Genomic DNA, 88,004 nt, shown 5'->3' on the forward strand with positions numbered 1-88,004 from the left:
ATCGTATAGCGGCCTAGTACGCTGCCCTCTCACGGCGGTAACGCGGGTTCGAATCCCGCTGGGGTCACCACAGGTGACATGCTCCGAGTCCGACAACAGCCGCGGCCCCATCGTATAGCGGCCTAGTACGCTGCCCTCTCACGGCGGTAACGCGGGTTCGAATCCCGCTGGGGTCACCAGCACGCAAACCCCCGTCCAGCTCCGGCTCGGCGGGGGTTTCGTCGTCTCGGCTAGCCTGGATCGTCCCCGTCACCCGGGGAACGATCGCCTCGCGACGGGAGCACGATGCACGCCGAACGCCCACCGCACCTGCGCTGGAGGCTCGTCGCCCTGGTCGCCCTCGGCGGCGCGATCGGCACGGCCGTCCGCGCACTCCTCGCCACGTTGTTCCCCGCGCACGACGGGATCAGCTGGACCATCCTCGGGATCAACGTCGTCGGGGCGTTCTGCCTCGGCTTCCTGCTCGACGCGCTCGCCCGACGGGGCTCGGACGTCGGTCGTCGTCGCGCGGTGCGGCTGTTCGTCGGCACCGGTGTGCTCGGCGGCTTCACGACCTACAGCACGCTCGCGGACGACACCGCGCAGCTGCTCGACCTCGGCCGCTGGACGGCGGGCAGCGGGTACGCCCTGCTCTCGGTCGTGCTCGGACTCGTCGCGGTCGTCCTCGGTCTGGGGGTCGCCGCGGCCACCCGGCCCCGCACCCGCCCCGAACCGCTGCAGGACGCCCGATGAGCCCGGTCGAACTGGTCCTGGTCGCGGTCGGCGGGGGAGCCGGCGCCGCCCTGCGCTTCGTGCTCGACGGCGTCGTCAAGGGCCGCCTCGCCGGTTCCCGGTTCGCCGGGTTCCCGGTCGGGACCCTGCTCATCAACGTGTCCGGATCGCTCGTGCTCGGGGTCCTGACGGGCCTCGGGCAGGCCGGCACCATTCCCGCCTCGACGGTCGCTGTGCTCGGGACGGGCATGATGGGTGGGTACACGACGTTCTCGACGGCGAGCGTCGAGACCGTACAGCTCCTCCGATCCGGCAAGACCCGGCTCGCCGTCCTGAACGGCCTCGGGATGCTCGTCGTCTCGGTCGGCGCAGCTGCGCTCGGCCTCTGGATCGGAAGGAACTCATGACCTCGGAACGCCCCGGCGAACTCGTCCTCGTCCGTCACGGAGAGACGGAGTGGTCGAAGAGCGGGCAGCACACCGGCCGCACCGACATCCCGCTCACCGACAACGGCGTCGAACAGGCGAAGCGCGCGGGCCGGTACCTCGGGGACCGGTCGTTCGCGCTGGCGCTGTCGAGCCCGCTGCAGCGCGCGCGTGACACCGCGCACCTGATTGGCGTCGAGCCGGAGCTCGACGAGGACCTGTACGAGTGGGACTACGGCGCGTACGAGGGCCTCACCACCCCGCAGATCAAGGTGCTGCGCCACGGACCGTGGGATCTCTGGACCGACGGGGTCCCCGCCGGCGACACCCCCGGTGAGAACGCCGCCGAGGTCCGCGTCCGCGTCGAACGCATCCTGAACCGTGCCCGCCCGGTGCTCGCCGAGGGCCACGACGCGGTGTTCATCGCCCACGGCCACGTGCTGCGGGCACTCGGTGCCGCGTGGATCCGGCTCGCGCCGCAGGACGGCGCCGTGCTGAAGCTCGGCACCGCCTCGGTCAGCATCCTCGGCTACGAGCACGGCCGCCCCGTCATCGACGCCTGGAACATCCAGCCGCGCGACTGACGCGCGGGTGGGGCCGGCGGGTCGCGAAAGGTCCGGCGGGTCCGACCGCTCGTGAAAGCGACAGACCCGCGGTACGCGGGGCCGTCTCGTCCGCGAGGGCGACAGGTCCCCGCGGATGTTCCGCGAGGATCTGTCGCTTCCGCCGGACGCGGTGGTCGCGACCACGGACGGACGGGAGGCCCGTGGCGGCGCCGCCACGGGCCTCCCGTCCGCCGTCCGCGCCCGTTCCTTCCCCTGTCACGCGCGATGGCAAGCGGAATCGGGCGTTCCTGGTCGAAAGGAACGACCAGGTACGCCCGATTCGACCAGGTACGCCCGGTTCGACCAGGTACGCCCGGAACGACCAGGTACGCCCGGTTCGACCGGGCGCGTCAGACGGTCCGGATCGCGCTCGTCGCACCCAGGGCACGGCCGCGCCGACGCTCGATCGCACGCCCGACGAGCAGCAGCCCCACGCTGACCACGGCACCGAGCACGGTCTGCGCGATGCGGTCGAGCGCCAGCAGCTGGGGTGCCTCGGGCAGGCTCAACCACGACACCGCCAGGGCGAGCGGGGTGAGGAACAGCAGGCACACGGCGTAGTTCCGGGCGACGAAGATCTCGGCGAAGAACTGCCCGACGACGGCCAGCACGACGATCCACCACGCCGACGGCTCGAGCAGCAGGATGCCGACCGCGATGACCGTGCCGCCGATCGTGCCGACCACACGCTGCCCGGCGCGGACCACGGTGTGCCGCTGGCGGATCGCCGGCAGGGTCGAGACCACCGCGATGACTGCCCAGTAGGGGTGCCCGAGCCCGGGGATCGACTCCGCGACGGCACCGGCGACGAGTGACCCGACGACGTTGAGCGCGACGGTCTCCCACAGCGCCGGGGTCCCGAGGACCGCGAGCGAGCGGTGCTTGCGGTCGGCCAGCGGGCGGAACCGGTGCGGGGCGTGCGGGTGGAACACCCGGCGGAGCACCGCTCCGGACATCGCGACGAGCCAGGCCCAGACCACCGAGCAGACGATGATCGTCGTGACGAGCGGGACGTCCGCCGGGCGCATCGGCACGAGTGCGGACACGACGAACGCGAACACCGGGAAGATCGGCTGCGCGGGGATCGCCCGGAGCGCGGAGAGGGTGCAGACCGCGACCACCAGGACGACGACGAGACCCACGGCCTGCAGCCAGAGCGGCGACCCGAGGAGCCCGACCCCGATGCCGGCGAACATGCAGAGCGCCTGCAGCACACCCGCGACGCCGGTGGTGACGGCACGCTGCCGGTAGGGCTCGGTCGCACCGAAGATGGCGGTGAACCCGGCGAACATGGCGAAGGCGGCGTACCCCGGCATGCCGAGGGCGATGAGCAGCGCGAGCGGTGCGCCACCGGCGATCGCGGCGCGTGCCGCGCCCTCGAGGTTGATGGTCCGGGTCGAGTGCGCAGGTGTCGTCATGTCGTCACCATCTTCCCACCGCGACGGGTGTCGGGGAGTCGCCACGGGCCTCCAGGCTGCGCCGCCACGGGGTGACGGACCCGCGACGGGCGGGGTGCCGCGCGTTGGTATACCAATGGTAGAGTCGCCTGATCGGGCCGCGGTCGCGGCGCAACGACGAGGACGAGGAGGGCTGAGCTCATGGGAAAGACGCTCGCCGAGAAGGTGTGGGACGACCACGTCGTGGTCAAGGGTGAGGACGGCAACCCCGACCTCCTCTACATCGACCTCCACCTCGTGCACGAGGTGACGAGTCCGCAGGCGTTCGACGGCCTGCGGCAGGCCGGGCGACCGGTGCGTCGCCTCGACCTGACGATCGCGACCGAGGACCACAACACGCCGACGCTCGCCATCGACCGCCCCATCGCGGACCCGACGAGCCGCATCCAGATCGAGACCCTCCGTCGCAACTGCGAGGAGTTCGGCGTCCGGCTGCACTCCCTGGGCGACAAGGAGCAGGGCATCGTCCACGTGGTCGGCCCGCAGCTCGGCCTGACCATGCCCGGCATCACCGTGGTCTGCGGCGACTCGCACACCAGCACCCACGGGGCCTTCGGCGCGATGGCGTTCGGCATCGGCACGTCCGAGGTCGAGCACGTCCTCGCCACGCAGACCCTGCCGCTCAAGCCGTTCAAGACGATGGCGATCACGGTCGAGGGCACGCTGCGCCCGGGGGTGACGGCGAAGGACATCATCCTGGCCGTCATCGCGAAGATCGGCACCGGCGGCGGACAGGGCTACGTGCTCGAGTACCGCGGCTCCGCGATCCGCGCGCTCTCGATGGAGGGCCGCATGACGATCTGCAACATGTCGATCGAGGCCGGTGCCCGCGCCGGCATGGTCGCCCCCGACCAGACCACCTACGACTACGTGCAGGGCCGCGACCACGCGCCCACCGGCCAGGACTGGGACGACGCCGTCGCGTACTGGGACACCCTGGCGACCGACGACGACGCCGTGTTCGACGCCGAGGTGTTCATCGACGCGGACGAGCTCGAGCCCTTCGTCACCTGGGGCACGAACCCGGGCCAGGGCGTCTCGCTGTCCGAGAGCGTGCCGGACCCGGCCGCCTACAGCGACCCCAACGACCAGGCCGCCGCACGCCGCGCCCTGGAGTACATGGACATCGCAGCCGGCACCCCGATGAAGGACATCGCCGTCGACGCGGTGTTCATGGGGTCCTGCACCAACTCGCGCATCGAGGACCTTCGGGCCTTCGCATCGATCATCAACGGCCGCAAGAAGGCCGACGGCGTCCGGGTCATGGTGGTGCCGGGGTCCGCTCGGGTCCGGCTCGAGGCCGAGGCCGAGGGGCTCGACAAGGTGTTCACCGAGTTCGGTGCCGAGTGGCGGTTCGCCGGCTGCTCGATGTGCCTGGGGATGAACCCGGACCAGCTGGCACCGGGGGAGCGCTGCGCGAGCACCTCGAACCGCAACTTCGAGGGTCGCCAGGGCAAGGGCGGCCGCACCCACCTGGTGTCGCCGCTCGTCGCCGCGGCCACCGCGGTGCGCGGCACGCTGTCCAGCCCGTGGGACCTGGAGACCGACGACGAGATCGCGGCGGCGACGGCCGCCACCGCCACCGAGGGGACCTTCTGATGGACAAGATCACCACCGTCTCCGGCATCGCCGCACCGCTCAAGCGGTCGAACGTCGACACCGACCAGATCATCCCGGCCGTCTACCTGAAGCGCGTCACGAAGACCGGCTTCGAGGACGCCCTGTTCGCCGGGTGGCGGCAGGACCCCGACTTCGTGCTGAACCAGGAGCGCTACCAGGGTGCCCGTGTGCTCGTCGCAGGCCCCGACTTCGGCACCGGTTCGTCCCGCGAGCACGCCGTGTGGGCGCTCCGTGACTTCGGCTTCACCGTGGTCGTCTCGCCCCGTTTCGCGGACATCTTCAAGGGCAACGCCGGCAAGCAGGGCCTGGTCACGGCGATCGTGACCGAACCGGAGGTCGAGCGCCTGTGGGCCGCCATCGAGGCGAACCCGGGCATCGAGGCGACGGTCGACCTCGTGACGCAGCGCGTGTCGCTGGGGGATGTGGACGTCCCCTTCGAGATCGACGCTTACACTCGTTGGCGGTTGATGGAAGGGCTCGACGACATCGGGCTCACCCTCCGTGACGAGACCTCGATCACGGAGTTCGAATCCCGCCGCTCCAGTTGGCGGCCGAAGACATTGCCGGTGAAGTAGTGAACTCTCTCGTACAGGACGCAGCGGCCGCAGGGGCGCGCGTGGGCCTCAAGTCGGACGAGATCGTCATCCGCGGGGGCAAGCCGCTCGTGGGGCGCATCGAGGTCCGTGGGGCGAAGAACCTCGCGACCAAGGCCATGGTGGCGTCGCTGCTCGGTGACACCCCGTCGATCCTCCGTGACGTGCCGGACATCTCCGACGTCAAGGTGGTCCGCGGGCTGCTCGAGGTGCACGGCGTGCGCATCACCGATCCTGCACGAGGCGAACTCATCCTCGACCCGTCGCGGGTCGAGTCGGCGCACTTCGCCGAGATCGACGCGCACGCCGGTTCGAGCCGCATCCCGATCCTGTTCTGCGGTCCGCTGCTGCACAAGCTCGGCGAGGCGTTCATCCCCGACCTCGGCGGCTGCCGCATCGGCGACCGTCCGATCGACTTCCACCTCGACGCCCTGCGTGCCATGGGTGCGGTCGTCGACAAGCAGGTCAACGGCATCCACCTGACGGCCCCGGACGGCCTGAAGGGCGCCTCGATCGAGCTGCCGTACCCGAGCGTCGGCGCCACCGAGCAGGTCCTGCTCTCGGCGACCCTCGCGAAGGGCGTCACCGAGCTGCGGAACGCCGCGATCGAGCCCGAGATCATGGACCTCATCGCGATCCTGCAGAAGATGGGCGCCATCGTCTCCGTCGAGCCGAACCGCGTCATCTTCATCGAGGGCGTCGAGTCGCTCCGCGGCTACACGCACCGCGCGATCAACGACCGCAACGAGGCCGCGAGCTGGGCGTCCGCCGCGCTCGCCACGAACGGCGACATCTTCGTCGAGGGCGCGAACCAGCAGGAGCTCATGACGTTCCTCAACGTCTTCCGCAAGGTCGGCGGCGGGTTCGACATCCAGGAGGACGGCATCCGGTTCTACCGCGAGCTGGACACCCTGAAGCCCGTCGTCATCGAGACCGACGTGCACCCCGGCTTCATGACGGACTGGCAGCAGCCGCTCGTCGTCGCGCTGACCCAGGCCGAGGGCCAGAGCATCGTGCACGAGACCGTCTACGAGAACCGCTTCGGCTTCACCGACGCGCTGAACGAGATGGGTGCCGACATCGTCGTGCACAAGGAGGGGCTGCCCGGGCACGACCGCCGTGTCGCCCGCCGCCCGTTCGAGCAGGCCGCCGTCATCACCGGTCCGACGAAGCTGCACGCCGCCAACGTGCGCGTCCCCGACCTGCGCGGCGGGTTCAGCCACCTCATCGCGGCGCTGACCGCCGACGGCGAGTCGCACATCACCAACGTCGGCATCATCAGCCGCGGCTACGAGCACTTCATCCCGAAGCTGCGCAAGCTCGGCGCCGACTTCGACTTCGCTGGGTAGGCACAGTGCCGGCAGAAGCAAGCGGCGACGGTCTGGAGGCCCGTGGCGGCTCCGACGCGCAGGTCGCGACCGGCCTCCCGGTGCGTGGGCGCCGGTGGCGCCGCGGCGAGCTGAACACCGCGTTCCGGATCGTCGCCTCGATCGTCATCCCGACGTTCCGGTTCTCGGCGCGGTACCACTGGCACGGCCCCAACCGGCTGCCGGCCGAGGGTGCCTTCGTGCTCGCACCGAACCACTTCACGAACATCGACCCCCTGGTCGTGGGCACCGCCGTGTACATCTCGAAGCGGGCGCCGCGGTTCCTGGCGAAGGCGTCCCTGTTCACGGTCCCCGTGGTCGGCAAGCTCATGTCCGGCATGGGACAGATCCCGGTCGAACGCTCCGGCCGGACGCGCCTGAGCGACCCGCTCGGGGGTGGCCGGTCCCTGGTCGAGCAGGGCGGTGCGATCATCGTCTACCCCGAGGGGACGCTCACCCGCGACCCCGACCTGTGGCCGATGCGCGGCAAGACGGGCGCGGTGCGAATCGCACTCGAGAACGACGTGCCGCTCATCCCGATGGCCCACTGGGGCACGCAGAACATCATGGCGCGGTACGGCAAGAAGCTCCGGCTGTTCCCGCCGTCCCGCGTCGACGTGATCATCGGTGACCCGGTCGACCTGTCGGCGTACCGCGGTCGGCAGATCGACCAGCAGATGCTCGGCGAGGCCACCGAACTCGTCATGCGCGAGATCACCGCGCTGCTCGAGGTGCTCCGCGGCGAACGGGCACCCGCGACCCGCTGGGACCCGGCGGCGAACAACCAGAAGGAGACCGGCCGGTTTGAGTGACCTCCGACCCCACGACGACCGACCCGACCCCGCCGCCGCGGCTCCGGGGGCCTTCGACACCGCCGCGATCCGGGTGGTCATGCAGTCGACCGACAAGCCCCGGGTGGCCGTGATCGGTGCCGGCAGCTGGGGCACCACGTTCGCGAAGGTGCTGGCCGAGGGCGGAGCGTCCACGGTGGTGTGGGCCCGACGCCCCGAGGTCGCCCGCGAGATCACCGAGACCAAGCGCAACTCGGACTACCTGCCCGGCATCAACCTGCCTCGCACCCTGACCGCGTCGACGTCCCTCGAGCGCGTGCTCGACGGCGCCTCGCAGGTGTACGTCTCGGTGCCCTCGCAGACCCTGCGCTCGAACCTCGCCGCGATCCGCGAGCTGCTGCCCGCCGACGTGCCGGTCGTCAGCCTGATGAAGGGCGTCGAGAAGAGCACGGGCCTGCGCATGAGCGAGGTCCTGCTGCAGGGGCTCGGCATCGACCAGGACCGCATCGCGGTGGCCAGTGGGCCGAACCTGGCGCTCGAGATCGCCCGTCGGCAGCCGACCGCCGCCGTGGTGTCGTCGTCGTCGCTGGCGACCGCCACCGACGTCGCCGCCGTCGCGACGAACCCGTACTTCCGGTCGTTCATCAACACGGACGTCATCGGCACCGAGTTCGGCGGCGTGCTGAAGAACCTCATCGCCGTCGCGATCGGCATCGTCGACGGGGTCGGCTACGGCGAGAACACCAAGGCCTCGATCATCACGCGCGGCCTCGCCGAGATGACCGACTTCGCGGTGTCGCTCGGCGCGCAGTCGTCCACGCTGTCCGGGCTCGCGGGCCTCGGCGACCTCATCGCCACGTGCCAGTCGCCGCTGTCGCGGAACAACACCGCCGGACGGCTGCTCGGTCAGGGCTACCGGTTCGACGAGGTCGTCCGCCAGATGAACCAGACGGCGGAGGGGCTGGCCTCGGTCGCCCCAATCCTCGAGCTGGCCGCGGCGAACGGGGTCGACATGCCCATCGTCAGCCAGGTCGGCGAGGTCCTCGCCGGTAGGCTCGATCCGCGCAACATCGCGCCGCACCTCACCGAGACCGACGAGCCGCAGGGCGAGTGACCGGTCCCGCACCGAGTCACGAAGGGACTCCCGTGCCCACGATCCCCGAGGGAACCCCCATGCCCAGGACCACCGTCGCCGTGCTCTTCGGCGGTCGCTCGAGCGAACACGAGATCAGCTGCGTGACCGCCGGCGGCATCATGGACGTCGTCGACCGGGCCGAGTACGACCTCGTGCCGATCGGGATCACCCGGGAGGGTGCCTTCACGCTGCAGTCGGACGACCCGGCGCAGTGGACCATCCGTGACGGCGCGCTGCCGACGGTGCCCGACAACGGCACGCGGATCGCGTTCCCGACCTCGCCGGCCACCAACGAACTCGTCGTGTCCCACCCCGACGGCACGGTCACGGCGATCCCGGTCGACGTGGTGTTCCCGATCCTGCACGGCCCCTTCGGCGAGGACGGCACGATCCAGGGCCTGCTCGAGATCGCCGGGCTGCCGTACGTCGGCGACGGCGTGCTCGCGAGCGCCCTGGCGATGGACAAGCACGTCGCCAAGGCCGTGCTCGAGCACGCCGGGCTCCGGGTCGCACCGTGGACCACGGTGCTGCGCCGGCAGTGGGCGGCCGATCCGATGGACGTTGCCGAGACGATCGCCGCCCACGGCTGGCCGCTGTTCGTCAAGCCTGCCCGCGCCGGGTCGAGCATGGGCGTCTCGCGCGTCGACGAGCCCGCGCAGCTGGGTGCCGCGATGGACCTGGCGTTCGAGCACGACTCCAAGGTGATCGTCGAGCCCCGCGTGGTCGGCCGCGAGGTCGAGGTCGCCGTGCTCGAGGGTCGTGACGGCGTGCCGCGCACGAGCCTGCCGGGCGAGATCGTCGTGGCCGAGGACGGCTTCTACGACTTCGCCTCGAAGTACCTGGGCGGCGACGAGTCGCTGCTCTGCCCGGCGCCGCTGACCGACGACCAGACAGACGAGATCCGCTCCATCGGTGCCCGCGCGTTCGAGGCAATCGGTGGCTCGGGGCTCGCTCGTGTCGACTGCTTCCTGACCGACGACGGCTTCGTCGTGAACGAGGTCAACACGATGCCGGGCTTCACACCGCTGTCGATGTACCCGCGTTGCTGGGCGGCGTCGGGGGTGTCCTACGGCGAGCTGATCACCGAGCTCATCGAGCTGGGTCGCGCCGCCGTTCGCTGACCAGCCTGCGCTGTCAGGTCGGCGCGCAAGCGTCAGCCGTGCGCTGACCGGGTCGGCGCGCGAGCGTCAGCCCTGCACGTCAGCAGGGTCGAGGCACTCGTGTCCGTCCTTCGGCAGTGACGACACGGCGTCGGACAGCTCCTGCACGACCGAGGACGTGGTCTTCGTCGAGTCGACCACGACCTGCGCCGCCGGTGACCGACCGAACGTCGTGTAGACGACCTGGTCGCCCCGGTCGTCGCGGATCCAGTCGACGCCGCCCTGCGAGAAGCACGGCAGGTCGGACACGGTGGGGACGGCGACACCGCAGTGGTAGATCGCCACCTCGGGGTCGCCCCAGGCAGCGGTCGCCTGCGCGTTCGTGTTCCGCAGGTCGAACTTCGAGTCCACGGTCGCGGGCAGCCGGACCTGCACGGCCGCACACGCCGCGGCGTTCGCCGACGGGGCCGGGGACATCGACACGGCGTTCGTGCACCCGGTCAACCCGGCAGCGAGGGTGATCACGGCCCCCAGGATCGCGAGGGTGCGAGGGGTGCGGCGCGCGGTGTCCATCGCCGTCCAGGCTACCGTTCTCGTGTGGATGCGACGGACGACGCCTGGGCCGGACCGACGGTGGGGGAGCTCGGCGAACTCGTCGTCCTCGACCGGATCACGAGCCGTCTGCCCGCGGGGACGCCGCTCCTCGGTCCCGGTGACGACTGCGCCGTCGTCGCCGCTCCCGACGGGCGGTTCGTCGTGACGACGGACATGATGGTGCACGGCCCGGACTTCCGGTGGGCGTGGTCGTCGCCGACAGACATCGGCTGGAAAGCGGCCGCCACGAACCTCTCCGACGTCGCCGCGATGGGTGCCGTGCCGAGCGGCCTGGTGATCGCCCTCGCCGCACCGCAGGACACCCCCGTGGCCGTCCTCGAGGGCATCGCCGAGGGCTTCCGACTCGCCGTCGACGCACTCGCGTCGGGGTGCGGGGTCGTCGGGGGAGACCTCTCCACCTCGGCGACGTTCACCGTGGCCGTCACCGCCTTCGGTGACCTGCTGGGCCGCGCCCCCGTGCTGCGGTCGGGCGCGGGCGTCGGTGACGTGCTCGCGGTGTCCGGCGAGCTGGGACGTGCCGCGCGCGGGCTGTCCCGGCTGTTCCACGACGGCGTCGACGACCGGGGCGAGCCGGACCGCGTCGCGACGGTCGCGAGCGGTGCGGACGTCGACCCCGACGTCGGACGGCAGCGCCGACCGGTGCCCCCGATCGCCGACGGGCCGCTCGCGGCCGCGGCCGGGGCCACCGCGATGCTCGACCTGTCCGACGGGTTGGCGATCGACGCCGGTCGGCTCGCCCGTGCCAGCCGGGTGACGCTCGAACTCGATGCCGCCACCGACCTCGACGAGGTCGCACTGCACGGTGGCGAAGACCACGGACTGCTCGCCACGTTCCCGGCCGACACGATCCTGCCCGGGGGCTTCCGGCGCATCGGAGCCGTGCGGGAGCGTGGCGACGCGGATCTGCTGCGTGCCGGGTCGCCGGTGCCGACGACCGGCTGGGACCCCTACGCGGACTGGGACGGCGCCACCGGTTGACCCGGCTGGCCGGCTGCGTCAGCCGGCAGCGACCGCCTCCCACGCGACGGTCTCGCCGTAGCTGCGCTTGCTGAAGGGCGCGAGCCCGGCCGGCCAGGTGGGCTCGGGGGAGCGCTTGCTCCGCTCGACCACCACGACGGCATCCGGCGTCAGCTTCGGCGCCAGGGCCTCGAGCACCTCGGCGAGCTCGTGCTCGGTGACGTCGTAGGGCGGGTCGATGAACACCAGGTCGAAGGTGCGGACGGTCCCGCGCAGGTACCCGAGCACCGGCTGCGGCTGGACGTCGATCCGGACGCCCGGCACCCGCTGCTGCACGGCCTTCGCGTTCGCCCGGCAGGCCTGCGCGGCGGCGGATGCCCGGTCGACCAGGACCACCTCGGCCGCACCGCGGGATGCTGCCTCGAGCCCGAGCGCGCCCGTCCCCGCGTACAGGTCGGCCACCGACGTGGCCTCGACGAGTCCCCGTGCCTCGAGCGACGAGAACAGCGCCTCGCGCACACGGTCGCTCGTCGGGCGGGTGCCGGACTTCGGCACCCGGAGCGTCAGGGAGCCGGCGGCGCCGGCGATGATGCGGGTCATGCAGCCACCGTATCGGCCCGGCGGGTCCGGTCCGGTGTTCTCCACAGGCCGCTCGGGAGGCGCGGATGGGGTCGGTCGTGCCCGGTACCGTTGGAGCGTGGTCACCTCCGGAACCCCCGTTGCGCCGGCCGCGCCCGACCTCGGTCCGGCGCCGCTCGACGCGCGGCTCGCGAACGTGCTCGGTGGTCGGACGGCGACCGCGATCGAGAAGGCCTTCGGCTACCGCACGGTGGGGGAGTTCCTCGAGCACGCGCCCCGCCGCTACGCCGAGCGTGGTGCGCTGACGGCCCTCGACTCGCTCGCGATCGGCGAACCCGTCACCATCGTGGCCGAGGTCGTCGACGTCCGTGAACGCACCATGCGCGCGCGCCGCGGTTCGATCCTCGAAGCGAAGATCGGCGACGGCAAGGGCCTGCTCACGCTCACGTTCTTCAACCAGGGGTGGCGCACGAAGGACCTCGTCCCCGGCGCCCGGGGCATCTTCTCCGGCAAGGTCAGCGACTACCGCGGTGCCCGGCAGCTCGCCCACCCCGACTACGAGCTGTTCGACCCCGACGACCCCCGCGCCACGGCCGAGCCCGGTTCCGACGAGGCGATCCGGTGGTCGCGCCAGCCGATCCCGATCTACCCGGCCACGGCCTCGCTCACGTCGTGGCAGATCGCGAAGTCCATCGGGATCGTCCTCGACACCCTGCCGGACCTGCCCGACCCGGTGCCGGCGTCCGCGCGGTCCCGGCTCGACCTCGTGCCGTTCCGCCGTGCCCTCGAGCTCCTGCACCGCCCCGAGAAGGTCGCGGACTTCAAGCGCGCGCAGGACGCTCTGCGCTACCGCGAGGCGTTCGTGCTGCAGACCGCCCTGGTGCAGCGCCGGATCGCGGCCCGTCGGACTGCTGCCACCCCGCGTGTTGCGGCCTCGGGTGGCATCCTCGAGCGCTTCGACGCCACCCTGCCCTTCACGTTGACGGACGACCAGCGGGCCGTCGGGGCCGACATCGACCAGGACCTCGCCCGTACCTGGCCCATGCACCGGCTGATCCAGGGCGAGGTCGGGTCCGGCAAGACCCTCGTGGCGATCCGGGCGATGCTCACGGTGGCCGAGTCCGGCGGCCAGTCCGCGCTCATCGCCCCGACGGAGGTGCTGGCGGCCCAGCACCTCCGCTCCATCGTGAAGTTCCTCGGGCCGGACCTGGCCGCCGAGCTCCGACCGGTGATCCTGACCGGGTCGCAGTCGACCGACGAACGTCGCCGTGCCCTGCTCGCCGCGGCGTCTGGCAGCTCACGGCTGGTCGTCGGCACCCACGCGCTCCTGGGCGACCGGGTGGACTTCGCCGAGCTGGGGCTCGTGGTGGTCGACGAGCAGCACCGCTTCGGTGTCGAGCAGCGCGAGGCCCTCCGCACCAAGGGCACGACCCCGCCGCACGTGCTCGTGCTCACCGCGACGCCGATCCCGCGCACGGTCGCGATGACGGTGTTCGGCGACCTCGACGTCTCGACCATCACGGGCATGCCGTCGGGGCGCGCCGGCGTCGAGACCTTCACGGTCCCGCTGGCGGAGCACCCGGGCTGGGAACCCCGGATCTGGTCGCGCATGGCAGAAGAACTGGCCAAGGGCCGCCAGGCGTTCGTCGTCTGCCCGGCCATCGACGACGCCCACACCGAGGACGACGGCGAGCCGGAGCCGGCCGAGGGCGAGGACGACGCCCCGAAGCGTGCTCCGGCGACCGTGCTCGCCACCGCCGAGCGGATGCGCACCATGCCCGTGCTCGAAGGGCGCTCGATCGCGGTCCTGCACGGCCGGATGACCGCCGACGAGAAGGACCGCGTCATGACGTCCTTCGCCGCCGGCGACCTCGACGTGGTCGTCGCGACGACCGTGATCGAGGTCGGCGTCGACGTGCCGAACGCGGCGATGATGGCCGTCCTCGACGCCGACCGGTTCGGGGTCTCGCAGCTCCACCAGCTCCGCGGCCGCATCGGTCGTGGGCAGTGGGCCGGTGTCTGCCTGCTCGTCACCTCGGCCGAGCTCGAGACCACCTCGCGCGAGCGCGTCGACGCGGTGGCCGCCTCGGACGACGGGTTCGAACTCGCCCGGGTCGACCTCGAGCTCCGACGCGAGGGCGACGTCCTGGGCGAACGGCAGTCCGGTGGGCGGTCCTCGCTCAACCTGCTCCGGGTGGTCGAGCACGCCGACCTCATCGTCGACGCGCGCGAGGAAGCGGAGCGTGTGCTCGAACCCGATCCCGAGCTCGAGGGGTCCCCGGCCCTCCGAGACGCCCTCGCCCGGCGTCTCGACGAGTCCGACGCGGCGTTCCTCGGCAAGAACTGACCCCGAGGCGCGGGCGGTATCGTCGCTGCCATGGCGAAGATCGCGGTGGTCCCCGGTTCGTTCGACCCCGTCACCCTCGGGCACCTCGACGTCATCGGCCGCGCGGCCGGGCTCTTCGACGAGGTGCACGTCCTCGTGGTGCACAACCCCGACAAGAAGCCGGCGATGTTCGAGGCGGTCGATCGGGTGCGGCTCATCCGCGACTCGCTGGTCGAGGTCGGCGCGCCGGAGACGGTCACGGTGGGCGAGTGGACGTCCGGGCTGCTGGTGGACTACTGCCGGCGGGTCGGCGCGAAGGTCCTGGTGAAGGGCGTGCGGTCCGGCGAGGACGTCGCGTACGAGACCCCGATGGCGATCATGAACCGCCACCTGGCCGACGTCGAGACGGTGTTCCTGCTGCCGGAGGCGTCTCGGGCGCACGTGTCGAGCTCGCTGATCCGCCAGGTGTCCTCCCTCGGCGGCGACGTCACGCCCTACGTGCCGAAGACGGTCGCCGACGCGCTCGCGGCCCGCTGAGCACGCCCGCCCAGCCGGCCCAGCTCGCGCACCGAGCCCACCGCGTCCGGACACGCCTGTCGCCACCTCGACTCTCGGCCCCGATCGCGCTAGGCTCGTCGATCGTGTCTTCCCCCGTGAACAGCCCCTACGCCCTGCGCGTGCGCGACCTCGCGCACCGGCCGGGCGAGATGCGCGAGCACTCGCTCGACATCGAGGTGCCCGACGCGATGGGGGCCGGTCTGATCGGCGTCCGACAGGGTGCCGAACTGCACATCGACGTCAAACTCGAAGGCCTGCACGAGGGTGTCCTCGTGTCCGGACACGCTTCGGCCGACGCCACGGGGGAGTGCTCGCGCTGCCTCATCGACATCAGCGAACCGATCGAGGTCGATTTCGCCGAGCTGTTCGCGTATGATGCCTCGGAGGATTTCGACTTCTTCGTTCGCGATGACCACGTGGACACCGAACAGGTCGTTCGAGATGCGGTGGTGCTGTCGCTGCCGTTCCAGCCGGTCTGCCGACCGGACTGCCCAGGACTCGACCCGGTGACGGGTGAGCGTCTGGCCGACCTCGGCGAGCAGCCCGCTCGCCAGGTGCTGGATCCTCGTTGGGCAGCGCTCAGCGCGATCGAGCTCGACGACAGTACCGACGGTGACACCACCGCACCGAAGACCACCGAGGGCGAGGAGCGGGCCGAGACCGAGTAGGTCCCGACACCGCCAGCCCCCGTACCGACCACCGACCAACCGAAAGAGATTCACCATGGCCGTTCCCAAGCGCAAGCAGTCCCGTGCGAACACGCACGCCCGTCGTTCGCAGTGGAAGGCCACGCCGATCCAGCTCGTGAAGACGATCGAGAACGGCCAGGTCACCTACAGCCTCCCGCACCGCGCGAAGGTCGTCGAGGACTCGGCCGGCACGCCCCTGTACATGGAGTACAAGGGCCGCAAGGTCGCCGACGTCTGATCGGACCGAACGCATGACGACAACGTCCGGCGCTGCGGGGTCTCGCCCCGCGGGGCCGGACGTCGTTCGTCTGCAGGGCATCCTCGGGGTCGACATCGACCTCGAGCTGCTCCAGCTCGCCCTGACGCATCGCTCCTACGCCTACGAGCACGGGGGCATCAAGCACAACGAGCGCCTCGAGTTCCTCGGGGACTCGATCCTCGGCCAGGCCGTGACCGTGAAGCTCTACCGGTCGTTCCCCGACCTCGACGAGGGTGACCTCGCCAAGCGACGGGCGAGCCTGGTGTCGACCGTGGCGCTGGCCGAGATCGCCCGGATGATCGGGCTCGGCCGCTACCTGCGCCTCGGCAAGGGCGAGGAACAGACCGGGGGGCGCGACAAGTCGTCGATCCTGGCCGACACCGTCGAAGCCGTCATCGGCGCGACGTACCTGTCGGCCGGCCCGGACCCGGCCACCGAACTCGTGCTCCGCCTGGTCGAACCCCTCATGATCGACCCGGACCGCTTCGGCGCCGCGATGGACCCGAAGACGAGCCTGCAGGAGCTCGCCTCGAGCCGCTCGCTCGGCAACCCGGCGTACCGCGTCACCGAGACCGGCCCGGACCACGACAAGACCTTCATGGCGACGGTCGTGCTGCAGGGTGAGGACATCGCCACCGGCACCGGGTCGAGCAAGAAGGCCGCCGAGATGGCCGCCGCGCTCGACGCCTGGACCCGGCTGTCCGGTCGAGCGGCCTGACCGCGTGCCCGAACTCCCCGAGGTCGAGGTCGTCCGCGCCGGCCTCGAACCCGCCGTCACCGGCGCGCGGGTCCTGCACGTCGACGTGGTCGACGACCGTGCCCTCACCCGGCACGACGGCCCCGCCGAGGACTTCGCAGACCGACTGACCGGTCGCACGATCGCAGCCGCCGTCCGCCGGGGCAAGTTCCTCTGGATGCCGCTGCGTCCCGAGCGGGACGGGGACCGCCCCGAGGCCCTCGTCGCCCACCTCGGCATGAGCGGGCAGATCCTGCTCGGCCGTGGTCGACCGGCTGCCAAGCACCGGCGGATCCTCATCGACGTGCAGCCTGCGGGCACCGACCGCTCGGGTGCGGCGGAGCCCCCGGTGGAACTCGAGTTCGTCGACCAGCGCACGTTCGGCTCGATGGCGATCGACGCGATGGTGCCGACGATCGACGGGGCTCCCGCCGGGTTCGGCGGGCAGGTCGACGCGATCGACCCCGATGCGGTGTGGCGCCGCTGGGTGCCCGGGCAGGTGTCGCACATCGCCCGTGACCCGCTCGACCCCGCGTTCGACGACGACCGGTTCGCCGGGATGGCGCGGAAGCGTTCGAGCGGCATCAAGCGGGTGCTGCTCGACCAGGGCGTCGTGAGCGGCATCGGCAACATCTACGCCGACGAGTCGCTCTGGGCCGCGAAGCTGCACTACGACCGCGCCGCCGACCGCCTCAGCCGTGCCGACCTGCGACGGCTGCTCGACGAGGTCCGCGCCATCCTGCGCCGGGCGCTCGAGGACGGCGGCACGAGCTTCGACGCCCAGTACGTCAACGTCAACGGGCAGTCGGGGTACTTCTCGCAGCGCCTGAACGTCTACGGGCAGCAGGGGAAGCCGTGTCCACGCTGCGGCACGACGATCGTGCGCGAGGCCTTCATGAACCGGTCGAGCCACATCTGCCCCGTGTGCCAACCCCGTCCCCGCGCCCGCACGCGTTAGCCTGACGCCAACCAGAGCATCCGGAGACCGCATGTACTTGAAGAGCCTGACCATCAAGGGGTTCAAGTCCTTCGCGCAGCCGACGACGTTCGCGTTCGAACCGGGCGTGACGTGCATCGTCGGCCCGAACGGCTCCGGCAAGTCGAACGTGGTGGACGCCCTGGCCTGGGTGATGGGGGAGCAGGGTGCGAAGACCCTGCGCGGCGGCAAGATGGAGGACGTCATCTTCGCCGGCACCTCGACCCGAGGTCCGCTCGGTCGCGCCCAGGTGCTGCTGACCATCGACAACAGTGACGGCCTGCTGCCGATCGAGTACTCCGAGGTGACGATCGCGCGCACGCTGTTCCGCAACGGTGGCAGCGAGTACGCCATCAACGGTGAGAACTGCCGGCTGCTCGACGTGCAGGAGCTGCTGAGCGACACCGGCCTCGGTCGTGAGATGCACGTCATCGTCGGGCAGGGGCAGCTCGACAAGGTGCTGCACGCCACCCCGGAGGACCGTCGCGGCTTCATCGAGGAGGCCGCGGGGATCCTGAAGCACCGCCGCCGCAAGGAGAAGACCCTCCGCAAGCTCGATGCGATGCAGACGAACCTGACCCGCCTGTCCGACCTGGCCGGGGAGATCCGGCGGCAGCTGAAGCCCCTCGGGCGTCAGGCCGAGGTCGCCCGCAAGGCCCAGTCGGTCGCCGCGGTCTTCCGCGACGCCAAGGCCCGCATCCTCGCCGACGACGTGGTGCGCCTGCGCCGCGAGCTGCACGACCACCAGGAGGTCGAGGCGGGCCGCAAGTCCGAGCGCATCGTCCTGACCGAGCGGCTCGACCAGACCCGGGTGCGCCAGCAGCACGTCGAGCAGAGCATGGTCGGCGACGACGTCGACCGCGCCCGGACCGTCGTGCACCGGCTCGAGAGCGTGCAGGAGCGCCTCCGCGGGCTGTCGAGCCTGGCGAACCAGCGCCTGATGTTCCTCGCGCAGCAGGCCGAGGCACCACAGCAGGGACCCACCGTCACCCAGGAGCAGGTCGCCGGGGTCCGTGCCGAGGCCGACCGCCTCGCCGCCCGTGCCGACGAGATGCAGGGCGGCTCGGCGACGACCGCCCGCGCGGTGCAGGACGCCCGCGCGGCGCTCGACGCCCTGGACGAACGCATCGCCGCCCAGGCTGCCCAGGTCTCCCAGCACGACCTCGAGGCGCAGCGGCTCGCCAGTGCCGTCGACGTCGCCCGGTCGAAGCGCGGTTCCGCCGTCGCCGACCGCGAGCGGCGGGAGCGGGCTCTGGCCGAGGCCGGGGAGCGTGCCGAGCGTGCCGCGGCGGCCCTCGCCGAACTCGGTGTCGACCCGTCCGAGGGGGTCGACGAGACCGCGCTGGCGCAGACCCTGGAGCAGGCGCGCGCCGTGCTCGAACGGACCCAGACCACACGCGACGAGCAGCGCGACCGCCTCCACGCCCTCGAACGCGAGCGGGACGCCCTCGACGCCCGGGTCACCGCGCTCGGCATGTCGATCGAGGTCCGCGACGGTTCGCAGGCCCTGATCGACGCCGGTCGCGCGGGCATCGTCGGTCGCCTGGCCGACAGCCTGACGGTGTCGCCCGGGTTCGAGGCCGCGATCGCCACCGCGCTCGAGGGACTCGCCGACGCCGTCCTCGCCGACGACCGCGGTGCGGCGCTCGACGCCGTCGACCACGCCCGCACTGCCGACCTCGGCCGGGTCGACGTCGTCGTCGCGGACGGCGCGTCCGTCCCCGCGGCCCTGCCCGAGACCCTGCCGGCCGGCGTCCGCCGTGCCACGGACCTGGTGCAGGGACCGCCGGCGCTCGCGTCGATCCTGCGGGACACGCTGGTCGCGGAGACCGACGACCTCGACCTGGAGGCCGTGCTCACGGCCGCCCCGCACGCCACGGTGGTCACGCGGTCCGGCGACCTCGTCCGTGCGGTCCGCGTGACCGGCGGCGGGGAGCGCGTGACCTCGCGCATCGAGCTCGTCGCCGAGCGCGACGACGCCGTGACCCGACGCGACACGATCGCGACCGACGCCGAGGACGCTGCCACGGGCCTCCAGGCCGCGCGCAGCGCCGTCGAGGACGCACGCCGCCGTGCGGACGAGGCCGACGCAGCATCCCGCGCCTACACGCGGGCGAAGGCCGAGTACGACCGCACGAGTGCGTCGACGCGAGCGAAGGCGGAGAACGCCGCGGCCGAGGTCGAGCGGCTGCGTGCCGCGCTGGCCGAGACCGACGGCGCCGTCGAGACCGCCGAGGCGGTGCTGGCCGAGGCCGAGTCGGCGCACCGTGCATTCACCGACCAGGAGCGCCCCGTGGTCGACGCGACCGAGCGTCCCGCGCTGCAGGACGCGCTCGAGGCCGCACGTGCCGCCGAGGTCGAGCAGCGGATCCAGGTGGAGACCGTGCGCGAGCGTGTGCGCGCCGAACGGAACCGCGCCGACCAGCTCGACCGCCAGCTCGAGGCCGAGCGCGCCGCCGCCGAGGAGGCCGCGCGGCTCGCCGTCATCCGCCGTGGCCAGATCCGGACCGCCGAAGCCGTCCTCGCCGACCTGCCCGGGGTGCTCGGAGCGGTCGACCGCTCGCTGGCCGAAGCGCGGGTGCAGCTGGCGACGGAGGAAGCCGAGCGGTCGAAGCGCAACACCGAGCTGCAGACGATCCGCAACGAGGAGCGTGAGCTCCGGGACCGCCTGCAGACCATCACCGACGGCGTGCACTCGCTCGAGATGGAGATCTACGAGAAGAAGCTGCACGTGTCCGGCATCCTCGACCGGGCGCAGAGCGAGCTCGGGCTGTCCGAGGCCGTGCTGGTGGCCGAGTACGGGCCGCACGTGCCGGTGCCCGTCGACGTGCTCGTGGACCCGCGGGTGCGCGCGCGGAAGCACCGCGAGGCGGAGCGCGCTGCTGCGGCCGCCGAGGCCGCGGGCGTGACCGAGCCGGAGGAAGCTGCGGCAGAAGCAGGTCCCGACACCGACGACGCGGCCCTCGTCGACGCGGAGTCCACCCTGCCCGGCGGCCCGGCCCTGCCCGAGTTCGACACGACCGACGAGATCGACCCCGCCGACGTCGAGACCGTGCCCTACGTCCGTGCCGAACAGGAGCGCCGGCTCAAGGCCGCGGAGCGCGACCTCGGACAGCTCGGCAAGGTGAACCCGCTCGCGCTCGAGGAGTTCCAGGCGCTCGAGCAGCGGCACGCGTTCCTCGCCGAGCAGCTCGAGGACCTGCAGAAGACCCGGACGGACCTGCTGACCATCATCGACGAGCTCGACACGAAGATGCAGACGATCTTCGAGTCCGCGTTCAACGACACGAAGGAAGCGTTCGACGTCATCTTCCCGATCCTGTTCCCGGGCGGCTCGGGGTCGATCACCCTGACCGACCCGACCGACCTGCTCGGCACCGGGATCGACGTGCAGGTGAAGCCCGCCGGCAAGAAGATCGACCGCCTGACCCTGCTGTCCGGCGGCGAGCGGTCCCTGGCGGCGGTGGCGCTCCTCGTCGCGATCTTCACCGCGCGGCCGTCGCCGTTCTACATCATGGACGAGGTCGAGGCGGCACTCGACGACGCCAACCTGGGCCGCCTGCTGACCGTGTTCGAGCGTCTGCGCGAGTCGTCCCAGCTCATCGTCATCACACACCAGAAGCGGACGATGGAGATCGCCGACGCCCTGTACGGGGTGTCGATGCGGCAGGACGGCGTCTCGGCGGTCGTCGGGCAGCGGGTGCAGAAGCGCGAGCCGGCGGACGCGGTCGCCTAGGCGTCCTGGTCGCGACGGGACGGCAGACGGGAGGCGCGGTGCCAGCTGGCACCGCGCCTCCTGTTTGTCAGGTGCGTCCGGACAGGACGCCGGGTCGCTACGCGCGACCGCGGATCGTCCGGAGCAGCCAGCCGATGACCGCCAGCAGGATGAGCACGATGCCCACCCAGAGCAGGAACTTCAGCGCACCGACGAAGATGCCGCTGAAGAGCAGGACGAGGCCGACGATGATCGCGATGATCAGCAGTGCGGGCATGAGGGTCTCCTATCCCTGGAACGAGACCGAGCAGATGCCCGGACCGTCAGGGACGCTACTCCTCGGCGTGCCGACGCGTTCGCTCAGCCGACGAGGTTCTGCACGAACACGTGCGGCGTGAAGCCCGTGAGGTCGTTGATGCCCTCGCCCTGTCCGATGAGCTTGATCGGGATGCCGGTCTTCTCCTGCACGCTCAGCACGAACCCGGCCTTGGCCGAGCCGTCGAGCTTGGTGATGACGAGGCCGGTCACGCCGGCACCCTCGATGAAGGCCTGGGCCTGTGCGAGGCCGTTCTGGCCCGTCGTCGCGTCGAGGACGAGCAGGACCTCGCTGATCTCGGTCTGCTTCTCGACCACGCGCTTGATCTTGGTGAGCTCGTCCATCAGGCCGGCCTTGGTGTGCAGCCGCCCGGCGGTGTCGATGACGACGATCTCGGTCTGGTCGCGGATCGCCTTCTCGACGGTCTGGTACGCCACCGACGCCGGGTCCTGCCCGGGCTGCGACGGCCGGACGACGTCGACCCCGGCGCGCTGGGCCCACGTGGCGACCTGCTCGACCGCCGCGGCGCGGAACGTGTCCGCCGCCCCGACGAGCACCGTGCGGTCGTAGGTCTTCAGGAACTTGGCGAACTTGCCGATCGTCGTGGTCTTGCCGACGCCGTTCACCCCGACGACGAGCACCACGGCAGGCCGCGCGCTGAGCTTCAGGGTGGTGTCGAGCTTGGAGAGCCGTTCCTCGAGGACCTCGCGGAGCATGCGCTGCAGGTCGGCGGGGTCGGTCGTGCCGTACCGGTCGACGCGGGCGTGCAGGTCGTCGATGATCTCCTCGGAGATGTCCGGACCGAAATCGGCGCCGATGAGGGCGGTCTCGAGGTCCTCCCACGTGGTCTCGTCGATCGTCTTGCGCTGGAAGAGGCCGCGCAGCCGTGTGGACAGTGACCAAGAACTCGCCATGCTCCCAGCTTAGAGCGCGGCACATGTCCGCTGTGCCCGGTATGCTCGGGATCACGAAGGGGAGTATTCCCTCTCGGTGACCCCGTCAGTACGGTCCGGAACGATCCGGCCCCGGGGCGCCGGTCGTGCGACACCGATTCCGGTGCCGTGCGACGGAAGAGACCTTCAGGCCTCGGCGTACCCGCACAGCAGCGGCGCGCCCTACCTGAAGGAAACCGTGGACGTCCCACTCTTCGTCTGGCTCATCACGATCGCCGGCATCGTCGCACTGCTGGTGTTCGACTTCTACTCGCACGTCCGCACGCCGCATGTGCCACACATCCGCGAATCCGCGTTCTGGTCGGCCTTCTACATCGGGCTGGCGATCCTGTTCGGCATCGGGATCCTGGTGTTCGGCGGCGGGCAGGCCGGTGGTGAGTACTTCGCCGGCTGGCTGACCGAGAAGGCGTTGTCGGTCGACAACCTCTTCGTCTTCCTCATCATCATGTCGAGCTTCGCCGTGCCGAAGGAGTTCCAGCAGAAGGTCCTGCTGGTCGGCGTCGCGATCGCGCTCGTCGCCCGCGGCGTCTTCATCGCCCTCGGCGTCACGATCATCGAGAACTTCTCGTGGGTCTTCTACCTGTTCGGCGCGCTGCTGTTCTGGCTCGCCTGGTCGCAGGCCCGCAGCGGCAACGACCACGGCAGCGAGGGCGATTCGCGACTCATCCGGATCCTCAAGCGCTTCATCCCGACGTCGAACCACTACGACGGTGACCGCCTGACCACCCGTGTCGACGGCAAGCGCCTGTTCACCCCGATGCTGCTCGTCATGGTCGCCATCGGCCTGACCGACGTGCTGTTCGCCCTCGACTCGATCCCCGCGATCTTCGGGCTGACGCAGGACGCCTTCATCGTGTTCACCGCGAACGCGTTCTCGTTGCTCGGGCTCCGGCAGCTGTACTTCCTGATCGCCGGGCTGCTCGAGCGGCTCATCTACCTGGGCCAGGGCCTGGCCGTCATCCTGGCGTTCATCGGTGTGAAGCTCGTCTTCCACGCCATGCACGTCAACGAGCTGCCCTTCATCAACGGTGGCGAGCACATCGAGTGGGCGCCGGAGATCCCGATCTGGTTCTCGCTCGGCTTCATCGCGCTGACGATCACGGTCGCGACCATCGCCTCGCTCGTGGTCTCGAAGCGCCGCCAGGAGCGCGGGCTCACCCCGTCGGGTGAGCCGAAGGAGTCGGTCGAGGCCGACGCGAAGTAGTCGTCAGCGCCTGACGGACAGGAGGCGCGGTGCCAGCTGGCACCGCGCCTCCCATCCGTCCGGGCGTCGTCCGGAGCGTCAGACGGCCTGGCGACCAGGGGTCGCGTCGAGCAGGTGGGCCAGGTGCTCGGGAACCGAGCCGCCGCGGGCCTCCGTCGCCCGCGCCCAGAGCCGGCCCGCCCGGTACGACGACCGGACCAGCGGTCCGGCCAGCACTCCGGCGAAGCCCATCTGCTCGGCGACCTGGCGGAGCTCGACGAACTCCTCCGGCTTGACCCAGCGCGCGACCGGCAGGTGCCGGGGCGACGGGCGGAGGTACTGCGTCAGCGTGATGATGTCCGTGCCCGCGTCGTGCAGGCGCTGCAGGGCGTCCTCGATCTCGATGCGCTCTTCGCCCATGCCGAGGATCAGGTTCGACTTCGTGACCAGTCCGGCGTCGCGGCCCTGGGCGATGACGTCGAGGGACCGTTCGAACGTGAAGGCCGGCCGGATCCGCTTGAAGATCCGCGGCACCGTCTCGACGTTGTGGGCGAAGACCTCCGGGCGGGCGTCGAAGACCTGGCCGAGCTGGTCCGGGCGGCCGTTGAAGTCCGGCACCAGGATCTCGACGCCGGTGCCGGGGGAGTGCTCGTGGATCTGGCGGATGGTCTCGGCGTAGAGCCAGGAGCCGCCGTCTGGCAGGTCGTCGCGGGCGACGCCGGTCACCGTCGCGTACTTCAGGCCCATCGACACGACCGAGTCGGCGACGCGGCGGGGCTCGTCGCGGTCGAGCGGTTCCGGCTTGCCGGTGTCGATCTGGCAGAAGTCGCAGCGACGGGTGCACTGCGAGCCGCCGATGAGGAAGGTGGCCTCGCGGTCCTCCCAGCACTCGAAGATGTTCGGGCAGCCGGCCTCCTGGCAGACGGTGTGCAGCTGCTTGTCCCGCACCAGGCTCGACAGCTCGCGGAACTCGGGGCCCTGCGTGGCACGGGTCTTGATCCACGCGGGCTTCGTCTCGATCGGGGTCTCGGCGTTCCGGGCCTCGACCCGGAGCATGCGGCGGCCTTCGGGGGCGAGGGTCATACGAGGGTCTCCTGTCGTGCGATCCGGTTGCCGGTGTGCATGCCGTCGAACGCCGCCTGCACCCGGGCAGCGACGCGGTCGGCGACCTCGTCGGCGGCGACCCGGTGTCCTGCGGCCCGCGAGAGCGTGGTGACGCCCGCGTCCGCGATCCCACATGGCACGATCGTCGCGTAGGCCTCGAGGTCGTTCTCGCAGTTGATCGCGATCCCGTGGCTCGTGACGCCCTCGGCGACGTGCAGCCCGATCGCGCCGACCTTCGCCGGCGGCGAGGTCGGCACCCACGCGCCGCTGCGACCGTCGATGCGCTCCGCCGTGATGCCGACCGCGGCGGCGGCGTCGATGATGACCTGCTCGAGGTCACGCACCCAGGCGACGACGTCGAGGGGCTCGGCGAGCCGCAGGATGGGGTAGGCGACGAGCTGTCCGGGGCCGTGCCACGTGATGCGCCCGCCGCGGTCGACCTCGACCACGGGGGAGCCGTCCGTCGGCAGGTCGCTCGGCCGCGTCCGACGACCTGCGGTGTACACGGACGGGTGCTCGCACAGAACGACCGCGCCAGGGGAGCGCGCGGCGACGACGTCAGCCTTCAGGCGCTGCTGCAGTGCGAGGCCCTCGTTGTAGTCGAGCAGCCCGGGCACCCGGACGATCTCGAGTTCCGGCATGGGCGCCAGCGTACGACAGTTTCTGGACTCCGTACATCAACCCGTTTTCGCGGTCGCCGCTTGCATAATCTGATTGTATGAGTATCCTTTCCGCATGAGTACCACGGAGATGCGCGAGCCGACGATGCTCGTCCTGACCGCGCTCGTCGGCGGACGGAAGCACGGGTACGCGTTGATCGGCGAGGCATCCGAGCTGTCGGGCGCGCGGGTGCAGCTGAAGGTCGGCACGCTGTACGCGGTGCTCGACCGCTTGCTCGACCAGGAGCTCGTCCGCACGGCGGGCGAGGAGGTCGTGGACGGGCGCCTGCGCCGCTACTTCGAGCTGACCGAGGACGGCGCTCGGGCGCTCGCCGCTGAGGTGCGGCGCCTGGAGGCGAACGCCACCGTGGCGCGAGCGCGACTGTCGACGTGGCGACCGGGGACGATCCAGATGGGGGGAGCGTCGTGACGACCACGAGGCTGGAGGAGGAGTACCGCGCTGCGATCCGGTGGTACCCGCCGAGGTGGCGACGAGAGCACGGTGTCGCGATGCTCGGGACACTGCTCGACGTCGCGGACGCCCACGGACGCACCCGACCGGCGAGGGGCGAGGTGGTCGGTCTCCGCCTGCACGGCCTCCGCGCCTGGGCGGACTCCGTCGTGCCCTCCGCGGTCCGGGGGATCGCCGCGTCGATCGGGGCTGGGTCGGCCCTCGGGTTCGCCCTCGTATACGGCGTCTTCGTGGTGTGGGGACCCTGGGACGCGCGCCCACTGCAGACCCCCGGTGACTTGCGCACGTTCGGGCCGTTCTGGAACGCCGGGATCCTCGTCGTCGTCCCGCTCGCCCTGATGGCGCTCGCCGCGGCCGTGCGGTCGCGGTGGGGCGTATACCTCTTGGCCGTCCTCGCAGTGCTCGGTGCCGCAGCGGCCTGGCTGCTCGGGCGGTCCGACGAGTCCTGGAACGGCCCGCACTCCACGACCACCGGTGTGACCCTGCTGCTGATCCTGCTCGCGAACTGCGGCGATCCGCGTCACCGCGGCGCGTTCCTCTGGGGACTCGCGGTCGTCGGGGGTGGCCTGGCCTCCTACGCGGTCCTGTTCCCGTCGAGCGGGCGCCCGTTCCATCTGACCACAGTGACCGACAGTGCGATGTGGACCGTTGTGGCCCCCGCCTGGATGCTCGCGGCCGCCGGCGCCCTGCTTGCGATCCTCGTGGTCGTGCTGCTCGTGCAGCGGCGCCAGGAGTTGGCGGCCTCGCTCTCCATCGCCTGGATCCCTTGGGGCGCCGCGGGGGCGATCGCCCTCCGGTGGTTCGCGAACGAACGCACGGACGCGGTGATCATGGTCATCGGGTCCGCAACGCTCGTGCTCGTCTCGCTCACGGTCGTCGCGCTGCGTCGCACGCCTCGCCGTGCGGTCTCGCACTGAGGTGTGGCAGTCCTGATGGCGGGCGGACGACAGTTCCTGGCTCATCAACCCGGTGCTTGACCGCAACATCGGTTGAGCTGCTCCAATGGGCGCATGGATATCCGCCAGGTTCAGCTCGCCACCCGTTCCCTCGACGGCACCGCTCGCTTCTACGAACGGCTCGGCTGCTCGGTCGAGCTCGTCGACGGGGCGGTCGAGGTCGCCGTCGGGTCCACACAACTCGTGTTCCGCGAGCTCCCGGGGATGACCGGCGCGCTCCACCTGGCGATCACGATCCCGACGGGCACGTTCGACGCGGCTGCAGCGTGGGTCGCCGAGATCGCGATCGTGCTGGTCGACGCCGCCGGCCGAGACCAGTTCGACGGCCCGCCGAACTGGAACTCGCGATCGGTGTACTTCGAGGGTCCGGATCAGCAGCTGCTCGAGCTGATCGAGCGCCGCGAACTCGTCGCGACCAGGTCCGCGAGCGCCGCACTCGCACCGGCACACGCCGGCGCCGTTCCGCTCGTCTCGGTCAGCGAGGTCGGCATCCCCGTCCCGGACGTCCTCGGTGCCGTCGAGACCCTGCGCCACGCCGGGCTCGAGCCCTACGCCAACCCGCCCGGCGAGGGCTTCGCCGCGGTCGGTGACGTCGACGGTCTCGTCATCCTGGTGTCGCCGGAGCGGCGGTGGTTCCCGACGGGCGACCGACTTCCGTCGACGGCACCGGTGGTCCTCGACGTCGGGCTGACGGCCCCGGTCGAGCTCGCCGAGGGGGTCGTGGTCCGCTGAGCCCTCCTGCTCTGTGCCGACCGCCCCGTGGGTCCTCGTCAGCGCAGCCGGTCGAGCTCGCCGAGGAAGTACGCGTCCGCTCGGTCGTGCGCGTCGGCAGAGGAGTTCTCGGGCGGCAGGTCGTCGAAGGACCGTGCCAGGTCGAGTTCCGCGTCGACGAACCGGACGAGGACACCGGGTGGGGTGCCGGTGCCGACCTCGCGCGTCCGCGCCTTCACCGCGATGAGATCCGTCGTGGCGTCGGCCACCGCGCGGTCGACCGTCGACTCGGCGAGCAGCGTCGGCAGGTCCATGGGGGGCGTGGCGCTCTCCGGGTGCTCCCGCAGCCAGCGGAGCGAGGCCGCGGTGCGGAGCACGTAGAAGAAGCGCTTCAGCGTGACCTCGCGCTCGTACTGCCGATCGGCGACGTGCAGGTAGTGCCGGCCGATGCGCCCGCGGTCGGCGACGCTCGCCACGAACGCCAGCAGGCGGTCGCGGAAGCCCTCGTCGCCCGAGTACACGATCGGTGACCGCAGCCACTCGCCGACCGTCGCATTCCCGTTCACGGCCAGGCGGACCGTCTTGGCGAGGTCCCACCCGCTGACGTCGAAGACCTTGTCCAGCGGCGTCTCGATGACGTCACGGCTGGGCCAGAGCGACAGGTAGTCGTCCGGCCGTCGCACGTACAGGAACCGGCAGTCGTAGTCGCTGTCGGGGGACGGGAAGCCCCAGGCGCGGCTGCCGCTCTCGATCGCCCAGGGGATCGTCACGCCGAGCTCGGTCTGCAGACGCGCGAGGCGCCCGTCGATCTCGGCGACCACCGCGGGGTCGAGCTCCTCGGGGACGGCGCGCATGCCTCGACGATACCGAGCGCTGGACGCCGGATCAGGTGATCTGCTCGTCTACCGGTAGAATCGACGGATCATGGCGCAATTCGGTTCACTCTCCGATCGGCTGACCGAGACCTTCCGCAATCTGCGGAGCAAGGGTCGGCTGACTCCGTCCGACGTCGACGGCACCGTCCGCGAGATCCGGCGGGCGCTCCTCGACGCCGACGTCGCGCTCGAGGTCGTCAAGGCGTTCACCGCATCGGTGCGCGAGCGTGCCCTCTCCGACGAGGTCAACCGCGCGCTCAACCCGGCGCAGCAGGTCGTCCAGATCGTCAACGAGGAACTCGTCGGCATCCTGGGCGGGCAGCAGCGACGGCTCGAGTTCGCGAAGAAGCCGCCGACGGTCATCATGCTCGCGGGTCTGCAGGGTGCCGGTAAGACCACTCTCGCGGGCAAGCTCGGCAAGTGGCTCAAGAAGGACGGCCACACCCCGATGCTGGTCGCGGCGGACCTGCAGCGTCCGAACGCCGTGCAGCAGCTGCAGGTCGTCGGCGAGCAGGCCGGCGTGCACGTCTTCGCGCCCGAGCCCGGCAACGGTGTCGGCGACCCGGTCAAGGTCGCCAAGAACGCCGTCAAGGCCGCGATCGACCAGCAGTACGACACCGTCATCGTCGACACCGCCGGTCGGCTCGGTGTCGACGCCGAGCTGATGAAGCAGGCCGCGAACATCCGCAAGGCCGTCGACCCGGACGAGGTCCTCTTCGTCATCGACGCGATGATCGGTCAGGACGCCGTCAACACGGCCCGCGCCTTCCAGGAAGGCGTCGACTTCACCGGCGTCGTGCTCTCGAAGCTCGACGGTGACGCCCGCGGTGGTGCCGCCCTGTCGGTGGCCAGTGTGACCGGCCGCCCGATCATGTTCGCGTCGACGGGTGAGTCGCTCGACGACTTCGAGCCGTTCCACCCGGACCGTATGGCGAGCCGCATCCTCGACCTCGGCGACATCCTGTCCCTCATCGAGCAGGCGCAGGGCGCCTTCGACGAGGAAGAGGCGCGCAAGGTCGCCGACAAGATCGCGACCGACAACTTCACGCTGAACGACTTCCTGCAGCAGATGCAGCAGCTCCGCAAGGCCGGCTCCATCAAGGGCATGCTCGGCATGCTCCCCGGAGCGAAGGGCATGCGCGAGGCGCTCGACAACTTCGACGAGCGCGAGATCGTCCGCACCGAGGCGATCATCCAGTCGATGACGCCCCAGGAGCGCGAGCTCCCGAAGCTCCTGAACGGTTCGCGTCGTCTGCGCATCGCGCGCGGTGCCGGATCGACCGTCACCGAGGTCAACGCGCTGGTGAACCGCTTCGAGCAGGCCGCCAAGATGATGAAGACCGTCGCCCGCGGTGGCGTGCCGCAGATGCCGGGCATGGGTCCGATCCCGGGCATGCACGGCGGCAAGAAGCAGCAGCAGGGCGGCAAGAAGAAGTCGAAGGTGGGCAACCCCGCCAAGCGCGCGGCCTTGGCCGCCGGCGCGGCGGCTGCGCCGCAGCAGGCCCCGCAGGGGTCCGGCCTCGGACTCGGGGGCGCCAAGGGCGGCAAGGCACCGACCGAGGAAGAGCTCGCGAGCCTGCAGAAGTTCCTGGGTCGCTAGTCGCGACCACCTGACGGACGGGAGGCCCGGTGCCAGCTGGCACCGGGCCTCCCGTCCGTCGTCTGGTCGAGGCTAGAGCGCGTCGCGGAACTCGCTGACCAGGTGGCGGACGACCTCGCGCAGGTCGCCACCGTTCTCCCGCGCGACCTGCAGCTGCCGCTGGTACGAGGCGCCGCGCTCGATCATGGTGTCGAGGTGGTGCAGTTCGTCCTGGCAGCCGAGCCGCTCGGCGATCGGGTCGAGCCGCTGCACCAGGTCGTGCACCTCGTCGGTCACGAGCCGCTCGTCGCCGGCGACGTTCGTGATGATCTCGGCCTCCATGCCGTAGCGGGCCGCGCGCCACTTGTTCTCGCGGATGAACCAGGGCTGCATCGTGGGCAGGGTCTCACCGGCGTCGAGCCGGTCCGAGCAGGCGGTCACCAGGCACTGCACGAGCGCGGTGACGGCGCCGACCTCGTGCAGGGTCGAGATGCCGTCGGACACCCGGTTCTCCAGGGTGCCCCAGCCCGGCGACGGTCGGATGTCCCACCGCAGGTCCTTCACCCCGTCGATGACGCCGGTGTGCGTGAGGTCGCCGACGACCTCTTCGAAGTTCGCCCAGGCGCCGAGCTGCGGCGGGAGCCCGCCGGTCGGGAGCTGCTGGAACATGAGTGCGCGGTTCGAGGCGTACCCGGTGTCGGTGCCGCCCCAGAACGGGCTCGACGCGGTGAACGCCTGCAGGTGCGGGACGTAGGCGAGCATCGCGTTCATGATCGGCACGGCCTTGTCGCGGTCGTCGATGCCGACGTGCACGTGCACGCCCCAGATGAGCATCTGGCGTCCCCACCAGCGGGTGCGGTCGATGAGGGTCGTGTAGTGCTCGCTGTCCGGGGTGATCTCCTGCTGGTCCCACACCGCGAACGGGTGCGTGCCGGAGCACATCACCTGGGCGTCGAGCGGCTCGGCGGCGTCGATGACCTCGCCGATGATGCCGGACAGCTCGCTCGCCGCAGCCCCCACGCGGTCGTGGACGCTCGAGACGACCTCGACCGTGTTCGTCAGGAGTTCCTCGGTGACGCGGTCGTGGTCACCGAGCCGCTCGTGCACGGCGGCGATGACGGCGGGGGCACGGGGAGCGAGGTCGCCGGTCGCCCGGTCGACCAGGGGGAGTTCCCACTCGACGCCGATGGTCGACGGGCGGGACTCGGTGAAGCGGATGTCCATGCCGTCCATCCTGCCCGGGTCCTTGTCGGACACGCACAACGAAGCACTGTCCCGATCGTGCGGATCCTTCCGCAATTAGTTCCACACCGGGCGTACCGTTGAAATGTTCCTACAGGGAAGAGGTACGCATGCAGTTGGTGGTCCGCGGGACGAACGCCCCGCTCGTCGGAGAACTCGACATCCCGGTCTCGAAGTACCACGCGCACCGTGCGCTGGTGCTCGCGTCGCTCGCGAAGGGGACGAGTGTCGTCTCCGGGGTGAGCGCGACGCGACAGGTGGAGTGGACCGTGGGCACGCTCCGCGCGCTCGGGGTGGACGTCAAGCGTCGTGGGAACGCGTACCACGTGACCGGACTGGGCGGCCGGTACGAGGCGACCGACGTGGTGGACCACGGCTCGCGGGGTGCCGACGGCCTGCTCAACATGGGGTCCTCGGGCACCACGCTCTACTTCATGACCGGGCTCGCCTCGCTGGCCGACCGCCCGATGACCCTGTCCGGCATGAAGTACTTCCAGCGCCGACCGATCAAGGCGCTGCTCACCTCGCTGACGCAGATGGGTGTGGAGCTCGAGGCGACGAACGACTGCCCGCCCGTCACCGTGCAGCCGAGGCGCCCGCGCGGCGGTGACGTGACGATCGCCGGCACGCTGTCGCAGTGGGTGTCCGGGCTGCTGCTGGTGGCACCGTTCGCCGAGCACGAGACCCGGATCCACATCACCGGCGGACGGCTCAACGAGCAGCCCTACGTCGAGCTCACCGTGCGGATGATGCGGCAGTTCGGCCTGACGGTGGAGGTCTCCGACGACTGGCTCGAGTACCGGATCCCGGCGGGCCAGCAGGCTACCCCGCACGACTACGTCATCCCGCCCGACATCGGCTCCGCTGCGTTCGGCATCGCGGCGGCCGGCACCCGCGAGTCGAACGTGCTGCTGCGCGGCATGACGGCCACGACGACGGCCGAGACGGACCACCCGGAGAGCGAGTTCCTCGACCTCGCCACCGCGATGGGCGTGCCGATGCGGATCGACGAGGAGACCGGCTTCGTCCGGATCGAGCACGACGGGTCACCGCTCCGGCCGCTCGACGTCGACTGCCGTCCGATCCCGGACCTGCTGCCCGTGCTGTCGACGATGGCCACCTTCGCCGAGGGCACCAGCCGGCTGTGGAACGTGGCGCACATCCGGCTGAAGGAGTCCGACCGCGTCGCGGCGATGCTCCAGCTCAACCGGATGGGCGGCCGTGCCGAGCAGGGTGCGGACGAGCTGCGGGTCACCGGCGTCGGTGCAGCCGGGTTGCACGGTGCGCCGATGTCCTCGTTCAACGACCACCGCGTGCTGATGTCCCTCGCGGTCGCTGCGTCGGGTGCCGACGGGGTGTCCGGCCTGACCTACCCGCGTGCCTACCGGATCTCCTACCCGACGTTCCTCGAAGCGATGAACTCCGTCGGGCTCGACATGTCCGTCGGTGACCGGCTCGCAGCGCAGGTGGCGCGGGACGACCGGATCGACGCCGCCGAGGCCGACGGGGTCCGCACGCACCTGGGCACGCCCCTGGTCAGCGCGGCTGCCGGTGACCTCGACACGTCGGCGGTGCCCGAGCCCACCGACCAGCCGGTCGCGCAGCCCGCCGTCCCGCAGCCCGCCGCTCCGCAATCCCCCGCCCCGCAGCCCCCCGTCGCTGTGCCCGAGCTCGCCGGCGTCGACGCCGACCCCCTCGTCCTGAGCGAGCGGGTCCGTGCCCTGTCGCAGACCGACCCCGACGGCCTCGCGGTGATCGAGGTCGGCGGTGCGACGCCCGTGAACACCACGTGGAAGGAGCTGCAGGACGAGGCCGACCGGGTCTCCGCCCTGCTGCTCGAACTCGGCGTGCGCACCGGCGAATCCGTCGCGATGCAGCTGCCGAACTGGCGCGAGTTCGTCTCGATCACCCTCGGTACGATCCAGATCGGCGCCGTCGCGACCCCGATCATGCCGGTGTTCGGTCCACGCGAGACCACCATGACGCTCGCGCGTTCGAAGGCCCGCGTGGTCTTCCTGCCGAACGTGTTCCGGAAGCGCCGTCCCGCGCTCGAACTCCTCGAAGTCATCGACGAGGCCGCCGCGCAGGACCGCCGCCTGTCGCTCGAGCACGTCATCGTGCTCCGCGCCGAGGCCCGCGGGCAGGGGGACACCCCGACGAACCAGCCGCCGCTGCCCGCCGATGCCCTGGAGCGGGTCGTGGCGAGCGACTGGCACTGGCGCTACTTCGAGAACGCCCTCGCCGCCGTGCACGTCGACGTCGACGAGATCGCGTCGCACGCTCCCGGTCCGGACGACGTCTGCCAGCTGCTCTTCACCTCCGGCACCACGGGGGAGCCGAAGGGCGTGCAGCACCCTCACCGGACGCTCGGGCTCGCGACCGCCATGCACGTGGCGCAGTCCGGTCTGACCGGCGCCGACCGCATCTACATCCCCTCGCCGCTCGCCCACCAGACCGGGTTCCTGTACGGCATGCTGCTGGCGTTCCGGCTCGGTGCGCCGCAGGTCATCCAGCCGGTGTGGGACGGCCGGGTCGCACTCGAGCAGGCGTTCGGCGTCGCCCGGGCGTCCTTCGTGCAGTGCGCGACGCCGTTCCTGACCGACCTCGTCGACCTGGTCGAGGCCGGCGCTCCGCGGCCCGAGTCGCTCCGGATCTTCGTGCCGACGGGGGCCGCGGTGCCCCGCGCACTGGCCCAGCGGGCGAGCACGGTGCTCGGCAGCGCCATCCTCGGCGCCTTCGGGACGAGCGAGACGTGTCTCGGCGCCCTGTCCAGCCCGGGCGACGACCCCGCCGACGCGTACGGCCACGACGGCCGGGCACTGCCGGGCATCGCCATCCGCATCGTCGACGACGCGGGGATCGAGCTGCCCGCCGGGACCGAGGGCAACTTCGAGCTGCACTCGCCCACGATGTTCGCCGGCTACCTCGACCGTCCGGACCTGACCGACGACGTGTTCACCGCGGACGGCTGGTACCGCACCGGCGACCTGGCGAAGGTCGACGAGAAGGGCTTCCTGTCGATCACCGGACGCGTGAAGGACGTCATCAACCGCGGCGGCGAGAAGATCCCCGTCGTCGAGATCGAGAACCTGCTGTACCAGCACCCGCTGGTCACGGACGTCGCGATCGTGGCGATGCCGGACGAACGGCTCGGTGAACGTGCGTGCGCCTGGGTCGTGAACGCCCGCGCGGACGAGCCGCTCGACTTCGCCGGGATGCAGCAGTACCTCGACACGGCCGGCGTGAGCAAGTACTACTGGCCGGAACGACTCGAGTACACCACCGAGCTGCCGCGCAACGCGGTCGGCAAGGTCCAGAAGAACGTCCTGCGCGAGCAGGCGGCCGCGCTCGTCGCGACGAAGGAGAACGAGACACGATGACGATCGTCGAGCAGACGAGCACCGGCTTCGACGAAGCCGCCTTCCAGCAGCTCAAGACCGAGGTCACCGAGTGGGTCCGAGGCCCCGGCGAGGAGTGGGCGGACGAGATCGAACGCACCGGCCGGGTCGCCCCGGAGCTGTTCCAGGAGCTCAAGGAGCGCGGGTGGCTCAGCCTCGCAGCCCCGACGGAGCTCGGCGGACGGGCGATCCCCTTCTCGCGGTACCTCGAGATCATGGAGGTCATCTCCCGCTCGCACGCCTCCATCCGCATGCTCGTGCACGTCATCAACGGCACCTGGCGCGCGATGGCCCCCTACGCGACGCCGGAGCAGATCGAGCAGGTCGTCAAGCCGAGCGTCGCCGGCGACACGCTCGTCGCGTTCACCCTGACCGAGGCCACCGCGGGCACCGGAGCGGACATCCGCACGACGGTCCGGCGTGAGGGCGACACCTACGTGATGAACGGTGAGAAGCACCTCATCACCTTCGGCGTGCAGGCCGACCACTGGCTCATCGCCGCTCGGCTGGAGGGCACCACCGGCCAGGACGGCACGGTCGCGTTCCTCATGCCGAACAGCGGGTTGCCGGGTGCCGAGGTGATCGACGACTCCGACACGATGGGCATCCGCGGCACCGACCACGCGATCCTGCGGTTCACCGACACCCCGATCCCCGCCAGCGCCCGCCTCGGCGCGGAAGGCCAGGGCCTCGAGGTCGCGCTCGGCGGCTTCCTGCTGCCGAGCCGGGTGTCCGTCGCGATGAGCGCCGTCGGGCTCGCCGAGCGGGCGAACGAGCTCGCCGTCGAGTACGCCAACAAGCGCGAGACGTTCGGCAAGCGGCTCTCCAGCCGCCAGGCGATCCAGTTCTACCTGGCCGAGAACTACGCCGACATCGCCGCCGCCCGCGCCCTGGTGCTCGAGGCCGCCCGCGCCTACGAAGCAGACCGCCCCGACGCCGGCACGCTGTCCAGCGCCTCGAAGATGGTCGCCGTCGACATGCTCGCGCGCGTCACCGACAAGGCCCTGCAGGTGCACGGCGGGCAGGGCTACTGGAAGCGCAACGCCATCGAGCGCGTCTACCGCGACGCACGCGCGCAGCGCTTCGAAGAGGGCACCAACGAGATCCAGAAGCTGATCGTCGGCCGCGCCGTCGTCACCGGCCAGGCCGGGTTCTAGACCGTCACCAACCACCGGACCGGAGGCCCGTGGCGGGCCCGCCCCGCGCCTCCAGTCCGTCCGCAACCACGTCAGCAGAGGACACCAGTGACCGACTCCACCAACGCACCCATCGCACTGATCACGGGCGCTTCGCGCGGCATCGGCCGCCTGCTCGCACAGAAGCTCGGCAGGCGCGGCGTCACCGTCGTGGTGACGTACAAGGGCAACGCCGACCTGGCCGAGGAGTCGCTGGCTGACGTCAAGGCCGCGGGCGGCGACGGCATCACCGCGCAGGTCGACATCGAGCAGCCGGAGTCGATCGACGCCCTGTTCGACCTGGTGCGCGACACCTACGGGCGCCTCGACATGTTCGTCGCGAACGCCGCCGCCAGCGCGTTCAAGCCCGTCGCCGACCTCAAGCTGCACCACCTCGACCGCAGCTACGCCACGAACGCCCGCTCGTTCGTGCTCGGCGCCCAGCGCGCCGCGGAACTCATGGACCGCGGTGGCCGCATCGTCGTCGTGACCTCGTACGGATCACTCCGGGCGTTCCCGACCTACGCCGCACTCGGTGCCGCCAAGGCGATGAGCGAGGCCTACATGAAGTACATGGCGGTGGAGTTCGGTCCGCGTCAGATCACCGTCAACGCGGTGAACGGCGGCCTCATCGACACCGACTCGCTCGAGTACTTCTACACGAAGGTCCCCGGCCAGGCGCCGATGGACACGGTGCTCGAGAAGCTCCCGCTGCAGCGCCCCGGGACGGCCGACGACATGGCCGACGCCGTCGACTTCCTGCTGTCGGACAAGGCCGGGTACATCACCGGGCAGGTGCTCTCGGTCGACGGCGGACTCACGGTCATCGCCCCGCCGTACTGGTCGGACACGACGTCGCCCCTCCGCGACGCGGTGCTGCCGGCCGACGCCCCGGCCGCGGACACCGCAGAATAGGCGCATGAGCAGCGTCGCTTCCGCCCCCGTCGTGCCGGAGTCACTCCGGACCGTCGCGTCACCCTGGACCCTCGGCCCCCTGCACCTGGCGAACCGGGTGGTGATGGGGTCGATGCACACCGGGCTCGAGGTGCACGACGACGGCGGAGCCGGCATGGCCGCCTTCTACCGCGAACGGGCGGCCGGCGGGGTGGCGTGCATCATCACCGGCGGCATCGCGGTGAACGACGAGGCCCGCGGCGGTCCGGACTTCGCGGTGTTCGACGTCGGGGGAGCCGACGAGCGGTTCCGGGTGGCGGTCGACGCCGTGCACGACGAGGGCGGGACGATCCTCGCGCAGCTGTTCCACGCCGGGCGGTACGCGCTCGCGTCGGGCATGGTCGACCGGCACGGTGACCCGCAGCGCGTCGTGGCGCCCTCGGCCCTGCCGTGGGCGGCCGCCCGCGGGGTGGTGCCGACAGAGCTGACGTCGGCCGAGGTCGAGCGGACCATCGAGGACTTCGCCGCCGCGGCCCGCACCGCTCGCGCGATCGGGTTCGACGGCGTCGAGATCATGGCGTCCGAGGGGTACCTGATCAACCAGTTCCAGTCGCCGCTGACGAACCTGCGCGACGACGAGTGGGGCGGCGATGCGGAACGGCGTCGGCGCTTCGCGATCGAGGTCGTCCGGGCCGTCCGCGCCGCGGTGCCCGAGCTCGCCGTGACGATCCGGCTGTCCGGTGCCGACCTGATGCCCGGCTCGTCGACCGACGACGAGGTCGACGCGCTCGTGCACGACCTGCTGCCGCTCGGACTCGACGGCATCTCGGTCGGCATCGGCTGGCACGAGTCCCGCACCCCGACCGTGCAGGCCTCGGTGCCGCACGGGGCGTGGCTGGCGTACGCGGCACGGGTCGCCGCGGTGGTGCGCTCGTCCGCGCACCCGGACGTCCGCGTGATCGCCTCGAACCGGATGACGGACCTGCGCGACGGCGAGGCCGTCCTCAGCGACGGTCTGATCGACGCCGTCGCCCTCGCCCGGCCGTTCCTCGCCGACCCCGCGATCGTGTCGCGCTCGCTCGCGGGCGGGTTCGCCCTCGTGAACACCTGCATCGGCTGCAACCAGGCGTGCCTCGACCGCTCGATCATCGGCGCACCGGTGTCGTGCCTCGTGAACCCCCGTGCCGCCCGCGAGGTGGTCTTCCCCGCGCGGCCGACCGCGGACCCGAAGCGCGTCGACGTCGTCGGTGGCGGACCGGCCGGGCTCGCCGCCGCGGTGGACGCCGCCCGACGCGGCCACGACGTCACCGTCTGGGAGGCCTCCGACCGCCTCGGCGGCCAGTTCGGCCTCGCCGCACTCGTCCCGGGCAAGGAGGACTACGCCGCCACGGTGCGGTCCGCCCGTGCCGAGCTCACGGAGCGGGGCGCCACGATCCACCTCGGACGCCCGGCCACGGCTGCGGACCTCGTCGACAGCGACGCCGTCGTGCTCGCGGCCGGGGTGGTCCCGCGGAGCATCGACGTCCCCGGCAGCGACCTGCCGCACGTGCTGTCCTACGAGCAGGCACTCCGCCAGGGGGTCCCCGAGGGCACCGTCGCGATCATCGGCGGCGGTGGCATCGGCGTGGACACCGCGGCGTTCCTGACCGAGTCGCCCGACGAGGTCGTCCGGGCCGCGGAGTTCGCGGCCCGCTGGGACCTCGACGTGTCCGAGGAGCTCGTCGGCGACGTGCCGCAGCGGCTCCCCGCGGCGCAGCGCACCACCCGGCCGGGGTCGCAGGTGACGGTGCTCCGGCGTTCGGGCAAGTTCGGCCAGGGGATCGGCATCACCTCGCGCTGGGTCGCGATCGGCCGGCTGCGGGACGCCGGGGTGCGGATGGTCGGCGGCGTGCAGGAGTACCTGCGCATCGAACCCGGGGTGCTCTGGATCCGCGACGAGCACGGGGACGAGGTCGGCGTCCCGGCGGACAGCGTCGTGGTCTGCGCCGGGCAGGAGCGCGCGAGCGACGCCGAGGGCGACGCGCCCGACGGACTCGCCACGGGCCTCCAGGCCGCCGGCGTGCCGTACGCCGTCGTCGGCGGCGCGCGTGACGCACGGAGCGTGGACGCGGTCCGGGCGACGTCCGAGGCCCTCGAAGCGGTGCGGCGCCTCGCGCCGTAGCGAGTCGGCTCGCATCACGGCCGGGAATCTGCAAGAATGAACGGTCGAATCGCCGCAGCTCGACCCTCTATCCAGCTGTGAGCGATCTCTCTCGAGCTTTCGCCGTGTGTGCCCCCACGCCCGCGGTTCCAGTTCAACCACAACGAAAGCAAACAGGAGCAATTGTGGCTGTCAAGATCCGTCTGAAGCGTCTCGGTAAGATCCGTGCGCCCTACTACCGCATCGTCGTCGCCGACTCGCGCACCAAGCGCGATGGTCGTGTCCTCGAGGAGATCGGTCAGTACCACCCGACCGAGGAGCCCTCGGTCATCAAGATCGAGTCCGAGCGTGCGCTCTACTGGCTCGGCGTCGGCGCGCAGCCGACCGAGCAGGTCGCGGCCCTCCTCAAGCTGACCGGCGACTGGGCCAAGTTCAAGGGCGAGAAGGACACCGAGTCCAAGGTCAAGGTCGCCGAGCCGAAGCCGGCCTTCCAGGTCGACTCCTCGAAGAAGGCCGTCCTCAAGCCGAAGTCGGAGAAGACGGCGCCCGCCGCCAAGGCCGACGACGCCGAGACCGCCGACGAGACGACCGAGGCGTAGTCCTTGCTCGAATCCGCGCTGACGCACCTCGTCAAGGGGATCGTCGATCACCCTGACGACGTGCGCGTCGCCAGTTCCACCTCCCCACGCGGCGAGGTCCTCGAGGTGCGCGTGCACCCCGAGGACCTCGGCCGCGTGATCGGTCGCGCCGGGCGCACCGCCAAGGCGCTCCGCACCCTCGTCACGGCCCTGGCCGACGGCAAGCGCGTGCGGGTCGACGTGGTGGACACCGATTCCTAGGGAGACGACCCAGCTCCGGGTGGGTCGAATCACGAAGGCGCACGGGCTCAAGGGCGGCATCAAGCTCGAGCTCTACACCGACGACCCGGATCGTCGGTTCACCCCGGGCGCCACCTTCACGCTGCAGGTCCCCGACGACTCACCGTGGTCGGGCAAGACCCTCGAGCTGGACGAACTCCGCTGGTACAACGGGCACCCCGTCGCGTTCTTCGCCGGGATCGACGACCGGACCGCGGCCGAGTCCCTGGCGCGCATCATCCTCTGGGTCGAGCAGGACGCCGACGCCGAGACCGGTGAGGACGACGCCTGGTACGACCACCAGCTCGTCGGGCTCAAGGTCCTGCGTGACGGCGTCGAGGTCGGTACGGTCGCCCGCGTGGACCACATGCCCGCCCAGGACCTCCTCGCGATCGACACGCCGTCCCGCGGCGAGGTCCTCGTGCCGTTCGTCTCGGCCATCGTGCCGGCGGTCGACATCGCGGCCGGCACCGTCACGGTCACGCCGCCGCAGGGGCTGTTCGAGGACCCCGAGGACACCTCGCGCCCCGAGACGGTCACGGACTAGTCCCCGTGCGGATCGACATCGTCACGATCTTCCCGGAGTTCTTCTCCGTGCTCGACGTGTCCCTGCTGGGCAAGGCCCGCTCCGGCGGTCTGCTCGATCTGCACGTGCACGACCTACGGTCCTGGACCACCGACCGGCACCGCACCGTCGACGACACCCCGTACGGCGGGGGCGCCGGCATGGTGATGAAGCCGGAGCCGTGGGCGCAGGCGCTCGAAGCGCTCTTCCGCCCCGACGGCTCGTCCACCCTGGTGGTCCCGACGCCGGCCGGCACGCCCTTCACGCAGTCGATCGCGCGGTCGCTCGCGTCGACGTCGGAGCACCTCGTGTTCGCCTGCGGGCGGTACGAGGGAATCGACGCCCGCGTCTTCGAATGGGCGTCGTCGCGGGCCACCGTCGTCGAGCTCTCGCTCGGCGACTACGTGCTGAACGGCGGCGAGGTCGCCGCGATGGCCATGATCGAGGCCGTCGGACGACTCGTCCCCGGCGTCGTCGGCAACCCCGAGTCGCTGGTCGAGGAGTCCCACGAGGACGGCCTGCTCGAGTACCCCTCGTACACCAAGCCCGCGTCCTGGCGCGGCCTCGACGTCCCCGACGTCCTGCTCAGCGGGCACCACGCCCGTGTCGGTGCCTGGCGGCACGAGCAGCAGCTGGAGCGGACGCGGCGCGTCCGTCCGGACCTGCTGCCCGACGAGTAGCCTCGCCGGTCTCGCGAAAGCGACAGATCTCCGCGGAACATCCGCGGAGATCTGTCGCTTTCGCTGTTGTGACGGTCCGCGGGCAGCGAGATCTGTCGCGTCCGTGGGATGGGGACGAAGCGTGACGGACCGGAGGCGCGGAGCGGGCCCGCACCGTGCCTCCAGTCCGTCACGCGGTCGGGTCGGCGCGCTGGGCGCGACGCAGGGTCAGGACCTCGGGGCCGGCCGCGGTGACCGCGACCGTGTGCTCGACGTGCGCGGCACGCGAGCCGTCGACGCTGCGCAGCGTCCAGCCGTCGTCGTCCTGGTAGAGCTCGTCGGTGGTCTGCATGAGCCACGGCTCGATCGCGACGACCAGTCCCGGCCGGAGCTTCAGGCCACGACCCGGACGGCCGTCGTTCGGCACGTGCGGGTCCCCGTGCATGGTGCGACCGACGCCGTGTCCGCCGAACTGCAGGTTCACCTCGTGGCCGGCCTCGTGTGCGACGCGACCGATGGCGTGCGAGACGTCGCCGAGCTTGTTGCCGGGAGTCGCCTGGGCGATGCCGGCGGCCAGTGCCCGTTCGACCGTGGCGATCAGCGCCTGGTCCTCGTCGCGCGGCGTCCCGACCTGGACGCTGACCGCGGAGTCCGCGACCCAGCCGTCGACGCTCGCGGCGAAGTCCAGGCTCACGAGGTCGCCGTCCTGCAGGGTGTGGTCGTGTGGCAGGCCGTGCAGGGCGGCGTCGTTGACCGAGGTGCAGAGGTTCTTGCCGAACGGCGACCTGCCGAACGACGGGTGGTAGTCGACGTAGCAGCTCTCCGCCCCGCGTTCGGCGATCATCCGGGCCGCGACGCGGTCGAGGTCGAGGAGGTTGACGCCGACGTCGACGGTCTCGAGCAGCTCGTCGAGGACGTCGGCCACGAACCGGCCGGCGACGCGCAGTCCGTCCAGCTCGGCGGGGGTGCGGAGTTCGATCATGGGACCATCCTCGTCGTTTTGTCTCCCGCGCTCTCTGTGGCAGTATGGATCGCTGTGCCCTGGCTGGACTCTGCCACGGGGGAGTCGCCGACACCGGGCACGCACCACCACTTTCCGAACCTTCGATCCGCGGCGACCCGTGCGCGTCCGCAGAGAGTGAAACCCACCATGAGCCAGCTCCTCGACAACGTCGACGCAGCATCGCTGCGTACCGACGTCCCGGACTTCCGTCCCGGCGACACCATCAAGGTGCACGTCAACATCATCGAAGGCACGCGCTCGCGTATCCAGGTCTTCCAGGGAGTCGTCATCGGCCGTCAGGGCCACGGCATCGGCGAGACCTTCAAGGTCCGCAAGGTGAGCTTCCAGGTCGGCGTCGAGCGCTGGTTCCCGGTGCACTCGCCGATCATCGACCACATCGAGATCGTCACCAAGGGTGACGTCCGTCGTGCGAAGCTCTACTACCTGCGCGAGCTCCGCGGCAAGGCGGCCCGCCGCAAGATCAAGGAGAAGCGCGACGCCTGATCGCCTTCACAGTGAACGTCCGCGAGCCGGACGCCGCTGCGAGCCCCTCGTCCATGTACGGTTGTGCATCGACGGGGGGCTCTTCCCATTGCGGGGAGACAGTGGTTCGAACGAGAGCGGAAATGACGGACACGACAGAGGATCCCGGGCGCAGGCCACGTGCCGAGAAGCAACGGAACGGAGTCCTCACATTCCTTCGTGACCTCGTCATCATCTTCATCGCCGCACTGCTCGTGTCGTTCCTGGTCAAGACGTTCCTGATCCGGTCGTTCTACATCCCGTCGGCGTCGATGGAGAACACGCTCCAGATCAACGACAGGGTGATCGTCAACGAGCTCGTCCCCGGCGCCGTGGCGCTGAAGCGGGGAGACGTCGTCGTGTTCAAGGACCCGGGCGGTTGGCTCACCGGGTCCGAGGTGCCGAGCGTCACGCCGGACACCCAGCCCGCGAAGGCCATCGACTGGGCACTGACCCAGGTCGGTCTCGGCACCGGTGACAGCGACGACCACCTGATCAAGCGCGTCATCGGTCTGCCCGGTGACAAGGTGTCCTGCTGCAACGACCTCGGGCAGATGTCGGTGAACGGTGTGCCGATCAAGGAGCCGTACCTGAAACTGCCTGCCGGCGCTCCGGCCTCGGCGACCGACTTCTCGGTCACCGTGCCGAAGGGCACCATCTGGGTGATGGGCGACAACCGGAACGACTCGAAGGACTCCCGGTACAACGGGGACACACCGTCGAAGGGCTTCGTCCCGATGTCCGACGTCACGGGCCGCGCGTTCGTCATCTCGTGGCCGGCGAGCCGCTGGACGTGGCTCGACGACCATCCCGAGGTGTTCGCCGGCGTGGAGGAGCGCGACGAGTGACCGCCGTCCGTCCGTCGCTCCGGGTCGAGAAGCGTCTGCTCGCCGAGGGCCGCGTGACGGTCATCGGCATGGACGAGGTCGGCCGTGGCGCCATCGCCGGTCCGGTCGGCGTCGGGGTGGCCGCGGTGACGCTCGACATCGGCCGAGTGCCCCAGGGGCTCGCGGACTCGAAGCTGCTCTCCGAAGCGCGCCGCACCGACCTCGTGCCCGTCGTGCAGCGATGGGCACGCACGGCGGTCGGCATGGCCTCGGCGGACTTCGTCGACCAGCAGGGCATCGTCCCCGCCCTCGGTGCTGCCGGTGCGCAGGCGCTCGGCTCCCTGGTCGCCGACGGGGTGTCCCTCGACGGTGCGGTGGTGGTGCTCGACGGCTCGTTCGACTGGCTGAGCCGCGCTCTGCCCGCGTCGCTCCGTCCGGCCGCAGATCCGCTCGAGGTCGTCGTCCGGATCAAGGCCGACCGCGACTGTGCCTCGGTGGCTGCGGCGTCCGTGGTGGCCAAGGTCGCTCGTGACGCGCTCATGATCTCCGCGCACGACGAGGCTCCGCACTACGGGTGGGTGTCGAACAAGGGCTACGGGTCGACGGCGCACTACGACGCGATCCGGGCGATCGGGGCGCACGCGCTGCACCGCAAGTCGTGGTTGCACCAGGCCTCGAGCGTCGCACTGGACGGGTTCGACGAACTCGACGCCGTCGCCGGTTGAGCCGGTCGTCCGCACGGGTCTCCGTCGCCGTAGACTGTGGGCGCAATGGATGAGGACGAATTCGACGACTACGACCGCGAGGTCGAGCTGGCCCTGTACCGCGAGTACCGCGACGTGGTGTCGCAGTTCCGTTACGTGGTCGAGACGGAGCGCCGTTTCTACCTGGCGAACGAGGTCGAACTCGTGCGCCGTGACACGGAGCACGACTTCTACTTCGAACTGACGATGAACGACGTCTGGGTCTGGGACGTCTACCGTTCCGACCGGTTCGTCAAGGGTGTCCGGGTACTCACGTTCAAGGACGTGAACGTCGAGGAACTCACGACGCGGGAACTCGAACTGCCGAAGGAACTCGCACTCGACGAGTGATCGTCAATTTCCTTTCTCCTGCTTCTTTCTCGATGAATCGCCGCTGATCCGGAACGGCGGAGAATTGTTGGCGCTATTCTGATGGGGAAATAACCGCCCCACGAACAGGAGCACCCCATGGCACAGAAGGTCACCGTCCAGCTCGTCGACGACCTCGACGATTCCCCCATCACCACCGGTGAAGGCCGGACGGTCGAATTCGCGTTCGACGGCTCGTCGTACGAGATCGACCTGTCGAACGACAACGTCGACAAGTTCCGCGAGGCGATCTCCGACTACATCGCCGCAGCGCGCAAGGTCTCCGGTCGTCGCACCGGCGGCGGTTCCGCCCCGAAGTCCGCCCCCAAGCGCGGCAACTCGGAAGAACTCGGCAAGATCCGCGAGTGGGCCAAGGAGAACGGGTACGAAGTCTCGTCCCGCGGCCGCATCTCGACGCAGGTGCAGGAAGCTTACGCAGCAGCGCACTGACGCTCGTTGCAGCAGGACCCGGGTGATCTCGATCGCCCGGGTCCTTCTTCTTTCCTCCACAGGAGCAATTGGCCCGCACTGATTCCACAGACTCTCCGCATCCGCCGATCGGGGTGTTCGTTCCGGAGATCGTTGTCGTGGAGGCAACGACATGGAACACGACGTGCAACGCGCACCGGGGCGGTCGCTCCGGAACGGCCGACTCGGACGATTCGGTGAAGAACGAGCGGTGGCCTGGCTCGAAGCACGGGGATTCCGTGTGCTCGAGCGGAACTGGCGATGTGCCCGTGGTGAGATCGACATCGTCGCGTGGGATTCCTGCACGCTCGCCTTCATCGAGGTGAAGACCCGTTCCGGCGCCGCGACCGGTCACCCGTTCGAGGCGATCACGGCGACCAAGCTCACCCGGATGCGGCGACTCGTGCCCGAGTGGCTCGACGCGCACCCCGAGACCTCGGCGCGCGCCGTCCGGGTGGACGTCGTCGCGGTCCACGTCGACGGTCCCCGCACCGTCGTCGAGCACCTGGCAGGTGTGCTGTGACCGGCATCGGGCGCGCTGCTGCGGTCGCGCTCCTCGGTGTCACCGGTCGGCGCATCGAGGTCGAAGCGCACCTGACCAGTCAGCTCCCGACGTTCAGCATCATCGGTCTGCCCGACACCTCGCTGGGTGAGGCACGGGAACGCGTGCGATCCGCGGCGGCGAACGCGGGGTGTCCGCTGCCCGCCCGCCGGATCACCGTGAACCTGACCCCGGCGGCGATCCCGAAACGCGGTTCGGGGTTCGACCTCGCCATCGCGATGGCCGTGCTCGCCGGTGCCGGTCTCGCGCCGGACGTCTCGGAGCGCATCGTCTACATCGGCGAGCTCGGCCTCGACGGGCGGGTGCGTCCGGTCCCCGGCGTGATCCCGATGCTGATCGCCGCGCGCGACGCCGGTGTGGACCGCGTCGTCCTGCCCGTCGGCAACCTGACCGAGGCCCGTGTGGTCAGCGGGGTCCGGATCCGTGGTGTGGACTCGTTGCGTGCGGCGGCGATCGACGCCGGGGCGCTCCTGCCGACGGTCGAGGTCGATCCGGTGCTGTCGGTTCCGGTCACGGCTGTGCCGCGTCCCGTGGCCGAGCTGTCGGACGTCGTGGGGAACCCGGTCGGCGTCCGAGCGCTCATCGCGGCGGCGGCCGGTGGACACCACGCACTCCTGCTCGGGCCGCCGGGCGCCGGCAAGACCATGCTCGCCGAACGGCTGCCCGGGTTGCTGCCCGACCTCGACGACGAGACCGCGCTCGAGGTGGCCGCGGTCCGGTCCGTCGCCGGGCTGGGCCCCGCGTCGTGGAGCACGAAGCCACCGTGGGAAGCCCCGCACCACTCCGCGTCGGCGGTGTCGCTCATCGGCGGCGGATCCGGGGTCCTGCGCCCCGGAGCCGTGTCGCGCGCCACCGGGGGCATCCTGTTCCTCGACGAGGCACCGGAGTTCCCACGGGCCGTGCTCGACGCGCTCCGGCAACCGCTCGAGTCCGGGCGGATCACGATCCACCGTGCGGCGGGAGCGGCCGAGTTCCCCGCACGATGCCAGGTCGTCCTGGCGGCGAACCCCTGCCCGTGCGGCAACGCCGGTGGTGCACACGGGCAACCGTGCGAGTGCTCCCCGAGCACCGTCCGCCGGTACCTCGGCCGGATGTCGGGGCCGCTGCTGGACCGGATGGACATCCGGGTACTGGTGCCCCGGGTGACGACGGGCCGGATGCGGGACGCGGACGGCAACACCCCGACCACGGCGGTCGCGCGTGCCGCGGTCGCGGCAGCCCGCGCCCGGATGGCGGAGCGACTGCAGGGGACGGGATGGACGCGCAACGCCGAGGTCACCGGGACGTGGCTCCGGGCCGAGGGGCGCATCGAACCCGGGTCGACGGCAGACCTCGACCGCGCACTCGACCTCGGCACCCTGACGATGCGCGGCTGGGACCGCGTGATGCGACTGGCGTGGACGCTGGCCGACCTCGACGCGGTGGAGCGGCCCACGGGTGCGCACGTCCGCGGTGCCCTTGCCCTGCGGAGCGCGCTGTGATGCCGGCGGGCACGGAGCTCCTCGACACCGTGGCGCGCCTGCTCGGGCCCCGCGGCGCCGCGGTGGACCCGGTGCAGGCCGCGGCCCGCGTCGCCTGGTCGGCCATCGTCGAACCGGGGGACTCCGTCGCCGGAGAGCTCCTCACCGGCCTCGGACCCGAGCGCGCGCTCGGTGCGGTGCTGCTCGCGGCGGACGGGGACTTCGATTCGCTGCTGGGATGTTGCGTCGACGCCGAGGTGCCGGGTGCCGAGGACCCCGCGGTGCTGCTCGGTGTGCTGCAGACCGCGGTGGAACGCTGGCGGCCCCGATTGGCCGCTGTCGAGGTGGGCGACGTGCTCGCGGCCGCCGGTGCTGTCGGTGCCGGGCTCCTTGTCCCCGAGAGCGACGGGTGGCCGTCGGCGATGGACGACCTCGGGCCGCACGCGCCGGTGGTCCTCTGGACGCGCAGCTCGGGTGCACGCCTCGGCGACGGGATGTCGGCGTTGGGTGTCGTGGGGTCCCGGGCGAACACGGTGGCGGGTGCTGAGGCCGCGGCGGAGATCACCTCGACGGCGGCGGACGCGGGAGTCCGCATCGTGAGCGGGGGTGCCTACGGCATCGACGCGGTGGCGCACCGTGTCGCCGTCGCCGCCGGGACGCCCACGGTCGCCGTCCTGGCCGGTGGCATCGACCAGCTCTACCCGGCGGGGAACGCACAGCTGCTCCAGAACGTGGCGCGGCAGGGGGCGTTGCTCGCCGAGTCCGCGCCGGGGACGCGACCGACGCGGTGGCGTTTCCTCGCCCGGAACCGGCTGATCGCCGCGCTCGCCGACGTCACGGTCGTGGTCGAGGCCGGCGCCCGGTCCGGCGCGCTCAACACGGCCCACCACGCCGCGCAGCTCGGTCGCCCGGTGTTCGCGGTCCCGGGTGCGTTCGCGTCCTCGGCATCGGTCGGGTGCCATCGACTCATCGCACAGGGGCGCGCGCAGATCGTCGTGCGCCCCGGCGATCCGGTCGCGGCGGCGAGACCGGCGACCGGGATGAGCGGGGGAGCGGTGCCGGACGAACCGCTCCTGTCCAGTCGGCAGGACCCCGATGTGCTCCGGGTACTCGACGCGCTCGGTCGCCGCGCCCTGCCCGAGGCGGAGATCGCCCGCCGGGCCGGGATGTCGACGTCCGACGTCGCCGACGCGCTCGCGCTGGCGCAGCTGCAGGGACTCGTCGTCGCGAGCGGCGGCGGGTGGGGTCGGGCATGACGGTCGGCAGCCGTACGCTGACGTCGTGGTTGCGCGGACGGACGGTCGACTCGTGGTGGCGGTGGACGCCTTCCTCGGGCACGCCCGGCACGCGCGGGGCCTCAGCGAGCAGACCCTCCGCGCGTACGCCAACGATCTCGAGCAGCTCGTGGCGTTCGCGGACGCCCGAGGGGTCGACCGCGTCGCCGACGTCGAGCTCGAGCTCCTGCGTGACTGGCTGTGGGATGCCGACCACCGGGGGCTCGCCCGGTCGACCATCGCTCGGCGGTCCTCGTCCGTGCGGGCGTTCACGCGTTGGGCGAGCGAGACCGGGGCGACCGCGACGGACGCCGGGGTCCGGCTCCGGGCCCCGAAGGGTGGGGCACACCTTCCCCGCGTGGTGTCGGCCGACCAGGTGCGCGCCCTGCTCGACGGGCTCGGTGCCCGAGCGGCGACGGACGACCCGACGGCGCTGCGGGACCTGGCCCTGGTCGAGCTCCTGTACGCGGCGGCCATCCGAGTCAGCGAGCTCGTCGGCATCGACGTGACCGACGTCGATCGGGGACGCCTGACCGTGCGGGTGCTCGGCAAGGGCGGCAAGGAACGCGTGGTCCCGTTCGGGGTGCCGGCGCGGGACGCACTCGAGGCGTGGCTCGAGCGCGGACGGCCCGCCCTCGCCGCACGGGCCGAGGGACCGGCAGGCACGGCGCTGTTCCTCGGCGACCGTGGCACGCGACTCGGCGTCCGCAGCGCCTACCGCGTGGTGGCGCGGTTGCTCGGTGACCTGCCGGGCGAGGGGCCGAGCGGGCCGCACACCTTCCGGCACACCGCGGCGACGCACCTGCTCGACGGGGGAGCGGACCTGCGCGCGGTGCAGGAACTCCTCGGACACGCCAGCCTCGGCACGACGCAGATCTACACGCACGTGTCGTCGGCCCGGCTGCGCGAGGTCTACCGGACGGCACACCCGCGCGCCTGACGGTGCGCCGATGTACGTCCCGGTCGGCTCCGCTCACCCGGGCCAGGCCGACTCGGGCAACAGCACCGGCCACTCGGCTGGTGGAAGGTACGCCATCGGATCGACGTAGTGACCGTCCACGCGAGCACCCAGATGCAGGCACGGCGCCGACGCCGGACAGTGCCCGACCGAGACGCGGCCGACCGGCGCGCCCCGCACGACCTCGTCACCGGCGGCCACCAGGGGCGTCACCGAGTCGAGCGTGCTGACCAGCCCGTCGCCGTGGTCGATCGTCACGACGGTGCGGCCGCCGACCGCGCCGGCGAACGCCACGGTGCCGTCGTCCACCGCCGAGGCAGTGCTGCCGAGGGCGCCGGGGACGTCGAGGCCCCGGTGGCCGGCGCCGTAGTCCGAGGACGGTGCCTCCCACGCGCGCTCGACCACCCGCGATCCGGTGGGCCAGACCCAGCGAGCCTCGACCCGGCCCCGATCGGTCGCAGCGTTCGCGGACGACCCGGCTCCGGTCGACGACGCAGCAACGAACACCACGGTCCCGCTCAGCACCGTCCCGCTCAGCACCGCCGCGCACACCACGGACAGCAGGACGGGACGTGCGCTCGATCGCATCTCCCCAGCCTGGGCGGCGGAACCCGGCCCCGATGCGGGCGGGGGCGATCCGTGGAGGGGGAGTCGCGCCTCCAGGCCTGGGGAGGGAGAAGACGGCGACGGATGCGACAGCACCGACCGCACGCCGTCCCGATCGCGTCCCGGTTATGACCAGATCCCGAGCGAGGAGTACAGTCGGGGCCGCTCCGGAACACGCAACGCCGCTCGGACGGCGAACCAGCCGACCGCCGGGGCACCGTGCTGCACAACTGCACGGCGGCAGAACCCAGGAGCATCGTGTCCACCACGACCACCGGGCACGGCGAAGACCGTGCGTTCAAGGGGAAGGTCACCCTGTTCGCCATCGCGGCGGCGGTCGGTGGCTTCCTGTTCGGCTTCGACTCGTCCGTCATCAACGGCGCCGTCGACGCGATCAAGGGCGAGTTCGACCTCTCCGACGCGGCCAGCGGTTTCGCGGTCGCATCGGCCCTGATCGGCTGCGCGTTCGGCGCCTACTTCGCCGGCCGCCTCGCCGACCGCTACGGCCGCACCCGGATCATGTTCTGGGCCGCCGTGCTGTTCTTCGTCTCGTCGATCGGTTCGGCGTTCGCGTTCGCGACGTGGGACCTCGTGATCTGGCGTCTCGTCGGCGGTCTCGGCATCGGTACCGCTTCGGTCATCGCACCGGCGTACATCTCCGAGGTGTCCCCGAAGGCGATCCGCGGGCGGCTGGCCTCGTTCCAGCAGCTGGCGATCACGCTCGGTATCTTCGCCGCGCTCCTGTCCGACCAGCTCTTCGCCGTCACCGCGGGCAGCGCCTCGGCCGAGGTCTGGGGTCTGGCCGCCTGGCGCTGGATGTTCCTGGTCGGGGTGATCCCCTCGGTCGTCTACGGCGTCCTGGCGATCACGCTGCCGGAGTCCCCGCGCTACCTGCTCACCAAGGGCCGTGCTGACGATGCGCGCGTCGTGATGGGCAAGATCGTCCCGCGCGACACGGTGAACACGAGCCTCGAGGAGATCCAGGACGGCATCAAGAAGGAAGCCAACGAGAAGAAGGGGTCCATCCGGGGCAACCGCTTCGGGCTCCAGCCGATCGTCTGGGTGGGCATCATCCTGGCCGTGCTGCAGCAGTTCGTCGGCATCAACGTGATCTTCTACTACTCGACGACGCTCTGGCAGGCCGTCGGCTTCAAGGAGGAGGACTCGTTCCTCATCTCCACGATCACCTCGGTGGTCAACGTCGCCGTCACCTTCGTGGCGATCTTCCTGGTCGACAAGGTCGGCCGCAAGCCGCTGCTCGTCGCCGGTTCCGCGGGCATGTTCGTCTCGCTCACCATGGTCGCCATCGCGTTCTCGCAGGCGACGATCGTCGACGGAAGCCCGAGCCTCCCCGGCTCGTGGGGCGTCATCGCGCTGGTCTTCGCGAACCTCTTCGTGGTGTCCTTCGGCGCGACGTGGGGTCCGCTCATGTGGGTCCTGCTCGGCGAGATGTTCCCGAACCGCATCCGCGCCACGGCGCTGGGCGTCGGCTCGGCCGCCAACTGGATCGCGAACTTCATCGTGACGATCTCGTTCCCGGTGCTCTCGGGCTTCAACCTGACGGTCACCTACGGCATCTACGCGCTGTTCGCGCTGCTGTCGCTGTTCTTCGTCATCGCCAAGATCCCGGAGACCAAGGGCCGCTCGCTCGAGGAGATGGGCATCTCCGCCGACGGCGACACGGTGGACGCCAAGGCCTGATCGGCCGGTCGCACCGCGTCCGTTCCGCACGGATCACCGGTCAGGAGGCCCGGACCACGTCAGCCGCGAGGCGCGCGTGATCCGGGCCTCCGTTCTGTTAGCATCTATCCAGCAGCGTGCTGACGCGCGCTGACTTCGCGTGTCCACCAAGCCCTCAGGGGCTCGGTACCCGACCACCGGTCCTGCTCTCACGAGCAGGCGGTCGCGTGCCAGGACACCAGGGACCACGACCGACGGTCGTGATCGACACAACCGCAACAGGTCCGCAGCGACGTGCGAGAGCACGGCTGCGCGCCGAGAACACAGAAGGAGGACGGCACATGGCCGTCGTCACCATCCGCCAGCTGCTCGACAGCGGCGTCCACTTCGGACACCAGACCCGTCGGTGGAACCCGAAGGTGAAGCGATTCATCCTCGCCGAGCGCTCGGGCATCCACATCATCGACCTGCAGCAGTCGCTGGCCTTCATCGACCGCGCGTACGACTTCGTCAAGGAGACGGTCGCGCACGGTGGCACGATCCTCTTCGTGGGCACCAAGAAGCAGGCCCAGGGCTCCATCGCCGAGCAGGCGACCCGCGTCGGCCAGCCGTACGTCAACCAGCGTTGGCTCGGCGGTCTGCTCACGAACTTCCAGACGGTCTCCAAGCGCCTCGCGCGCATGAAGGAGCTCGAGGAGATCGACTTCGACGACACGACGAAGGGCTTCACCAAGAAGGAGCTCCTCATCAAGAAGCGCGAGCTGGACAAGCTCCACAAGACCCTCGGTGGTATCCGCAACCTCACGCGGACCCCGAGCGCGCTCTGGATCGTCGACACCAAGAAGGAGCACCTCGCCGTCGACGAGGCGCAGAAGCTCGGTATCCCGATCATCGGCATCCTCGACACCAACTGCGACCCCGACGAGATCACGTACCCGATCCCGGGCAACGACGACGCGATCCGCTCCGTCGGCCTCCTGACCCGCATCGTCGCCGACGCCGCGGCCGAGGGCCTGAAGACCCGCCACAACGGCGGCGACGAGGACGAGGCCAGCGAGCCCCTCGCCGAGTGGGAGCAGGAGCTCCTCGGTGGCGAGACCGCCGCCACGACCGAGGCGCCCGCCGCCCCGGTCGAGGAGAACGATGCTGACGCGCAGGTCGCCGCGAAGGAGATCGGCGAGCCGATCGCCGACGAGGCGAAGAACGCGGAGCCGACGGCCGAGGCCGAGGCAGCCGCGGAGACCACCCCCGCCGAGTGAGTCGCCGGGGCGCCGGACCCCACCGGGTCCGGCGCCCCGACTGCACACCACTCTCCACACACGTACAGTCCAGAAAGGACTCCAGTCAATGGCAAACTTCACCGCTGCTGACGTGAAGAAGCTCCGCGAGGACCTCGGCGCCGGCATGATGGACGCGAAGAACGCGCTCGTCGAGGCCGACGGCGACTACGACAAGGCCGTCGAGCTGCTCCGCATCAAGGGTGCGAAGGCCGTCGCCAAGCGCGACGACCGTGCCACCTCTGAAGGCGTCGTCGTCGCGACCTCCGAGAACGGCGCCGCCACGGTCGTCGAGCTCGCGAGCGAGACCGACTTCGTCGCGAAGAACGAGAAGTTCACGACCCTCGCCGACAAGGTGCTGGGCGCGGTCGCCGCTGCCGGTGCCGCCGACGTCGCCGCCGCCAACGCCGCACCGCTGGACGGCAAGACCGTCCTCGAGGTCGTCAACGAGTCGGCTGCTGCGCTGGGCGAGAAGCTCGAGGTCCGCACGGTCCGCCGTGTCGAGGGCTCGGCCTTCGAGATCTACCTGCACAAGACCAGCCAGGACCTGCCGCCGCAGATCGCCGTCGTCATCGCGTACGAGGGTGACAACGCCGCCGAGGCACGTTCGATCGCACAGCACGTCGCGTTCGCGAACCCGACGTACCTGACCCGCGACGAGGTCCCGGCGGAGGCCATCGAGAAGGAGCGTGCGACCGTCGAGGCGATCACGCGCGAAGAGGGCAAGCCCGAGGCTGCGCTCCCGAAGATCGTCGAGGGCCGGGTGAACGCCTACATCAAGCAGGTGTCACTCCTCGACCAGGACTACGCGAAGGACAACAAGATCTCCGTCGCGAAGGCCGCCGAGAACGCCGGCATCACGATCCAGGGCTTCGCCCGCGTCAAGGTCGGCGCGTAACGAACCCGTGACGGGGTCAGGAACCAACCAGGTTCCTGGCCCCGTTTTTCGCGCGCGCCGGCACGACACGCGCGCGACACATCCGCGAGTACATTTCCACGAGACCACGACGAAGGGTGCGGACCAGATGACCGACGAGAAGACCGGACGACGCCGCGTTCTGCTGAAGCTGTCGGGAGAGGCGTTCGGCGCCGGCTCCCTCGGGGTGAACCCCGACGTGATCGGCACCATCGCCAAGGAGATCGCCGTCGCCGCGCGCGAGGTCGAGATCGCGATCGTCGTCGGCGGGGGCAACTTCTTCCGCGGAGCCGAGCTCTCGCAGCGCGGCATGGACCGCGGGCGCGCCGACTACATGGGCATGCTCGGCACGGTGATGAACGCTCTCGCGCTGCAGGACTTCCTCGAGCAGGCGGGAGCTGCAACCCGGGTGCAGTCCGCCATCGCGATGACCCAGGTCGCCGAGCCGTACATCCCGCGGCGCGCCGAGCGGCACCTCGAGAAGGGCCGGGTCGTCATCTTCGGCGCCGGTGCCGGACTGCCGTACTTCTCCACCGACACGGTGGCGGCGCAGCGTGCGCTCGAGATCAAGGCGGACGAGGTCCTCGTCGCCAAGAACGGCGTGGACGGCGTGTACACCGCCGACCCGAAGAAGGACGCCACCGCTGAGAAGCTGCACCACGTGACCTACCAGGACGCGCTGTTGAAGGGCCTCAAGGTCGTCGACGCCACCGCGTTCTCGCTCTGCATGGACAACGGCATGCCGATGCACGTCTTCGGCATGGAGGGCGACGGCAACGTCCAGGCCGCGATCCGTGGCGAGCGCATCGGCACCGTCGTCAGCAACTGACCCCCGGCGCTGACTAGACTCGACGCCAGTACCGAAGGAGTAACACCGTGATCAGTGATGTCCTGACCGAAGCCACCGAGAAGATGGCGAAGGCCGTGGAGGTCGCCAAGGACGACTTCTCGACCGTCCGTACCGGCCGGATCAACGCCGCGCTCTTCCAGAAGATCCCGGTCGACTACTACGGCACGCCGACGCCGCTCGCGCAGCTCGCATCCCTGCAGACGCCCGAGGCCCGCACGCTCATCGTCACGCCGTACGACAAGTCGGCGCTCAAGGAGATCGAACGTTCCATCGCGACGTTCCCGAACCTCGGCGCCAGCCCGACGAACGACGGCGACATCGTCCGCGTGACGATCCCGGAGCTCACCAAGGACCGCCGCAAGGAGTTCGTGAAGCTCGTGCGGACGAAGGGCGAGGACCACAAGGTCGTCATCCGGAACATCCGCCGCAAGGCCAAGGACGACCTCGACGCGCTCAAGGGTGAGATCTCCGACGACGAGATCTCGCGTGGCGACAAGGACCTCGAGGCCCTGACGAAGAAGCACGTCGACCAGATCGACGACGCGCTGAAGAAGAAGGAAGCCGAACTCCTCGAGGTCTGATGCGTCGCTCCGACCAGGGCGAGGACCGCCCCACAGCAGAGCACGGGCCCGCGTCGAGCGGGCCCGTGAAGAAGGGGCTCCGTCAGGACTTCGATGCGCGTGCACGAGCGGCGCGCACCGACTTCGAGGCGCAGCTCCGCCAGCGGAAGGCCGACTTCGGCGCGCGCAACGAAGCGCTGACCGCGCGGACCGGGCGCAACCTGCCGGCGGCGATCGGCATCGCGCTCGCGTTCGCGGTCGTGATGCTCGGCACGCTGCTCCTGTTCACGCCCTCCTTCATGGTGGTCGCGGCGTTCCTGCTCGGGGTCGGCGTCTACGAGCTGACGAGTGCGATGCGGTTCGCCGGGCGCGACGTCCCGCGGATCCCGAGCGTCGCTGTCGCGATCGCGGTCGTGCCGGCGGCGTTCCTGCTCGGGCAGGTGGCGGCGCTGTTCACCCTGCTCGGCGGCATCGTCCTGATCAGCGCCTGGCGACTGGTCGAGGTCGCCCTCGCGCGGCAGAAGCCCCCGGCCGGCAACGTCGCCCGAGACCTCACGAACGGGCTGTTCGTCCAGGCCTACATCTCACTGCTCGGCGCGTGCGTCGTGCTGCTCTCCGCCCAGCCGGACGGCAACCTCTGGGTGATCGCGTTCATCCTCGTCGTCGTCGCGGTCGACACCGGCGCGTACGCCACCGGGCTGAACCTCGGCAAGCACCCGATGGCTCCGCGCATCAGCCCCAAGAAGACGTGGGAGGGCTTCGCCGGGTCCGTGGCGGCGAGCATCGTCGTCGGCATCCTGGTGGCCGTGTTCATGCTCGGGCTGCCCTGGTGGACCGGTGTCCTGCTCGGTGTGCTCATCTCCGGTTCGGCCACGCTCGGCGACCTGACCGAGTCGATGATCAAGCGTGACCTCGGCATCAAGGACATCTCGTCGTTCCTGCCCGGACACGGTGGCCTGCTCGACCGCATCGACAGCATCCTGCCGTCCGCCGCGGTCGCCTACGTGCTGTACCTGATCGTCAACCACTGACCGCGCCCGTCCCGGGCTGAACGCCCCACTCAGCGCGTCCAGGTTGTGCCATGGCGGGGGACTGGCAGAATGACGCCGTGGCCACCACCTTCCCGACCGCAGCCCGTTCCGCCCTCGGTTACGACGTCGACGAAGTCGAGCGTTTCCTCGAGGACGCCCGGCGCGCGTACTCCGCCGACGACAGCGCCCCCGGCATCGAAGCCGCGAAGATCCGCGCCACGGCGTTCTCGATGCGCAAGGGCGGGTACTCCACGTCGCACGTCGACGCCGCACTCGAGCGACTCGAGGACGCCTTCGCGGCCCGCGAGCGCGAGCGGGAGATGAGCGAGGTGGGCAAGAAGGCCTGGTACGCCGAGGCGCGGACGAAGGCCTCCGACGTCGTGGCGCGGCTCGAACGGCCCGACGGGCAACGGTTCAGCCGGGTCAGCGTGCTCGGCACCGGGTACCACCCGAAGGACGTCGACGCGTTCGCTGCCCGGCTGGCCGGGTACTTCCGCGAGGGCAAGCCGCTCAGCCTCACCGAGGTCCGCTCGATCGTCTTCCGCCCGAAGCACGGCGGGTACCGCGAGGCGCAGGTCGATGCGCTGCTCGACGCCGTCGTCGAAGTGATGCTCGCTGTCCGGTGACGACGCGCTGTCCCCAGGTGCTTCGCTTTCCGTGATCGTTCCGTTACCCTGGTCCTACTCATGGGCAGGCACACGGCAGACTCAAGCTCCGACCGCGATACCCGCGAGCACCTCAGCCTCCAGGCTTCCGGTGAGCGCCGCGCGGCAATGCAGCGAACCCGCACGACGGAGACGTCGGCGTTCGGGGTGACCCCGCAGGCAGCGCCCGCGGCGACGGGTCCGGTCGCCATGCCGAAGTCGGTGGCGGCGAACCGCGTCTCCGACGAGCGTGTGGCGTCCTTCGCCCACGATGCCCTGAACGACGCCGACCAGCGTCCCGCGAAGCAGCGCACCGCGACGGTGCAGCGCCGCGCGACGCCGAAGCTCGGCAAGCCCGCCGCTTCGTCGGTGAACGCTGCGACCCGCAAGCGGGCGGTCGCGCCGATGATGTCCTTCGTCGGCGTGTTCCTCTTCGTCGGCGGCTCGCTGTTCAACCCGCTGCAGGCGGACGTGGCACAGGCCGCCGTCGACACCCCGATGCTCGTGAAGACGCCGCCGGCGCCGCAGCAGTACACCGCGCACGGCACCTACGCCGTGGCCGCCGCCGACCGTGACGGCTACGACGTCACCGTCCCGGCCCCGAAGGTCGTCAAGCCCGTCGTCGAAGAGGCCGACGCCGACGCCGAGACCACCGACGACAGCGCGGACGCTGCGGCCACCGAGACCCAGCCGGTCTCGGCCGCCAACACGCTCGCCGCGACCGCCGCGACGCCCGACCCGGGCAGCGCGCAGGCCATCGCCCTGCAGCAGGTCACGGCTCGTGGCTGGGGCACCGATCAGTACAACTGCCTGGTCTCGCTGTGGAACAAGGAGTCCGGCTGGCGGGTGAACGCCTACAACCCCAGCGGTGCGTACGGCATCCCGCAGGCCCTCCCCGGCAGCAAGATGGCCACGGCCGGCGCCGACTGGCAGACCAACCCGGCCACGCAGATCACCTGGGGTCTCAACTACATCGCCGGCGTCTACGGCACCCCCTGCGGTGCCTGGGGGCACAGCCAGGCCAACAACTGGTACTGATCGGCTGCTCGGGTGCCGCGCAGCAACCGACCGCGGCGTCCCCGTGGTCGCGACGTCGAGCCTGACGAGGAGACCACCCTCGATCGGCTGATGAGCTCGTGGAAGCGCACCGAGGTCCGCCACGGTCGCGAGTACCAGGTGCAGCCGATCTCGGCCGCGTCGGCGCAGAAGGAGTACATCTGCCCGGGGTGCGGCGGAACCGTCCTGCCCGGCACCGCCCACGTGGTGGTCTGGCGTGCGGACGGCGTGCTCGGTGACGCTGCCGACCTGGCGTCGCGCCGGCACTGGCACAACCACTGCTGGAGCATCGCATGACCGAGCGTGACGTGACGCACGACACCGAGATCCGATCGGCCACCGAGCTACCGGCCCGTCGCACCGAGGTCGAGCTCGTCACGGACGACCACCTGACGCTCGTCGGTGAGCTCGCCGAGCCTGCCGACACCCCGGCTCGCGGGGCCATCGTCACGCTCCACCCGCTGCCGACCGCGCACGGGTTCATGGACTCGCACGTGCTCAAGAAGGCCGCCGCACGGTTGCCCGCCCTCGCCGACATCGCGGTGCTGCGCTTCAACTTCCGGTCCGTCACGTCGCCCCGGGGCACGTCCGAGGGTGTCTTCGGCGAGGGCGTGTCCGAGGGCTTCGACCTGCGCGCGGCCGTCGCCGAGGTCGCCGACCGCGGCCTGCCGACGCCGTGGCTGGTGGGGTGGTCCTTCGGCACCGAGGTGATCCTCAAGCACGCGCTCGAACACGTCGAGGCCGGCACGGTCGCCGGCGTCGTCCTGCTGTCGCCACCGCTGCACCGCACCTCGGACGAGGAGCTCGCCCGCTGGGCTGCCGTCGGTGTCTCGGTCGTGGCGCTCGTCCCGGAACACGACGACTTCCTGCAGCCCGAAGCCGCCGCGGCACGGTTCGCGCTCGCCCCGAACGTCCGGGTCGTGCCCGTGGCCGGCGCGAAGCACCTGTGGGTGGGAGAGCGGTACGTGCGGATCGTCCTCGACGCGATCGCCGACCTCGTCGTGCCGGGCAGCGCCCCGCTGCCGACCAACTGGCCCGTCTGACCACGTCCGCACGAAGCCCTGCAGCCCGCCACCTGCACCAGGTGGGACGGCCTGGAGGCGCGGGTCACGCCTCCAGGCCGTGGACCGTCAGCGGTCGGTCGCGTCCACGTCGTCGTCAGCGTCCGCAGCGGACGCTGCGGCGGGTGCCGTGCCGAGCAGGCCCGTGGCGTTCGTGAGGACCCCGCGGAGGTTCTCGAGGTAGCCCGCGACGGCTTCGCGTTCGGTGCGGATCGCCGCCAGGCGGTCCTCGGCCTCGGCGATGACGCCGGCGGTGCGCTCCTCGGCGTCGGCGACCATCCGGTGCACGCGGTCCTGCGCGTCGGCGATGATGGTGCGGGCGTGCTCCTGGGCCTCGGCTGTGCTGGTGCGCTCGAGGTCGTCGGCCTCCTGCTGCAGGCGTTCGGCGCGCTCGCGGGCCTCGGTCGCGCGGCGGGTGGCCTCGGCGAGCTGCAGGTTGGCCTCGTCCAGGTACTTCTGCGTCTCGGTCACGGTCTCGTGGTGCTTCCGCAGGTAGTCCTGCTCGGCGTCGTCGCGGCGGGACGCGAGTTCCGACTCGAGCGTCGTGCGCGCTTCGTCGCGCTCCCGGGCGATCTCGGCGCGCACCTCGTCACGCTCCTTGACCAGGGCGGCGCGGGCCGTGTCGATCTCCTGCCGCAGGGCGGTGCGCTCGGCCTCGAGCACCCCCAGCTCGGCAGTGCGACGGTCGGCGATCTCGGTGTCGACCTCGGCGTGCTCACGCTCGCGTCGGGCGGCGATGGCGTTCTCGTGCTCCCGGACCGCACGCTCGGCTGCAGCGTCGGCCTCGGCGCGCTCCTGCGCGATCCGGGCGTCGTGCTCCTCGAGCTCACGGGCGATCCGGTCGGCGGTCTCCTGCACCAGGCGCGCGTTCTCGACCCGGGTCTGCTCCTCGTCGACACGGAGCTGGGCGTGGGCCGCCTCGATCTCCTGCTCGAGCGCGGTGCGGGCTGCAGCCAGTTCGCGGTCCCACTGGGCGCGGGCGGCGGCGAGTTCCTCGTCGAGCTCGCGGCGGCGGTCCGCGACCTCCGTGTCGAGCTCGGCGCGACGGCGGGTGACCTCGGACTCGAGTTCGGCGCGACCGGTCTCGAGTGCCAGGGCGTGTGCCTGCTGCTCCTCGTCACGCTCACGGTGCCAGGCGGCACGGCCCTCGGTGACCTCGCGCTCGAGGGCCTCGCGCCGGGTCGTCTCCTCGCGGTCGAGGTCCTCGGTGCGGCGGGTGTGGTCGGCCTCGAAGACGGAACGGCGGTGCTCGGTCTCGCGGTCGAGCTCGGCCGCGGCGGTGCGGGCGTCGGCGGACTCGCGCTGGGCGATCTCGCGGAGCTCGGCGACCTCGTGCTCGACCTGCGCGCGCAGTGCGTTCGTCTCGCGGATGGCGACGGAACGGACCTCGGCGGCCTCGGTCACGGCGGCCCCGCGGATCGAGGCGGCTTCGTTGCGGGCGTCCTGCGTGAGCAGACCGGCCTCGGCGCGGGCACGTTCGACGGTGTCGGCTGCCTCGGCGCGGGCGCGGGTCAGTTCGTTGGTGGCGCGGGTGCGGGCGTCCTCGAGGGTGTCGCGCGCTTCCTCCTGGGCCTCGCGGACGGTGCGCTCGGCTTCGGCGCGGCTCGAGGCACGGAGCCGCTGGGCGTCGATGTCCGCCTGGCTGATGAGCCGGGTCGACTGCTCCTCGGCCACACGCAGGGTGGACTCGAGGCGGGTGCCCAGTCCGCTGTACGTGGGCGTGCCGGCCTCGTCGAGCTCGCCCTGCAGTTCGGAGACCCGGGCCTGCAGGAGACGGATCTCCTTCGCGGCGTCGGCGCGGTCGTTGTTCGACTTGATGAGCTCGCGGCGCAGGTCGTTCAGCGAACGCTCCACCTCGTCGCGGCGGTACCCCCGCAGCTCGGTCCCGAACTCGGCCTCGTCGTTCGCCACGTGTCGCTCCTGGGTGCTCGGCGGAGGGCCTGGATCGGCCCGCGGTCGATTGTAGTGGCGGCCGGAGCGGGTCGTCTGAGTCCGGCGACAGCGCAGATTGATGCGCTGTCCAGCGTTGCTCGCTATCCTGAGTCGCTGATTCGCGCGCCGACATCCCCACCCCGGCGCGGTAGGGAGAGAGTTCGTGCGATTCGTCCTGGCGATCGTCAGTTTCGTCATCGGTCTGCTGCTCGTGGCGCTGGCGGTGGGACAGCGGACCGTGTTCGCGCCGCCGTCCTCACTCGTGGCCGAGAGCTCGACGACCAGTTCCGCCCCGGTGACCGTGATCCCGGGGACGACGCTCAACGCCAACCCCGGCTACCAGCGCATCAACGTGTCCGGCTCCGGCAAGGTCTTCGCGGCCTACGGCAAGACCGCCGACGTGGATGCCTGGATCGGTGACGCCGAGCACACCACGCTCCGCTTCGACGCCGAGAAGGGCTCGCTGGTCGGGTCGACCTCGGGCAGCGAGACCAGCGTCCCCTCGCCGAAGGGCAGTGACCTCTGGTACCAGGAGTACGACGGTGCCGGACAGTTCACCGTCCGCCTGCCGCAGGACGTCTCGGTCCTCGTCGTGAGCGACGGCACGGCCGCAGCGCCGAGCGACGTGTCCGTCACCTGGCCGCAGGACACCGCGACGCCGGCGGTCGGTCCGCTGCTCGTGGCCGGCGGCGTGTTCGTCCTCGGAGGTCTCGTGCTGCTCGTCCTCGCCTTCCTGCACCAGCGCCGTGGCCGCGGTCCCCGCCGTCGCAGTGGTGGCAGCCGCCCGCCGCGGGTGCGTGCGTCCCGTCGAGCAGCCGCCGCCGGAGCCCAGGTGCCGCGCCGCGGTCGTCGCGGCACGCGTGCGCTCGTCGGCGTCCCGGTGCTGCTCGTCGGCGCCCTGACCCTGGCCGGCTGTTCCTCGGACTACTGGCCGCAGGGTGGCGACCCGTCGCTCGCCACGCCGACCCCGACGGCCACCGCCACGGGGGCTGCTGAGACCACGGAGCCGACGGCTGCGACCAAGCAGCAGATCACCCGCATCGTGCAGCGCACCGCCGCCGTCGCCGAGCAGGCCGACGGGGCCCGCGACCGCGACCTGGTCCGGACCCGGTTCTCCGGAGCGGCGCTCGATCTCCGTCTGGCGAACTACTCGATCCGCGGCAAGGACTCGGACGTCAAGGCACCGCCGGCGATCTCGGCCGCGCAGGTGTGCGTCGCGCTGCCGCAGCAGACCGACACCTGGCCGCGCACGGTCTTCACGATCGTCGCCGAGGACTGTGACGCCAAGTCCGCACCGCAGGCCCTGACCCTGGTGCAGGACACTGCCCGCGATCCGTACAAGGTGGCGTACGACGTCTCGCTCGAGGCCGACGCGAAGATCCCGAGCCTCGCCCCGACGACGATCGGTGCAGCACTGCTCGCGCCGGAGTCGAAGCTCCTGACGATCCAGCCCGACCAGGTCGCGACCGCCTACGGCGACATCCTGTCGAAGGACACCGCCAGTGAGTACGCCGACCTGTTCGCGACCGAGGGCGACGCGCTCCGCACCACCATCGGCAAGGCGTACAAGGACAAGAAGGCCAAGGCCCTGCCGGACACGGCGAAGATCGAGTACTCGTCCGAGGCACCCGCCGACTCCGCCGTCGCCATCGCGACGGACGACGCCGGCGCCCTGGTCTCCGCCGACCTGGACGAGATCGAGAAGGTGACCCCGACCGCGTCGGGTGCCGAGGTGAACACCGAGGGTGCCGTCAAGGCACTGTCCGGCGTGGACACGAGCAAGAAGGGCATCAGCGCGACCTACAGCGTCCAGTTGCTCTTCTACGTGCCGCCGGTCGCCTCGGATGGCAAAGTGGTCCTGCTCGGGTTCACACAGGGCCTGACCGCAGCAAGTGAGGTGCAATGAGCAACATCCCCCCGACCCCGACCCCGTCCGGGCTCCGCGGAGCCGTGGACCTGTCGTCGCTCGTCGACCGCGCACAGCGGCCGCCCCAGCCGTCCGGCGCTCCGGCCCCGGCGGGTTCCGCCAGCGGAGCCGCTCCCGGCACGGAAGGCGGCACCGTGAACGGTGCCGACCTGACCGTCCCGTCGCTCGTGATCGACGTCACCGACGCGACGTTCCAGGATGTCCTGGAGCTGTCGAACGTCGTCCCGGTCATCGTGGACATCTGGGCCGAGTGGTGCGGGCCGTGCAAGCAGCTCTCGCCGATCCTCGAGCAGCTCACCGCGGAGTACGACGGCCGCGTGGTGCTCGCCAAGGTGGACGCCGACACGAACCCGCAGCTCGTGCAGGCGTTCCAGGCGCAGTCGATCCCGACCGTGGCCGCCGTGATCGGCGGACGCCCGCTCGGGCTCTTCGTCGGGGCACTGCCCGAGGCGCAGGTCCGTGACGTCTACGAGCAGGTCCTCCAGGCCGCCGAGCAGAACGGCGTGGCCGGTCGCGTGACCGTCGACGGCGCAGTCGCATCCGCTGACGCCGAGCAGGGCGAGCCGGAGCCGGAGCCACTCCCGCCGCACCACCAGGCCGCGTACGACGCGATCGAGCGGGGCGACTACGCCACCGCGATCGAGGAGTACAAGACCGCCATCCTGCAGGACCCGCACGACCAGATGGCCGTGGCCGGGCTCGCGCAGGTGTCACTGCTCGACCGGCTCAACGGTCGGACGGCCGACGAGATCCGGGCGGCAGCAGCCGCCGGCCCGCAGGACGTCCAGGCACAGCTGGCGGTCGCCGACCTCGACATCTCGGGCGGGCACGTCGACGACGCCTTCGGGCGGCTGCTCGACCTCGTACCGACGGTGTTCGGGGACGACCGTGAGGCCCTGCGTGTCCGGCTCGTCGAGTACTTCGAGCTCATCGGCAGCGAGGACCCGCGCGTCGTCGCGGCGCGTCGCCGCCTGGCGAACGCCCTGTACTGACCTCACGAGACAGACGGGAGGCCCGGTGCCAGCTGGCACCGGGCCTCCCGTCTGTTCATCGGTCGCGTCGAGGACGCTGGCCGGGCTACTGGGCCAGCTTCAGCCAGACGGCGCCGAGCGGCGGCACCACGAGGTGCGCCGAGGCCGGGCGGCCCGCCCACGGGGTGTCCTCCGCCGTGACGACGCCGAGGTTGCCGACTCCGGACCCGCCGTACTCGGCAGCATCGGTGTTGAGCATCTCGTGCCAATCACCGGCGGTCGGCAGCCCGAAGCGACGTTCCACCGGCACGCCGGAGAAGTTCACGAACACCGCGACCCGATCGTCGCCGTCCTTCCGCAGGAACCCGAGCGTCGAGTGCGGTGCGTCGCCGCCCTCGAGCCACTCGAAGCCGTCGGCTGTCGAGTCGTGCGTCCAGAGCGCAGGGGAGTCCTTGTACACGCGGTTGAGCTCCGCGACGAGGTCCTGCACACCTCGGTGGCCGGGCTGGTCGAGGAGCCACCAGTCGAGGCCCTTCGCCTCGGACCACTCGGCGGGCTGCGCGAACTCCTGGCCCATGAAGAGCAGCTGCTTGCCGGGGTGCGCCCACATGAACGCCAGGTACGCACGCACGTTGGCGAGCTTCTGCCACTCGTCGCCGGGCATCTTGCCGTACAGGGAGCCCTTGCCGTGCACGACCTCGTCGTGGCTGATCGGCAGCGTGAACTGCTCGCTGAACGCGTAGACGAACGAGAACGTGATCTCGTCGTGGTGGTAACTGCGGTACGCGGGGTCGCGCTGCACGTACTCGAGCGAGTCGTGCATCCACCCCATGTTCCACTTCTGCCCGAAGCCGAGCCCACCGGCGCTCGTCGGCTGGGTCACGCCCGGCCACGAGGTGCTCTCCTCCGCGATCATCACGATTCCGGGGTAGCGCTTGTACGCCGTGGCGTTCGTCTCCTGCAGGAACGAGATCGCGTCGAGGTTCTCGCGGCCACCGTGGATGTTCGGCAGCCAGTCGGTGCGGGAGTAGTCGAGGTACAGCATCGAGGCCACCGCGTCGACCCGCAGGCCGTCGATGTGGAACTCCTCGAGCCAGTACAGCGCGTTCGCGACCAGGAAGTTGCGCACCTGCGGCTGCCCGAAGTCGAACACGTACGTGCCCCAGTCGAGCTGCTCGCCGCGGCGGGGGTCCGGGTGCTCGAACAGTGCGTAGCCGTCGAAGCGACCGAGCGCCCACTCGTCCTTCGGGAAGTGCCCGGGGACCCAGTCCATGATCACGCCGATGCCCGCGGAGTGCAGGCGGTCGATCAGGTAGCGCAGGTCGTCGGGCGAACCGAAACGTGCTGTCGGTGCGTAGTACCCGGTGACCTGGTAGCCCCACGAGCCGCCGAAGGGGTGCTCGGCGAGCGGCAGGAACTCCACGTGGGTGAAGCCGGTGTACTCCACGTGCCCGATGAGCTGGTCGGCGACCTCGCGGTACGACAGACCGGGGCGCCAGGAGCCGAGGTGCACCTCGTAGACGCTCATCGGGGCGTCGTGCGTGGTGGTCTGCGCGCGGCGCTCCATCCACGCGGCGTCACCCTCGGACCACGCGTACGTGGACTCGGTGATGACGGAGGCGGTCGCCGGCGCGATCTCGGCCTCGCGGGCGAACGGGTCGGCCCGCTCCACCCAACCGGAGTCGGTGAGGATCTGGAACTTGTAGCGCTGCCCGACGACCGCGCCGGGCCAGAACAGCTCCCAGACGCCGAGGTCGCTCAGACGGCGCATCGCGGTGGTGCGGCCTTCCCAGCCCTCGAAGTCGCCGATCACGCGGACGGCGGTCGCCCGGGGCGCCCAGACGGCGAACGCGACACCGTCGACGCCGTCGACCGTGCGGGCGTGTGCGCCGAGGTGGTGCCAGAGCTGCTCGTCACGGCCCTCGCCGAACAGGTGCAGGTCGAGCTCGCCGAGCGTCGGGGCGAACCGGTACGCGTCGTCGGTGGTCCAGGTGGCGTCGTCCTCGTCCGTGGACTCGTCGGAGTCGTACTCCGACTCGACGCGGTAGCGACCGAGCGGATCGGCGGTGGCGCCGGCCCAGAGCCCGTCGCCCTCGTGCGTGAGCTCGATGTCGTCGCCGTCGGGGCGCACGAGGCGCACCGCGCGGGCCAGGTGCCGGACGACGCGGACACTGGTGCCGCCGTCGACCGGGTGCGGGCCGAGCACGTCGTGCGGCTGGGACCAGCGGCCCTCGGCCACCTGCAGACGCAGCCAGTCCTCGATCGGAGCCGGACGCGGATCCGTGGCCGTACCGGCAGGGGCAGGGGCAGGGGCAGGGGCAGCAGCTGAGGCGTCAGCCGGAGTCGATGCCGACACCTCAGCCGGAGCCGGCGCCGGAGCAGCGGCGCTCGGGGCGGCCGGAGCGTCGACGGAGGCAGGCCGGACCACGGGTGCAGCGCCTCCGGTCGGGGCCGTCGGGGCCTCCGACGGTGCCGCGGCTGCGACGGACGGCTGCCGCGGGTGCGTCGGGTCGACAGGGTGCCCGGCGAGCGTGGCGGACTCCGCCACGCCGCGGTCGGGCGCCTCGCGCTGCGCCGGCGGAGCGCCGGGCAGGTCCTCGTCCGGCGCGGACACCTTCGGCTCGTACCGCGGCACGGCCGGCGGCGGAGGCGGTACGGGCGGGACGGCCGGTCCGCGCTTCGTGGGGTCGGTCGGTTCGGGGGTCATCGGTGGGGTCCTTCCACGACGAGCAGGTGCACGGGCTCCTGGAACGCATCCAGGCGGACGTAGTTCGACGCGCCCCAGGTCCAGCGCTGACCGGTCACGACGTCGCGGACGTCGAACAGGCCCTCGGTCGGCAGACCGAGTGCAGCGAGGTCCAGGTGCACGGTGGTCTCACGGGCGGAGTGCGGGTCGACGTTGGCGACCACGATCACGGTGTCGGGGCGTCCTGACCGGATGTACTCGCCCGACAGGTGCTTCGAGTAGACGACGATCGCCGGGTCCTCGGCGGCGTGCACGTGCAGGTTCCGCAGCTGTCGCAGCGCGGGGTGCGCCGCTCGGAGGCGGTTGAGCATCGTCACGTACGGCGCGAGCGACGCACCCTCTGCCTCGGCCAGGGCGAAGTCACGCGGCTTGTACTCGTACTTCTCGTTGTCGATGTTCTCTTCCGAGCCCGGACGGGCGACGTCCTCGAAGAGCTCGTACCCGGCGTACATGCCCCACGTCGGCGCACCGGTGGCGGCGAGCGCCGCGCGCACCTTGTAGCCGGCACGGCCGCCGAACTGCAGGTACTCGGTGAGGATGTCGGGGGTGTTCACGAAGAGGTTCGGGCGCAGGTAGTCGCTCGTCTCGTGGGAGAGCTCCGTGAAGTAGTCCTCGATCTCGTCCTTCGTGTTGCGCCAGGTGAAGTACGAGTACGACTGCTGGAACCCGGCTTCGGCGAGCGCGCGCATCATCGCCGGGCGGGTGAACGCCTCGGCGAGGAACACGGTGTCGGGGTGTTCGTCGCGGATCTCGCGGATGACGCGTTCCCAGAACCAGAGCGGCTTGGTGTGCGGGTTGTCGACGCGGAAGATCCGGATGCCGAAGTCGATCCAGTGGCGCAGGACACGCTCGACCTCGGTGACCAGACCCTCGGGGTCGGTGTCGAACTGGATCGGGTAGATGTCCTGGTACCGCTTCGGGGGGTTCTCGGCGGTCGCGATGGAGCCGTCGGCACGCTGCGTGAACCACTCCGGGTGCTGGGTGACCCAGGGGTGGTCGGGGGAGCACTGCAGCGCGAAGTCCAGCGCGACCTCCATGCCGGTGTTCTTCGCCGTCTCGACGAAGTCGCGGAAGTCGTCTTCGGTTCCGAGGTCGGGGTGGATCGCGTCGTGCCCGCCGTCGGGGGAGCCGATCGCCCAGGGGCTGCCGGGGTCGTGCGGCCCGGGCGTGAGCGTGTTGTTCGGCCCCTTGCGGGCGGTGGTGCCGATGGGGTGGATCGGCGGCAGGTAGATGACGTCGAAGCCCATCCGGGCGACGGCGGGCAGGCGGCGGGCCGCGGTGCGGAAGTCGCCGCTCTTCCAGGAGCCGTCGGGGTTCTTCTTCGCACCTTCTGAGCGAGGGAAGAACTCGTACCAGGCGCCGACGCCGGCGCGGGTGCGTTCGACGTCGAGCAGCTGGGTGGCGGAGTGGGTCCGGAGCGAGGTGAGCGGGGCCTCCTCGACCTCGGCGACGATGCGTGGGTCGTCGACGGCGGCCAGGCGTTCGGCCGGGTCGAGGTCGGTGTCCCGGACGCGTGCGGCGGCACGGGTGGCGGCGGGGGAGTCGGTCTCCTCGGCCAGCCGGTCGAGCAGCACGGCGCCGTCGAGCAGCGTCGCCTCGGTGTCGACGCCGGCCGCGATCTTCAGGCGTGCACCGTGCAGCCAGCTCGCCCAGTCGTCGGAGTACGACTCGACGTGCCACGTCCAGACGCCGACGTGGTCGACCTGCACCGTGGCTTCGTAGCGGTCGGTGCCGGGGGCACCGAGGGTCATGGGGACGGTGCGGGTTCCACCGTCTGGGCGTTCGAGGACGAGGTCGGCGCCGATGATGCCGTGTCCTTCTCGGAAGACGGTTGCACCGAACGTGATCACCTCGCCGTCGAATGCCTTGCCGGGGAAGCCGTTCGGCGTCCTCGGGGCGAGCTCGGTGATCGGGATGCGCCCGATCTTCGGGCGGCGGGGTCGGTCTGCGGTGGCCACGGAAGCGACGCTACCCGGCGAGCGGCTCCGCGTTCCCCGGAATCGGCCCGCTGTGGCGGGCCGGGCGCGCCGTGGACCCTGTTGAGGACCGGACGGGAGGCCCGTGGCGGGGCCGCCACGCGCCTTCCGTCCGCCACCCGGTCGCGACGCCGGGCCGCACCCGCCTGCTCGGCGCTACGCCACCTCGAACAGGTGGATGCCGGGGCCGTAGGCGGTGAAGACCTGCCCGGCGGGACGGAGGCGCTCGTGGTCGCGGTGCTTCTCGCTCGACCAGGCCAGGCGGTACCCGAGGACGTCCTCGCGGACCGGCAGGGTCAGGTCGCGGGTGCGGCCGCTGCCGTGCACGACCACCAGGACGCGGTCGAAGGGCTCGTGCTCCGGCGTCGACTCGACGAAGTACTGCAGGGCGCGGTGCACGGGCTGGTCCCAACCCTCGATCGTCATCGGGTGCCCGTCCGGCCCGTACCAGGACATCCGCGAGGCCCCGGGGGTCTCCTGCCCCTCGACGCCGAAGCGGGTGGGGCGGAGCGACGGGTGCGCCTGCCGGAACCGTGCCAGCGCGGCGACGGCCTCGGTCATCGTCTCGGCGTCCTCGTCGTCGGACCAGTCCACCGGGGTCAGGTCGTCGGACACCACGTAGGCGTTGTTGTTGCCGTGCTGCGTGCGGCTCCGCTCGTCGCCGGCGGTGAGCATCGGCACCCCGGCGGACAGCATCAGGGTCGCCACCAGGTTGCGCATCGACCGCCCACGCGCGGCACGGACCCCGCGGTCGGCGGTGTCGCCCTCGATGCCGTGGTTGAACGAGCGGTTGTCGTTCGAGCCGTCGCGGTTGTCCTCGCCGTTGGCCTCGTTGTGCTTGCCGTCGTACGACACCAGGTCGAGCAGGGTGAAGCCGTCGTGCGCGGTGACGAAGTTGACGCTCGCCAGCGGGCCGCGGTCGGCACCGAAGACACTCCTCGACCCCGACAACGCCTCAGCCAGCCGGCCGATCCCGGTCTGCGGCAGGCCGGTGCGGCGCTCCTCGGCGATGTCGGTGAGCCAGAACTGGCGGACCGTGTCGCGGAACCCGTCGTTCCACTCGCTCGTGCGGTGACCGGCCGCGCCGAAGGCACTGGTCTTCCAGCCGTCCGGGCCGACGTCCCACGGCTCGGCGATCACCAGGGTGTCCTGCAGGTCGGGGTGGTTCCGGATGCGCTCGAGCAGCGGGTGCGACGGGTCGAACCGGTGCTCGCCGTCGCGGGCCAGGGCGGCCATCAGGTCGAAGCGGAAGCCGTCGACCTGCACCTCGCGTGCCCAGTACACCAGGCTGTCGACGATGAGGTCCGCCGTCGCCTCGACCGAGGTGTCGAGCGTGTTCCCGCACCCGGTGGTGTCGTAGTAGGTGTCCCGGCGGGGCGGGTCGGTCTGCGCCCAGCGGTAGCGGTTCGCGCCGTCGATGCCGCGCAGACTCGTCGTCGGACCACCCAGGCCCTCTTCCGCGGTGTGGTTGTAGACGACGTCCAGGACGACCTGGATGCCGGCCTCGTGCAGCAGCCGGACCATGCCCTTGAACTCGCGCAGGACGGCGTCGGCGCCCTCCTGCTGCGCCGGCGCCGAGGCGTGCGCGGCGTGCGGGGCGAAGAACCCGAGCGTGTTGTAGCCCCAGGCGTTCTGCCGGCCGGCGTCGCGGAGCCACCGCTCGGTGTCGAAGGCCTGCACGGGCAGCAGCTCGAGCGTGGTGACGCCGATGCGGTGCAGGTGCGCGATCGTGCTCTCGTGGGCGACCCCGGCGTACGTGCCGCGCAGGTGTTCCGGCAGGTGCGGGTTCGCGGCCGTCAGGGTGCGGACGTTCGCCTCGTACACGACGGCACGGTCGAGCGGGACCTGCGGCTTCACGACGCCGCCCCAGTCGAAGGCGTCGTCGACGACCACGCTGGTCCAGCGTGGTCCGGCGGCCTCGTCGTCGCCGGTCGGCAGGATGCCACGAGCGTACGGGTCGAGCAGCGGACGCCTCGGGTCGAACTCGTGCCGCGGCCCGACCGGCCCGTCGACGAGCAGGTGGTAGCGGTCGCCGGGCACGACCCCGGGGACCTCGCCGGTCCACACGTCCGTGTCGGGGACGCGCTCGAGCGGGTGCCGGGTCGGCCGGCCGTCGGAGCGGTCGTGCCCGTCCGCGCCTTCGGCGCTCCCCGCGCTCGCCACGACCAGGACGATGCTCGTCGCCGTCGCGGACCGCAGGGTGAACCGGGGGACGGTCCCGCCCAGGGAGAACCCCGGCGTGAGGTCGATCGCTGTCTCGTGCACGCGACAAGGGTACGAGGACCGGCGCGTATCCTGGACACTGCTCGATCCAGGGGGTGCATTTGTCGGTCTACCTCGACCACGCCGCGACGACGCCGATCCTGCCGGAGGCGCTCGCCGCCTTCACCGATGCCCTGGGCACCGTCGGCAACCCGTCGTCCATCCACAGCGCCGGTCAACGCGCCAAGATGCTGCTCGAGGACGGTCGCGCCGCCGTCGCCCGCTCGCTCGACGCCGACCCGGTGGAGGTCGTGTTCACCTCCGGCGGCACCGAGAGCATCAACCTCGCCGTGAAGGGCCTGTTCTGGGCTCGCCAGCGCGACCGCCAGCGGCCCCGCATCGTCGTCCCGGGCGGCGAGCACCACGCCACGGTCGACACCCTGACCTGGTTGGAGACCCACGAGGGCGCCGTGATCGACGTGGTCCCGTTGGACGCGCAGGGTCGCGTCGACCTCGCCGGACTGGAGGCACGGCTCGCCGACGCCTCGGACGTCGCCCTGGTCACGTTCCTGTGGGCGAACAACGAGGTGGGCACCATCCAGCCCGTGTCACGGATCGTCGAGCTCGCGCACGCCGCCGGCGTGCCCGTGCACAGCGACGCGGTCGCCGCCTACGGGCAGGTGCCGGTGTCGTTCGCCGCGTCCGGCCTCGACGCCCTCAGCGTCTCCGCGCACAAGGTCGGCGGGCCCGTCGGCATCGGTGCGCTCGTGCTCGGACGGAAGGCCACCGTCGAGCCCCTCATCCACGGTGGTGGGCAGCAGCGGCAGGTGCGGAGCGGCACACAGGACGCCCCGGCGGCTGCGGCCTTCGGCGTGGCGGCCAGCGCGGTCGTCGCCGAGCCGATGCCGCACCCGTCACTCGTCGCCCTGCGGGACCGTCTGGTCGCCGGGGTCCGTGCGGCCGTCCCCGCCGCGATGTTGATGGGGGACCCCGTCGACCGCCTGCCGGGCAACGCGCACTTCACGTTCCCCGGCTGCGAGGGCGACTCGCTCCTGTTCCTGCTCGACGCCGCCGGGGTCGCGGTCTCGACGGGGTCGGCGTGCCAGGCCGGTGTACCCGAGGCGTCGCACGTGCTGCTCGCGATGGGACTGTCGGAGCAGGATGCCCGTGGCGCGCTCCGGATCACGCTCGGCCACACGACGACCGATGCCGACGTCGACGCGTTCCTGGCTGCGCTGCCGGACGCCGTCGCACGGGCCGGTGCCGCGGGGATGGCATCGCGGGAGCCGCTGCTCGGGCGGTAGTGGTCGACTCCGGGCATGCTTCGCTCGTCCGCCGTGTGGGTCGTCGTCGCCCTGCTCGGCATCGTGTTCGTCGGGGTCTCGGTCGCGCTGTTCGCCCAGCCGGGATCCCGGCCCTTCGGGTTCGTCACCTTCCTCTGCGCGGTCGTCGTCCTGACCAGTGCCTGGGTGGGACACCGGCGATCTCGGTTGCGACGCTGACGCAGGTCCCCTTCCAGGGCATACTGCTGCTCGTGGTGCCGCGGCCGGAAGACGGACAGGACGCAGGGGACGTCCGCCGTCCAGCGCGTGTCCGACCGCCGCGGGACGACAACTGGTACCGCTCGAGCGAGTGGAACGACGAGATCGCTGCGGCGTTCGAAGCGAAGCTCGCACGGGCGAGATCGTCCAGGGTCGAGTACCTCCGTATCCAGGGGGTGACCCTCGCCCTGGAGGGCGACGCGGACGAGGGCGTGCGAGAAGTCGGTCGGGGGTTGCTCGTCCGGTTCATGGCGGAGATCGAGGCCGTCGGCGGATCGCAGGCGCGCGTGAACGGCGGCGGGGAGATGCTCGCGATGACACTGGCGTTGTCGGGACGTCTGCATGACGCCGTTGACGAGTACCGGAGGGTCCTCCGGCGCATCGCCGAGTGCGGCTCCGACTCGTTCACCACCGGCATGTCGGAGGTCCTCCTGGCCGAGGTGCTCCTGCAGCTCGGCGATCCCTCGTCGCTCGCCGAGGCGGACGCACTGCTCGCCGGCGCCGAGGACTCGGTCCGGAGGACGGCGTTCTTCCGCGACCGTGTCGTCCGGTACCTGACAGCGCGGGCCCGCGTCGCGAGCCGGCTCGGCGACCCGGAATCGGCATCCGGACACGCCCACGCCGCACTGACCGTGATCGGGGTCGAGGGCAACCCGTTCCCTCGGCACCCAGGTGTCGGGGTGCCGACCGTCGATGCGGACCTACGAGCGGAGCTGACGCGCTTGGCGCAGGGGCTCCGGCCCGTGGCGGCTCGGCGACGGTCGTTCCGGTTTCCGTTCCGGAAGGGACGCCCGTGACGGCGCGCATCCCGGAGCCTCGAACGCCGAACACCCGGGGGACAGCCACCACGCACGACGTCGAGGGCGGCCCCGGGTGGCGGATCCGGTCCGCCGATCTCCGTCCGGTCATCACCGACCTCGCTGCGTTCCGCGCAGGATTGGCAGACGACCCGCTCCGTGAGGAGATCGAGTTGCTGTGGACCGGCAAGGCGGACGACGCGCTTCGTCGTCTCGAACGGGTCGCCCCGACGCAGCGTGTCCGAGCATCACGGGCCGACTGCCACCGTGACCTCGGCGACACCTGCACCGCCGTGCACGAGTACGACTTCCTCGTCGCCGAGTGCATCGGCACGACTCGCGAAGCCGCGATGCGGCAACACCGAGGCAAGGCGCTGCTCGCAGCCGGGATCGTCGACCGTGCCGTCGAGGACTTCACACTCGCCGTCGCGCTCAGGCAGGCCAGTGACCCGGTGCTCCTCGCGTCGGCTGAGCAGGCACTGGCGGTCGCGCGGTCTCGGACACGTGACCGCGCTGCGGAAGTCGTCACCGGGAGCGGCGAAGTGGACTGACGTCCGCCAGTAGCCTGAGCTCGTGACCACTCCGAAACCACAGGGCAGCGCCGATCTGGTGGGGCTGCTCGTCGGTGCTCCGCTCGCGCTCATCGGGATCGTCCTGCTCGTGGCCGCAGGAAGGACACCGACGGCCGTCCTCGGAGGCGCGGTGCTGGTCTCCGGCACGATGCTGGTGTGCACCGCCCCGCTCATCCGAGGGCTGCGCCGGGAGCGATGACCGTGGCCACGAGCAGCGGCGAGCACCATCCTCGGAACGGCGCCCGGCGGGACAGCCGCTGGGCTGTCCCGCTCCGTCGGGTCTTCCCCTGGTGGTACCTCGGCGGTGCGGTGGCGACGATGGCGATCCTGATCCTGGTCGATCCAGGCGGCAGCCAGGCCACGGTGGCGTTCTGGGGGCCGACGATCGGGATCGCGATCCAGGACCGTGAGCGCGCGGCGCGCGCTCGACTGGACCGCGGCCTCCCCGTCGATCGACGCTCGCTCCTGTCGCCTCCGTGGCTCGAACCGACGTGCGCGGTGTTGCTCACGGGCGTGGCGGTCGGACTCGGCATGCTCATCAACGCGGTGTTCGGGCACGGCGCGTCCGTCACGACGTGGGTCGGAGCGGGGGTGTTCCTCGGGAGCGCCGCGTCGTTGGTCGGTCTCCTGCTGGTCCTGAGGGACCGACGCCGCCGACAGCCGAGCGTTCCGGACGGCCAGTCGGACGGCGTCAGCTGAGGGCGTGCTCCGAGAGGAACCGCCCGGCTCGTCGGTACTGCACGAGCAGTTGGACGAGCCCGAGCACCGCCGCGAACGACGCGACGAGCTCGACCAGCTTGATGGGCAGACTGTCCGTGCTCACCGCCGTCGACGCGGCGAACAGCATCACCGCGCCGACGACCGGCAGGATGCCGAGGGTGGCTCGACGGTTCTGCACGGCCACCGCGAAGACGATGTCCGCGTGCTCGTCGTCGATCGGCTCCTTGCCGGCGATCTGACGCCGCACCGACCGCTGCTCCGCGCGGGAGAGCGGGCTGCTCACTGAACGCCAGCGAGTGACGTAGTGACCGGAGCGGTAGGCCCACACGAAACCGACGACGCCGACGACCAGCCCGAGCAGCAACAGCAGGAGCTGGACGAGCAGCTGCACGCCATCGCCGCCACTCGCGTGGCTGCTCCCGGTGGTCGGCGCCAGCACCAGCGCCAGGACCACCCCGACCGCCCACGACACCAGGACGAGTGCCCCCACCCACACGAACACGCGGGTCCGGCGACGGCGGAGCCCGTCGTCGCTCTGGCCGTCGGCGAGCCGGGCGGCGGCTGCCCACCGCTCGGCTCCGGCTGGGTCGGTGGTGGGGCTGGTCATCGTTCTGGTCCTGACGTCGAGAGTCTCTCGACTCTACGGGTCACGGTCGGAACGGGTCACGGGCGCGACCCCGGAAGCGACCGGCGTCGGATCCGCACGAGGGGATCGCCACCGACCCGCATCGTTGTGATACTTGGACATGCTCGAGTTGGTGAGACCGCAGACGGCGTTGTACGAGGCATGGGCCGAAGCGCATGCCGAGTGGGGGTCGGGCGTGCACGAGGACGGTTTCGGGATCACCGCCCACGACGACGTCGGCGACGAGGACGGCTTCCGCACCTGGGTGGGCCGACTGCACGCCAGACCCGGGGCGCTCTGGTGGATCGTCGAGGACGGCCGCGTCCTGGGCGGGATCGCGCTCCGGGCCCCGGGGGACGCGGCCGGCGTGCAGCGGTTCGGCCACGTCGGGTACGGGATCCGCCCGTCGGCGAGGGGCCGGGGCGTGGCGACGTGGGCGCTGGGCCAGGTGCTCGCGCACGCCTCGCGCGTCGGGATCGACCCGGTGGTCGCCGTCTGCCGCGATGACGACGACGGCTCCATCGGAGTGTTGGAGCACTACGACGCCGTCCTGTTGTCGACCGAGTGCCGCGGGGGCGTGCGGCTGCGACGGTACGCGATCGCCAGGTCGCACCGGAGGCCCGGATGACGAAGCGCCGCTCACCCGGGGCCGGGGCGGGGTGCGAGGCACGCGGAGAGGGACCGTGACCAGCGGGGCGGGCCCACACCGGGCCTCCCGGTCGGCCGAGTCGGACTCGCGCCGGTAGGATCGATGACCATGGTCGAACTGGACTTCACCGAGCAGCTCTCCGCCCTTCGCGAGACCTTCGGCAACATCCGCTCGGTGGTCGACGTCGACCGCCTGCAGCGTGAGATCGCCGACCTCAGCGAGCAGGCCGGGGCCCAGGACCTCTGGGACGACGTCGACCACGCGCAGCAGGTGACGAGCGCGCTCTCGCACCGCCAGTCGGAGCTGAAGAAGATCACCGACACCGAGCAGCGCATCGACGACCTCGAGGTACTGGTCGAGATGGCGAACGAGGGCGACGACCAGGAGTCCGCCGACGAAGCGCTCGCCGAGCTCAAGGCGATCCAGAAGATGATCGGCGACTTCGAGGTGCAGACGCTCCTCGACGGCGAGTACGACGACCGTCCGGCGGTCATCACGATCCGGGCTGGTGCCGGCGGCGTCGACGCGGCGGACTTCGCCGAGATGCTCCTCCGCATGTACCTCCGGTACGCCGAACAGCACGGCTACAAGACCACCGTGATGGACACCTCGTACGCCGAAGAAGCGGGCATCAAGTCCGCGACGTTCGAGATCGACGCCCCGCACGCGTTCGGCACGCTGTCGGTCGAGGCCGGCACCCACCGCCTGGTGCGGATGTCGCCGTTCGGTGCCGCGGGCAAGCGCCAGACGTCCTTCGCCGCGGTCGAGGTCATCCCGCTCATGCCGGAGACCGCGGTCATCGACATCCCCGAGAACGACATCCGCGTCGACGTGTTCCGCTCGTCGGGCCCCGGCGGGCAGTCCGTCAACACGACCGACTCCGCGGTGCGCCTGACGCACATCCCGACCGGCACCGTCGTCTCGATGCAGAACGAGAAGTCGCAGATCCAGAACCGTGCGGCCGCCATGCGCGTGCTGCAGTCACGCCTGCTCCTCCTCAAGAAGGAAGAGGAGAACGCGAAGAAGAAGGAACTCGCCGGCAACATCACGGCGAGCTGGGGCGACCAGATCCGCTCCTACGTCCTTGCGCCGTACCAGATGGTCAAGGACCTCCGGACGGAGCACGAGGTGAACAACCCCTCAGCCGTGTTCGACGGCGATCTGGACGGCTTCATCAACGCGGGCATCCGCTGGCGCAAGCAATCCGCCGCCGAGTAGGGGTTCGTGAGCCGCGCGCCTCGCTTGCTTTCCGAGCGGGGCGACCTACCCTGATCCGGTCATGATCAAATTCGACCAGGTCACCAAGGTCTACTCGGGCAACCCGAGTCCGGCGCTCGACAACCTCACCCTCGAGATCCTCAAGGGTGAGTTCGTGTTCCTCGTGGGCGCGTCCGGTTCCGGCAAGTCCAGCTTCCTGCGCCTCGTGCTCAAGGAGGAGAAGCCCACCAGCGGGCAGATCCACGTGCTCGGGCAGCGCCTCGGGTCCCTGGCATCGCGGAAGGTCCCCTACTTCCGCCGGAACCTCGGCGTGGTCTTCCAGGACTTCCGTCTGCTGCCGAACAAGAACGTGTTCGACAACGTGGCGTTCTCGCTGCAGGTGATCGGCAAGAGCAAGGGCTTCATCAGTGAGGCCGTGACCGACGTGCTGAAGCTCGTCGGTCTCGCCGGCAAGGCCACCCGCATGCCGCACGAACTCTCCGGTGGTGAGCAGCAGCGTGTGGCCATCGCCCGCGCCGTCGTGAACAAGCCGGCGATCCTGCTGGCCGACGAGCCCACCGGGAACCTGGACCCCACCACGTCCGCCGGCATCATGGCGCTCCTCGAACGCATCAACCAGGGAGGCACCACCGTGCTGATGGCGACCCACGACGCCAGCATCGTGAACCAGATGCAGCGTCGGGTCATCGAGCTCTCGAACGGCACCGTCCTGCGCGACGAACAGTCCGGCGGCTACCAGACCCAGGCCGTCCCGATCCAGCGAGGCACCGTGTCCAACACCACCGGCATTCAGACGATCCCGGGGCTCATCCGATGAGGCTCGGGCTCGTCATGTCCGAGGTCGGCTCGGGCCTGCGGCGCAATGCGTCGATGGTCGTCTCGGTCGTCCTCGTGACCTTCATCTCCCTGACGTTCGTCGGTACGGCGATCCTGCTCCAGATGCAGATCAACCAGATGAAGGGGTACTGGTACGACCGGGCGCAGGTCGCCGTCTACCTGTGCACCGACACCGACACCACGGGCAACTGCACCGGCGCGAAGGCCACCGCGGACCAGCGCGAGCAGGTCCAGGCGCAGCTCGACTCGTCGACGCTCAAGCCGTACATCGAGAAGACCTACTACGAGAACCAGGACCAGGCATTCACCCGGTTCAAGGAGCAGTTCAAGGACTCGGCGGCGACGGAGTTCGTCAAGCCGGAGTACCTGAACGAGACCTTCTGGGTGAACCTGAAGAACCCCTCGCAGGCCGACGTCCTGGTCGAGAGCCTGTCGAAGGTCGCCGGCGTGCAGAGCGTCGTCGATCAACGCGGGTACCTGCAGCCGATCTTCAACCTGCTCAACGCCTCGTCGTACACGGCGATCGGCATCGCGGCGCTCATGCTCGTGGCGGCGGTGCTGCTCATCGCGACGACGATCCGCCTGTCGGCGTTCAGTCGACGGCGAGAGCTCGGCATCATGCGGCTCGTCGGTGCGTCGAACCGGTTCATCCAGACACCGTTCGTGCTCGAGGGGGTGATCGCCGCCGCCATCGGAGCCGTCCTGGCCGGAGGCGCGATCACCGCCGTGGTCTGGTTCTTCGTCCGGAACTTCCTGGCGGAGCGCTTCACCGGCACGGCGTTCATCGGCATGGGCGACGCGGCCATCGTGGTCCCGGCGGTGATCGTGATCGGGGTGCTCCTCGCCGCGGCGTCGGCGTCGATCGCCATCCGCCGGTACCTGAAGGTCTGACGCAGCCAGCATCCGCGAACGGGCGGCGCGCCGGGAAGGTGCGCCGCCCGCTTCGTGTTGAGTAGTCTGTGGGGCTGCGCGGAACCACCCGTGCCGCGCACTGCACCGGTCACCATCGAGAGGAGTCGTCATGGCGAAGGAACGCGGGGAGAAGATCGTCGCGACGAACCGTCGCGCCCGGCACGACTACCTCATCGAGGACACGTACGAAGCGGGCATGGTCCTGTCCGGCACCGAGGTGAAGTCGCTGCGGATGGGGCGCGCGTCCCTGGTCGACGGGTACGCCTACATCGACGGTGGCGAAGCGTGGATCGACGCCGTACACATCCCGGAGTACACCGAGGGCACGTGGAACAACCACTCGCCCCGACGGAAGCGCAAGCTGCTCCTGCACAAGCAGCAGATCGTGAAGATCTCGCACAAGACCGCCCAGGGCGGCTACACCCTCGTGCCGCTGCAGATCTACTTCCACGACGGTCGCGCCAAGATCGAGATCGCCGTGGCGAAGGGCAAGCGCGAGTTCGACAAGCGTCAGGCCCTGCGCGAGAAGACCGACAAGCGTGAGGCCGAGCGGGCCATGCGCACCCGGAACCGCGTCGGCGAGTAGCGCCGATGCGCCTCCTCGGCTAGACTGAGGGACTGCTCCGACAGGAGCATTGGCAACTGAACAGCGTGACAGCGGCTCGCACGTCCGGCCCGCATGGGGATGATCGGTTTCGACATTGCCTGTGTGCCGACGGGAAGCGGGCCGAGGACCCACGGTTATCTCGTTAACGATCCGTGGAAAACAACAAGTGCCAATTCCAAGCGCACTGACTTCGCTCTCGCTGCGTAAGCAGCCCAGCACATGAAGTCCGTCGGCCAGGTGACCGTCTTCTAACCTGATCCCGGCGTCATCCAGAGGACTCGCTGCACGGTTGCGCCTCAGGGCCGTGCGGGACTTGCACTGAGACTGGGCCCGTCGTCCTAGAAGCCGGTAGCAAAGGACGGGGCCGAGCAGAACGAACCATCCGGATACGCCCGTAGAAGACGTCGAATTGCAGCGATGGACGGGGGTTCGATTCCCCCCATCTCCACCATTCGCCGGACGACGAGCCGCTGTCATGCTGCGCCACCTGAACGCCCCGGCACCGTCCCCTGGACAGTGCCGGGGCGTTCGCTGTTCCGCGACGTCCGAGGACTACGCTCCGGAGCAGGCGCGCAGAACACGCTCGCGTCGAACCCGAACGAGAGGTCAGCACGTGGTGCAGGAGATCGCGATCCGTGTCCGTCTGCGGGAGCAGGAACGAGTGGTGCTCAGCGAGTACGAGCGGATCGTCGGCTCCGTCGCCACGGTCGCCGCCCTCGCCGCATGGCTGCCGAACCCCGACACCCGCCTGATCGTGCGCGGTCGTGGTGCCGAACCGGTGCGGCTCGAGACCGTGACGTACGGCTCGGTGGTCGAGATGCTCGTCGTGCTCGACCAGCGCTCCGCCGGGGTCGAACGTGCCGCGGCCGCCATCGCCGCGCTCATCGAGTCGGTCCGCCACGAGCACGTCGCCGACGACGTCTCCGGCGTCGCCGGGGAACTCGATCGGCTCGACCGCGCTGCCCCGCGCGGACGTTCCACCGTGGAACGCGCGCTGCGCACGTTCCTTCAAGGGGCGCGGTCCGACGTCCTCGAGCGCAAGACGACCACCCGGGTGCGGACCGCGCAGGCGTTGCTCCGACTGGCCGAGGCGGACGCGGTCCTGTCGGTCGAGCGGGTCGCCGATGCCCTGGCACCGGTGCTCGAGGAGCACGCGGTCGACGTCGAGCTGGACACCGGCTCGGCAGTGGTCGTCGAGCCGATCGACGGGGTGGAGTCGCCGGAGGCCGTGTCGGCCGTCCTGCCGCTGCCGGCGGGTGCGAGCAAGGCGAAGTCGAAGAAGCAGGACGACGAGAAGAAGAAGTCCAAGAAGAAGAAGAAGAAGGACGACGACGAGAAGAAGTCCAAGAAGAAGGACGACGTCAAGAAGAAGTCCAAGAAGCAGGACGACGACAAGAAGAAGTCCAAGAAGCAGGACGACGACAAGAAGAAGTCCAAGAAGCAGGACGACTCCAAGAAGTCCAAGAAGCAGTAGCTCGCAGCCGCCCCGCTAGAAGTCGAACAGGTTCGCCCGGATTCCTCCGGCGCCGTACTCCCTTCGCAGGAGCCCACGGCGCCGGAGCACGGGCACCAGGTCGCCGAGCATCCGGTGGATCTGCGCCGGGTGCAGGTCGCCCGAGAAGATGATGCCGTCGTTGTCGGCGTCGCTGCCGAGCTCCTCGATGAAGTCCGCGAACTCATCGGCGGTCCCCACGAAACCCGAGCGTGACCGGATCCGCCCCTGCCGCGCCTTGCGGGTGAGCAGCTCGCGCAGCGGTGCGTCCGGGGTGTCCCCGAGCAGCCCGCGGATCGTGCCGGCCGAGACATGCTCGCCGAAGGTCCCGTCGGGCACCGGTGCGTCCAGGTCGAGCGCGAGCAGGTCGGTCTCGGAGTCACTCGACCACGCGATCGCCGCCGCACGCAGCGCGTCGTCGGAGGGGTGCTCGGACGCCGCGACGATGCGGTCGGCCTCCTCCTGCGAGGACACGATCACGGGCTTGAGCACGAACAGGATCCGCAGGTCCGCGGTCGACCGCCCTGCGGCTTCCGCAGCCGCGAGCACCCGGGCGCGGTAGTCCGTCACCGCGTCGGCGGACAGCGGCGCGAGCGCGAGCTGCACGTCCGAGTGGGTGCCGGCGAACGCGAGCCCTCGACCCGAGCCACCGGGGGAGACGACCACGGGGTCCGACGCCAGCGGCAGGGCGTTGAGCGGACCGTCCGCGGTGAAGTGGGCGCCCTCGTGGTGGAACGCGTCCAGGGCGTCGCCGTCCGCGAAGTGCCAGGAGTCCGGTGCGCCGACGTACGCGTCGCCCCACGAGTGCCAGAGCCGACGGAGCAGGGTGATCCACTCCTCGGCGCGGTCGTACGCCTGGTCGTGCGGCAGCGGCTGCAAGCCGGCGTGCCGTGCGCTGCCGACGTCGGTGACGACGTTGATGCCCAACCGGTCGGAGGACAGGTGCGCCAGGGTCGCGAACTGCCGGGCCGCCAGGTACGGCGGGGTGATCCCCGCGTTGACGGTCGGAGCGATGCCGATGTGCGAGGTGGCGGCGAACAGGTACGGGGCGAGCAGCAGGGGGTCGTGCTTCGGGCCGCCGTACGCCTGCCGGATGCGCAGGTCGAGGGTCGCGGGGGAGCCGAGCGAGACGGCGTCCTCGGCGATGACCAGGTCCATGCCGGCCTGCTCGAGCGTCCGGACGGACTGCTGGTACAGGTCCGGTTTCGTCCAGTCGTGCCCCCAGTCCCAGTCGGACCGTCCCCACGCCTGCGGGCCGAAGCCGCGCGAGAAGAAGTACCCGAAGTGCTGCAGCTCGGCCATTCAGCGCTCCTGCCGGTCGAGGGCCTGCCCACCGACTGCCGTGCGGTGCGCGTCCGACGCTCCTCGCGCCTCCAGGCCGGTGGCTGCGTCTGCGGACCGCACCGCGGCGAGCCCGCGTTCCAGGTCGCGGAGCAGGTCCGCGACGTCCTCGATGCCGACCGACAGGCGGATCAGGCCGTCGTCGATGCCCTGCTCGGCTCGCTCTTCCGGCGTGCGGCCGGCGTGCGTGGTGGTCGCCGGGTGCAGGATCAGCGAGCGGACGTCGCCCAGGTGTGTCATCCGGCTGAACAGCTGCACGGCGTCGATGAACGCCCGCGCGGCGGCTTCGCCACCGGCGAGCGTGAAGGCGAAGACGGACCCGGCCCCTCGGGGCAGGTAGCGTCGGGCGAGGTCGTGGAAGGGACTGGAGGCCAGGCCCGCGTGGTCGACGCTCGTCACCTCCGGCTGCTGGTCCAGCCAGGACGCGACGGTCAGCGCGTTCGCGCAGTGGCGTTCCACCCGCAGCGACAGCGTCTCGATGCCCTGCCGGAGCAGGAACGCGTTGAACGGGGACGGCGCCGGACCGATGCGTGCGGCGACGACGTCGCGGGCGAACACGGCGAACGCCCGGTTGCCGTACCGCTCGACGTAGCTCTCGCCGCCGAGGGACCGTTCGGGGCTGGTCAGGTGCGTCCAGCGCTCGGGGGCGGCGGTCCAGTCGAACCGGCCGCCGTCGACGACCACGCCGCCGAGTCCGGCTCCGTGCCCGGACAGGAACTTCGACGCCGAGTGCACGACGATGTCGGCACCGTGCTCGACCGGGCGCACCAGGTACGGCGTGGCGAGGGTGTTGTCGACGATCAGCGGGACGCCGGCGCGGTGCGCGGTCTCCGCGACGCCGGTGATGTCGAGGACGTCGTTCTTCGGGTTCGGGATGGTCTCGGCGAAGAACGCCTTCGTATTCGGTCGGACCGCGGCGGCCCAGGCGTCGAGGTCGCGGGCGTCGGTGACGAAGTCGACCTCGATGCCGAGCCGGCCGAGGTTCTGCAGCAGCAGCCCGCGGGTGCCCTCGTAGATGCTCCGGGCGCTGACGACGTGGTCGCCGGCCTGCAGTAGACCGAGGAACGCCACGGTCGCCGCCGCCTGACCGCTGCCGACCAGGATCGCCTGGACGCCGCGTTCGAGCAGCGCCACGCGACGCTCGACGTCGGCGTTCGTGGGGTTGCCGAGGCGCGTGTAGGTGTAGCCGTCGTCGGTGTCGGCGAAGCGGTCGCGGGCTTGGTCGAAGTCGTCGAACAGGAACCCGGAGGACATGTGGATCGCGGGGACGCGGGCGCCGTGCCCGGCGTCGGGCACGAAGCCGCCGTGCACCTGCTCGGTCGCGAAGCCGTGGTCGTCGGTCGCCATGGGACACCTCCGGGGGTCGTCTGGCGGTAGCCTCGCAGCCCCTCGGCGCGGACAGGCGATTGCGGCCCCCGGTTACGCGAGCAGCCTCAGACGAGCGAGCGGACCCCGGTGGCGACGGTGTCCCAGACCTGGAGCAGCGGCTCGCGCGCCAGCCACACGGCGACGGCGTTCACGACGACGAACAGCACGAACCACATGGACGCCGGCACCCGCATCTCGGCCGCGGCGATGTGGAAGTCCGTCTGCACCCGGGCGCCGGTGACCAGCCAGCGACCGACCTGCACCACCGAGCGCAGGCCGTCGACGACGAAGAACGCCCCGACTGCGGCGACCACCAGGACGGTGGCCTCGGACGGGCGCAAGGCCACCCACAGGGCGAGCGCGTCGAAGCCGAGCACGACGAGCAGGCCGAACCAGTTCCGGACGAACGCCAGCGCCACGAGCCCGATGATCGTCAGTACCACCACGGGCAGCCAGCGGGAGCCGTGCAGCACCCCGGTCACCAGGAGCACCCCCGCCCACAGGGGTGCGCTGTAGCCGGCGTACAGGTTCAGGATCCGGACGAGCCACCGGATGCCGCCGGGCACCCGGCCGAGCTGGACCCAGGCCTCGCCGGACCCGTCCGGGTGCAGCTCGATCCGCTGGATCCGGCCGCCGAACGGCACGACGACGATCGCGTGCCCGACCTCGTGCGCGATGGTCGCGGCGATGCGGGCCACCCGGCCGACGAACGGCACGAACGGCAGGACGGCGCCGACGAGGAGCGCGACGAAGACGAGGGGCGGGGCTGCGGTGGTCAAGTGACCAGCATCGCAGCCCCGCCCAGGAAGACCCTGCGGGATCGGCGTCAGGGGAGCACGGGCGTCGTCAGCACCACCGTGACCAGGACCACGGTGCCGGCGATCGCCAGGGCGGTGAGGACGGCGAGGAAGACCGTCAGGCGGTTCACGCGTCGGCGCCCGGCTATTCGACCGTCACCGACTTCGCGAGGTTCCGTGGTTTGTCGACGTCGCACCCGAGCTGCAGGGCCAGTTCGCGGGCCAGCATCTGCAGCGGTACGACGGCCTCGAGCGGACCCCACGGCGCGGTCATCGCACCCCAGGCCAGGTCGCCGGTGCCACGGCGGCCGAGCGCGGGGATGTCCGCGGACTCGCCGCCGATCGTGATGACGAAGCCGCCACGGGCCCGGACCTCGGCGATCGCCGACCGGATCTTCGGTTCACCGTGGTCGATGACGACCACCGGGGTGCCGTCGTCCACCAGCGCGAGCGGCCCGTGCTTGAGTTCGCCGGCTGGGTAGGCCTCGGCCCAGCGGTAACTGAGCTCCTTGAGCTTCAGGGCGCCCTCGGCGGCGTACGGCAGTCCGGCGCCGCGGCCGAGGAACAGGAAGCCCGTCGCCTCCTTGACACTCGACACCAGCAGCGGCATCCGCTCGGCTGACACCCGCGCGGCGTGCTCGATCCGTGCCGGCAGGTCGAGCAGCTCGTCGACGAGCACCTGCGCGCGCGACGGTTCGATCCGGCCGGAGGCGACCATCGCGGAGATCATCGCCGCGACGCCGACGACGACCTGCGCCGTGAACGTCTTCGTTGCGGCGACACCGATCTCCGGACCGGCGTGGCAGTCCAGCACGGCGTCGGCCCGTCGGGCGAGCGAGGAGTGCATGTTGTTCGTCAGCGCGAGCACCGGGTGGCGGTCCTCGAACCGGTCCAGGGCGCGGAGCACGTCAGCGGTCTCTCCGGACTGGCTGATCGCGACGACCAGGGTGCCCGGACCGAGCACGGCCTGGTCGGCCTCGCTCGCGACGACGATGTCGGTCGGCACGCCGCCGATCCCGCGCAGTGCGGTCGCGATCACCTGGCCCGCGTTCAGCGACGTGCCGCAGGCGACGATCGCCAGCCGGTGGAAGCCGGCCAGGCCGAGGCCCACCCACATGCTGCCGTCGGCGGTGCGGCGGGTCACCCGGTCCAGGATCGTCGCGACGACGTCGGCCTGCTCGTCGATCTCCTTCGCCATGTGGTCGGTGTGGTCGCCGAGGTCGAGCGCGGCGGCGGCGAACGGGGACGGCGTGGGGAACGGCACCGGCACCGTGATGCCGTCGGACGACCAGGTCCAGGCCTCACCGAGCTCCACGACGTCGCCGTCGCGCAGCGCCACGAACGTCTCGCACCACTCGGCGATCGCGCCGATGTCGCTCGCCACGAAGTCACCGCGGCCGGAGCGGGCGACGACGAGCGGCGAACGGTCCGCCGCCACGACCATGCGGCCGTCGCGGGCGTCCAGGACCACGATCGCCCACGAGCCCTCGAGCTGCGCCGTCGCGATCTGCACCGCGAGCATCAGGTCCGGGTCGACCGCCAGGGCCCGCTCGACCAGGTGCGCGATGACCTCGGAGTCGACGTCGGACCGGAAACGGTGGCCCTGGGCCTCGAGCATCTGCCGCAGCCGCTCCGCGTTCTCGATGATGCCGTTGTGCACGATCGAGATCCGGCCCGTGCAGTCGGCGTGCGGGTGCGCGTTCGCCTCGCGCACGGCACCGTGTGTGGCCCAGCGGGTGTGACCGATGCCGACGCCGGTGAGCGCGTCACCCGAGCGTGCCGCGACGAGCGTGCGCAGGTCGCCGACTCGGGAGACCGAGCGGATGGTCTCGGTGCGGCCGACGGCCGTCCGGACGGCGATGCCGGCGGAGTCGTACCCGCGGTACTCGAGTCGTTCGAGTCCGTCGAGCAGGTAGGGGGTCGCGTCGTCAGACACGCGGGCCGCGATGATGCCGCACATCGGCTGTCCCTTCGGGGGAACGAGGGTGGGTGGAACGGGGAGGTCGGGACTGGTGCGGCACCGACCGCCGTCGGGTCTGCCGCGCGTCCGGGGCCTCCCGGCCCGGGAACCGACGCCCGTCCTCGGATCAGGCGAGGACGGACGTCGGTGTCGTTGGGCCGAGGGGTTCGGGTACCGGACTCGGGTAGCGCGGGCTGGCCCCCGGGGGAGGGGCACGGCGGTCGGTGCAGGAGAAGCCTCACCCGCCGCCGACCGCACGGCAACACCCGTCGGACGCTCTTGCGGTTCCCCGCGTGCGGGGCACTCCGCGCTGCGGTCGCGTGCGGACTCCCGCAACCGCCGTGACAGCGAGCGGAGGGCGCGCGGACGGGAGGCCCGGTACCAGCTGGTACCGGGCCTCCTGTGCGTCCTGTGGTGCGTCTCCTACGTGAGCAGCGCGACCAGGTGCGATCGCGACCGCGCGCCGACCTTGCGGTAGATCTGCGTGAGCCGCAGCTCCACCGTGCGCTGCGACATGAACAGCGACGAGGCGATCTCGCGGTTGCGGTACCCCTCGGTGACCTTCTGCACCACCGCACGCTCCTCGGCGGTCAGCGACGTGAGCACCGCCGACGCGTCGGGGGCACTGCGCGGCGTCCCGGGGAACGCCGGCGAGAGCGCCGGTGCGGACCGGATCGACGACGAGCCCGTGCCGAACTGCGGCATCGCCGCAGCCGGTGCCGGCGTCACCAGCGGTCGACGCAGGCCGGCCGCCTCGTACGCCGCTGCGGCCGCCGCGCCGAGACGCGGACGTTCCGCCGGGTTGCCGACCGCGGCCAGCGCGGCGAACGTGCGAGCCCGCTCGTACTGCGAGTCGTGCGGCTGGAACAGCTCCAGCGCGCGGCGACGGGCCGGCTCGCGGGTGGTGTCGTCGGCGACGAGCGCGAGGCTCCGCGCCAGCACCAGGGCACCCCAGCGCCCGGGACGGGCATGGTGGTCCGCCGCCAGGCGGGCCGTGATCGTGCGCGCGTCGTCGATCCGTCCGAGGCGCACGTACGCCTCGACCAGGTCGCCGAGGTGTCGGAGCACCGCGGGGTTCCGGAGCGACCGACCGACGGCGTCGGCGGCCTCGAGCGCGGTGGCGGCCTCGTCGAGGCGGCCGTCGAGCAGCAGGACCTTGCCGCGAAGCGCGTGCAGCTTCGCCGTCGCTCCCCAGAGACGACTCGTCGATCGGTGCTCGAGGCACCGGTCCACGACGTCGAGCGCCTCGGCGGAACGGCCCTCGGCGAAGTGCCGCCACGCGACGGCGATCGCCCGCGAGGGCTCACGCAACCGCTCGGCGACGGACGAACCGGACTCCCACACGTCGATCGCGCGGAGCGCCTGCCGGAAGTTGCCGGAGCGCACCTCGTTCTCGGCCGTCAGGTAGCGGGCCGCCTCGGTCCACACCGCCGCGGTCTCCTGCCCCCGGGCGAGCACGAGTGCGAACACTCGTCGCGCGCTCCGGTAGCGCTCGCCGATGCTCAGCGCGTGGGCGAGGAGCAGCAGGGCCGGGTCCGACATCGCCACGAGCTCCGACGTCGCGAGCCCGTCGTGCAGCTCGGTGTCGGGCGGCAGTGCGCCGTCCACGGCGGCGATGAGCTCCCGCGCGGTCGTCGCGATCTCGAGGGTGTGCGCGGACGCCGACCCCTCGAGCGGTTCGATCCGGTGCAGCAGGTCCTTGGCCTGGTCGAGCTCCCACGCCTCGGCGCGGAAGCACGCCACCATGGCCATCAGCCCGGCGACGGCGTCCACCTCGGCCGGGTCGGTCGCGTCGACGGGGACGAGCAGCTCGTCCGCGTGCACGGCGTCACCGCTGAGGTACTCGGCCGAGTACTGCAGCCGGAGCCGGCGGACCTCGTTCGGCGTCGTCCGGAACGGACGGAGCGCCGCGAGGTACCGCGCGGCGAAGCCGAGCAGGCGCTTGCCGAGCATGGCCTCCGCGACCCCGAGGAGCGCGACGTGCTCGTCCTCGGT

Annotated in this window: 84 protein-coding genes, 1 tRNA gene and 1 other RNA gene; 65 read left to right on the top strand and 21 right to left on the bottom strand. The window is 71.0% G+C overall.

Annotated elements, in window-relative coordinates:
* Positions 1-103 precede the first annotated feature (103 nt).
* The 4 genes from H7A73_RS08330 to H7A73_RS08345 all read left to right on the top strand — a co-directional run bounded on the left by H7A73_RS08330 (position 104) and on the right by H7A73_RS08345 (position 1,720).
* Positions 104-179 (top strand) — tRNA-Glu (locus tag H7A73_RS08330).
* Between the two features lie 106 nt (positions 180-285).
* Positions 286-732: a fluoride efflux transporter FluC gene (locus H7A73_RS08335; RefSeq protein ID WP_182065580.1), complete on the top strand. Its 447-nt coding sequence runs from the start codon at positions 286-288 to the stop codon at positions 730-732.
* A complete protein-coding gene (gene crcB, locus H7A73_RS08340) occupies positions 729-1,118 on the top strand; it encodes a fluoride efflux transporter CrcB (protein ID WP_182065581.1) in 390 nt (129 codons plus the stop codon). Before H7A73_RS08335 ends, crcB begins: the two co-directional genes overlap by 4 nt.
* Positions 1,115-1,720 (top strand): histidine phosphatase family protein, encoded by a 606-nt coding sequence (locus H7A73_RS08345; protein ID WP_027465908.1) that lies wholly within the window; start codon positions 1,115-1,117, stop codon positions 1,718-1,720. The genes crcB and H7A73_RS08345 overlap by 4 nt, the downstream gene beginning before the upstream one ends.
* A gap of 371 nt (positions 1,721-2,091) precedes the next feature.
* On the opposite strand, the gene H7A73_RS08350 is transcribed toward H7A73_RS08345, so the two are convergent.
* Positions 2,092-3,159, bottom strand: a complete 1,068-nt coding sequence (locus H7A73_RS08350) for an FUSC family protein (protein ID WP_182065582.1) — start codon at positions 3,157-3,159, stop codon at positions 2,092-2,094.
* A 180-nt stretch (positions 3,160-3,339) separates the two neighbouring features.
* Here H7A73_RS08350 and leuC point away from each other — a divergent pair, with 180 nt between their 5' ends.
* The 6 genes from leuC (at position 3,340) to H7A73_RS08380 (ending at position 9,825) form a co-directional block, all read left to right on the top strand.
* Positions 3,340-4,797, top strand: coding sequence for a 3-isopropylmalate dehydratase large subunit (gene leuC / locus H7A73_RS08355; RefSeq protein ID WP_182065583.1), 1,458 nt, complete (start codon positions 3,340-3,342; stop codon positions 4,795-4,797).
* The gene (leuD, locus tag H7A73_RS08360; RefSeq protein ID WP_110859117.1) at positions 4,797-5,393 is read left to right on the top strand and encodes a 3-isopropylmalate dehydratase small subunit; all 597 of its coding nucleotides are present in this window, start codon (positions 4,797-4,799) and stop codon (positions 5,391-5,393) included. The genes leuC and leuD overlap by 1 nt, the downstream gene beginning before the upstream one ends.
* A complete protein-coding gene (murA, locus tag H7A73_RS08365) occupies positions 5,393-6,760 on the top strand; it encodes a UDP-N-acetylglucosamine 1-carboxyvinyltransferase (protein ID WP_071244875.1) in 1,368 nt (455 codons plus the stop codon). Before leuD ends, murA begins: the two co-directional genes overlap by 1 nt.
* Positions 6,761-6,765: 5 nt before the next feature.
* Positions 6,766-7,590, top strand: coding sequence for a lysophospholipid acyltransferase family protein (locus H7A73_RS08370; protein WP_182065584.1), 825 nt, complete (start codon positions 6,766-6,768; stop codon positions 7,588-7,590).
* A gap of 79 nt (positions 7,591-7,669) precedes the next feature.
* A complete protein-coding gene (locus tag H7A73_RS08375) occupies positions 7,670-8,683 on the top strand; it encodes an NAD(P)H-dependent glycerol-3-phosphate dehydrogenase (protein ID WP_182065633.1) in 1,014 nt (337 codons plus the stop codon).
* A 59-nt stretch (positions 8,684-8,742) separates the two neighbouring features.
* Positions 8,743-9,825 carry a D-alanine--D-alanine ligase family protein gene (locus tag H7A73_RS08380; protein ID WP_182065585.1) on the top strand — a complete coding sequence of 361 codons (1,083 nt, stop codon included), beginning with the start codon at positions 8,743-8,745 and terminating at the stop codon, positions 9,823-9,825.
* Positions 9,826-9,891: 66 nt separating this feature from the next.
* Here H7A73_RS08380 and H7A73_RS08385 read toward each other — a convergent pair whose 3' ends face one another.
* Positions 9,892-10,377: a DUF3515 family protein gene (locus H7A73_RS08385; RefSeq protein ID WP_182065586.1), complete on the bottom strand. Its 486-nt coding sequence runs from the start codon at positions 10,375-10,377 to the stop codon at positions 9,892-9,894.
* 24 nt (positions 10,378-10,401) lie between these two features.
* Between H7A73_RS08385 and thiL the strand changes: the two genes are divergently transcribed.
* A complete protein-coding gene (gene thiL, locus H7A73_RS08390; protein WP_182065587.1) occupies positions 10,402-11,397 on the top strand; it encodes a thiamine-phosphate kinase in 996 nt (331 codons plus the stop codon).
* Positions 11,398-11,415: 18 nt separating this feature from the next.
* Here the strand turns inward: thiL and H7A73_RS08395 are convergent, their stop codons facing one another.
* Positions 11,416-11,976, bottom strand: coding sequence for an RsmD family RNA methyltransferase (locus H7A73_RS08395; RefSeq protein ID WP_027465899.1), 561 nt, complete (start codon positions 11,974-11,976; stop codon positions 11,416-11,418).
* A gap of 97 nt (positions 11,977-12,073) precedes the next feature.
* Here H7A73_RS08395 and H7A73_RS08400 point away from each other — a divergent pair, with 97 nt between their 5' ends.
* The 7 genes from H7A73_RS08400 (at position 12,074) to H7A73_RS08430 (ending at position 21,235) form a co-directional block, all read left to right on the top strand.
* Entirely contained in the window at positions 12,074-14,302 is a 2,229-nt protein-coding gene (locus tag H7A73_RS08400) for an ATP-dependent DNA helicase RecG (RefSeq protein ID WP_259362780.1), read from the top strand.
* A 30-nt stretch (positions 14,303-14,332) separates the two neighbouring features.
* Complete coding sequence (gene coaD, locus H7A73_RS08405) at positions 14,333-14,818, top strand: pantetheine-phosphate adenylyltransferase (RefSeq protein WP_182065589.1); 486 nt, start codon at positions 14,333-14,335, stop codon at positions 14,816-14,818.
* A gap of 116 nt (positions 14,819-14,934) precedes the next feature.
* Complete coding sequence (locus tag H7A73_RS08410) at positions 14,935-15,507, top strand: YceD family protein (protein WP_071405664.1); 573 nt, start codon at positions 14,935-14,937, stop codon at positions 15,505-15,507.
* 55 nt (positions 15,508-15,562) lie between these two features.
* A complete protein-coding gene (rpmF, locus tag H7A73_RS08415) occupies positions 15,563-15,766 on the top strand; it encodes a 50S ribosomal protein L32 (protein WP_017888273.1) in 204 nt (67 codons plus the stop codon).
* 13 nt (positions 15,767-15,779) lie between these two features.
* Complete coding sequence (rnc, locus tag H7A73_RS08420; protein ID WP_247738016.1) at positions 15,780-16,505, top strand: ribonuclease III; 726 nt, start codon at positions 15,780-15,782, stop codon at positions 16,503-16,505.
* Positions 16,506-16,509: 4 nt separating this feature from the next.
* A complete protein-coding gene (gene mutM, locus H7A73_RS08425; protein ID WP_182065590.1) occupies positions 16,510-17,481 on the top strand; it encodes a bifunctional DNA-formamidopyrimidine glycosylase/DNA-(apurinic or apyrimidinic site) lyase in 972 nt (323 codons plus the stop codon).
* A gap of 31 nt (positions 17,482-17,512) precedes the next feature.
* Positions 17,513-21,235: an AAA family ATPase gene (locus tag H7A73_RS08430; protein WP_182065591.1), complete on the top strand. Its 3,723-nt coding sequence runs from the start codon at positions 17,513-17,515 to the stop codon at positions 21,233-21,235.
* A gap of 97 nt (positions 21,236-21,332) precedes the next feature.
* Here H7A73_RS08430 and H7A73_RS08435 read toward each other — a convergent pair whose 3' ends face one another.
* A complete protein-coding gene (locus H7A73_RS08435; RefSeq protein WP_171907827.1) occupies positions 21,333-21,491 on the bottom strand; it encodes a hypothetical protein in 159 nt (52 codons plus the stop codon).
* An 83-nt stretch (positions 21,492-21,574) separates the two neighbouring features.
* On the bottom strand, positions 21,575-22,444 hold the full coding sequence (gene ftsY / locus H7A73_RS08440; protein WP_182065592.1) for a signal recognition particle-docking protein FtsY: 870 nt from the start codon (positions 22,442-22,444) through the stop codon (positions 21,575-21,577).
* Between the two features lie 217 nt (positions 22,445-22,661).
* Here ftsY and H7A73_RS08445 point away from each other — a divergent pair, with 217 nt between their 5' ends.
* On the top strand, positions 22,662-23,687 hold the full coding sequence (locus H7A73_RS08445) for a TerC family protein (protein ID WP_182065593.1): 1,026 nt from the start codon (positions 22,662-22,664) through the stop codon (positions 23,685-23,687).
* A 78-nt stretch (positions 23,688-23,765) separates the two neighbouring features.
* Here H7A73_RS08445 and lipA read toward each other — a convergent pair whose 3' ends face one another.
* Both lipA and lipB read right to left on the bottom strand, forming a co-directional pair.
* Positions 23,766-24,749 carry a lipoyl synthase gene (lipA, locus tag H7A73_RS08450; RefSeq protein WP_182065594.1) on the bottom strand — a complete coding sequence of 328 codons (984 nt, stop codon included), beginning with the start codon at positions 24,747-24,749 and terminating at the stop codon, positions 23,766-23,768.
* On the bottom strand, positions 24,746-25,411 hold the full coding sequence (gene lipB, locus H7A73_RS08455; protein WP_182065595.1) for a lipoyl(octanoyl) transferase LipB: 666 nt from the start codon (positions 25,409-25,411) through the stop codon (positions 24,746-24,748). The genes lipA and lipB overlap by 4 nt, the downstream gene beginning before the upstream one ends.
* Before the next feature lie 94 nt (positions 25,412-25,505).
* On the opposite strand from lipB, the gene H7A73_RS08460 reads away from it, so the two are divergent.
* The 3 genes from H7A73_RS08460 to H7A73_RS08470 all read left to right on the top strand — a co-directional run bounded on the left by H7A73_RS08460 (position 25,506) and on the right by H7A73_RS08470 (position 27,589).
* On the top strand, positions 25,506-25,859 hold the full coding sequence (locus H7A73_RS08460; RefSeq protein ID WP_182065596.1) for a PadR family transcriptional regulator: 354 nt from the start codon (positions 25,506-25,508) through the stop codon (positions 25,857-25,859).
* Positions 25,860-25,939: 80 nt separating this feature from the next.
* Positions 25,940-26,818: a hypothetical protein gene (locus tag H7A73_RS08465; RefSeq protein WP_182065597.1), complete on the top strand. Its 879-nt coding sequence runs from the start codon at positions 25,940-25,942 to the stop codon at positions 26,816-26,818.
* Positions 26,819-26,911: 93 nt separating this feature from the next.
* Positions 26,912-27,589, top strand: a complete 678-nt coding sequence (locus tag H7A73_RS08470; RefSeq protein ID WP_182065598.1) for a hypothetical protein — start codon at positions 26,912-26,914, stop codon at positions 27,587-27,589.
* A 38-nt stretch (positions 27,590-27,627) separates the two neighbouring features.
* On the opposite strand, the gene H7A73_RS08475 is transcribed toward H7A73_RS08470, so the two are convergent.
* On the bottom strand, positions 27,628-28,422 hold the full coding sequence (locus tag H7A73_RS08475) for a DNA polymerase beta superfamily protein (protein WP_182065599.1): 795 nt from the start codon (positions 28,420-28,422) through the stop codon (positions 27,628-27,630).
* A gap of 70 nt (positions 28,423-28,492) precedes the next feature.
* Here H7A73_RS08475 and ffh point away from each other — a divergent pair, with 70 nt between their 5' ends.
* Positions 28,493-30,043, top strand: a complete 1,551-nt coding sequence (gene ffh, locus H7A73_RS08480) for a signal recognition particle protein (RefSeq protein WP_182065600.1) — start codon at positions 28,493-28,495, stop codon at positions 30,041-30,043.
* 72 nt (positions 30,044-30,115) lie between these two features.
* Here the strand turns inward: ffh and H7A73_RS08485 are convergent, their stop codons facing one another.
* The gene (locus H7A73_RS08485) at positions 30,116-31,255 is read right to left on the bottom strand and encodes a glutamate--cysteine ligase (protein ID WP_182065635.1); all 1,140 of its coding nucleotides are present in this window, start codon (positions 31,253-31,255) and stop codon (positions 30,116-30,118) included.
* A 119-nt stretch (positions 31,256-31,374) separates the two neighbouring features.
* On the opposite strand from H7A73_RS08485, the gene aroA reads away from it, so the two are divergent.
* The 8 genes from aroA to trmD all read left to right on the top strand — a co-directional run bounded on the left by aroA (position 31,375) and on the right by trmD (position 40,973).
* Positions 31,375-34,644 carry a 3-phosphoshikimate 1-carboxyvinyltransferase gene (gene aroA / locus H7A73_RS08490; protein WP_182065601.1) on the top strand — a complete coding sequence of 1,090 codons (3,270 nt, stop codon included), beginning with the start codon at positions 31,375-31,377 and terminating at the stop codon, positions 34,642-34,644.
* Positions 34,641-35,819 carry an acyl-CoA dehydrogenase family protein gene (locus H7A73_RS08495; RefSeq protein ID WP_182065602.1) on the top strand — a complete coding sequence of 393 codons (1,179 nt, stop codon included), beginning with the start codon at positions 34,641-34,643 and terminating at the stop codon, positions 35,817-35,819. Before aroA ends, H7A73_RS08495 begins: the two co-directional genes overlap by 4 nt.
* A gap of 87 nt (positions 35,820-35,906) precedes the next feature.
* Positions 35,907-36,752 (top strand): SDR family oxidoreductase, encoded by an 846-nt coding sequence (locus tag H7A73_RS08500; RefSeq protein WP_182065603.1) that lies wholly within the window; start codon positions 35,907-35,909, stop codon positions 36,750-36,752.
* Between the two features lie 4 nt (positions 36,753-36,756).
* Positions 36,757-38,892: an FAD-dependent oxidoreductase gene (locus H7A73_RS08505; protein ID WP_182065604.1), complete on the top strand. Its 2,136-nt coding sequence runs from the start codon at positions 36,757-36,759 to the stop codon at positions 38,890-38,892.
* Positions 38,893-39,056: 164 nt separating this feature from the next.
* Positions 39,057-39,470 carry a 30S ribosomal protein S16 gene (rpsP, locus tag H7A73_RS08510; RefSeq protein ID WP_027465884.1) on the top strand — a complete coding sequence of 138 codons (414 nt, stop codon included), beginning with the start codon at positions 39,057-39,059 and terminating at the stop codon, positions 39,468-39,470.
* A 3-nt stretch (positions 39,471-39,473) separates the two neighbouring features.
* Positions 39,474-39,710 carry an RNA-binding protein gene (locus H7A73_RS08515; RefSeq protein ID WP_017888258.1) on the top strand — a complete coding sequence of 79 codons (237 nt, stop codon included), beginning with the start codon at positions 39,474-39,476 and terminating at the stop codon, positions 39,708-39,710.
* A 19-nt stretch (positions 39,711-39,729) separates the two neighbouring features.
* Complete coding sequence (rimM, locus tag H7A73_RS08520; RefSeq protein WP_171907871.1) at positions 39,730-40,275, top strand: ribosome maturation factor RimM; 546 nt, start codon at positions 39,730-39,732, stop codon at positions 40,273-40,275.
* 5 nt (positions 40,276-40,280) lie between these two features.
* On the top strand, positions 40,281-40,973 hold the full coding sequence (gene trmD / locus H7A73_RS08525) for a tRNA (guanosine(37)-N1)-methyltransferase TrmD (RefSeq protein WP_111023974.1): 693 nt from the start codon (positions 40,281-40,283) through the stop codon (positions 40,971-40,973).
* Between the two features lie 169 nt (positions 40,974-41,142).
* On the opposite strand, the gene map is transcribed toward trmD, so the two are convergent.
* Positions 41,143-41,934 carry a type I methionyl aminopeptidase gene (gene map / locus H7A73_RS08530; protein WP_182065605.1) on the bottom strand — a complete coding sequence of 264 codons (792 nt, stop codon included), beginning with the start codon at positions 41,932-41,934 and terminating at the stop codon, positions 41,143-41,145.
* 168 nt (positions 41,935-42,102) lie between these two features.
* Between map and rplS the strand changes: the two genes are divergently transcribed.
* The 9 genes from rplS (at position 42,103) to H7A73_RS08575 (ending at position 49,120) form a co-directional block, all read left to right on the top strand.
* Entirely contained in the window at positions 42,103-42,459 is a 357-nt protein-coding gene (gene rplS, locus H7A73_RS08535; RefSeq protein WP_017888254.1) for a 50S ribosomal protein L19, read from the top strand.
* Positions 42,460-42,581: 122 nt separating this feature from the next.
* Positions 42,582-43,325, top strand: a complete 744-nt coding sequence (gene lepB, locus H7A73_RS08540) for a signal peptidase I (protein ID WP_182065606.1) — start codon at positions 42,582-42,584, stop codon at positions 43,323-43,325.
* Entirely contained in the window at positions 43,322-44,029 is a 708-nt protein-coding gene (locus tag H7A73_RS08545; protein WP_182065607.1) for a ribonuclease HII, read from the top strand. The genes lepB and H7A73_RS08545 overlap by 4 nt, the downstream gene beginning before the upstream one ends.
* Before the next feature lie 45 nt (positions 44,030-44,074).
* Positions 44,075-44,398: a DUF2469 family protein gene (locus tag H7A73_RS08550; protein ID WP_017888251.1), complete on the top strand. Its 324-nt coding sequence runs from the start codon at positions 44,075-44,077 to the stop codon at positions 44,396-44,398.
* Between the two features lie 117 nt (positions 44,399-44,515).
* Positions 44,516-44,866 (top strand): histone-like nucleoid-structuring protein Lsr2, encoded by a 351-nt coding sequence (locus tag H7A73_RS08555; RefSeq protein WP_017888250.1) that lies wholly within the window; start codon positions 44,516-44,518, stop codon positions 44,864-44,866.
* A gap of 163 nt (positions 44,867-45,029) precedes the next feature.
* The gene (locus H7A73_RS08560; protein WP_259362781.1) at positions 45,030-45,407 is read left to right on the top strand and encodes a YraN family protein; all 378 of its coding nucleotides are present in this window, start codon (positions 45,030-45,032) and stop codon (positions 45,405-45,407) included.
* A complete protein-coding gene (locus H7A73_RS08565; protein WP_182065609.1) occupies positions 45,404-46,927 on the top strand; it encodes a YifB family Mg chelatase-like AAA ATPase in 1,524 nt (507 codons plus the stop codon). Before H7A73_RS08560 ends, H7A73_RS08565 begins: the two co-directional genes overlap by 4 nt.
* Positions 46,927-48,162 (top strand): DNA-processing protein DprA, encoded by a 1,236-nt coding sequence (gene dprA, locus H7A73_RS08570; RefSeq protein ID WP_182065610.1) that lies wholly within the window; start codon positions 46,927-46,929, stop codon positions 48,160-48,162. Before H7A73_RS08565 ends, dprA begins: the two co-directional genes overlap by 1 nt.
* Before the next feature lie 25 nt (positions 48,163-48,187).
* Positions 48,188-49,120 carry a tyrosine recombinase XerC gene (locus H7A73_RS08575; protein WP_259362782.1) on the top strand — a complete coding sequence of 311 codons (933 nt, stop codon included), beginning with the start codon at positions 48,188-48,190 and terminating at the stop codon, positions 49,118-49,120.
* 33 nt (positions 49,121-49,153) lie between these two features.
* Here the strand turns inward: H7A73_RS08575 and H7A73_RS08580 are convergent, their stop codons facing one another.
* A complete protein-coding gene (locus H7A73_RS08580) occupies positions 49,154-49,726 on the bottom strand; it encodes a murein hydrolase activator EnvC family protein (protein WP_182065611.1) in 573 nt (190 codons plus the stop codon).
* 276 nt (positions 49,727-50,002) lie between these two features.
* On the opposite strand from H7A73_RS08580, the gene H7A73_RS08585 reads away from it, so the two are divergent.
* The 10 genes from H7A73_RS08585 to H7A73_RS08630 all read left to right on the top strand — a co-directional run bounded on the left by H7A73_RS08585 (position 50,003) and on the right by H7A73_RS08630 (position 58,801).
* Complete coding sequence (locus H7A73_RS08585) at positions 50,003-51,445, top strand: sugar porter family MFS transporter (RefSeq protein WP_259362783.1); 1,443 nt, start codon at positions 50,003-50,005, stop codon at positions 51,443-51,445.
* 320 nt (positions 51,446-51,765) lie between these two features.
* A complete protein-coding gene (gene rpsB, locus H7A73_RS08590; protein ID WP_027465874.1) occupies positions 51,766-52,683 on the top strand; it encodes a 30S ribosomal protein S2 in 918 nt (305 codons plus the stop codon).
* 88 nt (positions 52,684-52,771) lie between these two features.
* A complete protein-coding gene (gene tsf / locus H7A73_RS08595) occupies positions 52,772-53,599 on the top strand; it encodes a translation elongation factor Ts (RefSeq protein ID WP_027465873.1) in 828 nt (275 codons plus the stop codon).
* 127 nt (positions 53,600-53,726) lie between these two features.
* The gene (gene pyrH / locus H7A73_RS08600) at positions 53,727-54,446 is read left to right on the top strand and encodes a UMP kinase (protein ID WP_071406376.1); all 720 of its coding nucleotides are present in this window, start codon (positions 53,727-53,729) and stop codon (positions 54,444-54,446) included.
* 47 nt (positions 54,447-54,493) lie between these two features.
* Complete coding sequence (gene frr, locus H7A73_RS08605; RefSeq protein ID WP_182065613.1) at positions 54,494-55,048, top strand: ribosome recycling factor; 555 nt, start codon at positions 54,494-54,496, stop codon at positions 55,046-55,048.
* Positions 55,048-56,058, top strand: a complete 1,011-nt coding sequence (locus H7A73_RS08610; protein ID WP_247738017.1) for a phosphatidate cytidylyltransferase — start codon at positions 55,048-55,050, stop codon at positions 56,056-56,058. Before frr ends, H7A73_RS08610 begins: the two co-directional genes overlap by 1 nt.
* 77 nt (positions 56,059-56,135) lie before the next feature.
* A complete protein-coding gene (locus H7A73_RS08615; protein WP_071406375.1) occupies positions 56,136-56,684 on the top strand; it encodes a DivIVA domain-containing protein in 549 nt (182 codons plus the stop codon).
* Between the two features lie 147 nt (positions 56,685-56,831).
* Complete coding sequence (locus H7A73_RS18075) at positions 56,832-57,740, top strand: transglycosylase SLT domain-containing protein (protein WP_259362784.1); 909 nt, start codon at positions 56,832-56,834, stop codon at positions 57,738-57,740.
* A 12-nt stretch (positions 57,741-57,752) separates the two neighbouring features.
* A complete protein-coding gene (locus H7A73_RS08625) occupies positions 57,753-58,055 on the top strand; it encodes a hypothetical protein (RefSeq protein ID WP_111103455.1) in 303 nt (100 codons plus the stop codon).
* Positions 58,052-58,801, top strand: a complete 750-nt coding sequence (locus H7A73_RS08630; RefSeq protein ID WP_182065614.1) for an alpha/beta hydrolase — start codon at positions 58,052-58,054, stop codon at positions 58,799-58,801. Before H7A73_RS08625 ends, H7A73_RS08630 begins: the two co-directional genes overlap by 4 nt.
* A gap of 87 nt (positions 58,802-58,888) precedes the next feature.
* Here the strand turns inward: H7A73_RS08630 and H7A73_RS08635 are convergent, their stop codons facing one another.
* A complete protein-coding gene (locus H7A73_RS08635; protein ID WP_182065615.1) occupies positions 58,889-60,730 on the bottom strand; it encodes a hypothetical protein in 1,842 nt (613 codons plus the stop codon).
* A 184-nt stretch (positions 60,731-60,914) separates the two neighbouring features.
* On the opposite strand from H7A73_RS08635, the gene H7A73_RS08640 reads away from it, so the two are divergent.
* Both H7A73_RS08640 and H7A73_RS08645 read left to right on the top strand, forming a co-directional pair.
* Positions 60,915-62,657, top strand: coding sequence for a hypothetical protein (locus H7A73_RS08640; RefSeq protein ID WP_182065616.1), 1,743 nt, complete (start codon positions 60,915-60,917; stop codon positions 62,655-62,657).
* On the top strand, positions 62,654-63,670 hold the full coding sequence (locus tag H7A73_RS08645) for a tetratricopeptide repeat protein (RefSeq protein ID WP_182065617.1): 1,017 nt from the start codon (positions 62,654-62,656) through the stop codon (positions 63,668-63,670). The genes H7A73_RS08640 and H7A73_RS08645 overlap by 4 nt, the downstream gene beginning before the upstream one ends.
* Before the next feature lie 85 nt (positions 63,671-63,755).
* Here the strand turns inward: H7A73_RS08645 and glgB are convergent, their stop codons facing one another.
* From glgB to H7A73_RS08660, 3 genes are all read right to left on the bottom strand, one after another.
* Positions 63,756-66,356 (bottom strand): 1,4-alpha-glucan branching protein GlgB, encoded by a 2,601-nt coding sequence (gene glgB, locus H7A73_RS08650; RefSeq protein WP_182065618.1) that lies wholly within the window; start codon positions 66,354-66,356, stop codon positions 63,756-63,758.
* The gene (locus H7A73_RS08655) at positions 66,353-68,353 is read right to left on the bottom strand and encodes an alpha-1,4-glucan--maltose-1-phosphate maltosyltransferase (protein ID WP_182065619.1); all 2,001 of its coding nucleotides are present in this window, start codon (positions 68,351-68,353) and stop codon (positions 66,353-66,355) included. The genes glgB and H7A73_RS08655 overlap by 4 nt, the downstream gene beginning before the upstream one ends.
* Positions 68,354-68,527: 174 nt before the next feature.
* Positions 68,528-70,636, bottom strand: coding sequence for a glycogen debranching protein (locus tag H7A73_RS08660; protein WP_182065620.1), 2,109 nt, complete (start codon positions 70,634-70,636; stop codon positions 68,528-68,530).
* A 59-nt stretch (positions 70,637-70,695) separates the two neighbouring features.
* Between H7A73_RS08660 and H7A73_RS08665 the strand changes: the two genes are divergently transcribed.
* The 6 genes from H7A73_RS08665 (at position 70,696) to H7A73_RS08690 (ending at position 74,182) form a co-directional block, all read left to right on the top strand.
* The gene (locus H7A73_RS08665; protein WP_182065638.1) at positions 70,696-71,877 is read left to right on the top strand and encodes a cysteine desulfurase family protein; all 1,182 of its coding nucleotides are present in this window, start codon (positions 70,696-70,698) and stop codon (positions 71,875-71,877) included.
* A gap of 15 nt (positions 71,878-71,892) precedes the next feature.
* Positions 71,893-72,075: a hypothetical protein gene (locus H7A73_RS08670; RefSeq protein ID WP_182065621.1), complete on the top strand. Its 183-nt coding sequence runs from the start codon at positions 71,893-71,895 to the stop codon at positions 72,073-72,075.
* A 215-nt stretch (positions 72,076-72,290) separates the two neighbouring features.
* A complete protein-coding gene (locus H7A73_RS08675) occupies positions 72,291-72,911 on the top strand; it encodes a hypothetical protein (protein ID WP_182065622.1) in 621 nt (206 codons plus the stop codon).
* Positions 72,908-73,462, top strand: a complete 555-nt coding sequence (locus tag H7A73_RS08680) for a hypothetical protein (RefSeq protein WP_247738020.1) — start codon at positions 72,908-72,910, stop codon at positions 73,460-73,462. The genes H7A73_RS08675 and H7A73_RS08680 overlap by 4 nt, the downstream gene beginning before the upstream one ends.
* 22 nt (positions 73,463-73,484) lie before the next feature.
* On the top strand, positions 73,485-73,682 hold the full coding sequence (locus tag H7A73_RS08685) for a hypothetical protein (protein ID WP_182065623.1): 198 nt from the start codon (positions 73,485-73,487) through the stop codon (positions 73,680-73,682).
* A gap of 2 nt (positions 73,683-73,684) precedes the next feature.
* The gene (locus tag H7A73_RS08690; protein ID WP_182065624.1) at positions 73,685-74,182 is read left to right on the top strand and encodes a hypothetical protein; all 498 of its coding nucleotides are present in this window, start codon (positions 73,685-73,687) and stop codon (positions 74,180-74,182) included.
* Here H7A73_RS08690 and H7A73_RS08695 read toward each other — a convergent pair.
* The gene (locus tag H7A73_RS08695) at positions 74,175-74,810 is read right to left on the bottom strand and encodes a hypothetical protein (RefSeq protein ID WP_182065625.1); all 636 of its coding nucleotides are present in this window, start codon (positions 74,808-74,810) and stop codon (positions 74,175-74,177) included. The genes H7A73_RS08690 and H7A73_RS08695 overlap by 8 nt on opposite strands.
* A gap of 151 nt (positions 74,811-74,961) precedes the next feature.
* Here H7A73_RS08695 and H7A73_RS08700 point away from each other — a divergent pair, with 151 nt between their 5' ends.
* The 7 genes from H7A73_RS08700 to H7A73_RS08730 all read left to right on the top strand — a co-directional run bounded on the left by H7A73_RS08700 (position 74,962) and on the right by H7A73_RS08730 (position 80,525).
* Positions 74,962-75,456: a GNAT family N-acetyltransferase gene (locus H7A73_RS08700; protein WP_209135479.1), complete on the top strand. Its 495-nt coding sequence runs from the start codon at positions 74,962-74,964 to the stop codon at positions 75,454-75,456.
* A 129-nt stretch (positions 75,457-75,585) separates the two neighbouring features.
* A complete protein-coding gene (prfB, locus tag H7A73_RS08705; RefSeq protein WP_182065640.1) occupies positions 75,586-76,695 on the top strand; it encodes a peptide chain release factor 2 in 1,110 nt (369 codons plus the stop codon).
* A gap of 61 nt (positions 76,696-76,756) precedes the next feature.
* The gene (gene ftsE, locus H7A73_RS08710; RefSeq protein WP_017888215.1) at positions 76,757-77,512 is read left to right on the top strand and encodes a cell division ATP-binding protein FtsE; all 756 of its coding nucleotides are present in this window, start codon (positions 76,757-76,759) and stop codon (positions 77,510-77,512) included.
* Positions 77,509-78,423, top strand: a complete 915-nt coding sequence (gene ftsX / locus H7A73_RS08715) for a permease-like cell division protein FtsX (RefSeq protein ID WP_027465852.1) — start codon at positions 77,509-77,511, stop codon at positions 78,421-78,423. The genes ftsE and ftsX overlap by 4 nt, the downstream gene beginning before the upstream one ends.
* A gap of 130 nt (positions 78,424-78,553) precedes the next feature.
* Positions 78,554-79,030, top strand: a complete 477-nt coding sequence (gene smpB / locus H7A73_RS08720) for an SsrA-binding protein SmpB (RefSeq protein WP_027465851.1) — start codon at positions 78,554-78,556, stop codon at positions 79,028-79,030.
* Between the two features lie 95 nt (positions 79,031-79,125).
* Positions 79,126-79,502: a transfer-messenger RNA gene (ssrA, locus tag H7A73_RS08725) on the top strand.
* Positions 79,503-79,664: 162 nt separating this feature from the next.
* The gene (locus H7A73_RS08730; protein WP_182065627.1) at positions 79,665-80,525 is read left to right on the top strand and encodes a hypothetical protein; all 861 of its coding nucleotides are present in this window, start codon (positions 79,665-79,667) and stop codon (positions 80,523-80,525) included.
* 15 nt (positions 80,526-80,540) lie between these two features.
* Here H7A73_RS08730 and H7A73_RS08735 read toward each other — a convergent pair whose 3' ends face one another.
* The 5 genes from H7A73_RS08735 to H7A73_RS08755 all read right to left on the bottom strand — a co-directional run.
* Positions 80,541-81,845, bottom strand: a complete 1,305-nt coding sequence (locus tag H7A73_RS08735; RefSeq protein WP_182065628.1) for an LLM class flavin-dependent oxidoreductase — start codon at positions 81,843-81,845, stop codon at positions 80,541-80,543.
* Positions 81,846-83,231: an O-acetylhomoserine aminocarboxypropyltransferase/cysteine synthase family protein gene (locus tag H7A73_RS08740; protein ID WP_182065629.1), complete on the bottom strand. Its 1,386-nt coding sequence runs from the start codon at positions 83,229-83,231 to the stop codon at positions 81,846-81,848.
* 86 nt (positions 83,232-83,317) lie between these two features.
* On the bottom strand, positions 83,318-84,031 hold the full coding sequence (locus H7A73_RS08745; protein ID WP_182065630.1) for a M50 family metallopeptidase: 714 nt from the start codon (positions 84,029-84,031) through the stop codon (positions 83,318-83,320).
* Between the two features lie 163 nt (positions 84,032-84,194).
* Positions 84,195-86,009 carry a glutamine--fructose-6-phosphate transaminase (isomerizing) gene (glmS, locus tag H7A73_RS08750; protein ID WP_182065631.1) on the bottom strand — a complete coding sequence of 605 codons (1,815 nt, stop codon included), beginning with the start codon at positions 86,007-86,009 and terminating at the stop codon, positions 84,195-84,197.
* A gap of 423 nt (positions 86,010-86,432) precedes the next feature.
* The coding region (locus H7A73_RS08755) for a helix-turn-helix transcriptional regulator (protein ID WP_182065632.1) at positions 86,433-88,004 on the bottom strand (1,572 nt) is incomplete at its 5' end.

The sequence above is a fragment of the Curtobacterium sp. ME12 genome, assembly GCF_903970855.1.
Lineage (GTDB): Bacteria > Actinomycetota > Actinomycetes > Actinomycetales > Microbacteriaceae > Curtobacterium > Curtobacterium poinsettiae_A.

Excerpts from the sequence above, each read along its gene's own strand:
- H7A73_RS08335 (WP_182065580.1), top strand. The coding sequence starts at position 286 with ATGCACGCCGAACGCCCACCGCACCTGCGCTGGAGGCTCGTCGCCCTG.
- crcB (WP_182065581.1), top strand. The coding sequence starts at position 729 with ATGAGCCCGGTCGAACTGGTCCTGGTCGCGGTCGGCGGGGGAGCCGGC.
- H7A73_RS08345 (WP_027465908.1), top strand. The coding sequence starts at position 1,115 with ATGACCTCGGAACGCCCCGGCGAACTCGTCCTCGTCCGTCACGGAGAG.
- H7A73_RS08350 (WP_182065582.1), bottom strand. The coding sequence starts at position 3,159 with ATGACGACACCTGCGCACTCGACCCGGACCATCAACCTCGAGGGCGCG.
- leuC (WP_182065583.1), top strand. The coding sequence starts at position 3,340 with ATGGGAAAGACGCTCGCCGAGAAGGTGTGGGACGACCACGTCGTGGTC.
- leuD (WP_110859117.1), top strand. The coding sequence starts at position 4,797 with ATGGACAAGATCACCACCGTCTCCGGCATCGCCGCACCGCTCAAGCGG.
- H7A73_RS08375 (WP_182065633.1), top strand. The coding sequence starts at position 7,670 with ATGCAGTCGACCGACAAGCCCCGGGTGGCCGTGATCGGTGCCGGCAGC.
- H7A73_RS08380 (WP_182065585.1), top strand. The coding sequence starts at position 8,743 with ATGCCCAGGACCACCGTCGCCGTGCTCTTCGGCGGTCGCTCGAGCGAA.
- H7A73_RS08385 (WP_182065586.1), bottom strand. The coding sequence starts at position 10,377 with ATGGACACCGCGCGCCGCACCCCTCGCACCCTCGCGATCCTGGGGGCC.
- H7A73_RS08395 (WP_027465899.1), bottom strand. The coding sequence starts at position 11,976 with ATGACCCGCATCATCGCCGGCGCCGCCGGCTCCCTGACGCTCCGGGTG.
- coaD (WP_182065589.1), top strand. The coding sequence starts at position 14,333 with ATGGCGAAGATCGCGGTGGTCCCCGGTTCGTTCGACCCCGTCACCCTC.
- rpmF (WP_017888273.1), top strand. The coding sequence starts at position 15,563 with ATGGCCGTTCCCAAGCGCAAGCAGTCCCGTGCGAACACGCACGCCCGT.
- rnc (WP_247738016.1), top strand. The coding sequence starts at position 15,780 with ATGACGACAACGTCCGGCGCTGCGGGGTCTCGCCCCGCGGGGCCGGAC.
- H7A73_RS08430 (WP_182065591.1), top strand. The coding sequence starts at position 17,513 with ATGTACTTGAAGAGCCTGACCATCAAGGGGTTCAAGTCCTTCGCGCAG.
- H7A73_RS08435 (WP_171907827.1), bottom strand. The coding sequence starts at position 21,491 with ATGCCCGCACTGCTGATCATCGCGATCATCGTCGGCCTCGTCCTGCTC.
- ftsY (WP_182065592.1), bottom strand. The coding sequence starts at position 22,444 with ATGGCGAGTTCTTGGTCACTGTCCACACGGCTGCGCGGCCTCTTCCAG.
- lipA (WP_182065594.1), bottom strand. The coding sequence starts at position 24,749 with ATGACCCTCGCCCCCGAAGGCCGCCGCATGCTCCGGGTCGAGGCCCGG.
- lipB (WP_182065595.1), bottom strand. The coding sequence starts at position 25,411 with ATGCCGGAACTCGAGATCGTCCGGGTGCCCGGGCTGCTCGACTACAAC.
- H7A73_RS08460 (WP_182065596.1), top strand. The coding sequence starts at position 25,506 with ATGAGTACCACGGAGATGCGCGAGCCGACGATGCTCGTCCTGACCGCG.
- H7A73_RS08465 (WP_182065597.1), top strand. The coding sequence starts at position 25,940 with ATGCTCGGGACACTGCTCGACGTCGCGGACGCCCACGGACGCACCCGA.
- H7A73_RS08470 (WP_182065598.1), top strand. The coding sequence starts at position 26,912 with ATGGATATCCGCCAGGTTCAGCTCGCCACCCGTTCCCTCGACGGCACC.
- H7A73_RS08475 (WP_182065599.1), bottom strand. The coding sequence starts at position 28,422 with ATGCGCGCCGTCCCCGAGGAGCTCGACCCCGCGGTGGTCGCCGAGATC.
- ffh (WP_182065600.1), top strand. The coding sequence starts at position 28,493 with ATGGCGCAATTCGGTTCACTCTCCGATCGGCTGACCGAGACCTTCCGC.
- H7A73_RS08485 (WP_182065635.1), bottom strand. The coding sequence starts at position 31,255 with ATGGACGGCATGGACATCCGCTTCACCGAGTCCCGCCCGTCGACCATC.
- aroA (WP_182065601.1), top strand. The coding sequence starts at position 31,375 with ATGCAGTTGGTGGTCCGCGGGACGAACGCCCCGCTCGTCGGAGAACTC.
- H7A73_RS08495 (WP_182065602.1), top strand. The coding sequence starts at position 34,641 with ATGACGATCGTCGAGCAGACGAGCACCGGCTTCGACGAAGCCGCCTTC.
- H7A73_RS08505 (WP_182065604.1), top strand. The coding sequence starts at position 36,757 with ATGAGCAGCGTCGCTTCCGCCCCCGTCGTGCCGGAGTCACTCCGGACC.
- map (WP_182065605.1), bottom strand. The coding sequence starts at position 41,934 with ATGATCGAACTCCGCACCCCCGCCGAGCTGGACGGACTGCGCGTCGCC.
- rplS (WP_017888254.1), top strand. The coding sequence starts at position 42,103 with ATGAGCCAGCTCCTCGACAACGTCGACGCAGCATCGCTGCGTACCGAC.
- lepB (WP_182065606.1), top strand. The coding sequence starts at position 42,582 with ATGACGGACACGACAGAGGATCCCGGGCGCAGGCCACGTGCCGAGAAG.
- H7A73_RS08550 (WP_017888251.1), top strand. The coding sequence starts at position 44,075 with ATGGATGAGGACGAATTCGACGACTACGACCGCGAGGTCGAGCTGGCC.
- H7A73_RS08555 (WP_017888250.1), top strand. The coding sequence starts at position 44,516 with ATGGCACAGAAGGTCACCGTCCAGCTCGTCGACGACCTCGACGATTCC.
- dprA (WP_182065610.1), top strand. The coding sequence starts at position 46,927 with ATGCCGGCGGGCACGGAGCTCCTCGACACCGTGGCGCGCCTGCTCGGG.
- H7A73_RS08580 (WP_182065611.1), bottom strand. The coding sequence starts at position 49,726 with ATGCGATCGAGCGCACGTCCCGTCCTGCTGTCCGTGGTGTGCGCGGCG.
- rpsB (WP_027465874.1), top strand. The coding sequence starts at position 51,766 with ATGGCCGTCGTCACCATCCGCCAGCTGCTCGACAGCGGCGTCCACTTC.
- tsf (WP_027465873.1), top strand. The coding sequence starts at position 52,772 with ATGGCAAACTTCACCGCTGCTGACGTGAAGAAGCTCCGCGAGGACCTC.
- pyrH (WP_071406376.1), top strand. The coding sequence starts at position 53,727 with ATGACCGACGAGAAGACCGGACGACGCCGCGTTCTGCTGAAGCTGTCG.
- H7A73_RS08610 (WP_247738017.1), top strand. The coding sequence starts at position 55,048 with ATGCGTCGCTCCGACCAGGGCGAGGACCGCCCCACAGCAGAGCACGGG.
- H7A73_RS18075 (WP_259362784.1), top strand. The coding sequence starts at position 56,832 with ATGCAGCGAACCCGCACGACGGAGACGTCGGCGTTCGGGGTGACCCCG.
- H7A73_RS08630 (WP_182065614.1), top strand. The coding sequence starts at position 58,052 with ATGACCGAGCGTGACGTGACGCACGACACCGAGATCCGATCGGCCACC.
- H7A73_RS08645 (WP_182065617.1), top strand. The coding sequence starts at position 62,654 with ATGAGCAACATCCCCCCGACCCCGACCCCGTCCGGGCTCCGCGGAGCC.
- glgB (WP_182065618.1), bottom strand. The coding sequence starts at position 66,356 with ATGACCCCCGAACCGACCGACCCCACGAAGCGCGGACCGGCCGTCCCG.
- H7A73_RS08670 (WP_182065621.1), top strand. The coding sequence starts at position 71,893 with ATGCTTCGCTCGTCCGCCGTGTGGGTCGTCGTCGCCCTGCTCGGCATC.
- H7A73_RS08695 (WP_182065625.1), bottom strand. The coding sequence starts at position 74,810 with ATGACCAGCCCCACCACCGACCCAGCCGGAGCCGAGCGGTGGGCAGCC.
- prfB (WP_182065640.1), top strand. The coding sequence starts at position 75,586 with ATGGTCGAACTGGACTTCACCGAGCAGCTCTCCGCCCTTCGCGAGACC.
- ftsE (WP_017888215.1), top strand. The coding sequence starts at position 76,757 with ATGATCAAATTCGACCAGGTCACCAAGGTCTACTCGGGCAACCCGAGT.
- ftsX (WP_027465852.1), top strand. The coding sequence starts at position 77,509 with ATGAGGCTCGGGCTCGTCATGTCCGAGGTCGGCTCGGGCCTGCGGCGC.
- smpB (WP_027465851.1), top strand. The coding sequence starts at position 78,554 with ATGGCGAAGGAACGCGGGGAGAAGATCGTCGCGACGAACCGTCGCGCC.
- H7A73_RS08735 (WP_182065628.1), bottom strand. The coding sequence starts at position 81,845 with ATGGCCGAGCTGCAGCACTTCGGGTACTTCTTCTCGCGCGGCTTCGGC.
- H7A73_RS08740 (WP_182065629.1), bottom strand. The coding sequence starts at position 83,231 with ATGGCGACCGACGACCACGGCTTCGCGACCGAGCAGGTGCACGGCGGC.
- glmS (WP_182065631.1), bottom strand. The coding sequence starts at position 86,009 with ATGTGCGGCATCATCGCGGCCCGCGTGTCTGACGACGCGACCCCCTAC.